This is a genomic window from Verrucomicrobiia bacterium, assembly GCA_019634625.1.
Classification (GTDB): domain Bacteria; phylum Verrucomicrobiota; class Verrucomicrobiia; order Limisphaerales; family CAIMTB01; genus CAIMTB01.
Map to the genome: position 1 here is coordinate 230,687 of JAHCBA010000001.1, position 82,600 is coordinate 313,286.

Here is an 82,600-nt window from a genome sequence, read left to right on the forward strand (position 1 = left end):
CTCGTCCCCTCAGCCGCCCTCGCCCTCGCCCTGGTCTGGGCCCTCCCCAAGTTCTCGACCCGCCCCGCACAACCCGCCCCTGTCGCGATGGCGGCCACCATGGTCGGCCATGAGATCGAGGCGCCCGCCGCCGAAGGCATCACCACCCTCACCTTCTACTCGGCCCAGGACTCCATGACCGTCGTCTGGCTCGGTCGTGTGGACATCCTCTGAGGCTGCACCACCACCCCCGATGAACACCCGCTCCTTCCTCCGCTTCGTTCTCTCCTCCTTCGCCCTCGCAACTGCCACCACCCCCCGCAGCGCCTTGGCCGCCGCCAGCGAGGAGGTCCGCCTCGTCGCCGAGCTGATTTGGGGCACCAACGGCCCCAAACCCGATGATGTCGAACTCCGACCCATCGCGCCCGAACTCGAAAAGCGCCTCCGCCGGATCTTCAAGTGGCGCAGCTACTACGAGATCGAACGTAAACCCGTCGTCACCCGCGCCCCGAAACCTACGCAGGTCCAGATGAGCAAGGAGTGCCGCCTGGAAATCCTCCACCTCGGTGGCCATGAATTCGAAATCCAGCTCTTTGGCAAAGGCGTCCTTGTCGTCAAAAAGCGCCAGCGCATCGTCCCCGGCGAAACCGTCGTCCTCGGCGGTGACGACAAGAACGACGATGCCTGGTTTGTCGTCCTGAGCCTCGCCCGCCCCGGAACCGATCGGCGCGGCTAACTCGGACTCGCCCGCAATCCCCAATCCCTCCCCCATGGCGGCGCAGGCGCCTCCCCTCACTGCCAGCCCCAGCCGGCGGTTCAGTCGCCTCCCGCCCCGCGACCGCCTCCAGGTCGCCATCCTCATCAACCAACTGGCCACCCCCGGACTGGGGTCCTGGCTGGCCGGATTCCGGGTGGCCGGTCTCGGGCAACTGATCCTGTCCATCTCAGGTTTCCTCCTCTTCCTCGTTTTTTTCGGCGCCTGGATGCTCGAACTCGGGCGGTTCTGGTACTACGCCCTGGACGAAGTCCACCTCCCGGACCCCTTCTGGTGGCAGTCGAGCCTCCTCCTCTTCGGTGCCGCCTGGCTCTGGGCCGCCATCACCAGTTGCCAGATGTTCGGTCAACTCCGGCGCCTTCCACGTCCGCCAACCACCCCACCCTCCCTCAACGCGCCTCCGCCCATCGCAACTGAACGGCGTTCGGACTGATCACCCCCCGCTCCGGCGGTCCCGCCTGCCCTTCGGTCCCAACCCGAACGGTGCCCACCGACCACGGATGACCCGAGGGAGTCCCCCACCGCCATCCCGGCACCGAAGGCCATCCCTCGTCACCCACCTGCCCCCATTCCACGGCCTGGACCAGGACGGTCCCGGGTTCACCCCCCGCCTCACCGTATCCAGCCTCCGAGTCGAAGGAAGGTGCGTCCCCAATCCACCGTTGGATCCGCGGCGGACCCGCCGCCGCACGCAGTGCAAGCACCCGCCGGGCTAATTCCTCCACGGGCTGGCCCTCCCGCCCACCCGCCCCCAACACCTCCGGTCGCGCCCCCAGGACCAGCCCTTCCACTCCGACCAACGCGTCCGGGATCGGCACTACACCTCCCTCCCACGCCGCGCCGCCAATTCCCTCCAACAACGCCCGCACTTCCCGCCCCACGTCGCCCACTATTCGCTCCCGCAAGAACCGGCCGACTGCCGGTTCCGCCAGGTGCCCCCAGCGTCGCGCCGCCCATGCGGTGTCAAATCCAGCCCCGTTCCGCGGTCGTTCCAGCCGCCATCCCTCCGTCCCATCACCAAGTTCCGTCACGCAGGCCGTCACTCCAATCGGTTCCAACGAATGCCACGGCTGCTGCTCCCGGTACCACGCCGCCCCACGGACCCGTGCCTGCATCCGCACCAACTCCCGCGCCACCCTTCCGCAGGCCACATTGTACACCTCCCCATCCCCGGCCAGGAACGCCAGGCGCGCCAGCGCAATCGCACCCGCCGCCTCATCCCCCACACCCGCCGTCCGCCATGCCCCAAGTCCCGCCCAACCGCCCCGCTCTCCCCTCAGCGCCAACGCCCGCCACTCCAGCCACCTCGCCCCCAGGACAGCCTCGTCCCCGGAAAACCGCGTGTACGCCCACAACGCCTGCCACAGTGCCGTTCGCACCGCAGTCCCCGCTTCCGCCAGGCCTTTCCCATCCCACCCAAACCCCTCCAGCCGGCGCTTGAGCTGGGCCGCCACCCACATTCGCGTCCCCTCGTCATAGTACGGCAATCCCCGCGCCACCCACTCCCAGGCCCGCAGTGCCTCCACCCCATCCCCGGTCGGGAACGCCCCGGAGGCCTCCCCGGCAACCCACCGGCGCGCCGCCTCCCGAACCCCCTCCAACGCCTCCCGAACCGCGTCCGTCGCCCCCGGGTCCAGCGCCCGCACTGCCTCCACCTCATCCACATACCGCAACACCTGAAACCGGATCTCGTATCCCTCCACCCCAGGCACCCCGAAGTACGGCCCGTACGGCGTCGCGATCTCGAAATCGAAGGGCGGCTTCGAGAACTCCACCGGAAAGGACTGCCCCTTGGTCAATACCAACCCCAGCGTCGGACTCACCGGTGCCACATGGAGCGGTCGGGTCCCCCATTCGTCCCCGATCTCCAACCACCGGTACGCCTGCCGCACCACCACCTCCCCCCGCCGCGCATCCACCCGCACCGTCTCCTCCACCCCAATCGGAAACCGCCGCGTCGCCCCCGCCCAGTATCGCAGCCGCGTCAGGGGATCCCGCGCCACCACGGTTCCCCATTCCCACGTCAATAAGCCCTTCTCCTTGAACCCCTGGTCCGTGAGGAATTCCCGCCCCTGCTGCGGTGGCTTGTAATACCCGTACAGCGGCATCGCCGTGAAATGCCCCGCCTCCCCCGCGAAACGCAAGGCCACCCCGTCCTCATCCAGGTCCACCCGCTCCGGTCGTCGCTCCAAGAACACCGCCCACGGACTGTCCCAATCCTCCCAGCCCTCCGCCCCGGGGAAACCCGTCAGCAACCAGTTCTCCCGCATCTCCCCCCCGGCAATCCCATGACCCGGGCGCAACACCGCGATCCCGGTCGGCGACGAGTAGGCCAGGAAGGTCGGCCCCCCCAGTCCCAATCGCCCCAGTTCGCCAAAGAGCCGCACCGTGTCCGCCCTCGTGCGCCACAAGGTTGCCGGCGACAACTCCGTCTGGATCACCGACAACCACGCATTCGTCGTCAGCCCGTCCGGCCCCCGCGGCCCCTGCCGTCCTTCGCGCCCCCGGTCTGCCGTCCCAACCTCCTCGATCCGCGTCCATCGACCCTGATCCCCGCCCGGACGTCCGTCGCCCCGCCACCCATCGCAGCCGGCCGCCAGCCAGCCGGTCAATAGGACCACGCTCCAGCCCGTCACGACCCGGCCCCGTCCCTCCTTCCACGCCCCGGCACCCTTCATGGCCGCAGGGGGATCCGGAAGGCCGCCGCCTCCCGGTCGTTGCGCACCAGCAACAGGTCGCCCGCCAGCGCCGGCGGGTTCCACGTCTTGCCCTCCAACGCCCGGAACCGCGCCACCTCCCGAAATGCCTCCGGCTTCGCCTCCACCAGCGCCACCTCGCCGCTCTCCGTCGTCACCAGAATCCACTCGTCCACCAGCAACACCTGTCCGTGCCCGTACCGTTCCCCATCCCAACGCCGCGTCCCGTCCGCCAGGTCCACGCAGACCAGCCGGCCATCGTCCAGCCCGTACACATACCCGCCCCGCAGCAGCACATTGGCGAACTTCGACCGCAACCGGATCGACCGCCACACCAACCGGTCCGCAGACCACGTCCCACCCTCGCCGCGTTCAATCTCCACCAGGTGGGAACCGGTCCCGTACCCGCTCGAAATCAGGACCCGCCGGTCGTCCACCGCCCGGGGATCCGCCACATGCGGATGTCCCCCGCGCCACGCGTACGCCCACAACAGCGCCCCGTCCCGCGGATCGTGCGCCGCCGCCGCCGCCGCCGTGAAGGTCAGGATCTGCGGCACCCCCAGCAAGGTCTCCACCCGTGGCGAACTGTAATGCGCCGAAGACTCCCCCCCTGACCACACCCACGCCCCAGTGTCCGCCCGCAGTGCCACCAGCGAAACCCCCGCCCTCCCGCGCGGCGCCACGATCACCCGATCCCCATGGACCAGCGGCGAACTGCTCACACCCCACTCCAGCTCATCCATCGGCACCGCCCCCACCACGTTCGTCCCCCACACCACCGCGCCGCTCGCCAGATCGAGACAACTCAAATGACCCGTCGCCCCGATCGCATACACCCGACCCCCATGCACCGTCGGCGTGGCCCTCGGCCCCACCCCGCCAATCGGATTGTCGTACCGGGCCTCCACCCGATGCTCCCAGCGCAGCCTCCCGGACATCCACTCCCGGGCCGTCACCACCTCAAACGCACCGTCCTGCTCCTGCGTCAACGCCAGCCCGTCCGCCACCGCAAAACCACCCCATCCCGACCCCACCGGCTGCCGCCAGACCAGCCCCGGAGCCCGCGCCGCCCAGTCCGGATCCAATCCCACCCCGCGCAATTCCCCGGTCCGCTCCGGCCCCAGGAATTGTGGAAACGATGCCGCGGAACCCGTCCCCGATCCCGCCACACCCCCCCCTCCACCCTCCCCCTCGTCCATCACCGCCGCCCGCGCCCGCGGCTTCCATCGCGGTTCCAGAATCGGCACCAGATCCCCCGTCACCCCCTCATACCGAAATGCCGCCACCCCCAATCCCACCGCCACCACCGCCCCCGCCAGCCCATACCATCGCCACCGACCCGGTGCCCTCGAAAAAAACATCCACCAGAGCATCAACAACCCCACCCCGCCGATCAACGCGCTCCCCACCTGCATCACCTGCTGCTGCCGAGGCGTGTCCTCGCCGCCCAGGACCCGTGCCACCCGCAGCACCACCAACGCCACAATCGCCACCGCCGGCCACCAGCGGATGCGGACCCTCCCGCCCGGCACCTTCTGATCGAGTTCGCTCATCCCCGGTCACGGTGGAACGAATCCAGCACCTCCCGCAAGTTCGCCATCTGCCCGGCGCTGTGCTCGCTCGAAATCGCAAACCGGAAGTACTCCGGCGCCGGCCCGTTCGGATAACGCATCCGCGGTGGCAGAATGCCCGCCGCCCGCAATCGCCGCCCCAACTCCGCCCCCCCGCCTCCCGTCGGTGCCAGACTGAACATCGGCCCCGGCCCGTCACCCGCCCCCGAAACCACCCCTCGCATCCGGTCCATGTTCGTCGCCAACCGCTCCCGCCGCACCCCCCCCTCCTCGGCCAGCACCCACAGACTCTCCAACGCCGCCGCCGCGCACACCGGCGGCATCGGCGTGTTGCCCGTGTAAAGCGCACTCCTCTCCAGCACCCGCCGCCGAAATCCTGCCCCCCCCGCCACCCAACCCCCGTAACACCCCAACGCCTTGCTCAACGTCCCCGTCAACACCACCCGCCCCGCCGGCACCCCTGTCCACTCGATCGTCCCCCGCCCGCGCCGCCCCAGCACCCCAACCCCGTGCGCGTCGTCCACCAGCAGCGTCGCCCCGCGCGGCAGCACCTCCAGATATGCCCCCAGCGGCGCCACTTCCCCGCTCTGCGAAAACAACCCGTCGGTCATCACCAGGACCCTCGCTCCCGCCCCCTCCGCCAGCGCCCCCCTCAACCCGTCCGCGTCCCGGTGCGGAAACCGCCCGATCGGCAACCCCGTCCATCGCGCCGCATCCACCAGGCACCCATGGGCCCTCGCATCCAGCAGCACCCGGTCATGGCTCCCCGCCAGGGCCTGCACCGCCACCCACGGAGCCACATACCCCGACGACGTCAGCACCACCCGCTCCCGAATCCCCAGAAACGCCCGCAACGCCTCCTCCAGCTCCTTGTACACCTCCAGGTTCCCGGTCGTCATCCGCGAAGCCCCCGCGCTCAACCCCATCGTCTCCACCGCCGCCGCCCCCGCCGCCCGAACCCGCGCATGCCAGGACATCTTCAAGTAGTCGCTCCCCCCGAAGTACGACAGGCGCCGCCCCCCTTCCTCCACCCATGTCGGGGCGACCAGCCGAAGCGCACGCGGTTCCTGCACCCCCCGATTCAGCCCGCTTCCAACCCGCCGCCAAAGCCGAATCTCCAGCCGAATCTCGAGCCGAATCGCCGCATTCCTCCCCCCTCCTACCCACCCCCCGCTCCACCGTCCCGCCAGGGCGCCGTGCCCGCCACGACCAGTCGCGACGTCACCAGGTCCCGTAGCGCCTCCCGCTCCTCCGGCCCCATCCGGCCCCGTCGAATCCGCCCGAAATGCCGCTCCGCCTCGCGCCGGTCCGCATCGGGCCACCGGGCACTCGACAACCCCGCCCGTTCCAACGCGGCCTTCAGGGCCCCGCTGTCGATCACCGCCTCGTCCCGTCGCGCGTGCGCCCGGTGGATCACATAGCAGAACACCCCCATCGCCCGGTCCATCAGGATCCACGGGAAATTGATCGCGCCGTACGGCCCCACCGCCAGCGCACTCCCCCCCAGCCGCACCCGCTGCCCCAACCCGGGCACCGTCACCTTCAACTCGGGCCGCCGCCACCCCAGCACCAGCGCCCCGGCCGCCCCGGCCAATCCCCCGATCGCCGCCCCCGCCAGCAGCGTGTGCCCGGCCAGCAGCACGTCCACCCCCACCCCCGTCGCCGCACCCCCCAGCGCCCCCGCCCCCACCAACTGCCGCGTCGTCAGCCCAAACGCCCGCCAGGTGTCCGCACTGAACAAATCGGCATCGTACACCGGTGCCTCCCCCGTCAACGCCCGCACCCGCCGGTGTCCAAACAACCGGATCATCGCCCGGTGCGCCTCCAGTTCACGCGCCCCAACGTTCCGCGTGAACCGGGCCTTCAACCCCTCCGCCACCCGGTCCCGCTCCATCCCGTTCGTCGGCGGCGCCCCGGCCACTTCCTGATGCGTCAGCGCGTCCACCAGCAACTCGACCACGATCTCCGCGCACTCCCGCAACCGGTCCTCCCACGCCTCCCGATACAACGCCACCGCCCGCCCCAGCTTCGGTTTCCACGTCTGCTCGATCCCCGCCAGGGTCTCCAGCAACTCCACCCGGTCCGCAAACCCCGCCCGATGCGCGTTGAACTCGCGCACCGCGTTGAAATGCAACCCCAGCCGCCGCTTCCACTCCGCCACATGATCGTCCCGTCCCGTCCGGTTGATCACCGCCAGTCGCGGCTGCCCGGTCAACCGCAGGATCTCCATCTCGGCCGCGTGCAGTTCCAGCACCGGCTCCGACCCGTCCACCACGTAAAGAATCCCCGCCCCTTCCTCGATCAGCGGACGAAACAGCGTGCACTCCGCCCGGTAATCCTCGTTGTCCCGGTGCCGCACCACAAACTCCCGGAACACCGACAGCGGCTCCCTGGCCCGGGCCGCCGCCGCCAGTTCCGGCAGGGCTTCCAGCGCGTTCTGAAATCCCGGGGTGTCGTAAAACACAAACAAATCCTGCACCGCAAACCGCTGGCACTCGACCGTCTCCCCCGCCATCGCGCTGATCCGGACCTGGTCGTCCTCCGCCAGCGTCGAAACCACCGACGACTTCCCGTGGTTCACCGCCCCCACCACCGCAAACGTCGGAATCGTGTCGCTCACGCCGCCCCTCCCCCCGACGTTCCGTTCCCACCCGCGTCCGTCACCCCACCCCCCGTCACCAGCCCCGGCCACGATTCCACCGTCCACCGCAGCCCGTTCGCCGCCTGAAACCGACGCCAGTGCCGCAACTCCTCCTCGGTCGCCCGGCCCCACCCCTCTTCCCCCGACCGCCCCGCCACCAGGAGCACCGACTCCCCTTGCCCCCCGGACGCCTCCCCGATCCGCCTCAGACACACCGCCATCGCCCGGATCGGCGAGCGACGCCCCGGCACCACCACCACAATCCCCGCCCTCTCCCCATCCCGGCTCCCCGCCGCCGCCATCACCTCCGGGTTCCCGCTCGGATGGTCGATCCGCACCGGCATCGTCTCATCCACCCGCCACCCCAACGCCCGACTCACCCCGCCTTCCAGCGCCGCCCGATCCATCCCCATCTCCGCCGCCACCAGGGCCAGGCACGGCGCCCCGCTCTCCTCGTGCGCCATCGCCGGTGCCGGCGGTTCCGGTTCCGGTACGGTCATCCCCGGCTCCTCCGTCCGCACCACCGGACCCGTCAGCCGACGGTACAACGCATTCCCCCGTTCGTGATTGAACGACACGGCCCGCAGCCCCGCCCGCAACCGGTACATCGCCCACGCCAGCAGCAACACCCGCGGCGCCAATCCATAAATCCCCACCGCGTACGCCAGGAACGGCCACCACGATGCCGTCGCCGCCGGATCCAACGCACCCACCCCGGCCGTGTACGTGAACCGGCTCCCCACGATCTCCTGCAAGCCAGGCTTCGCCTGCGGGGCCCACGCCGACCACGGCCACGCCATGGCCGTCACCAGCCGCTCCACCGCCTCGGGCCCCAGCGACAGCGTCGATTGCCACCCGAACGCCAGATCCGTCGCCGCCACGTGTGCCAGCAGCACCGCCAGCACCCCGCCACTGAACGCCACCGCAAACCCCTGGGTCACAATCCACACCGGCCACATCGCCAGAGATCCGTAGATCTCGCGCTTCCGCGACACCGTCGCCAGCGCCCCCCTCAACCCTTCCCGCTGCTCCCCGGGCAGCCGCCTCAACCCCGCGTGACCGAGCCATGCCAATCCCGTCAGAAGCGCCCGAACCGGCCTCACCTCGTCCCACCCTCCCGTCGCCCACCGCAACATCCCCAGCCCCATCGTCGCCACCAGAAACAGCAGCGGCACCCCCACCGTCACCCCAAGAAACAACGCCACATTCACCGGGTACGCCCCCCGGTAGTTCAACAATCCGCCCGTCACCGCCGCCCCCACCATCGCCCCCACCACCCATCCCATCACCCCCAGCAGACGCCACGCCGCGCTCACCGTCCGACCCGGCAGCCTTCCCTCCTCCCCCTCCCGCCGCGTCTCCAGCCAGGCCCGCAACACCGTCCGCCGCCGTTCCCGGGGCAAGGCCGGCATCCCCCCCCGCATCCGCCCCAATACCCTCTCCCGCACGCCAGCCTCATCCGCCCCGGATTCCCGCCCCAGCAGGTATTCCAGGTCGATCACGTCGGCAATGCTCCAGGAGCTCGGACGGCGCACCGCTCTTGCCTAGGTCCCGCAACCGCGATTGTCAGTCCCAAACCGGCCCAACCCTCCCCTCACCGTGCATCCCGGAGTTGCGGGTCGAGGCACGAAGTTCGCGAAGCGTTGCCTCGGAGGGCCGAGTTCCACGAGGCCGCAACGGTGTGAAGCGTTGGGTCGAGGACTCGCGGAGCTCGTCCCTCCGATTCGCTGCCTCCTCACCCACAACTCCGGCATGCACCGCTCCCCTCACCCCCCCGCCCAGGGACGGGATCGCTGCGGCAACGCGCCCCTCTTGGCGGAGACATTTTCCGATCCGGAATCCTTCGAAGGCACCCCCTGCATGGCCAGCCGCTGGGAGGCCCCCGGCCACAGCCGTCACCGCGCCGATTGTGGCCTTCGGGCACGTGTGCTACCGTCGAATCGCATCAGGAGAGCTCCGTGAAAGCAGAAATCCTCTTCGGGGAGCGCAGTTCCTGGGGACTGATGTCGGAGCCCCGGCGGGTGGAACAGGCATTGGGGGAGAGTGAGCTACGCTACGTACGGCTGCTTGCCGCCATCACGGACTACATTTACACGGTCACGGTGGAAGGGGGATGTGCTGTGGCCACGGCGCACGGGCCCGCGTGTGCGGCGGTGACCGGATACACCTCGGCGGAGTTCGCGTCGGACCCCTATCTCTGGTATCGGGTGATCCACGAGGAAGACCGGGAGGCGGTGGTCGCGCAGGCGGGACACATTCTCGCCGGGCAGGTTCCGCCGCCGCTCGATCATCGTCTCATCCACAAGCAGGGCGGGGTGCGTTGGGTTCGCAACACGACCATTCCGCATCACGATGCCTCCGGCCGCCTGGTGGCCTACGATGGGCTGATATCAGACATCACGAGCCGCAAGAGTGCGGAATTGCTGCTGGCCGTTGAGTACGCCGTGACGCGTGAACTGATTGAGGCGGACCGACTTGCGGAGGCCGTGCCTCGCGTGCTGGAACATCTCTGCCGCACGCTCCTGTGGAGTCATGCGGCGTACTGGGAACGCGGAAACCGGCAGTGGCGCGGGGGGATGACCTTCTGGCGGCCTCCGCTTCGGGCGGCCGATTATGAAATCACCGGCGGGTGTCGCCTCCTGGACGACGGGGCCGGTCTCCCGGGCTGGGTGTGCTCGAAGGGCGAGGCCGTCTGGGTGCCTGATATCAGGGTGGTGCCCGAGTTGACGTCGGCGGCGCCTCCCGAGGCGGCCGGATTTCGCGCTGGCTGCGCGTTTCCCGTGCACGTCAATCGCCACCTCGCGGGCGTGATCGAACTCTACAGCCGCGACGTGCGGGAACCGGATGAACGCATGCTGGAGGTGCTGACCACGATCGGGGTGCATCTCGGTCAGTTCCTCGAAAAGAAGCAGTCTGAGGAGCGAATGAAGGAGACCGACCGGAGACTGCGGCATTCCCAGGCGATTGCCCACGTGGGCAGTTGGGAACTGGACATCGCCTCCAGGGGGCTTGCGTGGTCGGATGAGGCGTACCGGATATTCGGCTTGGAACAGGGCGGGGCAGACTTGAGCTACGAGGACTTCCTGGCGTGCGTGCATCCCGACGACCGTGCGTGTGTGGACACGGCTTACTCGGAGTCCGTGCGCGACGGCCGGGATACCTTTGAGCTGGAGCATCGGATCGTGCGCCCGGGCAGCGGTGAGGAGCGGATCGTGCATGAGAAATGCGAACACGTGCGCGATGCGGGAGGGGAGATTGTCCGTTCCGTCGGGATGGTTCAGGACATCACCGATCGGAAGCTCGCGGCTTGTGAGTTGGAGACCGCCTTTGGGCGCATTGCCCGCCGGGACCTGATTCTCAAGAGCATGATCCGCCGACTCAAGGCCTCTCATCGGAATCTCAAGGAAACGCAGATGCAGCTCATCCAGGCGGCAAAGCTGGAATCCGTCGGCACGCTTGCCGCCGGTGTGGCCCATGAGGTGAAGAATCCGCTTCAAACCATCCTGCTGGGCCTGCACTTCCTGACGCGGAGGTTCGCGGACCAGCCGGAGGAGGTCATCCACACCCTGTCGGACATGCGCGAGAGCGTGCTGCGCGCCAATGCCATCATCCGCGAACTCCTTTCGCTTTCAGCCGGCACGGAATTCCATTCGCAGCCAGCCGACGTGACCGCGGTGTTGGAGCGTTCCCTCCGGCTGATGCGGAATGACTTGATGGCCGGCAAGATCGAACTGGTGTGTGAATTCGGCCCGGACCTGCCGCCGGTGCCGATGGATGCCGCCAAGATGGAACAGGTCTTCATCAACTTTGTCCTGAACGCCACGCAGGCGATGCCGCAGGGCGGTCGTCTGCGCGTCGTCACCCGCGAGTTGCGGCTCGAGGATGATCCGCCTGCGCGCCAGCCCCTGCTCCGCCGCTTCAAGACCGGACAACGGTTGGTGATGGTCGTCCTTGAGGACACGGGATCCGGGATTGCGGAGGCCGATCTGCCCCGGATCTTCGACCCGTTCTTTACAACCAAGCCGGTGGGCGTTGGCACGGGATTGGGGCTGACGGTGGCGCGGAAGATCGTGGATCTCCACGAAGGCGCTGTTGAGATTGGAAATGCTCCCACCGGCGGTGTCCGTGTTGCGGTGGTTCTGAAGGCGTAGCCGCGAACCGTTGGGAGACGCCTTGGAAGCGCGGGTCGCCGCCCCGGGGCAGGATCAACGCGGGATGGCTGCCCGGTGCCCTGCGCAAGGGCAGGGGGGCTCGAACCGCGGGAATGGAGTAGAGCTATGAAAACGGAGAGGAAGCGGATTCTGGTTGTGGACGATGAGGCAAGCATCACCCGGTTGCTGAAAATCAATCTGGAACAAACCGGGGACTTTGCTGTTCGGGTGGAGAACGACGCGAAGCACGCCATGAGTGCCGCGATCGAGTTCATGCCCGACCTGATCCTGCTGGACGTCCTGATGCCGGGCACGGATGGCGGCCAACTGGCCGCCCGGTTTCAGGGCAATCCCCGCTTCGCGAAGGTCCCCATCCTGTTCCTGACGGCGGCAGCCACGAAACCGGAGGTCAAGGAGCACCACGGGAAGATTGGGGGACTGCCATTCCTGGCCAAACCGGTGGACATTCCTGAAGTGATCTCCGCCATTCGGGAACACCTGCCGGCCGGAGTGCCTGACTGAGAACCGGGTTCCTTCGCATTCCCGGCCAGGCTTTGATCGGGCCCCCGGGAACGACCTTCCAGCACGAGGCGGGTGGACAACCTGCGGCTTCAGGGTCATGCGCCATGCGCGCGCGGGGCGGGCCTCCGCCGCCCCTTCATGGCGCCAGGTACCCCGGCGACTCGTACGCCGCCTCGCTGGTCGTCCGCTCCATCAACCACTCGAAATCCCCCGCCTCCCCCGCCGGAACCGTCAGTGGCAGCGACGCCGCATCCGGTCGCGCCGGCGGACGCGTCCGCCCATGCCGCCAACGCCGCACCGTCCCGTGCCCGTCCACATGCGACAATGTCGCTCCTCCCCCATGGTACGACCCGGGCAGGTCAATCCATTCCCGCCGCCCCAACCGGTTCAGGAAGTACCCGTCGTTGATGCTGTCCGGATGCTCGTCGATGAACGTGAAGATCCGTGCCGGCACCCTCACATCGGACACCCTCAGGAACTGCCGGTAGCGCGGATTGTTGGTGTTCGACTGGCCCTCCATGAACTCCCCCGCATTCCCAACCATCGCGTTCAGCGAAATGCTCCGCGCCCGCGCCCGCCATCCCGCCCTCCGTTGCAGCGCGCTCAACACCCGGTCCGAAGGACACCCCAGCACCGACACACCCCCCGCCAGATGCGGCCCCAACCCACCCGCACGCAGCCAGTGCAAATTCGTGTTCCCCGGGTCCAGTTCCCAGTTCAGCAGGCTCGTCGCCCAATTGTTGAATCTCCCCGATGCCACCGCCTCAAGCGTCCCCGCCGCCCCGAAGTTGTAAGGTAACCGGTCCTCCCCATCCCCGGCGTACAAATGCAGCGCCACCGAAAGCTGCCGATGATGCCCCAGGCACACCGCCGCCCTTCCCCGTTCCCGGACCGCCCCCATGGCAGGCAGCAGCAGCGCCACCAACACCGACACCATCGCCACCGTCACCAGCAGCTCGACCAGCGTGAACGCCCGCCGGCCTCCGCCACCCCACCTCCCTCCCGGGCTCCCGCGTGACCAACTCCCGCGCATCCCCCGACCCATGCCCCAACCCACCCCGCAAGGCCAGCGCGGAAACCACACCCTGTGGATGTTGCCATCCTTCCAGCCTTGGTCGTCCGCCGCTCTCCCGTTACCTTTCCCCGGCATGTCGTCCTCGGGGCTCACCATCGCCGGCCGCACCTTCCGCTCCCGCCTCATCGTCGGCACCGGCAAGTTCGCCTCGCCTGAAGCCATGCGCGACGCCCTGCTGGCCAGCGGTGCCGAAATGGTGACCGTCGCCCTTCGCCGCGCCGATCTCTCCGGGGAACGCGACCCCTTCGCGAACATCCTCGAATTCATCGATCCCGCCCGATTCCTTCTCCTCCCCAACACCAGCGGTGCCATGAACGCCGAGGAAGCCGTCCGCCTCGCCCGCCTCGCCTGCGCCGCCGGCCTCCCCAACTGGGTCAAACTCGAAATCCATCCCGATCCCCGCTACCTCCTCCCCGACCCCATCGAGACCCTCAAGGCCGCCGAACGCCTCGTGAAGGAGGGCTTCGTCGTCCTCCCCTACATCAACGCCGATCCCGTCCTCGCCAAACGCCTCCAGGAAGCCGGCACCGCCACCGTCATGCCCCTCGGCTCCCCGATCGGCTCCAATCGCGGCCTCCTCACCCGCGACCAGATCCGCATCATCATCGAACAGGCCACCGTCCCTGTCGTCGTCGATGCCGGCCTCGGCGCCCCCAGCCATGCCGCCGAGGCCATGGAACTCGGCGCCGACGCCGTCCTCGTCAATACCGCCATTGCCGTCGCCGCCGACCCCAACGCCATGGCCCGCGCCTTCGCGCTTGGCGTCGAGGCCGGTCGTCTCGCCTACCAGGCCGGCCTCGCCGATCCTCTCAACCATGCCGATCCCACCAGCCCCCTCACCGCCTTCCTCGGCTGAGAGCCTGTCTGATTCCCTACCGCAGGACTGCTCCCCAACCGGTGCACCTCGGAAAGGCACCCCACGGCCCTTGGGTCCTGACTCGTCCCTCGACATCCAACGCCGCCCCGGGCTTACATGGGGGCCCCGAATCGGGTCGGATGAATCCTGAATTGCTCGCCCAAGCCAAGTCGCTCGGTTTTTCGGACCGGCAGATCGCCCACCTGACAGGCACCTCCGAAACCGCCATACGCAACCAACGCCGCACCGCCGGTTTGATCCCCAGCTACCGGCTTGTGGACACCTGCGCCGCCGAGTTCGAAGCCTACACGCCCTACTACTACTCCACCTACGACCGCGGCGACGACGAAGTCCGCCCGGGCGACCGCCGCAAGGTGATGATCCTCGGGGGCGGCCCCAACCGGATCGGTCAGGGCATCGAGTTCGACTATTGCTGCGTCCATGCCGCCTTCGCCCTCAAGGCCGACGGATTCGAAACCCTGATGGTCAATTCCAACCCCGAGACCGTCTCGACCGACTACGACACCAGCGACAAGCTCTTCTTCGAACCGCTCACCCTCGAGGACGTCCTCCATATCTACGAGCGCGAACGCTGCTGGGGCGCCATCGCCCAGTTCGGCGGCCAGACTCCCCTCAACCTCGCCCTCGGCCTCCAGCGCAACGGCGTCAACATCATCGGCACCAGCCCCCAAAGCATCGAAATGGCCGAGGACCGCAAGATGTTCGCCGGCATGCTCGACAAACTGGGCATCCCGCAACCGCCCAACGGCCTCGCCACCGAAGAATCCGAGGCCCTCGCCGTTGCCCGGCGCCTTGGCTATCCCGTGCTCGTCCGCCCCAGCTTCGTCCTCGGCGGCCGCGCCATGCAGATCGTCTATTCCGATGCCGAACTGCAGCACTACATGCGCTTCGCCGTCGAGGCCTCCCCGGAACGTCCCGTCCTCGTGGACAAGTTCCTCGAGGACGCCACCGAGGTCGATGTCGATTGCCTCGCCGATGTCGGCAATTTCCCCGATCCCGCCCAAGGCACCGTCCTCATCGGCGGCATGCTCGAGCACATCGAGTTCGCGGGAGTCCACTCCGGCGACGCTGCCATGGTCCTCCCGCCACACACCCTGCCCGCAGCCGTCATCGAGACCATTCGCGACTACACCCACGCCATGGCCCGCGAACTCCGCGTCAGCGGTCTCATGAACGTCCAATACGCCGTCCAGAACGGGAAGGTGTACGTCCTCGAAGTGAACCCCCGTGCCTCCCGCACGGTCCCCTTCGTCAGCAAGGCCATCGGCGTCCCCCTCGCCAAGGTCGCCGCCCGCGTCATGGCCGGAAAATCCCTGCAGGAAGTCGGCTTCACCGAAGAAATCTGGCCCGCCTACTGGGCCGTCAAGGAATCCGTCTTCCCCTTCAACAAGTTCTTCGGCCAGGACATCGTCCTCTCCCCGGAAATGCGCTCCACCGGCGAGGTCATGGGGCTCGATCCCGATCTCGGCGTCGCCTATGCCAAAAGCCAGATGGCGGCCAATTCACCCCTCCCCCTCTCCGGCCGAGTCTTCCTCAGCGTCAGCGACGCCCACAAAACCCAGGTCGCCGAAGTCGCCCGACTCTTCTCCGATCTCGGCTTCGACCTCATCTCGACCGGCGGCACCGCCTCGGTCCTCGAAGCCGCCAACCTCAAGGTCCAGCGCATTCCCAAACTGAATGAGGGCCGACCCAACGCCGTGGACTACCTCAAAAACAAGGAGATCCACTTCGTCATCAACACCCCCAGCGGCGCCAATCCCCGCGCCGACGAAGTCCGCATCCGCTCCACCGCCGTCCTCACGGGCACCCCGATCATGACCACCCTCTCCGGCGCCCGCGCCGCCGCCCTCGGCATCGCCGCCCTCAAGAAACACGGATACCTGGTCCGCACTGTCCAGGAATACCACCCGTCCGCTTCCCCGACGGCTCCCTCCTCCCAGGGTCCGTAAGAGGCGCTCTTGGGAGGCGGTCTTGGAGCCTGTCTGAAAACTGGAAGGGGCCCTGCCAGGCGGGATCATGGCCTGGGGATCTTGGCCTGGAACAAGGAGGCGGGGCCGGCGCATCCCCGCAGCGGGCCGGACCCCGGGCGAACCGCCCAAACCCATTCCGCTACACCGCCATTCCGCTACACCGCCCGTTCCCCGTGCTCCTCGGTCCGGATCCGGATCGCGTCGTCCACACTCGATACGAAGATCTTTCCGTCCCCGATCTTTCCCGTCTTGGCAGCACTGACGATGGCCGTCACCGCGGTATCGACCGCGTCGTCCGCCACCACAATCTCCAGTTTGATCTTGGGAAGAAAATCCACCGTGTACTCGCTGCCCCGGTAAATCTCGGTGTGCCCCTTCTGCCGGCCAAACCCCTTCACCTCGCTCACCGTCATCCCCTGAATCCCCGCCCCCGCGAGGCTCTCCTTCACATCGTTCAACTTGAACGGCTTGATGATGGCTTCGATCTTTTTCATGCCGGAATGGATAAGGTGGAACCCCGGTCGGGCCCGGCACCCTAAAGCGTTCCCTCATCCCCGCGCAAGCTCCCCATCAAGCCCCCCCTCACCCCGCGGTGCATCCCCAAATTGTCGGTGAGGAGGCAGCCAATCGGAGGGACGAGCTCCGCGAGTCCTCATCCCAACGCACCAAATCGTTGCGGCCTCGTGGAACCCGGCCCTCCGAGGCGATGCTTCGCGAAGTTCCCGCCTCCACCCACAACTTCGGGATGCACGGCTCACCCCGCGATGGCCCGCTCCAGCGTCCACGGCTCCCGGTAGCCCAGGTCTTTCCAGGCATCGTCCCCGGTCCCCCCGACAAACCGCTCGGCCGACGGATCCCACTTCAACCTCAGCCCGGTCCAGTACGCCAGGTTGACCAGATGACACACACTGACCGTCCGGGCCCCGACCTCGACATCGCAGATCGGGCGCTTCCGCGTCCGCATGCAGGTCAGCCAGTCCCCGATGTGGTCGTTGCTCTCGTAAAGCTGAACCGCATGGCTCGTCAGCGGGATCTCCACCAGGGATTCCGGGTTCGATTGGAACTGCCCCCGGTTCACCCGGATCCGCCCCCCGCTCCCATGAAACGTCACCCCGTTCCCAGATACATGCCGGACCACCGTCCCGTTCGCGTACCGATAGCTCACCCCGCTCTGCGCATCGGGCCGGTCCGCCGGCAGCACCTCGACCGGACCGCTCTCGTCCATGCCCATCGCCCATTGCGCGATGTCGAAATGGTGCGCCCCCCAGTCGGTCACCATCCCGCCCCCGTACTCCCGGTAGTTCCGCCAGTTCGGGAAATGCCTATGCACCCCCCGCGGACTCAACTCCGAATGATACGGACGCCACCGGGCCGGCCCCAGCCAAAGATCCCAATTCAAACCCGGCTGGGCCGCCTCCTCCGGCAGATCGCACCACCGTCCCGGCCCGCCAACCCCCACCTCGATCTCCTCCACCTTCCCGATCGCCCCGTTGCGCACCAACTGGCACGCCCTCCGGAATTCCCGCGATGACCGCTGCATGCTCCCCACCTGCAGCACCCGCTCATGACGCCGGACCGCCCTCACCAGTTCCCGTGCCTCGCGGATCGACTGCGTCAGCGGCTTCTCGCAGTAGATGTCCTTCCCGGCCTTCGCCGCGGCGATTCCGATCCACGCGTGCCAGTGGTCCGGCGTCGCAATCACCACCCCGTCCAGCCCGGGTCGCGCCAGCAACTCCCGGAAATCCTCCGCCGCATGGCACCCCCCCCGCCCGCTTCCCCCAGCCTCCTTCGCGTAATGGTCATCCACCATGCGTCGCGCGTTCTCCCGGCGGTCGCCATCCACATCGCAGACCCCGACCACCCGCACGTTGCCCCGCCGCAGGCAATTCCCCAGCAGCCCGCGCCCCTGCGTCCCCATCCCGATGAATCCAAGCTCGATCCGGTCGTTGGGCGACACCTCGGCACCCCAGACCCCCGATCGCAACACCGCCGGAGCGGCCAGAATCATCGCGGAACAACGCAGAAAGGAACGACGGGCAAGGCGGTGTGACATGGCGTGGAACGGTTTCCGGCGAATCTCCCAAAACCCGTGCCGGCGGACAATCCCAACCTGCCGCACCGCCCGTCAGCCAGTGCATCCCGGAGTTGTCGGTAGAGGTGCAGACTTCGCGAAGCGTCGCTTCGGAGGGCCGAGTTCCACGAGGCCGCAACGGTGTGGAGCGTTGGGTTGAGGACTCCCAGAGCTCGTCCCTCCGATTCGCTGGCTCGGTACCGACAACTTGGGGATGCACCGCCCGTCAGCAGATTCCCGCTGCATCTCCGTCGCACCCCCTGCCGCGCAGCCAGGAACCCCACAGTCCCCTCCCTCGCCGGGCTTTACACCGTCGGCTCGCGCACCATGCTCACACGGTCTCCTCCATCCAAGCGCCGGTTCCCTCATGCCCACCCTCATCCAGCGCCTGCAAACCCTTCTCGCCCGGACCCGGGGCGGATTCAGGCCCGGGGGCGAAACCGACACGGTCAGGGGAGGCCAACCCCTGGACCACGCCCTCCGTGCCTTCATGGACCACTGCCCCGCCGCCGCCTTTATCAAGGATCGGGACGGACGCTACCTCTACGCCAATGCCGTTTGGTGCCGGCAGTTCGATCCACCAGCCCGGAACTGGCTCGACCGGACCGACCACGATTTCTGGCCCCCGGCCACCGCCGCCCTCTTCCGCGCCAGCGACCTCGATTGCCTCGACCGGAACGCCGTCCTCCAGCGCGAAGAAACCGGGCTCTCCCGCGACGGCACCCTCCGCGCCTGGCTGGTGCTGAAATACCCCGTCCCCACCTTCCGAGGGCCCGGTGTCGCCGGCATGGCCTGGGAAATCACCGACCGTCGCCGCGTCGAAGACGCCCTCCGCGAACATTCCGACCTCCTCCACAACGCCCAGCGCCTCGCCCGCATGGGAAGCTGGAATCGCGACCTCGCCTCCGGCCGCCTTTCCTGGTCCGACGCCACTTGCGAACTGTTCGGGATCCGCCCCGAATCCTTCCAGGAAACCCTCGATCACTTCCTCTCCTTCGTCCTCCCCGAAGACCTCGCCGGGCTGCTCGAAGTCCTCCGGCAGGCCCAAACCACCGGCACCATCGAAGCCGAGTTCCGCATCCGTCGCCCCGACGGACAGATCCGCTGGATGTACGAGCGCGGCAACGTCCAGACCGACGACTCCGGCCGGCCCGTCCGACACCTCGGGATGATCATGGACATCACCGAACGCCATCAGGCCGAGGCCGCGCTCCGCGCCAGCGAGGAGAACTTCCGTCACACCTTCGAAAACGCCGCCACCGGCATCGCCGTCATCACCCCCGAAGGCCGCTTCCTCGACGCCAACACCGCTTACTGCCGGATGCTGGGCTACGCCCTCGACGATCTCCGCCAGTGCGATTTCCCCGCCCTCACTCATCCCGACGACCGCCCCCGGGTCCTCGAACTCCTCCGTGAACTCCTCGCCGGACACCGCAGCAGCTTCGTGATCGAGATGCGCTGCCTCGGCCGCAACGGGAACACCATCTGGTGCCGTGTCAGCGTTTCCGCCCGGCCATCCCCCGACGGGCGCCCCCAACGCATCATCGGCGTCGCCGAGGACATCACCCGCCACAAACACCTCGAACACCAGTTCCTCCGCGCCCAGCGCATGGAAAGCATCGGCACCCTCGCCGGCGGCATCGCCCACGACCTCAACAACGTCCTGGCCCCCATCCTGATGTCCATCGAACTCCTCAGGCTCCGGGATACCCGGGGGGAAAATGCCGACATCCTCAACACCATCCACGCCAGCGCCAGGCGCGGCGCCAATATGGTGAGTCAGGTCCTCTCCTTCGCCCGCGGCAGCGTGGACGGCCAGCGCGTCGATGTCCGCCTTGGCGTGGTCGTGGACGATCTCGTCCGCATCCTCGGAGACACCCTCCCCAAGAACATCCGGGTCCTGCCCCGCATCGCCCCCGACCTTCACGTGATCCAGGCCGACCCCACCCAGCTCCACCAGATCCTCCTCAACCTCTGCGTCAATGCCCGCGATGCCATGCCCCGCGGTGGCGAAATACTCGTGGCCGCGGAAAACCAGGTCATCGATGCCCAATACGCCGCCTTGCATCTGGATGCCCGTCCCGGTTCCTACGTCCGCCTCGCCGTCGAGGACACCGGCAGCGGTATGCCGCCGGAAATCCTCGAGAAGATCTTCGACCCGTTCTTCACCACCAAGGAACTCGGCAAGGGCACCGGACTCGGGCTTCCCACCACCCTCGCTATCGTGAAAGGTCATGGCGGGTTCCTCCGCGTGTCCAGCGAGGTCGGCGTCGGCACCCAGTTCCACATCTTCCTGCCCGTCCACTCCCCGACCGAACCCGCCACCGGAGTCCCTGCCCCCGCCTCCGATCCCGATACCGCCCCCCGCGGTCAAGGGGAACTCGTCCTCGTCATGGACGACGACCCCGCCATCCGGCAGGTCACCCGGCAAACCCTCGAAGCCTTCGGCTACCGCACCCTCCTCGCCGCCGATGGCACAGAGGGCATCGCTCTCTACGCCCGACACGCCTCGGAGATCGATGCCGTCGTCACCGACATGATGATGCCGGTCCTCGACGGTCCCTCGGCGATTCAAGTCCTCCGGCAGATCAATCCCGACGTCCCCATCATCGGCGCCAGCGGCCTTCCCGATGCCCACCGGGCTGCCTACCTCGGCGAAACCGGCATTCGCCACTTCCTGCCCAAACCCTACACCGCCGCAACCCTCCTCAGCACCCTCGCAGCCGTCCTCCATCCTCCTCCCGGACCCGGACCCGGCCCAACCCCCATGCCGTGACCCGGCACCCTCGGGCAGCCCGCTGCAGGGATGCCCCGGCCTCGCCGTCCCGCAGCTGCGGGACCAAAACCCCTCGTCGCGGGGCCCCTTCCAGTCTTCAGACAGGCTCTCAGCCGTTTCGGCGCCGCTGCACCGCGTGGGTCGCATGGCCGAAGTACAATTCCGCCGCCTCCATCAGGGTCTCGGACAACGTCGGGTGCGGATGTACGCATTCCGCCAGGTCCGTCACCGTCGCCCCCATCTCCACCGCCACCACCCCTTCCCCGATCAATTCCCCCGCCCCGTGTCCCACCAGACCCACCCCCAGTATCCGCTCCGTCCCGATTTCGATGATCAGCTTGGTCAGACCCTCCGGCCGGTCAAAGGTCAGCGCCCGTCCGGAAGCACCCCATGGAAATTTCGCCACCTCGACCTCCACCCCTTTCTCCCGCGCCTCCGCCTCGGTCAATCCGCACCAGGCGAGTTCCGGTTCGGTGAACACCACCGCAGGCACCACGAATTCCCGGCTGGGCGCCGTCTCCCCCGCGATCGCATTCACCGCCAGCCGCGCCTCCTTGGCCGCCTTGTGCGCCAGCAACGCTCCCCCCACGATGTCCCCAATCGCGTAAATCGCCGGATCGTCCGTCTGCAGCGACTCGTTCACCTTGATGAACCCCTTGTCGTCCCGCTGCACCTTCGTGTTCTCCAATCCCAGATCCACCGCCGTCGGCCGGCGACCCACCGCCACCAGCACCCGGTCGTACACTTCCTCCGCCACCTTGCCCTCGTGCTCGATCGTCACCCGGATCTGTTTCCCGGACGTCGCCATCGACATCACCCGGGCCTTGAACCGCATGCTCTTGAATTTCCTCTCCGCCGCGCTCAGCACCGGCCGCGCCAGGTCCGGATCCGCCCCCGCCAGCAACGTGTCCAGCGCCTCCACCAAATGCACCTCGCTCCCCAGCAGCGCATACACCGTCCCCAGTTCCATCCCAATATACCCACCCCCAACCACCAGCAACCGCGCCGGAATGTCCGGGATCTCCAACGCCTCGGTCGACGTCATGATCCTCGGGTTCCCCAGATCGAACGCCCTCGGAAGCGCCGGCACCGACCCCACCGCCACAATCGCGTGCTCGAAACTCAAATAACGCTGCCCCTCCCCCGTCTCGACCCTCAACGTCCGGCTGTCGTCGAAATGCGCCTTCCCCATCACCACCTCCACCCCGCGCGACTTCGCCAGGTGCCCGATCCCTCCCGTCAGCTTGTCCAGGATCGACTCCTTCCAGCTCCGCATCTTCGCCAGATCAATGACCGGCTCCCCAAAACTCACCCCGCGATGCGCCGATTCCCGCGCCTCCGCAATCATCTTGGTGGCGTGCAATAGCGCCTTCGACGGGATGCACCCCCGGTTGAGACACACCCCCCCAAGGCGGTCCATCTCCACCAAAACGACCTTCTTGCCCAGGTCCGCGGCGTAAAACGCGGCGGCGTAGCCCCCGGGGCCGCCACCGATCACCACCAGTTCCGTCTTCTCAGGTTCCATCTTGCGAAATGGCCAAATCGATTCTCTACGCCTCCCACCGCCAACCCCCTACAGCCGGATGTCCTCCTCCGAAAACCCTTCCAGCGCCGCCACCAGATCCACCATGAACCGCGCCGCCAGGCCCCCGTCGATCAACCGGTGATCGTACGTCAACGCCAGCGGCATCATCGTCCGCACCGTCACCGACCCGTCCCGCACCACCGCCCGCGGCGCACTGCGTCCCAACCCCAGGATCGCCACCTCGGGCTTGTTCACGATCGGCGTGAAATGCGCCCCCCCTATGCCCCCCTGGTTCGAGATCGTGAAGGTCCCCCCCTGCATCTCCGCCAACCTCAGCTTCCGCTCCCGCGCCTTCCCCGCCAGTTCCTGAACCTCCTTCGACAACGCCACCAAATCCTTCCGGTCCGCATCCCGGATCACCGGCACCAGCAACCCCGCCTCGGTGTCCACCGCCAGCCCCAGGTGAATGTACCCCTTCAACACCACCTCGTTCGTCGCCTCGTCCAGACTCGCATTCAACAACGGATGCCGCCGCAAAACCCCCGTCACCGCCCGCAGCACAAACGTCGTCAGCGTCAACCGCGCCCCCCGCTCCTCGTACACGCCCGCATACCGCTTCCGCATGTCCATCAATGCCGTCACATCCGCGTCGTCGAACTGCGTCACCGTCGGCAGCGTGCTCGCACTCTCCACCATCCGCTCCGCAATCGTCTTCCGAAGCGCCGACATCGGCTTCCGCTCCACCGGACCCCATTGCTCGAAATCGATCGATACCACCGCCGGCGCCGGCCTCCCCGTCGCCGTCTTCCGCGGCCGGCCCGCCAGCGCCCGCAACCGCGCCACATACGCCTTCAAATCCCCCACACCCACCTGTCCGCTCCGACCCGTCCCCCGGATCGTCCGCAGATCAATCCCCAAATCTCGCGCCACCCGCCGCACATACGGCCCCGCCGCCGGGTTCTCGTTGACGATCGCCTCCTTCCATTCACCCCCGCCCTCGCCCTCCCCTCCGTCCGGCGCCTCCTCTTCCATCTCCGCCTCCGGACGCGGCCGCCGCCCCTTTCGCCCCCCGTCGGACTTCGATGCGCCCCCGCCGTCCGTCTTGACTTCCGCCTTGCCCGCCCCCTCCGCCTTCGGCGCCTCCGGCTCCTTCCGCCCCCCTTCCAATACCAGGATAAGCTGCCCCACCGAGATCTTGTCCCCCTCCTTCACCGCCACACGGCTCACCGTCCCGGCCGCCGGTGCCGGAATCGGCGCCACCGCCTTCCCCGTCTCCAGTTCGATGACGTTCTGACCCTTCTTGACCGTGGCCCCCGCCTTCACCAGAACACTGACCACGGTGCCGGAATCGGCGCCTTCTCCAAGATTGGGGAGTTTTACATCCATACCCGTCACAGACCGGACACGGTGCGCATCCGCCGCCTTCAAGCCGAGAAAATTCTGGCCGGGCGCCCGCCCGTCCGTGCATCCCGGTTTTCGGAACTCGCCCAAACCACCCCTCGTGGAGAATCGTACTCAGCCCGAAGGGCGGTACTGGGACTCGTCCTCGAACCCGCAGGCACACCGTTTCGAGCGTTGCCTTTGTGCCCGCCCAATGGGTTCGATCCTGCTCGGACCTCCCATTCCGCATGGGAACTGGGGAGGGTGAGTCCGATTAAGATTAAGATTAAGATTAGGAATAAGAATAAGACCATGATTACGAGTGCGAGGTCTGCTGCACGAAACTGAGATGCGCCCCCCACCCACCCAACGCCGGGCACCCTCCATCCCCATGAACGCCTTGGCCCGAGCCCGCCAGGTCCTCGCCCTCGAAATCGCCGGCCTCCAGGCCGTCTCCCGCCAGCTCGACCGCTCCTTCACTGACGCCGTCGCCCGCATCGCCGAGGCCCTCGCACACCGCGCCAAACTCGTCGTCGTCGGCATCGGCAAGTCCGGCAACATCGCCCAGAAGATCGCCGCCACCCTCACCAGCACCGGCTCCCCGGCCGTCGTCCTCAATGCCGTCGATGCCCTCCATGGCGACCTCGGGCTCGTCACGGACCACGATGTCGTCCTCGCCCTCAGCTACTCCGGCGAAACCGACGAACTCCTCCACCTCCTCCCAGCCCTCCGCCGCCTCTCCCGCTCCCTCATCGCCCTCACCGGCGCCCCCCGTTCCACCCTCGCCCGCCATAGCGACCTCGTCCTCAATGTCCGCATCCCCCGCGAAGCCTGCCCCTTCAACCTCGCCCCCACCACCAGTACCACCGCCATGCTCGCCCTCGGCGACGCCCTCGCCATCGCCGTCATGGAATCCCGCGGTTTCACCAAACCCCAGTACGCCCAGGTCCATCCCGCCGGCGCCATCGGCCGCGCCCTCCTCACCAAGGTCTCCGACATCATGCGCACCGGCGACCGCAATCCCCTCGTCCCTCTTCATGCCTCCGTCCGCGATGCCCTCCTCGTCATGACCCGCGCCAAAGCCGGCAGCGTCGCCGTCGTCCGCCCCTCCGGACGCCTCGCCGGCGTCTTCACCGATGGCGACCTCCGGCGCCACATGGCCTCCGATGCCGCCCTCCTCGAACGCCCCCTGCGCGATGTCATGACCCGCCAACCCGTCACCGTCCGAGCCGACGCCCTCGCCGCCGACGCCCTCCGCATCTTCAACGAACGCCAGATCGACGATCTCATCGCCGTGGACGCCAAAGGCCGGCCCGTCGGCATGGTCGATCTTCAGGACCTCCCCCGCCTCAAACTGCTCTAACCACCCACGCTTCCCACCCCGCAGCGATCTTGCTTTTGACGTCTGCTTCAGCGCTGCTTTCCCCAGTGACCATTCCGGCGGATCTCTACCGCCAGTGGCGAACCCAAGGAGGATCCGCCCTGGCCCTTGCCGAACGGCGCCCGTGCGGCGCCCCCCCAGAACGTTGGCTTCAGGAAGTCTGGGCCCATCAACGCATCCGGCGTGCCAGCCTCCAGACCACCGACGGCCAGCCCCTCGTCATCCTCCACCCCGGCTTCTGGAACCGCGAGGCCGGCCCCGACTTCCTCCGCGCCATCCTCCAACGGGGCACCCAGCCCCCGGTCTCCGGCGACATCGAAATCGATCTCGCCTCGTCCGGCTGGAAGTCCCATGGCCACGCCGGCAACGCCGCCTACCGGAACGTCATCCTCCATGTCGTCTGGGACCCCCCCGCCCATCCCGCCCCCCTCCCCACCCTCGTCCTCCGTGACCTCCTCGATGCCCCCCTCGACGAACTCGAATCCTGGGTCGGCGGCGCCAGCGACCCGTCGTCCGCCTGGCTCGCCGGTCACTGCTCCGCCCCGCTCGCTGAACTCCCCGCCCCGGCCCTCGCTGACCTCCTCCGCCAGGCCGGCCTCGTCCGGCTCCAGATCAAGGCCCTCCTCTTCCGCGCCCGCGCCCGCGCCGCCGGCTGGCAGCAGGCCCTCTGGGAAGGCCTCTTCCGCGCCCTCGGCTACAAGCACAACGCCTGGCCCATGCAGCGCCTCGCGGAAATCCTCCCCCTGACCCTCGATCACCCCGTCGATCCCAACCTCACCCGCGAAGCCTGGGAAGCCCGCCTCCTCGGCCTCAGCGGCCTCCTCCCCGCCGAACCCAAGGCCGGCACCTATTCCCGCCGCCTCTGGGACCTCTGGTGGCGCGATCGCGGCCCCTTCGATTCCGCCCTCCTCCCCGCCCGCCTCTGGCGCCTCAACGGCGTCCGCCCCGTCAATCATCCCCAGCGCCGCCTCGCCATCGCCGCCTCCTGGGTCGCCGATCCCTCCTGGATCGCCCGCCTCGAATCCTGGTTCCTCGCCCGTCCCCTCCATCCCCACGCCGAACGCTCCCTCGCCGAAGCCGTCCGACCCGATCCCCACCGCTTCTGGCGCCGCCATTGCACCCTCACCGCCCGCGAACTCCCTCAACCCCTCCCCCTCCTCGGTGCCGGCCGCCTCAACGACATCGCCGTCAACGCCATCCTTCCCTGGTTCTGGGCCCGCGCCGATGCCGGCGGCCGAACCGCCGACCTCGATTACCTCTCCGCCCTCTACCTCAATTGGTCCGCCGGCGAGGATAACGCCGTCCTCAAACTCGCCCGCTCCCGACTCCTCGCCGAAGCCCCCCCCTTCCGCACCTCCGCCGCCACCCAGCAAGGCCTCCTCCAGATCGTCAGCGACTTCTGCAGCCACTCCAACGCCCTCTGCGATCAGTGCCCCTTCCCCCGCTGGATCCGTTCCCTCGCCGATCCCGCCCCACCGGCCTGAAATTCCAATCCTGCGTTTGACACCCCCGCCCGCTCTGAGCATGAATAAGAGCAATCGGACGTTTTTAATCCGATTTCAATCATGCACATCTCGCGCGCAGGAGAATACGGAGTGCTCGGTCTGCTCCGACTGGCCCAGCAGCCGGTCGGCCAGCCGGTCATGATCGATGCCGTCAGCCGGGATGAGTCCATTCCCAAGAGCTTCCTCGCCAAGATCTTCCAGGACCTCGCCAAAGCCGGAATCCTGCGCTCCCAACGCGGTGCCGGCGGCGGCTTCGCCCTCGCCCGCCCCGCCGGGCAAATCACCGTCCTCGAAGTCATCGAGGCCATCGATGGCAAAATCGCCCTCCAGCGTTGCCTCGGTGAAGTCCCCGATTGTGAACGACGCGAAGGCTGCGTCCTCTGCGGCCTGTTCGAACAAGCCCAGGACCGCCTCAAGGAGGTGTTCGGCCAGACCACCCTCGCCGATCTCGCCCGCCGCTCCATTGCCGGTCACCCGCACGCCCTCGCCACCCCTGACCCCGTTTCCGTTCCCACTCCCCTCTAAACCTTGAATTCCGGAGATCCAGTCATGAGCGATACCTACACCCTGTACAACAAGACCGTGATGGAACACTTCCTCAACCCCCGCAACATGGGCGACCTGCCCGATGCCGATGGCGTGGGAGAGGTCGGCGCCGCCGCCTGCGGCGACATCATGAAAATGAGCCTCAAGGTCGAAAACGGCCGCATCCTCGATGCCCGTTTCAAAACCTTCGGCTGCGGGTCCGCCATCGCCAGTTCCAGCATGGCCACCGAACTCATCAAGGGCCGTACGGTCGAAGAGGCCCTCCAGTTCTCCAACCAGGAGGTCGTGGATGCCCTCGGCGGTCTTCCCCCGGTCAAAATCCACTGCTCGGTCCTTGCCGAGGAGGCCCTCAAGGCCGCCCTCGAAGACTACGTCAAGCGCCACCCGGAGGCCGCTTCCAAGGTGAGCCCAGCCGCCCTGGCGCCCTCGCCGGCCTGAGCCGGCCACCTGCCGCTCGACACCGCCCGGGCGCGTGGCCCATCCTCGCCCGCGCCCGGCTCCACGGAGTCACTCCGGCTTCCGCCGTCCTGTGCTCGTACCCCCGTACCCGCCGCTCCAGCCCGGACCCTTTATGCGCCAAGTCTATCTCGATCACCTTTCGTCCACGCCCCTCCTGCCCGAGGCCTTCGAGGCCATGAAGCCCTACTTCCTCGACGCCTACGGCAACCCGTCCTCACTCCACCAGCACGGGCTCCGCGTCCGCGATGCCCTCGCCCGGGCCCGCACCCAGATCGCCGCCCTCATCAACGCCGAGTCCGCCGACGACATCCTCCTCACCTCCTGCGGCACCGAGTCCGTCAACCTCGCGGTCAAGGGCGTCGCCTACGCCAATCGGCGCCGCGGCAATCACATCGTCTGGAGCGAGGTCGAGCACCCGGCGGTGATGAATTCGGTCGAGTTCCTCGAGAAGGAAGGCTACTCCCACACCAAGGTCCCCGTGGACCCCGAGGGCCGCGTCCTCGTCGATCGCCTGGTCGAGGCGATCACCGACAAAACCACCCTCATCTGCCTCCAGCTCGCCAATCACGACATCGGCACCCTCCAGCCCGTCGCCGAGGTCGGCCGCATCGCCGCCGAGAAAGGCATCGCCTTCTTCGTCGATGCCAATTCCGCCGCCGGCTGGACCCCCATCGACGTCCAGAAACTCGGCGCCAACCTGCTTTCCCTCTCCCCCCACCGCTTCTACGGACCCAAGGGAGTCGGGGTCCTTTACCGCAATCGCCGCGCCCGCCTCGTCAGCATCCTGCACGGAGGCGTCCAGGAGAACGGCCGCCGTGCCGGCACCGAAAACGTCCCCGCCATCGTCGGCGCCGGGGTCGCCGCCGAACTGGCCCTCCGCGACATGGCCGCCCGCATCGCCCATGTCGCCCCGCTCCAGGCCCGGCTCTGGAACGGTCTCAAACAGCGCATCCCCTACATCAAGCTCAACGGCCCGGAACCCGGTCCCGACCGCATCTGCAACAACCTCAACCTCTCCACCGAATTCATCGAGGGCGAGGGCCAGTTGCTCCTCCTCGACCTCAACGGCATCGCCGTGGCCAGCGGCTCAAGCTGCGTCAGCAAGTCCCTCAAAATCTCCCACGTCCTCGCCGCCATCGGCCTCGATCACGCCCTCGCCCAGGGCAACCTCATCCTTACCCTCGGCAGGGACAACTCGGCCGACGACATGGATTACGTGGTGGAGACCTTCGCCGGAATCGTGGACAAGCTCCGCCACATGTCCCCCATGTGGGAGGAGTTCCAGAGCGGTGTCATCGACTCCGTCATCCACCCCACCGGCCGCGGCAAGTCCTTCAGTGCCCATGCCGCCGATGTCTCCGGCAAACGCGCCCACTGACCGGCTCCCCTCTCCATGACCCCACCCGACCAGGTCCTCGGCGTCCTCAAAACCATCCGCTACCCCGGGTTCAGCCGGGACATCGTGTCCTTCGGGCTCGTCAAGGACACCGCCGTCGCCAACGGCGCCGTCACCGTCACCCTCCAACTCACCAGCGCCAACCCCGACGCCGCCCGCCAGATCAAGGCCGAGGCCGAGACCGCGCTGCGTGCCCTGCCCGGGGTCGAACGGGTCTTCGTGGACGTCCGGCAACCCGCCGCCTCCCCAGCCCAGGGCGCTCCTGCCCAGGCCGCCGCATCCGGCCCGCAGGGCGGCCCATGGTCCCAGCAGAACCGCGTGCCCGGTGTCCGACGGGTGGTGGCCGTCGCCAGCGGCAAGGGCGGCGTCGGCAAATCCACAGTCTCGGCCAATCTCGCCTGCGCCTTCCAGCGCCTCGGCCTGGCCACCGGACTCCTCGACTGCGACATCTACGGCCCCAGCATCCCCCTCATGATGGGCTGCCGCGAACGCCCCGAGGTCAGCGCCGACCAGAAGCTCATCCCCCCCGTCCACCACGATGTCCGCCTCATGAGCATCGGCTTCCTCATCGAGGACGACCAACCCGTCATCTGGCGCGGCCCCATGATCGTCAAGACGATCCAGCAGTTCCTCATGCAGACCGACTGGGGTGGCCTCGATGTCCTGCTGGTGGACCTCCCCCCGGGCACCGGCGACGCCCAGCTCACCCTCTGCCAGTCCGTTCCCCTCGACGGCGGCGTGGTGGTCACCACCCCCCAGGAGGCCTCCGTCGGCGTCGTCCGCAAAGGCATGGCCATGTTCAACAAGCTCCATGTCCCCATCCTCGGCATCGTCGAGAACATGAGCTACTTCACCGCCCCCGACGGATCCCGTATCGAGATCTTCGGCCACGGCGGCGGCGCCCGGGAAGCCGAACGCGCCCAGGTCCCCTTCCTCGGCGAAGTCCCCATCTTCACCGAGATCCGCGCCGGCGGCGATGCCGGTGTCCCCGTGGTCGTCGGCGCCCCCGACACCCCGCCCGCCCAGGCCTTCCTCCGCCTCGCCGAATCCCTCCGCGGCCGCCTCGCCTGATCGGTTCCTTCCCCGAACACGAACCCAGGCGCGACCCCAGGCGCGAAAGCCTTTGCCGTCCGGGTCCCCAACCGGCTAAGACCAGCGCCGCGGTATGCTGCAACTGCTTCGCGACGGCGATCCCTTCATCTGGCTGCTGGTCCTCACCTCCGTGGTCGCCCTCGCCATGATGATCGAACGCGGCCTGGCCCTTCGCTGGTCCCGCATGATCCCCCCTCCCCTCCTCGACGAACTCGAACGCTTCACCCACGGCGGCCGCGCCGATGCCCTCGAACGCCACGCCCTCCAGTTCGACTCGCCCCTCGGCCGCCTCATCCGCCTCGGCATCGCCAATACCACCCTCCCCCGCGACGAAAACCGCGACGCCGTCGAGACCCGCGCCCGCCGCGAAGTCTCCCGCATGGAACGTGGCATCGTCGTCCTCGAAATCATCGTCGGCATCGCCCCTCTCCTCGGCCTCGTCGGCACCATCCACGGCCTCATCATCCTCTTCGGCGACGTCAGCCAGATGGGTCTCGCCGACAGTTCCGTCTTCGCCCGGGGCATCGCCATCGCCCTCAACGCCACGCTCCTCGGCCTCCTCATCGCCATCCCCTCCCTCGTCGCCTGGAGCTACTTCAGCCGCAAGGTCGAGAGCATCGCCATCGAGATGGAATCCGCCTGCAGCGAACTCCTCGACCACCTCTACCCGAAGTCCGCCGAACCCGCCCGCCCTCCCGCCAACCTGCCCTGAACCCCCATGCGCTTCACCCAGGGCAGACGCCGCGCCGCCCCCTCGGTCATCATCGTCTCGCTGATCGATGTCCTCCTCGTCGTCCTGATCTTCCTCATGGTCACCACCACCTTCCGCCAGTCCCCCTCCGTCCCCATCGTCCTCCCCGAAGCCCGACAGGACGTCCGCCAGGGCGCCTCCACCGACCGCCGCATCGTCACCATCCAGCGCAACGCGCCCCACCTCTTCCTCGATACCCTCCCCATCGCCTTCGAGGACCTCGAACGCGAACTGGTCGCCAGCACCGCCCGCAACACCAACCTCACCCTCACCATCGCCACCGACGAAGGCGCCCCCTTCGGCGAATTCTGGCGCGTCTCCGAAGCCGCCCAACGCGCCCGGTTCCGCCACGTCGAAGTCGCCACCCGTTCCCCCGCCGCCCCCTGATCCGCGACCTTGGGTTGACACTTCACGGTCGGTCTGGCATCGCAAGACTGTCGCACGGATTGTCCGTCGGCGTTTCAGCCCACAGTCGTACTCGATGTTGGGGCCGTGATCGCCGGTCCGCCCGGGTCTGCACGTCCCCCACCAGGGCCGACGGACCCCCCGCCAATCCCGATGTATCCAATCGACTGACCTAATGACGAGCCACCCATCCCCCCAACGTCCCGGCCATCCCAGCCCCTTCGCCACCCGCACCTTCCTCGCCCTTGCCCTCGCCCTCGCCGGGTGCCTCGGCGCGCTTTCGGCCCGGGCCCAGGGACCCATCCAGAACGGGCAGCTTGTCTCCGCCTCCATCTCCCCCGCCGGTGACGTGGACAACTGGACCTTCGCCGTCCAGGCCGGCGACGCCATCGTCATCAGCATGGGTGGCCCCGCCTTCAGTCCCCGCCTCCGCCTCTACGACCCCGACAACATCGAAGTCGCGGACGCATTCCGGACCGCCTCCGCCAATCGCGATGTCCACCTCCAGCATCGCGCCACCAAGTCGGGCACCTACACCGTCCTCGCCAGCAGCTACACCGCCGCCGGCACCGGTGACTACATCCTTCAGCTCATCGTCGCCCCGGGCACCCCCTCGATCTCCCCGGGCGACGACGGCGGTCCGCTCGTCAACGGCGGCTTTCACACCGGAGTCATCGCCCTCGGCGATTCGGATCCCTGGACCTTCGAGGCCAACGCCGGCGACAAAGTGGTCCTCCGCATGGGCACTTCCACCTATGTGCCCCGCCTCCGCCTCTTCGACCCCAACGGCGCCATGGTCGCCGAAGCCTTCAACACCGCGTCCGCCAACCGGGACATCGAACTGACCGCCGTCGCCACCAATGCCGGGCCCTACACCGTCGTTGCCGCCCCCTATTACGACAACGGTGCCGGCGAATACTCGCTCTCCTTCGTCAAGGCCCCCGGCGCCATCACCATCACCGAAGGCGACCAGGGCGGTCCCCTCACCAACGGCGGTATCCACCCGGCCGAACTCACCGTCGGCGACCTCGATGCCTGGACCTTCTCCGCCGCCGCCGGCGACCGCGTGATCCTCCGCATGGGCGCCACCGGTTTCGTGCCCCGCCTCCGCCTCTATGACCCCAACGGTGCGCTGGTCTCCGACGATTTCAGCACCGCCTCTGCCAATCGCGACACCGAACTCAGCGCCGTCGCCACCAATGCCGGCCCCTACACCGTCGTCGCCTCCGCCTATTACCCCAACGGTGCCGGCCCCTACACCCTCTCCTACGCCAAGGCCCCCGGCGCCATCACGGTCTCCCCGGGGGACCACGGCGGACCCCTCACCAACGGCGGACGCCACCCCGGCAGCCTTTCGGTCGGCGACATCGATGCCTGGACGTTCGATGCGAACGCAGGCGACCGCCTGATCCTCCGCATGGGCACCACCGCCTTCGTCCCCCGCATCCGCCTGTTCGGCCCCGACGGCGCGCCCCTTGGCGACGTCTTCAGCACGGCAAGCGCCAGCCGGGACAACGAACTCGCCGCCATCGCCACCGCCTCCGGCCCCCACACCGTCGTGGTGGCCGCCTACTACGCCAATGGGGTCGGCGACTACCATCTCTCCCTCGCCCGTGCCCCCGGTGAATTCGTGGTCTTCGAAGGCGACCAGGGTGGTCCCCTCACCAACGGCGCCCGGCACCCCGCCAACCTCGCCGTCGGCGATCTCGACCTCTGGACCTTCAACGCCCAGGCCGGCGGCTCCGCCTCCGTCCGCGTCGGTTCCACCGGCTTCGTGCCCCACCTCCGGCTCTTCGACCCGAATGGCGCGCTGGTCGCCAATGAGTTCAGCACCGCCTCCGGCACCCGCGACATGGAACTCTTCGCGGTCACCACCAACGCCGGCCCCCATACCGTCGTCGTGTCCGCCTACTACGCAGGGGCCGGTGGCGATTACGACCTCACCTTCTTCCAGGCCCCCGGCGAAATCGTCACCTCCGAGGGCGACGAGGGCGGCCCCCTCACCAACGGCATGATCCATGCCGGCACCCTCCCCCTCGGAGATATCGACACCTGGACCTTCTTCGCCACGCCCGGCGACAGCAACAATGTCGCCGTCACCACCACCGGTTTCGGCCCCTGGCTCCGCCTCTTCGATGCCCAGGGCCGCATGGTCGCCCAGTCCTTCTCCACCGCCTCCGGCAACCGCACCGCCACCATCGCCTACAACGTCACCAATGGCGGACCCCACACCGTCACCCTCAGTGCCTACTACTCCGGCGGCACGGGCACCTACGAACTGCGTTACCTCCGCTTTCCCCCGGACCTCAACATGCCCGACGACCCGGAGATCCCGGAACTCGTCCCCTGGACGGCCTCCATCAACGCCCAGGACCCCCTCGAGCCCACCAAGCCGCTCACCTTCAACCTCCTCTCCGGGCCCCCCGGCCTCACCCTGACCCTCGACGGCGCCACCAACGCGGTTCTCAACTGGACTCCGACCGAGGAACAGGCCCCGGGCACCTACACCGTCGAGGCCACCGTCACCGACCTCGTCAACGGTCGTGCCTTCATTCGCACCAACTCCTTCACCATCGTCGCCCGGGAGGTCAACACGCCCCCAATCCTCACGGTCCCGGGACCCCAGTCCGTCGATGAACTCACGCCGTTCTCGGTCACAGTGTCCGCCACCGACTCCGACCTCCCCCCCAATCCCCTCACCTTCTCCCTCGCCTCCCCTCCCGAGGGCATGACCATCGACCCCGCGTCCGGTGTCATCCACTGGACCCCGTCCGAAGCCGACGGCCCCGGCACGTACGAGATCCGGGTCGTTGTCACCGACGAAAGCCCCGAGGCCGTCAACGCCACCAGCCTGAGCGTGACCAACGCCTTCACCCTCACGGTCAATGAGGTCAATTCCGCCCCGGTCCTCCCGCCGGTCGCCGATCGCACCGTCCCCGAAGGCACCCCCCTCGTGGTCGAAAACATCGCCACCGACGCCGACCTTCCGCCCAACCTTCTCACCTACTCCCTCGTCACCGCCCCTCCCGGCGCCGCCATCAGCCAGTCCGGCGTCATCACCTGGACCCCCACCGAGGCTCAAGGTCCTTCCGTCAACCTCTTCGTCACCGTCGTCACCGACAACGGCGTCCCCGCCCTGAGCGCGACCAACTCCTTCACCGTCACGGTCATCGAGGTCAATCATCCCCCGGTCCTTACCGTCCCCGCCGACCAGACCCTGCCCGAACTCTCCACCCTGAATGTCTCGGTCTCCGCCACGGATCCCGACCTCCCGGCCAATCCCCTGACCTTCAGCCTGGCCTCCGCTCCGTCCGGCATGACCCTCGACCCCGCCACCGGCGCCATCGCCTGGACCCCCACCGAGGCCCAGGGCCCCTCCACCAACCTCGTCGTCGTGGTGGTCACCGACTTCAATGACGCCGCCCTCACCGACCAGCGCCTCAGCGTCACCAACTCCTTCACCGTCGTCGTCACCGAGGTGAACGAGCCTCCGGTCCTCGGCGCCCTCACCGACCGCGTCGCCCAACCCGGCATCCCGCTCACCTTCACCGTCACGGCCACCGACCCGGATCTGCCGGCCAACACGCTGACCTTTGCCCTCGATGCCGCCCCCGACGGCATGACCCTCGACCCCGCCACCGGTGTCCTCACCTGGTCCGCCACCCCGGCCCAGATCGGCACCCACACCGTGACAGTCCGCGTCAGCGACGACGGTTCGCCCAGCCTCAGTGACACCGGAACCTTCGACGTGCTGGTCACCAGTGCCCGTTCCGAACTCACCCTCGAACGGATCGCCGGGGGCCTTATCCAGGTCAGTGCCACCGGTGACATCGGCGAAACCTACGAACTCCAGGCCACTTCCAACCTCACCGTCTGGGAGCGCCTCGCCCAGTTCGAACTCACCACCCCGCCCTACCGTTACATCGACCCGGCCTCGGCCACGGCGCCGCTCCGGTTCTACCGCCTCTACCTCGCCCCGCGACCCGCCTCCGAACCGTAAGGGCTCGCGTCGATGCCAGCGCCCAACCAGCCTGGCATCCACCCTCCCCTACCACGCGGCCGCATAGGCCGCGTCCGACCAGCGGTCGAGACCCAGATCCGACCCGGTGGCCCGTCCCAACTGGCCCCGGGTGACGCCCAGTTGATTCACCAGGCGAAACTCCCGCCACAACGCCTCCGGCTCCAGTTCGCCGCGCAGCAACCGCCGGTACCGGTCGATGTAGAGCCGCGTCTCCTCCGCCGTTTCGTCCAGGAACTCGATCCGGAAATGACGCGCCCCCGCCGCCACGAATCGCCGGGCGTGGTCGGCCCCGGTCTGCGCACGCGCGTTGAACACGGTGTTGCGGCACCCGGCGTCGGCCTTGACCGGATGCGCCGCCCCAACCCGGTCGCGAAGCTGAAGCGCATGGCGGTCGCAGGGTCGTCCGCAGTCGCGGTAGTCCTTCCCCTTCGACAGAAACGCACAGAAGACGCAGTGCTCCATGTGAAACATCGGCATGTGCTGGTGCAGCGTGATCTCCAACCGGCCCGCCGGCACCTGCCCGAGAAGACCCTCGAGCTGTTCCGCATTGAGATCGTAGCTCGCCGTGACCCGCTCCAACCCGTGCCGCTCCAGCCAGTATTCCGCACTCAGCCCGTTGGCCACGTTGAGACTGAAGTCGCCCACCCGCCGCCCGGACGGAAAGGCGGCCGGATGATCGTGGTTGCGAATCAGGAAGCCGTCGGGCTCCGCCGCGCGCACCTGCTTCAGGATCCAGTCCTCGCCAGGCTTGAAGACACGCGGCGGCGCCAGATACACCGCAGCCTGGCCCCGGCTCCGCACCCGGGCCACCACGTCGCCATACCGCTTCGGATCCTCGAACTCGCAGTATAAAGTCCCCACCCCCGCCTCCAGCGCCGCCTCGAGCTGGGGCAGGGTGCGGACCAGGACAATGGGATCGATCGGAGCCTTGCTGCCGTCGCCCCCGGCCGCACCCGCGGAAGTCGCGGAAGTCGCGGCGCGCGGCCCGGTCAACGCAGACGCGCCGCCTTCGATCAGGCGCCAGCGACGCGGCCGGACCCGGGCGGCAAGCAATTCCTCCACCGCCGCCCGCCGAAGCCGGTTGAGTTCGCTCAGTGGCAGAATGACCGGTCCCTCAAGCCGGTTGGTCAGTTCCCCAAGATGAAACGGCGTGCCGCCAAGCCGGCCGAATTGTTCCCGCAGACGGTCGGTGTCGAGGGGACGTGACCGGGCCACGTCGAGCGGTGGCTCCGACGCCACCCGAGCCACATGACCGTCCCCGTCACGGACCACCAGCGTCATCGGCATCCCGGCACCGCCGTGGACTTCCGCGGAAACCGGTCGCGTGTACCGCGGTTCGGTGCCGCCGAACGACTGGCGCAGCTCCCGGTCAAGCTCCGGATCGCTCGTCTTCCAAAGGCGCTGACCCGCCCGAACCCGACGCAGATCGACGGCGCCGGAAAGAAAGGAAAGCGCGACGTCGGAAGTGCCGGACCGTTGGGCGTGAACCTGGAACACCCGCCCCCCCTCCTCGGCAGCGTCGGGCGCGCCGGCATCGAACACCACCCCGTCGCCGGCCTTGAGCGGGGCGACGGGACGAAGCCAGACGCGATCGCCCTCGACGCGATCGACGGTTCCCAGGAAGACGCCCCGCTTCTTGCCGAACCGGGCATGCACCAGCCGCTGGTTGTCGATGCCATCGAGCCAGCCGGTGTGCAGCCCGCGGCTGAAGGCCATCTCCATTTCGTACCCGGCAGACCGACCCGAGGTCGCCCCGTCGTCACGGCCCCGGCTGGCCGTCGAGGGTCGTCCCGACGCCTCCACCGGAAAGTGCCGGTCAAGGGCCGCCCGGTACACCCGCACAATGCTGGCGACATACTCAGGCGACTTGAGGCGTCCTTCGATCTTCAGGCACGACACCCCGGCCCGCGCCAGGTCCGGAAGCCGTTCGAGGCCCGCCAGGTCCTGGGGACTCAACAGGTAACGACGGTCGCCAAGCTCCACGCTCTTCCCGTCCGACAGGAGCTCGTACGGCAGGCGGCAGGCCTGGGCGCATTCGCCACGGTTCGCCGAACGGCCCCCCAGCGCCTCGCTCGTCAGGCACTGCCCCGAATAGGCGACACAAAGCGCGCCATGGACAAACGCCTCCAGCGGCAGCCCTCCGTCCCCGGCCGCCAGACTGTCGCGAATGCGGGCGATCTCGGTGATCGAGTTCTCACGGGCCAGCACCACCCGCTGGCAGCCGAGTTCGCGCGCGCAGGACACCCCCGCCGCGCTGGTCACCGTCATCTGCGTCGAGGCATGGATCGGGAAATCCGGCGACAGTCTCCGCACCAGCCGGCACAGGCCGATGTCCTGCACGATCGCCGCATCGACGTCCGCCGCAATCAGGGTGCGCAGGTAGGCTTCCGCTTCAGCCAGCTCCCCGGGAAACACCAGCGTGTTGAAGGCGACATACCCGCGAACCCCCCGGCGGTGCAGCCAGGTCATCAACTCGGGCAGATCCGCCTCGGTGAAGTTCTGCGCCCGCAGCCGCGCATTGAACCGCGCCAGCCCGAAATATATGGCATCCGCGCCATTCTCGACGGCGGCGCGGGCACACTCCCAATCCCCGGCCGGCGCCAGGAGTTCGGGCGGACGGGAGGGTGGGGACGACAGGACTTCGGCCATACGAACGGCCGCAACGCTGCCACAGAGCCCACCCGTTCGGCGAGCCCGGCAACGCCCCTGCGATTTCACAGGGCGCATCTCTATGGTGTCGGCGATGCGCGAAACCTCGTTGCTCCTGTCGATACCGATTCCGATACCGACCCCGATTCTGTTGCACCTTCCGACAACTCGCAGATGCGCCCGAGCACAACGGTCCCGGCAGCTTCCCCTTCGATCCGGTCACGGAAACCCGCAGGGTTTCCAGAAAATAGCCGGGGGTCGAACCCGCGGAGCCGGGTCCGACCCCCGGGCAGAAGTCCCACCTCGCACACGACCCCGCCAGGGGTCGCAGCCCCCATCCGTCGGGTCCGAGCCGACTCGACGCTCCCGCTACCTCCTTCGCGTCTCCGCGTCTTCGCGTGATCACCAGGCGTCGCGTTGCACCCTTCGATCCAACCGCCCTGCCGGATTCTCACCCCGCGAATGCAAAGCGGCCCGATCCCCGAAGGATCAACACCGACGTTCAACCCGCTCTCGAAAGCCCGCGCATCTCGGGTTCTCGGAACGTATGATACTCCCCCCCAAACCACCCCTCGCACGACTCGTACTCAGCCCGAAGGGCGGTACTCGGACTCGTCATCAAACCCGCTACACACCTTCTTGGGCCTCGCCTTGTGGCGGGGTCCATGAGTTCGGTCTCGCTCGGCCCTCCGGTTCCGCGTGGCCGCTTGGAAGGGCGATCACGAGTACGAGTACGAGGGGAACCCGGCCCTCCGAGTTCGCCCCTCAGCGTCGCACGCGGAAATACTTCCCGGTGGCGCTGGCCGGCTCGGTGTAGCTGCCGGAACTGTTCCCCGTCGTCGTCCACGGCCCGTTGACCGCCGGCGCCGACTCCAGCGTGCCGCCGCCCGTCCAGGTGAGGGTCACGTTCCCGCCCGCCAGCACTGGACGGCCGAGAGAGGGCGGTTCCGAATCGGGCGGCAACTCGTAGATCTCGATGAAGGCGATCTTGTTGTTCGCGGCGCCCGGACCGTTGCCGATGCTCAGCCGCCCATCCGACACCGTCACCACCCCCTGCCCCTCAAAGAACCGCACGTCTGTCGTCGCCGCGCCCTGGACGATGGTCACCCCCTCGGCCTGGAGGTTGAACACGCTGTCGAAAAACCCGGGATCCCCGCCGACCATGAACACGTTGTACCGGCCGTTCTCGACCTCGATCTCCCACAAGGTTCCCGAGGGCTGCGCCCGCTGCAGGTGATTCAGCGTGTCGTACCGCGTGTCCGGCGCCAACGGGCTCATCCGGTATCGGGCGCCCCCGGTGTTGTCCACATCCCATCCGTACAGGAACCCGTTGCCCCGATCCCCAAATTCCTCCCCGAAATCGGCCAGGTACCCGGGGGGCGCATCCACCTCGTAGTTCTGGAAGTTGATGGCGATGGGCTCGCCCACCAGGAAGTTCACCCAGGCGGATTCCCCGGTGAACCCGCGATTGTCCGTGGCCCGCGCCATCACCCGGTAACGCCCGGGCAGCACCCCCGCCCAGTCGAACTGGTACGGCGCGGTCGTGTCCGTGCCCACCACCCTTCCGCTGCCGTCGAGGAAATCGACCCGGACCACTTCCCCACCCTGGGCGCTCGCCGTCGCCGCCAGGGCAACGGTCGCCGGCCCCACCGGAATCCGCGTCCCGTCCGTCGGCTGCGTCAGGGCAACCGTCACCGCTCCCACCGTGGACGACCCCACCGTGTAGGCCCACGCATTCTCCGCAGTGCCGCGAACCAGCCGGACCTGCACCGTCGAGGACGGCGGAAACGGTTGCGTCGGCGCGTAGCGCAACGTGGTGATCGTCCCGACGGTGGTCCGTTCCGCCGTCACCTGCGCACCGTTGACCCACAATTGCGGGGTCGTGGCACCCACGTTCTCCAGCTCCACCACGATCGCCTCGTCCGGCGGCACGTCGGACGCCCCCGCCGCAGGCCCATGCGACACCAGACGCGGCACCGGCGTCCCCGTGAACGTCCGGTACGCCCGGATCCCGTCGCCCCGTTCCCGATCGTTGATCAGCGTCTGCGACAGGGTCACCGGATGCTGCGACTTGAACTCGACGCTCGCGCCGCCCGTGCCCTCCCACCAGAGAAGCCGGAAGGGATAAATGCCGTCCTGCTCGACAATGAAATCGAAAAACGTGTTGGCCGCCCCCCGGCCGCCGCTGAACTCGCCCAGGGTCAGGTGGACCGCATCCCGCGGGTTGGGCGAGGTGGACACCTTGAACCCGTCGTCACTGTTCACCCCGAACCGGTACCGGCCCCTCCTCAAGTCCAGATAGGTCACCGCCTCCGCCACGATCCAGTTGTTCTCCGCCACGTCCCCGTCGAACAGCAGCCCGGGAATGATCGCGTCCTCGAATCCGTTTCCGGCGTTGAAGTCGCCTGCGTTGGCGTACTGCTGGTTCCAGTTGATGAGTTCGACATTGTGCGTGCCGTCGGCGTTGTCGCCCGGGGTCGAGTAGTTGTCATACGGCTCGCCCGTCCCCGGATCGAGGAATCGCCGGTGGATCTGGTGCTCCGCCGCCGCCGTGCTGTTGTTGTCGGCAAACCCCGTCCGCGCCACCGGCAGCCCGGTGAAGTTGTCCATCTGGTACATGTCCACAATGAACCCCGACGATGAGGTGTTCACCGATCCCGCCGGCACCGCGTAACTCGCCGGGATCACCGCGAACCCGGCGTGGTTCTCGACCCCGAACGACCACGCCACCGTCGCGCTCTGACCGCCGGAATCCACGTACGTCAGGGACACGTTCACCGTCGATCCCGAAGCCCACAGGGAGTCCGGCACATGCTCGACCAGCAGGTTCCCGCCCAACGTGCTGGTGGTCACCGTGGCCGGCGCCCCGTTCACCGTCATCTGCACGCCGCTCGCCGAGGGCGTGGTGCCCCGCGGCATCAGCACCGCCTGGATCCGCGCGTTGGCCGGCACGCCGCTGCTGTGCCCGAGCGGATACACGCTCGCCGAGGGCACCAAGGCCCCGGCCGGCCTTGGATACGACCGGATGCCCTGCGCGTGAGTCCGCGTGTTCACCGGAATGAACTCCGCCGTACCGTCCGGATCGGGCTGGTGCACCGAGAAGAACTCGAGATTCGCCCCGCCCCCGCCCTCATACCAGACCAGCCGCACCGGATAGATCCCGGCCACTTCCACCTTCACGTAAAACAAGGTGTCCGCCGATCCGCGCCCCCCCTCGAACACGCCCAGCACCACGTTGCCCGGATGCCGCGGATCCGAACCCGCCGTCACCCGGAAACCGTCGTCGCTGTTCACCCCCAGTCGATGCAGCCCGGCCGTCAGGTCCAGGTAGCCAATGATCTCCCCCGCGATGTTGTCCCGGTTCAGCCCGCTGTCCGGATCGGTGCCCGGAATCCCCGGGATCGGCTCGTCCGGAAACGATGGCGTCGAACCGCTCTGGAAATTCCCCACCTCGACCAGGTTCCCGCCGTCGTTCAACTCCTGGTTCCAGTTGATCCGCTCCGCCGCGTGCGTCCCGTTCGGATTCGAACCCGCCAGCGCGAAGTCCTCCAGATACCCGCCCGTCACCGGATCTCGCAGGATCCCTGCCAGTTGCAGCTCCGCCCGAACCGTGTTGTTCGGCAGATCCGCCCCCGGCCAGACCGCCGTGTCACGACCCTGCACCACCCGCGCCTCGAAGCCCGACGCCGCGGTCGCCACCGCAGCCGACGGCACCGCGTCCGCCGCCGTCAGCGTCGCGTAATACTCGACCGTGAATTCCAGCTCGGACACGACCTCCACCGGGGGAGTCGCATCGTCGGTGAACCGCAACACTGCCGTGTGCGCCGACATCGACGCGTACGGCTCGGTCAATCGGTACCGCACCCGCGTGGTCCCGCCCTGTGCGCTCACCTGCAACTGCCCTGTCACATCCGTCCCGTCGATGGACAACCGCACACTGTCCGCACGCAACCGCGTCGTCTCGCCGTCGCTGATCTCGAACACCGTCCCCAGCAGATCCCCCGCCGCCCGGCTCACGAACGGCCGCGACGGCACCGGCTTCACCACCAGGCCGTACATGTTCCGTCCCCCGTTCTCGGGTGTCCCCAGGGTCAACACGCCCGCCGGAACCCGCTTCCCATACACCGACGACCACTGGTTCAACCCCACCCCGGGCCCCACCCCGTCGCCGCCCTCGTCCACTCCCACCTCGTCCGGTTCGTCGGCGTTCGATCGCCGGTTCAAGCCATTGCGGACCGGTTCCCATCCGCCCTCGGTGACCCAGAACATCGTGTTCTCGATGTTCGGCGGCGTGCTGTTGACACCGTCGGGATGCCGGTTGTCGATCAAAAGGTACACATCCGCCGGCTGCGACAGCGTGATCTCGACCACGTAGGGGTCGTTGTCCCGGTCGTCGTTCGGAAACATCACATACTCCCCGCCCACCAGGTATCCCGGCAGCGGCAGCGACGTGCTGGCCCCGTTCCACTCATGGTTCCGGTCGTTGAAGCACGGCACGTCCTCCCCGAAAAACGGCACCGTGAATCCCGCACCCTCGTTCGGATGATCGAAGGTCTGACCCGTGAACTTCGGCGGCTGCTCCAACGGGTCCGCCCCCTCGACAATCTGCGCGTCCGTGATGATCGGCAGCGACCATCCCGCCGACATCCCCAACCCGAACGCCAACCCGAACGCCAACCCCGCCGCCAGCGTCCGCCAACCACGATTCAGGATTCGTTTCATAGGCACCTTCGCATCTGTGTCGTCCTCGCGCCCCCGGTACTCCCACCTACCGTGACACCAACTCCGCCGCCACGGTCCATCGCCAGCAGGACTTTCCGGGATCGCCGCAAGAAAATCAGCCATCCTCCCCGAAGCAAGCCAATTGAGACCTATGTAATGGGACCAGCTGTAATGAGACCGGCTCTTTATTGTTGCCAACCCAATCCAACATCATCCTCCGCAGGCGGATAGTATAGTGGGACTGACAATGTATTGTTGACACGGCGTCAGATCGTGGGACTGACGCATAATTATTGACGGCCCCCTACAGCATCATCCTCCACGGCAGGGCAGAATTTCTGGCGGGGACTGGGATCGGGCGGCATCCTGGCGTCAACAATCTTGCGCCTGCCTTGATATTTTGGAGAAGTCGGACTCGCGCACTCGCCCTTCATACCCCGTCGCGTTTACATCCCTCCATGCGACCCCTGGCCCTTCTTGCCCTCCTTGTTGCCATGCTCCACCCGGCCCCGGCGCAATCCCCCGGCAACCGCCTCGCCTACCTCGACGACCCCAACCCCTTCCACGTCGGACTCCACTTCCCAAAGCTCACTACGCCGCAATGGATCGGCGATCCCCGCGTCGAGGCAGTGGTCACCTTCGGCATCGATGACCTCCGTCAGTCCACCCCCTATGAGGCCTTTCTCCGGCCCATCCTCGATCGCCTCCAACGCATCGACGGCCGCGCCCCGGTCAGCATCTTCTGCAACGCCCTCGATCCCGACGATCCCCAGTTCCAAACCTGGCTCGCGGAAGGCGTCTCCCTCGAAGTCCACACCCTCGCTCATCCCTGCCCGATCCTCGCCAAAGGCGACTTCGCGGCGGCCGAAACCACCTTCCATGGAGGCGTCGATCTCGTCGCCCGCATCCCCGGCAACACCCCCGTCGCCTTCCGCACGCCCTGCTGCGACTCGATCAACAGCCCCAGCCCCCGCGTCTTTCACGAACTCTTCGCCCGTTCCAGCCCCGAAGGCCGCTTCCTTCGCATGGATTCCTCCGTGGTGGTCCTGCTCACCACCAACCACCCGGCCCTCCCCCGCGACCTCGTCCTCGATCCTGAAGGACGCCACCGCTTCACCCAGTACCTCCCCTTCCCCAATTTCGTCACCACCGTCGAAGACTACCCCTACCCTTGGATCGTCGCCGACGTCGGCTGGGAGTTCCCCTGCCTCGCCCCCAGCGACTGGCAGGGACAACGCCTCCGCGGCAATGCCCACCCCCAAACTCTCGCCGACTGGCAGGCCGCCCTCGCGGCCGTCGTCCAGCTCCAGGGCGTCTTCAACTTCGTCTTCCATCCCCACGGCTGGAGTTCACCCGCCCAGTTCGTCGAGTTCATCGACCATGCCCGCACCGTCCACGGCCCCCGCGTCCTTTTCCTCACCTATCCCGAAGCCCTCGACCGCCTTACCCGCCACCTCGGCGCCGGACAACCGCTTCGCGCCGACGATGGCGGCGACAACGGCATCCGCCTCCTCGACCTCAATCGCGACGGTTATCTCGATGTCCTCATCGGCAATCCCGACCTCCGCCTGACCCGCGTCTGGAACCCCGCCTCCCGTTCCTGGACCGACTCGCCCCTCCCTTTCACCCTCGTCGAAAACACGCCCTCCGGTGCCCGGCGTCCCGCCGGTGTCCGCTTCGGCGTCCTCCACCCCGACGGCCGCCCCTCCGCCCTCGTCCGCACCGAAAACCAAGCCGGCGTCTGGACCTTCGATGGCTCCCGCTGGATCGCCGAACCCGGGTTCCTCCACGGCCTCGATCTCGCCGGCCAACCCATCCTTACCCAACGCCATGAACGCGACCTCGGCGTCCGGCTCCGGGACGTGGACGGCGACGGCCGCTGCGAACTCGTCGTCGCCAACCCCGACCAGTCCGTCATTCTCCGCTGGAACCCCGCACGCAATGCCTGGGAACCCTCCGGTCTCGCCTTCCCCGAGGGCGTCCACTTCGTCAATTCCGACGGCCACGACGACGGCGTCCGCTTTGCCGACGTGAATGACGACGGGCATCCCGACCTCTTCCACTCGAATGAATCCCGCTACGGCCTCTGGCTCTACCAACCTGCAACGGACGCCGGCGGCAATCGCGGATGGAGTCGGCAAGTCATGGCCGGAACCCGCGCCATCCCCGTCGGCACGCGCAACCCGGCCCCGCCCACCCCCGCCGACGAAATCCCCGCCTTCGTGCGTGCCGGACCCCGGCGCAACAACGGCGCCTGGTTCCATTCCCGCCATCTTTGGATCCAAAATGAGGACACCGCCCACCTCCCCGATCTGGTGGACCGCCGGGCCTTCGAGGACCTGCTCCGCGGCATTTCCCAACCCGCCAACTGATCCAACGAAGCTCCCGTCGAGCTTCGCATCGCCCCATCCCGAAAACCATGCGGCGCGGCACCCTTCACGGATCGCCGCGCCGCCAGAAGCCGCCGAAGAACCGATCAGTTCGTCCCCGACAACTTCGCCATCAATCCCGCCGGGTTGTCCTTGAAGTCGTCGATGCAGCCCTTGCAGCAGAACTTGATCTGCTGTTGCCCGTACACCATCACGATCGGGTCGCCCATGCTCCCCAGCTTCTCGCCCGCCACAATGCAGGTATCGAGGGGATAGGCGCGGGCCGCCGCCAACTGCTCGGCCGTGGGGGACTCGATCAGGCCCGTCGCAGCGACAGCCGCCGCAGGTGCACCATAGGCGCCCGCACCGGCACCGGCACCCGACGACTCCTCGTCCGCACCGTCCCCGCCTCCACACCCGGACACCACCACCGCGGTGACCACCACGAGGCCAAGGGACAACCAGCTCAGCAAGGGAGACTTTTTCATAAGGTATAGGTTGGTTCGTTGATTTTCGTTCAGGCGCAAACCCCGGGGTGGCAACAGGCCAAAGCCTGCCCACGGACCAAGGTGGAGTGCCCAGCGCACCCGATCATGCACAGTGTCCCCCCCCCTGCAACCTCCCCGCCATCGCCGCCCCATCGTTCCGGAACTCCGGCCACCCGGCATCTGCCGTGCGACGCCCGGCCCGTCTTGCCCTTTGGCCCACAGGGATCGTACAAACCCGCGTGCCTGCGCCCACCCCACGCCCTGACGCCTCGGCCATCAGTCCCGGCCTGAAACGGTACCTCTACGGTACCGCCACCCTTACTGGGGCCATCGTCCTTGTGGTCGAGATTCTCGGCGCCAAGATGCTCACCCCCTGGTTCGGCTCGTCGCACTTCGTGTGGACCGCCCAGATCGCCATTACCCTTCTGGCCCTGGCGGTCGGATACTACATCGGAGGCCGGCTCGCCGATCGGTATCGCCGTCTCTCGCTCGTTTACCTCGGACTGGTCGGCGCCGCGGTGTACCTGGGTTTCACAGTGCTCGTTCGCGCCCAACTGGCCGCCGCCTGCCTCGCCCTCAGCCTGCCCATCGGCAGCGTGGTCGCCTCCCTCGCCCTGTTCTTCGTGCCGCTTACCCTCCTGGCCATGGTCGGACCCTACTTCATCCGCACGGTCACCCAGTCGGTCGAAGGGGTCGGTCGAACGGTCGGTCAACTCTCCGCCCTCGGCACCATCGGCAGCGTCCTGGGCGTGGTCGTGACCAGCTATCTCCTCGTCCCCTTCGTGCGCGATTCCCGCGCCATGCTCGGAACTGCCGGCGTCCTGGTGCTTCTCGCCGCCATCTATTTCGTCATCTGGGGCCGGCGCGATGGCGGCAACGGCGGCTGGATGGCCGGTGCCCTCCTGGTCCTCCTGGTCGGCTACGCCGGAATCCGCCGCGAGACGGGCACCACCTTCCGGCACCACGTGGAACTGGCCTATGCAAACTCCCACTTTGGCTCGATGCAGGTGATCGAATCCCGCGACGGCCGCCGCCGCTATTACCTCAATGACCTGCTGATCCAGAATACTTACGACCCCGTCGCGAAACGCAGCCTCTCGATGTTCACCTACGGCCTCTACCACCTCTCCTACGCCTACACCCCCGAACTCCGCACCGCCCTCTGCCTCGGCATGGGCATCGGCATCGTCCCCCGCCAACTGGCCGCCGACGGCGTGGAGGTCGATGTCGTCGAAATCAATCCCGCCGTGGTCCCCATCGCCCAACGCTGGTTCGATTTCGACCCCTCCGCCGTCCGCCTCATCTTTGATGACGCCCGCCACTACATCCGCGTCGCCACCCGCCGCTACGACACCGTCCAGCTCGACGCCTTCCTCGGCGATTCGTCTCCCTCCCACCTCATGACCCGCGAGGCCTTCACCGAGATCCGCCGCCTCCTCCAACCCAACGGCACCCTGGTGATCAACGCCTTTGGGAACTTCGAACCCGAACGGGATTTCTTCGCCACCTCGCTCCACCAAACCCTCCGCGCCGTGTTCGCCAGCGTCGTCGTGCATGCCTCCCCCGGCGGCAATACCCTCTACGTCGCCTCGGACCGCACCCCGCTCGAATTCACCCCTCCCGCATCCCTGGCCCATGTGGCGCCCCAGGCCCGCGCCGAACTCGAAAGCGCCCTCGCCGGCCCGTGGCCCGTGGATTCCAGCCGCGGCATCGTCCTCACCGACGACTACAACCCGGTCGAGTTCTACGACGCCCCCAACCGCGAACGCACCCGCCGACTCCTCGCCCGCTCGATGCAGAACTGGTAGGCTCAGCACCCCGTCCCGCAGCCCTCCCCCCCGGGCAGCCACGCTCCCGCCCGTTCATCGGCCGATGACTCTTCAGTCCGCCCCGCTGGCCAGGTCCCGGAACGCCCGCACCCGCGCCTCGCTGGAAACCTTGATCCCATATTCCGGCGGCCCCAGCGACGCCCCCATCGCCACCCGCCCGTTGCGGAACCGCATCCGGCTGTCCCGCATGGCGCTGGCCGATCCATGAATCTCCCGCGCCCCCGTGGTTCGCAGGATCTTCTCCAAATTGCGCTCGGTGACCCCGCCCCCCGGCATGATGCTCAACCGGTCCCCCGCCCGCCGCACCAGGTCCGCAATCAATTCCATCCCCTCCACCGCGGTCCGCTCCTGTCCCGATGTCAGCAACCGCGCCGCCCCCAACTCCAGCACCGCATCCAGCGCCGCATTCGGATCCGCCGCCATGTCGAACGCCCGATGGAAGGTCACCGGCAACCGGCCCGCCGCCTTCATCAGCCGGGCCGTCCGTTCCCGATCCACAGCCCCCTCCGGATCCAGCAACCCCAGCACGATCACATCCGCCCCCAACTCCTGCGCCACCGCAATGTCCCGCTCCATGACCTCGCACTCGTCATCGGTGTAGCAGAAGTCCCCTCCCCGCGGCCGGATCATCACCGCCACCTGGATGCTCAACCGCTCCCGCACCGTCCGGATCAGACCCGCGCTGGGCGTCAACCCGCCCTCGAACAGGGCCGAACACAACTCGACCCGGTCCGCCCCGCCCGCCTGCGCCGCCACGGCCGACTCGACCGAATCCACACAGATCTCCAACTGCACGCGCGCTGCCATGGACCAAGCCTACCGGGACCCGCCGGCCCGATCGAGCCGGTAAAGGTCCGTGGTCTGCAGCAGGCACCCGCCGCTGCGTCGGGCCATCTGGGCGGTCTCGTCCTGCCGCCCAACCTGCGCGGTGAGGAGTACCCGGGTGATGCCCCGGGTTGGAAAAACCTCCAGAGGCCCGTTCATCAGGGTCGGATTGATCGCCGCGGAATGGGCCAGGTATTCCCGCGCCACCGCCCGGTACTTCGTAAAACAACGGGATGCCCCGATGTCCTGGATCAACACCACCCCGGCGAGGACTCCGTTCACGAACACGACATGGGAGAGCGCCCGGTCGAATCGCTCGATCGCGTTCCCGCCGGCCGGTCGTCCGTCCGGTGCCGACGCGGCTTCGTCCTCGAACCCGATGCCGGCCTCCCCCGCCAGACCATGGTCCCGCAGCAACCGGGCCATGGCCTCGACGTGCTCGTTGGCGGGAATCCCGTGCCAGACGGTGCCAAGCCGTTCCAGGCGCCGGACCGAGGACGGCAGCACGGCCTTCACGCGGCGATGGAGGCCGGCAGTCGGCATCTCCCAGACCTGCTCGGTCCGGTGGAGGACGAATCCCGCCTGCTCCAGAAGCCTTCCGGGCAGTCGTTCCCGCCGGTCCTGGATCTCCAGGGGCAGATGGCCGTGGACTCGGGCCATCGTCGCCGCAGCGTCGATCAGCGAAGCGGCGGCCGGCGCCTCCAGAAAGCGGGGTCGGATCCGCAATTGAAGTCTGCCTGCCGCTCCGGTACCCGCCCCGGGTTCCAAGGCCGCCGCACCGACCAGTCGTTCTGGATCGGCCGCCACGAGCACCCGCAGATGGGGCGGCGTTCGGAAGCCCTCCGTGTCGAGAAGGTCCCCCAACCGGTCGAGCTCGTCCGGCCAGGGCGCTCGCACCTCGAAACCAGGCGGGACGACCCTCATGCGTCGCTTCCCCCGGCATCCGGGGATCCGGTCACCCGGTTGCGATGGAGTTCCGGCCGGACCGCGTCGCGCATGGCCGCAGGATGAGGCAGGCGTTCCGTCCCGAGAAAGGCGGACAGCCGGTCCACCCACGGTCCCGGATCCGCGACGAGTTCGGGATACTCGACGGTCAGGGTCTCAAACTGCGGGTGCCGCGCGACGTAGGCACGCAACCATGCCTGGTGTTCCCGCAACGATTCGATCATCCACGATGCCGGTGCCGCCGTTCCGCCCCGACGTTCCAGGAAGAGCCCCTGGGACCGGGCAATTTCCTCCGCCGGACGACCCATCACGATCACCTGGTACCGATGCTGAACCGGCAGGTGCGGCAGCAGCGGGGCCACCACCTTGACCGCCCGCCCTTCCGCGTCATCGAGCAGGTCGGGCCGCCAGGGCAGGTCCCTCACCGCCTCCCATTCCAGGTACCCTTCGGGATTGTCTTCATCCGCGGCCCGAACCCCGTCCGTCATCGGTTCCAACCCGCCGAGCCGGAGCATCTGCATCATCAGGGAGGTCCCGGAACGGGGAAGCCCCGTGACCACCACAATGGTGCGGCCGGACGACCCTGGCGCAGGCGGCATCGGCCACCGCTCCACGGGAACACGGGAGGCGCGCAGGGCGGCGCGCTGGCGCACGGCTTCGGCCAGACGTCGGGCTGCCGCCTCGCGCAGCGTCGCAACCGGAGTTTGGGCAACGCCCTGAGCAAGGCGCTGGCGTTCCCGTTCCTCGAGGACTTCCAACCGCTTCGTCAATCCGGGCAGGGAGTTGGGAAGACGTTCCAGCAGGTGTTGGATCGGCTGGAGAAGGGCGGGCTGGCGATCGAACGCCTCCATGCATGCGGCCAGGGCCTGCTCCCCAAGGCCAAGCGGTTCTGCCGCCTGGGCAACCGTGAGATGCGCCAGCGCTTCGTCGTCGTCGAGCGCCACCGCCTTCTCCGCCTGGGACAGCGCTTCCCCCCATCGACCCGCCCGGAGACTCGCGCGGGCCCGTCCCAGCCAGGCCCTCGGATCGTCGGACTGCTGCTCGAGAGCCCGGTCGAAGGCTTCCCCTGCACGGTCCCACCGTTCCAGATGCAGGCAGGCCAATCCCGTCTGCGTCGCCAGTTCCGGAAGATCCGGCGCCAACGCCCGCACGGCCTCGAAATGTTCCAGAGCCGCACCGTGATCTCCACGAGCCATCTCAAGTTGCCCGAGGATGAACCGGGCCCTCGGATTCCCGTCGCCGGCGTCCCGCATGACCTCCTCCGTGCGCCGGCTTTCGACGTCCAGCCCCAGGCGGATCTGGCACAGCGCCAGTTGAAACGCCATGTGACCCTGTTCCGGCCGGTGAAAGCAGGCCTTCTCGAGATGCGGCAACGCCTCCTCGTACAGTCCGGCATCCATCAGTCCCACCCCCGTGTTCCATGCCGTCTCCACCTCGGCAAACGCCACCGGATCCTCCCCGCGCGGCATCCGAAGGTACCCAAGGGCGGCAAACTGATCGAGCAGGGCCGCAGACCCCGGTTCGCTCTCCATCACCGAGGGCGGGGGGAACTGCAACCGGCCCTCCCGGCCCTCCCAGGTCGGAATCGTCCCCGGACCGGTCGGAACGTCCATCGCCTGCCACAAAGGTCGCCCGTCCATGTCTTCGGCAACCGGCAGTCCCAGCAGCGACAACACCGTCGGCGTCACGTCGAGGACGTTGGCCCGCCGCAACGTCACCCCCGCCCGAACCCCCGGCCCTCCCATCGCCAGCATTCCCATCGGATGATGCCAGGCGGCCGCGGCCGTCGCGAGCCGCGAGGTCCCCAGCGGACGGCGTTGGTCCGTGTGAAACCCATGATCGGACACCAGCACCAGCGTGGTGTCGGGACCCGCGGCGTTGAGAAGGTCCGTGAGCAGCAGATCCTGAAGGCGATAGGCGTTGTCCACGACATCCTGGAAGAACTCGAAGGCGCGCGGATCCACCCCCTCCCGAAACGGCGGACGGTACGCCATGAAGTCGTGCCCGATCCAGTCGAGGAAATGGTAGTGCACGGCCAGAAAGGACGCCGGTTCGTCCCGCACGAGGCTCACCGCCAGATGATGCACCGTGTAAAGCTCGGCCAGTCGGGTCAGCAGCGTCGGTATCGCCCCGCCAAGGGAGGTTCCCAGCTCACGCCAGCGCGGAACCAGCAGATCCAGTAGGGCGGGATCGAGTTCTTCGGGCCGGACCCGGCACTCGGCCATGCCGGCAAGTCGTTCCGCCGGGAAAACTGATCCCTCGGGGATGGGCCACGGCGCGTCGTGGGCCGTCGGCGGACGCACCAACGCCTCGGAAACGCTGACGCCGTGAAGGGGTTCTGCCGGATGCGACGCGAACCATCCGACCGCATGGCTGCCCAGGCCCGCCTCGGAAAGAATGTTCCAGACCGCCTTGCAGCGCCGCGACCGGCTCGAAACCGCCTGGATCTGGCGGGTGACAGGATGGACCTCCGCGAACCCCTGGATCCCGTGCCGATGCGGACGCTTGCCCGTGGCCATCGAGGTCCAGACGATCGGCGACAGATACGGAGGCAGACTGCGCAGCCGCGCCGTGACGCCTTCCCGGACCAGTCGCCCCAGTTGGGGAAGCTGCCCGGCACGAATCAGCGGCTCGGCAACCCGCCAGTCCGCGCCGTCCCAGCCGACCAGGATCACCCTGCGGACGGCCCTCACCATGACTCCGTTGCAAACCCCATGGGCAACCTGCCGAGTGAATCGATGCTCATGGCCGGAAGGGTCCCTTGAAACAAGCCGGACCGCCCGGCTTCAACGCCCGTGCATCCCGGAGTTGTCGGGAGAGGTGCAAGCCTTGCAAAGCGGCGCTTCGGAGGGCCGAGTTCCACGAGGCCGCAACGGTGTGGAGCGTTGGGTTGAGGACTCGCAGAAGTCGTCCCTCCGATTCGCTGCCTGCTCGCCCACACCTCCGGGATGCACCGCTTCAACGCGCCCGTTGCCGTCGCCGGTAAAGGGCCGCACTCCCGGCCAGTAAAGCCATGACGAGGGCGGATTCCTTCACCTCGGGAATGGCACCGGCCTGGATCGCCACCCCAGGCGTGGTCTCCACCGCGAATCCGTACAGCGTGAGTTGCATCCCCGCCGTGTACTCCACGTCCGCCCATCCGTACCGGGTCTCCGCCCCGTCGGTCAGCCGCAGTCCGATGTATCCACGCTGACCGGCCGGCCAGTTGGCGTTGTTGCCACCGTACGAATTGATGTAGTTGCCTGTACCCCAGTTTCCTGATCCATCGATCGCGGCGCCCGCCTCCACACGGGCGGCATAGGAACCCTGTGTTTGAAATGACCGGCCGGTCGGCTGCCCTAGAATGGCAGGCTTGTTCGAAATGCCAGAATCAAAGATCAACCTGAAATCGGCTCCAGTGAAGCTGCTGTTGGACCAGGCGCCCGGTCCCCCGGTCTCACCCAGGTCAAAGTAGAGAGAGCTGCCGCCCGATATGGTCCCGCCTGAGGTGACCTCGGTGAAGACGACCGTGCCTTGGGCGGATCCGGCCGCGGCAAGACCGACAAGGGTGCTGCCGACCAGCGGCAAGGCCCGGTTACCGGGCACCGCCGTGGAAGAGGTGGAGCTGGTAGAAGAAGTCATGGATGCGATCGTTGGTTCAGGTGTATCACGCGTTGGACTGGCACTGCGCCCTGGAACTTTTCCGAACCGACGGCCCTCCCGATCCCCTCTGGAGATTGGACGGCACCGAAGGGCGGCACGACTTCCTGCCCGGGCACGACGTCCACATCGTCCCAGCACCGCCAGACTATCGTCTATAAGTAAATCTGCTACGCCCAGGCGCGTGCCATCGGGAAATGTCGTGCCACCCGGGCGCATCTCAGATGCTCCGCTCCCGCCTCCGCCGGTCATGGTGGGTCCTTGAAAGCGCATGCTCGCAATGTGGAGTGCGGGGCTCCGCACCGCTTTGGATCCGGGCGCCGGAAGCCCGCCCAAACGCCGCCCGGGCCTCCATCGTCCCTTTCCCCGCCCAGCGGATTCGATCCGATCCGGGCTACCGACTCCACGGGGGGACTGGGAGGAACATCAACCAGGCTCGCTGCGATTCCTTGAGATGCGCCCGTGCCACTCCCGTGCATCCCGGAATTGTGAGGAGAGGTACGAGCCTCGCGAAGCGTGGCATCGGAGGGCCGAGTTCCACGAGGCCGCAACGGTGTGGAGCGTTGGGTTGAGGCCTCGCAGAACGCGTCCCTCCGATGCGCTGCATGCTCGCCCACAACTCCGGCATGCACCGCTTCAACGCGCCCGCTGCCGTCGCCGGTAAAGGGCCGCACTCCCGGCCAGTAAAGCCATGACGAGGGCGGATTCCTTCACCTCGGGAATGACCCCGGCCTGGATCGCCACCCCGGGCGTGGTCTCCACCGCGAATCCGTACAGCGTGAGTTGCATCCCCGCCGTGTATTCCACGTCTGCCCAACCGTACCGGGTCTCCGCCCCGTCGGTCAGCCGCAGGCCGATGTATCCACGCTGACCGGCCGGCCAGTTGGCGTTGTTGGAGCCCGAGTAATTGAGGTAGTTGAATGTACTCCAGCTTCCCGATTCACCGATCGCGGCGCCAGCCTCGACGCGGGCGGCGTAGCCGCTCTGTGTTTGAAACGAACGGCCGGACGTCGGCGCTAAGATGGTAGGCTTGCCCGAATTGCCGTAATCAAATAAAAATTGGAAATCGGCTCCAGCGAAGCTGCTGTTGGACCAGGCGCCCGGTCCCCCGGTCTCACCCAGGTCAAAGTAGAGAGAGCTGCCGCTCGAAATGGTCCCGCCTGAGGTGACCTCGGTGAAGACGACCGTGCCTTGGGCGGATCCGGCCGCGGCAAGACCGACAAGGGTGCTGCCAACCAGCGGCAAGCCCCGGATACCGGAAACAGCCGTGCAAGGGGAGGAGGAGGAGGAGGAAGTCATGGATGGGATCGTTGGTTCAGGGGTATCATGCGTTGGACTGGCACCGCGCCCTGGAACGTTTCCGCACCGACGGTCCTACCGATCCCCTCTCAAGGTCGGCCGGCAACGAAGGGCGGCACGACCTCCTTCCCGGGCACGAATTCCATATCGTCCCAGCCCCGCCGAACTATCGTCTATAAGTGAATGTGCTACGCCCAGGCGCGTGCCACCCGGGCGCATCTCAGATTCTCCGCTCCCGCCGCCGCCGGTCATGGTGCGTCCTCAAGAGCGCACGCTCGCAATGTGGAGTGCGGGGCTCCGCACCGCTTTGGATCCGGGCGCCGGAAGCCCGCCCAAACGCCGCCCGGGCCTCCATCGTCCCTTTCCCCGCCCGGCGGATTCGATCCGATCCGGGCCTCCAACTCCACGAGAGGGCTGGGAAGAACGTGATCCTGTGAATCCTGTCCAAACCACCTCGGGTCATCCTTGGGGACGATGGCAAGGCCCCTGGCCCAGCCCCGCAGGCTTGACCCGCGCTTTCTTTCCTCGTAGGCAGGCGTCCACTATTCGCGCATGCGCCCGTCCTGGCTCAAGGCATCTCTCGCCGCCCTGCTTGTCTTCCTTTCGGCCGATGTCCCGGTCCGTTCCGCCGAGGTGCCGCCGGCCTCTCATCCCGACGCCACGGAGCTGCGCCGTCAGGCCGAACGCTGCCGCAACCTCCTCAACCGCTCGGTCCTCAACTTCTACCTCCCCGGCAGCGTGGATGCCGTCCATGGCGGTTACCTCGAAGACTGGCGCGATGGCCGCTTCGTGCATCGAGGCGAGAGGTTCCTCACCCTCCAGGCCCGTCAGCTCTGGTTCTTCGCCACGCTCGCCGCCGGGAACCACGACCGCGCCCGCTGCCTCGAAGCGGCCTGGGCAGGGTACGTCTTCCTCGAACGTGCCTTCCGCGACGTCCGCCTGGGCGGCTACTTCTCGAAGACCGACGACCTCGGCGTCCCCACCGACACCCGGAAGCACGCCTACCATAACGCTTTCGCCCTGTACGCCCTCGTCGCCTATCACCGGGCCACCCGCGACCGCATTGTCCTCCGCCGCGCCCAGGATCTCTTTCGCACCCTCGATCAGCGCGCCCACGACCCCCGTCATGGAGGCTACATCGAGTTCTTCCATGCCGACTGGCGCCCGGTCACCAACCCGTCCGAATCCGCCTACATCGGCGCCATCGGCACCAAGACCTACAACACCCACCTTCACCTCCTCGAAGCCTTCGCCGCCCTCTACCGGGTCTGGCCCGACGCCCAACTCCGCGTCCGTCTCGAGGAACTCATCCGCATCAACACCCTCACCGTCCAGCACCCGGCATACCGCTTCAACCTCGACGGCTGGACCCCCGACTGGCGGCCGGTGGACAGCCCCGGCAATCACCGGGCCAGTTACGGCCACGACATCGAATGCCTGTGGCTGACCCTCGATGCCGTCCGCGCCCTGGGCCTCCCCGAGGTGCCGCTGCACGGCTGGGCCCGCGGACTCGCGGAGTACACGCTCCGGTACGGGTACGACACCGAACACGGCGGCCTCTTCTACGCCGGAGAAGCCGGCCAGCCCGCCGACGACACGCGGAAGGAATGGTGGGTCCAGGCCGAGGCCCTTGTCGGACTGCTCGAACTCTACCGGATCACCGGCCGGCCGGAACACTACCAGGCCTTCGCCCGCACCCTCGACTTCATCGAGCAGCACCAGATCGCCCCCGACGGCGGCTGGTGGGCCACCCTCAACGAAAACGGCTCCGCCCATCCCAACCCCTCCCGCAGTTCCATGTGGCAGGGCGCCTACCACAGCGGACGTGCCCTCCTCCTCAGCTCCCAGATTCTCCAGACCCTTCAACCCAAACCCAACTGACATGTCCCAACCCATCACCTCCCTTCGTGCCGGCATCATCGGCACCGGCTTCATCGGACCCGCCCACATCGAAGCCCTCCAGCGCCTCGGCATCCCCGTCCGCGCCATCGTGGACAACGACCGCGCCAAGGTCGTCGCCGACAAGTGGGGCATCCCCAACGCCATCACCGATCTCGATCACCGCAAGCTGGTCGCCCACCCCGAGGTGGATGTCGTCCACATCGCCTCCCCCAACAAACTTCACGCCCAGCACGCCAGCGACGCCCTCAAGGCCGGCAAACACGTCATCTGCGAGAAACCCCTCGCCATGACCTCCAAGGAAACCGCCCAGCTCCTCAAGCTCGCCGCCACCCGGCCCAGGCAGATCTTCGCGGTCAACTACAACCTCCGCTTCTACCCCGCCATCCTCCAGCTCCGCGCCGCCGTCCAGCGCGGCGATCTCGGCGACATCTTCCACGTTAACGGCTCCTACATGCAGGACTGGCTCCTCAAGGACACCGACTACAACTGGCGCCTGCTGCCGAACGAGGGGGGCGCCCTGCGCGCCGTCTCCGACATCGGCACCCACTGGATGGATGCCGCCTCCTTCGTGCTCGGCACCCGCATCGAGCAGGTCTATGCCCAGCTCGAAACCCTCCACAAGAAGCGCCGCCGCCCCATCGGCGAGGTCCAGACCTACTCCAAGGCCTCCGCCAACCAGAAGTACGAGACCTATCCCGTCCAGACCGAGGATTACGCCGCCGTCCTCCTTCGCTGGACCAACGGAGTCTTCGGCAGCCTCAACGTCTCCCAGGTCGCCGCCGGTCGAAAGAACTGCCTCCGCCTCGAAATCTACGGATCCAAGAAGTCCGCCTGGTGGAACTCCGAGGAACCCAACACCCTCCACTACGGTTCCCGCGACGGCGCCAACGAGACCTCCCTCCGCGGCTCCCCGGGCTTCCTCGAAGACATCGCCGGCTTCTCCGACTACCCCGGCGGCCACGCCGAGGGATTCCCGGACACCTTCAAGATGAACTGCCGCGCCATCTACTCAGCCATCGCCGCCGGCAACCGCAAGGGCGCCCTCTTTGCGACCGTGGAGGACGGCCACCACGAAGTGAAGGTCTGCGACGCCATCCTCAAGAGCGGCACCACCCGCCGCTGGGTCAAGGTCTGACCCGCCCCCGCCACCCAAACCAGGCCACACGCAGTTCTTCGCGGGCGCGTAAGCCCCGCCCACGCCCCGCCCCACCAACGTCGCGAACCCCGGAGAATTCCATCCGCGGTTCGCACCCCTTCCAGCCCCGGCAATTTCAAAGTGCACGAACCATCCGCCCTCGGCGGCGGCGGCGGTCAACAAACAAGAAACCAAAGCAATTGGTCAGGCATTGTATTGCTGACACCGCTTCCCCGCTTCTCCCAGCTTGGCCCCACCGGAAATCCCATCCACCTACTCCGCCACGAACTCCTCCTAATTATTGGTCAGGCATGTCATTGCTGACAGTGGGGGATCGGGTCGAAGACAATAGGTCAGGCGTTTCATTGCTGACACCCCCAGCCCAGCCCAGCCAGATGCCCCCCCCCGGCACCCCGGCAGTTCCGGTTGCCGAAAGAATCCTTATCGCTGGTCGTCAATATTGAGCTGCCGGTCTCTTTTTGGAGCTGCCGGTCTCTTTTGGCTCTTTTGTCTCTTGTCTTGGATTGGGGCCGCGGGCTTCGAGGTTTGGTGCGACAATCTGAAACTGAAAACACGCCCAAGCACCCAATGCCGCCCTTCGCCGCCCGCTTTCACTTGGTTTCCACCACCTCGGGCGATAGCCTTGGGCCTGTCACCTCGACGTATCCCATGACGGCCATGTGCACCGATTCGTCCTCCTCGCGTTCATCGCTCCCCATCACCCCTTCCAGGCGCGGCTTCCTCAAGGCGGGTGCCCTGGCCCTTGGGGCCGCCGCCCTTACCCGCTTCCCGGTGGTTGGAGCCGAACCCAAACCGTTCCGTGTCGGCCTCATCGGTTCGGGCTGGTACGGCAAGAGTGACGTGCTCCGCCTGATCCAGGTCGCTCCTGTCGAAGTCGTCTCCGTCTGCGACCCCGACCGCAACATGGTCACCGAGGCGGCAGATCTGATCTCCCAGCGCCAGAAGTCCCGCAAGAAACCCCGCACCTATGGCGATCACCGCAAGATGCTCGCCGAACGCGACCTCGATCTGGTGGTGATCGGTTCCCCCGATCATTGGCATGCCCTCCACGCCATCGATTCCATCGAGGCCGGCGCGGATGTGTACCTCCAGAAACCCATCGGCGTCGATGTCCTCGAAGGCGAAGCCATCCTCGCCTCCGCCCGAAAACACGGCCGCGTGGTCCAGGTCGGCACCCAGCGCAAGAGCACCCCGCACCTCGTCGAAGCCAGGAAGAACATCATCGACGCCGGGCGTCTCGGGACCATCGGGCACGTCGAGATCTGCTGCTACTACCACATGCGGGCCAACGGCAATCCGCCCGTCGAACCCGTCCCCGATTTCCTCGACTACGACATGTGGACCGGCCCCGCCCCATTGCGCCCCTACGACGGCATCCCCCACCTGCGATGGTGGCGGACCTTCATGGAATACAGCAACGGGATCATGGGCGATATGTGCATCCACATGCTCGATACCGTCCGCTGGATGCTCGGCCTGGGCTGGCCAACCCGCATCTCCTCAAGCGGCGGCATCTTCGTCCAGAAGGACGGCAAATCGAACATCGCGGACACCCAGACCGCCACCTTCGCGTATCCCGGTCTCAACGTCGTCTGGAACCACCGCACCTGGGGCGACCCGCCCGACCCCGACTACCCCTGGGCCCTCTTCCTCTACGGCGACAAGGGCACCCTCAAGGCCAGCGTTACCCGGTACGACTTCATCCCCCGCGGCGACGGCCAACCCATCCGCCGTGACTGCGTCTTCGAACGCGAACAGTTCCCTGAGGACGTCACAGAGAAAAACATCGAACTCCACGCGGCTCCCGCCACCCGGGCCCACATGAAGGATTTCCTCCAGGCCGTCGGGACGCGCGGCCGGCCGGTCGCCGACATCGAGGAGGGCCACATCTCCACCGCGAGCTGCGTGCTTGCCAATCTCGCCATGCAACTGGGCCGCCCTCTCGCCTACGACCCGCGACGCCGGATCGTCCCGAACGACGCCGAGGCCACCGCCCTGCTCCGGCGCCCGTACCGCGCACCCTGGAAGCATCCGGCCGACGCCCTGGCCTGAGACCCGGCTTCGCCCGGTCCCGGCGGGTTCGACCCCCGCCCATGTCGCCGCACCCCCATGCCGCTGGTACCCGACCCGCCGCACAGGCAGGCCGGTTCTACCCATCGTCACCCATCCATCTCGGCGAAATGGTGGAACGTTTCCTCGCGGAAGCCTCCCCCGGGGGCCTCCCCGCCCCCAAGGCGGTCATCGCACCCCACGCGGGTTATCGCTATTCCGGTCCGATCGCCGGGTCCGCCTTCGCCGCCTGGGCCTCGCAGCCGTCCTCCATCCAGCGCGTCGTGCTGTTGGGTCCATCCCACTTCGTGAACTTCCACGGGATCGCCCTCCCCGACGCCTCCGCCTTCGCCACCCCGCTGGGTACCGTCCCCCTCGACCCTGGTGCGGTCGAATCCCTCTTCGAACTCCCCGACATCCATACCCTCGACGTGGCCCATTGCCGGGAACACGCCATCGAAGTCGAACTGCCGTTCCTTCAGCGGTTGCTTCCCACCTTCACCATCGTCCCCCTGATCGTGGGTCGGGCCACCGACAACGCCGTCCGCACCGCCGTGGATCGCCTGTGGGGCGACGCCGAAACCCGCTTCGTTCTCAGCTCCGACCTCAGCCACTACCTCCCCTCCGAGGAGGCACGTCCGTTGGACCGATCCACCGCCGACGCCATCGAGGACCTCCAACCGCAGCCCCTGACGCCTTCCCGCGCCTGCGGGTACCGCATCATCCGCGGCTTCCTCGCGGCGGCTGCCCAACGGGGCCTGATCGCCAAAACCGTGGACCTCCGCAATTCCGGGGACACCGAAGGCCCCCGCGACAGCGTGGTCGGCTATGGAGCCTTCCACTTCGGCCCAGGATGAAAGGATGACGCTAGCCGGCGCTGAAAGACCGCCCTCCGCGTCCTGAGCCAGCCCAACTCCACCCACGCCCAATCCCCAAATCGCCCCCGCGTTCCTCGTCCCATGCCTCCGCAAGCCCCTCATACAACCGGGTGATCTCGTCCGCGCCGGATCGCATCTCTCCTTCCCGCTTCATCGCAAACCCCAGGCCATCAGGGGTTCCACCAGCGCCACAACGCCCGTGGAACCCCTGCATGGATTCGCTGCCGCGGATACGGGAAGCCCCCCGCCCCCGCCCCCGCTGTCTCGTCCCCGCCGCTACTCGCGCGGATTTCCGCCCTGCTGCCGGGCGCGCTCCTGCTCGATCAGCTTCTGTGCGTCCTCCGCCTTGATGACTTCGATCTTGGCCCCCCTCGCCAGTTCCTCAGCCGACGGGACCTTGATGATGTCGCTGGTGACCGGTTGGGCCGGCGCGGCGCGCTCCACATCGAGCAATTCCACATCGAAAATCAGCACCTGATTGGGCCCGATGCTGGCCGGACCGCGCTGGCCGTAAGCCAGTTCGGAGGGGATGTAGAACTGGAACTTCGACCCCGTGGACATCAGTTGGAGACCCTCGGTCCAACCCTTGATCACCCCGTTCAGCGGGAAGGTCGCCGGCTGGCCGCGGTCCACCGAACTGTCGAACTTCTTCCCATCGATCAGCGTGCCGGTGTAATGCACGGTCACCTTGTCCGTCGCCGCCGGCTTCACACCCTCGCCCATCTTCAGCACCTTGTACTGCAGCCCCGAGGCGGTGGTCACCACCCCCTCCTTCGTCTTGTTCTCCTCCAGGAACTTCTCCCCCGCCGCCTGGTTCTTGAGCCCTTCCTCCTGGTTCTTCACCTCGAACCGCGCCTGGACTTCCTTCTGAAACTCCATCATCGCCTCCCGGATCGCCGCGTCATCCAGCAGCAGATCCCCGTCCGCGTTCACATCCCGCACCGCCCGCATGTAGGCGTCCCAGTCCAACTCCGCCCCCCGGCTCTTCCACAGGTTCGCCGCCTGCACGCCCAGGCCGTAACTGGCCTTCTGCCGGGCGTCCTTCAAATCCGCCGCAGACCGGATCTCGGCGGCCGTGGCCCCCAGACAGGCCGCTGCAACCGCAACAGCCGAACAACGAGTCAAAACGTGGTGCATCGCAATCATGAGAAGCGGATTGTCCACACCCGCCCGCGAATTTCAACGACGGCCTCGCGGAACCCCGCCTGCCGCGTTCACCCCTTCCCTTCACTCCGGAGGGACGGGCTGCGCGATTCCCCACCCCATCCCGCCACTCCCCTGCCGACCTCACAACCTCATCCCCCACCCATCGCGTACCCGAAACGGTGTGCAGCGTTGGGTTGAGGACTCGCGGAACTCGTCCCTCCGATTCGCTGCCTCCCCTCCCACAACTCCGGGATGCACCGCCTTCAACGTCCGGGGTATCAACACTCTGGACCTTCCGCCGTCGCCTGGGGTATCCAGTGCCCGCCCTATGAATCGGTTGTCGAACCGCCGGCCGTCGAAGTCGGTGCCCTGCCGCCCCGGCGCCATGCCCCCCGGCGGTCCCCGGCACGACGGCGGCGTGACGGACTCCGCGACCGGCCGCTGACTCCCTTCCCGGCCGAGGTCATGGTCTTCACCACCCAGATATTCGTCTTCTACTTCCTGCCTGTCTTCCTGCTGGTCTATTACAATCTCCCGTTCCGGTGGCGCAATGCCTGGATCACGGTGGGCAGCTATGTCTTCTACGGCTGGTGGGAACCCTGGTTCGCCGGCCTGATGCTGTTCACGACCGTGATGGACTTCATCTGGGGCCGCGTCATCACCCGGCCCGGAGCGACACGATTGCAGCGGCGCGGCGCCGTCCTCGCCTGTGTGGTGGCGAATCTCGGCATCCTCGGGTTCTTCAAGTACTACATGTTCGCCGCCGAGACCCTCAACGCCATGCTCGCGTCCGTTGGCGCCCGGCAGTTCCAGGTCCTGCAGGTCGTCCTCCCCATCGGCATCTCGTTCTACACCTTCCACTCCCTGACCTACATCCTCGACCTCTACCGGGGACACGCCACGCCGGCAAAGTCGTTCTCCGTCTTCTCCGCCTTCGTGGCCCTGTTTCCCGTCCTCGTGGCGGGTCCGATCATTCGCTACAAGACACTCACCGCCCAATTGCACGAACGCGAACACACCGTCTCGCGGTTCGCCTCCGGCGTGGCCCTGTTCATCATCGGCTTCGCAAAGAAGATCCTCCTCGCCAATCCCTGCGGCCACGTGGCCGACACGGTCTTCGCAGCCGCCCAACCCCACGCGATCGACGCCTGGGTGGGTGTCGTGGCCTACGCCTTCCAGATCTACTTCGACTTCTGCGGCTACTCGGACATGGCCGTGGGCCTCGCCCGCATGCTGGGGTTCGAGTTCCTCAAGAACTTCGACGCCCCTTACCGGTCCGAGAGCATCACCGACCTCTGGCGGCGCTGGCACATCTCCCTCTCAAGCGTCCTTCGCGACTACCTCTACATCGCCCTCGGCGGCAACCGGAAGGGGGAGACCCGCACCTACTTCAACCTTGCCGTTGTCATGGTGCTCGGCGGCCTCTGGCACGGCGCAAAATGGAACTTCGTGCTCTGGGGTGCCTTCCACGGGCTCCTCCTTGCCTTCGAACGATGGCGCCATCGCCGGAGTGTCTACGCCGCCTGTCCCAGACCGTTCCGCATCGGCTTCACGTTCGTCCTGATGCTCCTCTCCTGGGTCCTCTTCCGGGCCGACACTCTCACCGACGCCCTCGAACTCTATCGCGCCATGTTCGGTCTCGGCTCCCCGCACGAGGTCGCCGCTCTCATGGCCGCCAGCATCTACACGCCCTATCGCCTCATCATCCTCGCCATCGGCACCATGCTCGTCTTTCAACCGCTCCAGGCTCATGACTGGGCCTCCGCACCGGTGACCTGGGGAAGGATTGCCCTCCTGCTGCCGCTCTTCGCCTTCTCGTTGATGGCCATGTTCTCACAGGACTTCAACCCGTTCCTCTATTTCCAGTTCTGACCGCCCGTGAACCGTCTGCGCGATCCCCGCTGGTCCCTCATCCTCGCCTTCCTCGCCGTCATCGGCGGCGTGCCGGCCGTCCAGCTGGCAATCGAGGCGGTCCGGGACGATCGGTTCCGGGTGTTCGACATCGTCAGCCAGGTCCCCTCGGCCCCCAACCTGCGCGCCTATGAGCACGGTCTCGAGGAGGCGAACTGGGCCGCCAGGGCCAGCCGGCCCTGGATGCAGTTCGCCCAGTTCGAGTGGCTCAGGGACGGCGGCAGCAAGGCGATCATCGGACAGGACGGCTGGTACTTCTACACGCCCGGCCTGAATTACCTCCTGACCCGGCCTTCCCCCACCCTTCGGAGCGGAACCACCAACGATCCCCTTCCCGCAATCCTCGACTTTCGGGATCAACTCGCGCAGCGGGGCATCCGATTGATCCTGATGCCCGCGCCCAACAAGGAAAGCGTCTATCCGGACCGTCTCACCCCGCGCTCCGCCTCCCTCCGCGCCGTCATGGCCCCCCGCACCCGCGAGGTGCTCGACCGTCTCCGAGCCGCCGGGGTCGAGGTCATCGACCTGTTCGAACTCTTCGCCCGCGCCCGAGCGGAGGACAATCCTGAAGCCGAAACACCCCTGTACCTGGCGCAGGATACCCACTGGTCCCCCGCCGGTGTGACCCTGGCCGCCCGGGAAGCCGCACGGCGCCTGCTCGAACTCGGTTGGGTCCGCCAGGGCCAGGTCCGCTACGACGAACGTCCGGCTCCCATTCAACGCCTGGGAGATGTCCTGCGCATGCTGCAGGTGCCGACAATCTCCCAGCACATCGCTCCCGAGGCCGTACCGACCCTCCAGATCATCCGCAGTGACTCCGGAGAACCCTACACCGATGCGGCGGAGGCGGAGATTCTCGTGCTGGGCGACAGCTTCATGCGGATCTACCAGCAGGACGAACCCGGATCCGCGGGCTTCGTCGCCCACCTCGCCCGGGAACTCCGGCAACCGCTGATGGCCCTGGTGAACGATGGCGGCGGTTCCACGCTCGTCCGCCGTGAACTTCGCGCCCGACCCGCCTTCCTCAGAAACAAGTCCGTGGTCCTCTGGGAATTCGTCGAACGGGACATCGGCCTCGGCGTCCAGGGCTGGAGCCTCGAACCGCTGCCCCCGGAACTGCCCGCCCCGGCACCGTAATCCACCGGTCACGGTTGCGCGGGCGTCTCTCCGGATTCCACCACATGCGCCCGCAGACTCGCCGGCAACGCCCGAACCACCAGCCCCGCAAACGCCTCCGCACCGGCCTCGGAGAAATGAAGATAATTGCCAGGCCACCAGATATACTCGCTCCCGCTTTCGCCCAGCCCGTTGACGAAGTCCGAACTCAGCTGGTTGAGATCTATGAAATGGACATCCAGTTCCGTCGCCACGTTCCGGATCACCGCAAAGCGATCCTGGTAGATCGGTATCAGCTTGCCTGTGGCATCAAAAAGCTTCCGCGCAGGCGGTGTCAGCAGGATGGGGACACCCCCGAACTCCCGAATATCCCGGACGATCATGCCAAGGTACTCGGCGAACTCCGGCAGGGTGGTCGTATGCGTCGGCAGCGAGCCAAACTCGTCGATCAGCCCGAATTGTATCAGCACGTATTCCGGACGCAGCGCCACCATCTGCGCATGCTCGGCCGAACTCATGAAGGACTTGCTGCTCTGACCCGGCATCGCGAGGTTCACGACCCGGGCGGTGGGCTTGAAATACCCGTACATCCCCTGTCCCCAGCCGTGAAAGTGACTGAGATTGCTCGTGAAGTCCGCCACCGTGGAGTCGCCGGTCAACACCACCGTGATCGGCCCGGCCGGCGGCGTCCACGGCGCCAGCCTGTAAAAACGCATCGGCCCGCCCGGCTCCTCAATCCGATGCGATGACTGGCTCCATACGGCGTCATCAAGGTCCTCCCACTGGAGCATGTCCCCGCTGCCCTGCAGCACATACCGCGTCTCCGGAGGTCCTTCGGCCCCGATGAGCAACGCGCCCTCACTGTCCACCCTGATGGACAGGGTCTGGCCCGGCGCGGAGGCGCAGGCGGACGCCACCACGGCGGCGGCAAACAGGCTCAGCCGAAGGGAAACGACACGGTTCTTCATGCGATGCGGGGTCAGTTTCAATAACCGAGACTCTTCGGCTGGCCTTCGAGGACCTCCGCCAGATTGTCCTGCGTGACAATCAGCGGCTCCCCGGTGCGCGCATCCACCACCACCGCCGCCAGAATCTTGCCACTCCGGAACGCCGCCGCGGCCCGCGCCGGCGACCCGAGCACACGCAGGTCAGGCAGCAGCAGACCGAATCCGCGCGGATCACCCTCCTCCCAGACCTTCAATCCCTCCACGCCAATCGGCAGGCCGATCAAACTCACAATCACCCGGCACTCCGGATGCTCCTCCGCCAGCCGGTCCACCGAGGCGGGCTCAACCAGGAAACTCAACGGCGTCCGTGAATCGGGCGGGATGATGACGGAGGCGGGATCCGTGTGGTATTCCGGTCGGATCTCCGGAAAGACCACCTTCAACTCCGACCGGGATCCAAGCCCCTCCCGCAGGCCCCGGGTTCCCGCCCGCTCGAACCGCCCCGTGTCATCGCGACGCCCCGAATCGCGGGCGAACGGATTGGACAGCACCAGCACGGGACTGCCCGGACGCATCCCGGCGAGGGTCTCTCCCAGCAACTTCATGGCCCGCTGCCGGGCATCGAGAGCCTCGCCCCGCGGACCCGAGGGCCGCAGCACCAGCACCAGGGCCACCGCCGCGACCGCCGCCAACCCTGCCCCCAGCAGAATCCTCCTTGGCGGGGTCACGGGAAATACCCGGGAATGGTGTCCTGCCCGAACAGCGCCGGAATTCGCAACGCCTCGAGCCGGGCCCGGTTCATCCCTTCCGCATGCCCGTCCAAGAACCACCCGTTCGCCGAACGGTTGTGGCGTGCATGCACCTCGTCCGTCGCGTTGGTCCGGAAGTTGTGAAACTGTACCGCCCCCATTCCCCGCCGTCCCCGGCTGGTCGTATCCGCCAGATGGACGTATTCCGTCGGATTGGGAACCGCCGTGACCACCACATTCTCGTTGAACTCGCCCGTCGTCACCTCCCGCGGCGGATCCGACCACACGCCGAAGGTCTGGAACCAGTTCGTGAAGTCACGCGGCCGGTAGGACGGGCAGAGGAAGATCGATCGCGATCCCGCCGCCTGGTTCGAGTACAGCAACCCCCCCCACGTAAACTGCACGTCCAGCGGCGCGGCAATCTGAATGCGACCCTCGTGCGAGTCGGCGTAGAGGAGCGCAAACAACCCGACCTGCTTGAGATTGTTCAAACAGTGGATCTGGCTGGCCTTGGCCTTGGACTGACTCAGCGCCGGCAACAACATCCCGGCCAGAATCGCAATGATGGCGATCACCACCAGCAACTCGATCAGCGTGAACCCTTTCCGCGTGAATCCTTGGGAATCTCCGGAAGACATCCCCCTGCCCTTCGTACCCTTCTTCATAATCTCACCTGCCCCACTCCCCGCCGCGATCCAGCATGCCCCTCCCCCTCGGGACCACCTACCCTGCGATCCCTCTCGGAAGGGCCTCGGTCCGGGTCGGGCTCCGGGTCTGGATCTGCGATCGGCCATGAAACGGCGTTCCTTGCCTTAGTTTCATCCAGTGTCTTCAGGCGCTCGCCGCACGTTCAAGTGAAATCCAGCCCTTCCTGAACGCCGCAGTGCATCCCGGAGTTGTCGGTAGAGGTGCGAACTCCGCCAAGCGGCGCTCCGGAGGGCCGAGTTCCACGAGGCCGCAACGGTGTGGAGCGTTGGGTTGAGGACTCGCGGAGCTCGTCCCTCCGGTTCGCTGGCTCGGTACCGACAACTTGGGGATGCACCGGGACGCGATCGGCCCCCACTTTTTTGCTCCATCCGGCCACCCGCCCTCTGCTATCTCCACTCCCCCGTGTCCAACACCACGCTCGCCGAGATTCGCCAGACCCGGCTCGACAAGGCCGCCACCTTGCGGGCGAAGGGCCTCAACCCCTACCCGTCCACATCCCGACGGTCCCACTACGCTCAAGCCGTCCTCGACAGCTTCGCCACCCTCGAAGGACAGGAGGTAACTGTCGCCGGACGCCTCATGTCCCTCCGCGACCAGGGCGCCCTCGCCTTCGCCCATCTCCAGGATCAGTCCGGCCGCCTCCAACTCTTCCTTCGCAAAAACCTCGTCGCCCCCACCGACGCCGCCACCGGCTGCCTCGGCTTCGCCGACCTCCACCTCGCCGATCTCGGCGACATCGTCGAGGCCACCGGCAAGGTGATGCGAACCCAGCGCGGCGAGATCAGCGTCCTGGTCGAAAGCCTTCGCCTCCTCACCAAGGCGATCCGCCCCCTCCCGGACCAGTGGTCCGGCCTGAAGGACCGCGAACAGGTCCTTCGCAAACGCTACCTCGACACCACCCTCGAACCCGCCAGCCGGGACCGCTTCGCCCTCGTGGCCCGCATGGTCGCCGCCATCCGCACCTTCCTCGCCGGACGCGGCTTCCTCGAATTCAACACCCCGGTCATCCAGCCCCAGTACGGCGGCGGCACCGCCAAGCCGTTCAAGACCCACGTCAATGCCCTCGGCGTGGACATGTACCTCGCCATCTCCCACGAGCTCTACCTCAAGCGCCTCATCGCCGCCGGATACGACAAGGTCTTCACCATCGGCCGTTACTTCCGCAACGAAGGCATCGACCGCTCCCATCATCCCGAGTTCTCCATGGTCGAAACCATGACCGCCTACGAGAACTACGAGTACAACATGCAGCTCGTCGAAGACCTCTTCCGTCACGTCGCCGTCGAGGTCTTCGGACGCACCACCTTCACGGTCAAGGGCCATACCGTCGATTTCGCCGCCCCCTGGCGCCGTCTCCGCATGGTCGAGGCCGTCAAGGAACGCTGCGGCATCGACTTCGCCGCGGCAGCTTCCACCGACGACGCCAACGCCCACCTCGCCACCCTCGGCATCGCCGAACCCCAACCCTCGCCGGGCCATGCCCTGGTCAAGGCCTTCGAGGTCCTCGTCGAACCCACCCTCGTCCAGCCCACCCTCATCTTGGGTCATCCCATCGAGATCTCCCCCCTCGCCAAACCCATGGCCGACGACCCGCGCTTCGTCGAGCGCTTCGAAATCTTCATCGGCGGCATGGAGTGCGGTGACAACTGGAGCGAACAGAACGATCCCGCCCAGCTCCTCGAAACCTGGCGCCATGCCTACCGCGAGGCGGAACGCGACGAGGGCAGGTTCCACACCCTCGACTTCGACTTCATCGAGTGCCTCGAGTACGGCCTCCCCCCCACCACCGGCATCGGCCCCGGCGTCGAACGCATGGCCATGATCTTCTGCGAACAGGAGAACATCGACGATGTCATCTTCTTCCCCCTCATGCGCCCGGTCGTCACCCCCATCAATGCCCAGCTCTATGGCATCGAAAAAGCCCCCGATCCCGCCCCGGTGGACTGGTCGGGGGCCGCGACAGTGACGCTCGACGAATGCAAGCGACTCTGCCGCGATGGCGCCCTCGCCCCGCGCGTCTCGAACCTCATCGTTCGTCCCCACGTCCGGATGTGGTCCGCCATCGCCCCCTCCGCGGTCATCCGGTTCACCGCCCACGCCGACATCGAGGGCTTCCTCCCGCACGGCACCCTGCGTGTCACCGGTCTCCACCTGCCCCACGACACCAACGAACCCCAAACCGCCGCCGCTGAACTCACCGAGTTCCTGAACACCCAATTCCCCGGGGCGAGCGTTACCGTCGAGCTGCCCGCCCAACCTCCCGCCCCGCCCACCGCCCCCCCCCAGATCGATCCGGTCAACCCCTGATCGATCCTCCTCCCGCCTTCAACACCTCCAGCAGCCGGCCCACCTCCTCCATCTGCTCCCGCGCCTGGTCCAGATACCGCCGCGCCTCCCCATCGTACCCGTCCACGGAAGCCGACCAGACCCGGTTCAGATACCGCTCCCCCGCCGCGAACCGGTTCATCACCTCGGCGTACGCCGGCAACCCGTACCGCCCGATCAGCGCCCGCCGCGCCTCCGCAAACCGGCTCAGATCGTCCCGCACCGTCCGGTCGATCCATTCGTGCAGCGTCTCCGGCCCGTCCCCCGACGCCACCCGCGCGTTGATCTCCCGGAGATGGCCGTTGATCCGCCCGATCGACTCCTCCAGCACCCGCGTGTCCCGTTCGCCCGCCGCAACGTCCCCCAGGACCTGGGACCGCGCCCGCCTCACCAGTCCCACGCCCGCCACGGCCAGTCCCAGCGCCGGAATGAACAGGCCCCACACCACCCGATCCTCCTCCGTCTGCACCGCCAGGAGTGCGGCCAACACCACCCCCGCCGTCAGCAATCCGTATCCCCATCGCTTCAACTTCATCCCGCACCTCCTCCCGCCCGCAGCACCGCCACAATGGCATGCCCCACCCCGACCAGCGCCTCCCCCACGATCAATCCCGCCGCCACCGGAATCCCTGTCTCCTCGCTGAACCGCGTTCCCTTCCACCGGTCGCACGCCAGTCGCGCCACCGTCCCCACCGTGTAGGTCAGAACCACATAGAACGGCAGATAGAAACCCAGCCCCACCAGGATCCCCAGACCCCCTATCCCGCTCGCGCTCAACACCGCGCCCAGTCCCGCCCCCGCGAGATACTTCTGAATCGGAATGTCCCCGCCCAGGATCCCCGTGATCACTCCTGCCAGCGCCTGACCCTGCGGCGCCGGATACTTGTCGCCCCCCAGCGGCGCATCCCGGTGCAAGAAGAACAGCAGCCACAACACCAGCGGCGGCCCCAGCCAGACCCCCAGGAACTGCGCCACCTGCTGCCGCCGCGGCGTCGCCCCCACGAGATACCCCGTCTTCAAGTCCAGCATCAGATCGGTCGCCTGCGCCATCGCCACACACGCCGCCGCCCCCACCAGGACCGCCGCCACCACCGCCATCCGGTCCCCAAGCCCCGCCCCGATCAACAGAAACAGCGTCACCGCAATCAACGTCATCCCCGACAACGGCGACCAGTTGGTCCGCCCGATGCACTCCGACAGAATCACCCCCGCCATCCAGATCCACAGCGTCCCCAGCACCGCCATCGTCACCCCGCGTCCCCACGTCATGTTCGGCACCGCGTTGGCCGCCAGCACCAACAGCAGCACAAACGCCCCCGCCACCGCCGCGTACAACAACCCGATCGGCATCTCATCCCGTGCCGCCACCGACCCCGACCTCGCCGCCGCCTGCATGCTCCGCACCGCGCTCACCATCATCGGCAACGCCAGCACCACCCCCATCAGCGCCCCGCCCACCAGCATCCCGATCCCAACCGGACGGAACAATTCGTTCTGCAAATAGCGCGTCACTCCCTGCCCCCGTTCCGCCAGCACGTCCGCCCCCGGCAGCAGTCCCTGAACATTCAGCACCGGCGCCAGCACCCAGTAACACAGGAACCCGCCGATCACGAAGAACACCCCGCCCCGACCCGACAGGAATCCCACCCCGACGGTCATCAACGAGACGTACCACGTCGCGTTCAGAAACGCCGGGAGCCCCAGCCACCGCCCGACCGGCGCGGTCCCGAAGTCCGCGGCCAGACTCGCCGCATGCACCAACCCGCTCACCGCCGCCCCGCCCAGCAGCAGCCACGCCTTCCGCACCCCCGCCCCCGGCGACTTCAGAATGGCCGCCACCGCCTGCCCCCCGGGAAACGCCAGCCGCTCGAAGTCGATCATCTGCTTCCGCAAGGGAATGATGAACGCGATCCCCAGGATCCCCCCGGTGATGCAACCCAGCACGGTCACCGGCACGTTGAAATCCGTGTACCCCAGGATGAACAACGCCGGCAGCGAAAACACCATCCCCGCCGACGCCGCATTCACCGCGCTGGCCAGACTCTGGTTGATGTTGTTCTCGACGATGCTCCGGCGCCGCAACAAACCCCGCAGAATCCCGAATCCCAGGATCGCCGCCAGTTCCGAACCCTCGATCGAAAACCCCAGCTTCAAACTCGCGTATCCCACGCTCAACGCGATGATCGCCCCCAGGAAATACCCCACCAGCACCGCCGTCCACGTCAGCTCCGGATACGGTCGGCTCGACTCGGTCGCAACAGCCTTCATCGCGGGCCCACAAACAACCATCCCCGCCCCCTCCCCGCCAAGCCTTTTGCCCCGGGGACTCGGCACCCCTGGCGCATCTCAGCGTCCCGCCGCCGGCCTTCCACCGTGATCGCACTCAACCCGAAGGGCGGTACCCGGGCTCGCCCCCGCAACGAGGCGCTGGCGCACCTTGGTCCGACTCTCGGATCCCCCACGCATCAAGTTCAAGTTAATAGGACTGACAATGTATTGTTGACCCAGACCAAGTGAGATAATGGGCCGGCCATTCTAATGTTGATGCTGATAAATAATGGGACTGACAGGCTACTGTTGACTCGGAGGGTCGCTGGAGATTCGGGTCGGGACCACAACACGGGATCCGCATTGCCCTGCCCATGCCTTTCCGTCATCCTTGCCGCGTCGTGAATTCCGCCGGGAACATTCTCCGTCGTCGCGGCGCCCCCAAGGGCGCCGCCCGGGCCGCTGCCTGGGTAGAGGCGGCCGGCGGTGGCTTTCCGGACGATTCGCGCTGAATCCAGCATCCCATCGTTCCTGAAAGCCCGCCGCTTGTGCCCGGCGGGTTTTGTGTTTCCCCCGGCAGGCAACGGTCCCAGGGAACCCCGTATCCCATGTCACCGCCCGATTCCCCCCCCGCCGCGTCACCCCGGCCGCCCCTCGTCTGGGGCGCGCTGTTTATCGTGTACGTCGTCTGGGGCTCCACCTACCTCGCGATCAAGGTGGCCATCGAAACCATGCCGCCCCTCCTCATGGCCGGCGCCCGATTCGCAATCGCCGGCGGACTGCTCTACGGACTCCTTCGCCTCCAGGGCCGGCGCCTGGGAGGCCTGGTGCCCTGGCGCAATGCCTTCCTCGTCGGCACCGCCCTCCTCGCCGGCGGCAATGGCGGCGTCTCCTGGGCCGAACAAACCGTTCCCTCCGGCATCGCCGCCCTCGTGATCGGAAGTGTCCCCCTCTGGTTCGCCCTCGTGGACTGGGTCCGCCCGGGAGGCACCGCCCCTTCACGCCGCACCTGGACCGGCATCGCCCTCGGTTTCGCCGGCCTCGGCATCCTCGGCGCCCCTGCCGTCGCCGGACAACCGGTCGATCCCGCCGGGTTCGCCGTGCTGCTCGTTGCCTGCGTCTTCTGGGCCAGCGGTTCGATCTATTCCCGCCACACCCCCAACCCTGGCTCCCCGTGGCTCACCGTCGGCGCCCAGATGCTCTGCGGGGGACTGGTCCTCCTCGTTGCCTCCGCCGTCTCCGGTGAAGCCGCGACGTTCGACTGGCGCGGCGTGTCGGCCCGTTCCTTCTGGGCACTCGTCTATCTGATCGTCGCCGGTTCGTGGATCGGCTTCAGCGCCTACATCTGGCTCCTCCGTGCCACCACCCCCGCCCGGGTGTCCTCGTACGCCTATGTCAATCCCGTCGTTGCCGTCCTCCTCGGCTGGGCCGTGCTCGGCGAACCCCTTACCCCCCGGATCGGCATCGCCGCCACGGTCATCCTCACCGGCGTCATCGCCCTTACCCTGCCCGCCCGCCGTCCGACCCGTCCGCCTTGCGAAGGGCCCGCTGGGGACCCGTGCTCATCGGAAACAATCCCGGACAGCACCCGAACCGCTCGTGAAACGCCTGGCTGAAATGGCTCAGGCTGGAGTACCCGACCTCCATCGCCGCCTCGGTCACGTTGAACCGGCCCGACCGGAGCAGCTCGGCCGCCCGTTCCAGACGCAGTTGCCGCAGGTACTGCGGCAGGGTCATCCCCATCTCCGACGAGAAGGTCCGGCTCAGGTAATACGGACTGCACCCCACCAATCGTCCCAGTTCCTCCAACCCGGGCGGCTCGGACAGCCGTTCCCTCAGGATGGCCACGACCTTCTCGACCCGCGCATGCGCCAGCCGCCGCGCCCGGGCACAAAACAGCTCGCGATCGTCCGAGGGTTGAAAGAGCAATTCGACCACCAGCTCGATTGCCTTGGCCTGATACCAGAGCACCTGCCCCTCCAGCAGCACCGGCGGCCGCCGCAATGTGCCCAGCAGCGCCTGCTGCCGTGCCGACAGCGGAAGTGACGCCCCCACCCCCGATCGCGCCCGGTCGCTCCCCACCAGCGCCTGCACCACCGGGTGCAACCACGCCCGGTACCCGTTCAGATGCCGCCGCAGGAACTCCGCCGACAGCTCGACGGTGATGAACCGATGCCGCTTGTGCGCCCGCCGCTGCGCCGAGATTGTCCCCACTCCACAGACATAGAATCCCGCCATTCGCGGCCGGAACTCCAGGACGTTTCCCGCCGCCGTCACCTGCCCTTCCCCCTCGAAGTTCAGGCAGATCTCCACGCTCCCCGCATGGAAACTCCGGCTCCAATCCACATCGCTCCCAGCCTCGAAATCGTGCCACTCGAAACTGAAACCATGCCGCCGGAAACTCCCCCCCAGATGCCGCCAGTCCGCCCCCACCGACGTCCATACGGCCCCCTCCCGTGTCGCCGGACCGGAAACCTTGTCTTCGTCATGGTTGCCTTCGGTGGACATCGCCTTTTCGGCCTGGTTTTCAACTCCGGCTGCCCCCCCGGAATGGTCCTTCCCTCCGCCCGGCGCCGTTCTCCAAGGCGAGCCCCCGTCAGTGGGCCGGCTGCCGGATGGTCACGTCACCCCCCAGCACCTTGACGCAGCAGGCCAGACGGAACTTCTCCGGATCCCGGTTCCACTGGTCCAGCACGTCCAGCTCCTCCGGAGTCGGCTCCTCCAGATGGGCCATGCCGCTCACCACCTCGACCACGCAGGTGCCGCACGAGCAATTGAAGCATCCCGCCTCCATCTCCACCCCCGCCTTCTCCCCCGCCTCCAGAAGCAACTCTCCAACCTCCACTTCGGCGGTCACATCGGCAGGCAGTACAGTCACTTTGGGCATGAGGCGTCGGGGGGTCCGTCCAGTCGAACCGGCCGGGAAACGTATGGCCCCGCTCCCCGCCCGGTCAAGAAGCGCGGCTTTCTGCTTGCACCCCGGGCGTGCGCCTCAATCGTTCACCCCGTGAGTCAACCGGATCCGTTGCGCAAGTCGGCCCGCATGCCGCGCGCCCCCAACGACCTCATCGTTCCCACACCCCGCACCTCCGCCCCCGCGGCCCTGCTCGCCGCCCTCACCGCCGCCCTCACCCTCGCCGCCACATCGCCCCTGCCCGGCCCCGCCGATCGTGCCCGGGAGGAGCAGCGCCTCCTCGATCGCCTCGCCTCCGAAGGCACCAATGCCCCGGCCCTCTTCGCCCTCGCCGACCTCTGCCACGACATCGGGGTCGATGGCGACAAAAAGGCCGTGCTCCGTGCCGAGTCCTACCTGCGCCAGCTCCTCAGCCTCGAACCCGACCATGCCCAGGCCCTCGCCCTCCTCGGCTCGGTGTACACCCTGAAGGGCCGCGACGCCTTCTGGCCCCCCACCCAGCTCCGCCTCGTCCGCGAAGGGAATGCCTTCATGGACCAGGCCGTCGAACTCGCCCCCGACGACATCGCCACCCGCAAGATCCGTGCCCTCAACAACGCCCACATGCCCGACTTCCTCGGCCGTGCCGAAATCGTCCGCGCCGACCTCGACTGGCTCTGGACCCGCATCGAGGCCGGCCCCGTCCCCCTCGGCGTCTCCGCCCGTCAGCAGGTCGGCCTCCACCTCGGACGCCGCCTGAAACGCGAGTCCCGCCCCGACGACGCCCGGCGCGTCTGGGAAACCGCCCGGGATTTCGCCCCGGACTCCCCCGATGCTTCCGAAATCAACGCGGAACTCGCCCGCCTCCGCTGATCCCATGCCCCGCTCCCGTCCCAGGTCCGGCCCAGGCCCCACCCCGGCCGCCCCCCCTCCCCCCGTCCCCTCCGCCTGGCGCTCCGACATCGCCCGGGTCCTCCTCACCGAAACCCAGATCGCCAACCGCGTCGCCGAACTCGCCGACGAGATCCAACGCGACTTCGCCTCCCGCGATACCGTCGTCGTCGCCATCCTCAATGGCACAGTCCTCTTCCTCGCCGACCTCCTCCGCCATCTCGATTTTCCCGTTCGACTCGACTTCGTCGGCACATCCAGCTACGGCACCTCCACCACCCCCGGCCATCTCTCCTTCACCCGCACCACGCGCCTCGACGTCCGCAATCGCGATGTCCTCGTCGTGGATGACATCCTCGACACCGGAAAGACCCTCGACCGCGTCGTCACCCACCTCCGCCCCTTCAAACCCCGCCGCCTCCGCACCTGTGTCCTCCTCGACAAGAAAGCCCGACGCCAGGTGAAGATTCGCGGCGATTACACCGGGTTCGCCATCCCCGACGAATTCGTGGTCGGCTACGGCCTCGATTTCGCCGAACGCTACCGCAACCTCCCCTTCATCGGCGTGCTCAAGCCCGAAATTCTCCATCCGGACAATCCCTCCGCCCACGCCCAACGACCGCCCCGCCCGGGCCCCCGCCGCCCCGCATGATCTCCGCATGATCTCCATCCGCATCCGCTACTGGTCCTGGTTCCGTGACCTGACCGGCACCGACTCCGAGGAGCTTCAGGTTCCCGAGGGACTCCAACTCGGCGAACTGCTCGACCGTGTCCGCACCCGCCACCCGCGCCTGGCCGAGGCCCGCAATTGCACCCTCGCCGCCGTCGGCGTCGACTACCAACCCGCCACCTTCCAACTCAGCCCCGGCGATGAAGTCTCCCTCTTCCCCCCGGTCCAGGGCGGTTGAAGATTCCCAACGCCCTCCCCCGCCGCGTGCCATTCCCGCCCATGCAGTCCGAACTCCTCATCGGCCCCGACCCCATCCCGCCACCCGACCCCGCCGCCGCCCACACCTGGCAATCCACGTGCGGTGCGGTGATCACCTTCCTCGGCGTCGTCCGGGACGACGAAGCCGGCCAGCCCATCGCGGCCCTCGATTACGAGGCCTTCGTCCCCATGGCCGAACACCAGTTCGCCAGGCTCTTCGCCGAACTCGAACGCCGCTGGCCAACCGTCCGCTCGCTCCGCCTCGTTCATCGCATCGGACGCGTCCCCGTGGGCGAACCCTCCCTCCGCATCGACCTCGCCGCCCCGCACCGCCCCGACGCCTTCGCCGCCTGCCAGTGGCTCATCGACGAAATGAAACGCGTCGTCCCCATCTGGAAACGCCCCGTTCCCCGCAACGCCACCTGACCCAATCGACGCAAAATTCGTGCATATGCACGAATGTTACGCTCATTTCCAGCCGTCCCCCGGCCCCCCACACAGCAACGGCCCCCGACTCCCGTCCCCCAACCCCCTCCCGGACCAGGCCCGAATGTGGTTGGCGGCAACCAAACCCTTGTGAAAGCCTCCCTACCATGAGCCCGTTGGTGAGGTTGGCGGTCACCGCAGCGGCCTGGGCATGGACCCGCTTCGCGATCGCTGCCAGCACATTTTCAGCGCCTGCGCCCGGGGCCACGACGGATTTCAACCGCGACATCCGGCCCCTCTTCACCCAGCACTGCACCGCCTGCCATGGCGGCGTCAAGGCGGCCGGCCGGATCTCCTTTGTGTACCGGGACAAGGCCATCGCCGTCGGCCGATCCCGTGAACCGGCCATCCTCCCAGGGGACCCGGACGGATCCGAGGTGATCCGCCGCATCACGTCCTCCGATCCCGGTGAACGCATGCCGCCACCGGACCACGGCCCGGCCTTGTCGGAGTCGGAAATCGCCACCCTGCGCCGCTGGATCCTGGACGGCGCACCCTGGAGCGAACACTGGTCCTTCGTCCCGCCTCAGGATCCCCCCGAACCGGAAGTGTCGGACCCTTCGTGGATCTCCGTGCCAGCCGATCGCTTCATCCTCGCCCGCCTGGACGCGGAACGCCTGCGACCCTCGCCCGAGGCCGGACCCGCCGAATGGCTGCGTCGCGTCACCCTGGATCTCACCGGACTGCCCCCCTCGCCATGGGAATTCCAGGAGTACGTCGAGGATCGACGCGAAAACCCCTCCCAGGCCCGCAAACGGGTGGTCGACCGCCTCCTGGCTTCACCGCGGTTCGGGGAACGCTGGGCCGCCATGTGGCTCGACTTGGCCCGGTACTCCGACACCTACGGTTACGAAAAGGATCCTCACCGGGACATCTGGCCCTGGCGCGACTGGGTGATCCGGGCGTTCAACGACGATCTGCCCTTCGACCAGTTCACCGTCCGTCAACTGGCAGGGGATCTCCTTCCGAACCCGACCGCCGACGACCTTCTGGCCACCGCCTTCCATCGCAACACCCAAAACAACACCGAGGGCGGTACCGACGACGAGGAGTTCCGCACCGTCGCCGTCCTCGACCGCGTCAACACCACCTGGACCGTCTGGCAGGCCAGCACCTTCGGATGCGCCCAATGTCACGACCATCCCTACGACCCCATTCCCCATCGGGACTACTACCGGTTTGCCGCCTTCTTCAACAACACCGAGGACTGCGACCAGAACGACGATTATCCCCGGATCCTCTTCCCACGCGATGACGAGCGGCGCGAGGAGGGGGTGGCCTGGCAGCGCCAGATCCGTTCCCTGCGCGAGTCGCTCAACGATGAGGCCCTCGCCGTGGTGCGGACCGTGACCGACTGGAAACCCGTGGTCCCGACATCCGCCGTCGCCAGTGGCGGCACGGTCACCGTCGGAGACGATGGCCGCCTCGAAGCCGAAGGCACCCTCCCGGTCAAGGTGACCTACACCCTCTCCGCCCCTGTCGTGCCGGGACTGACCGCCCTGCGCCTCAACATCGACCCCTTGAACGGTGACCCGAAGAGTGCCCCGGAACGCGGCCAGGCGTTCTCGAAGATCACCCTGGCCCTGGTGCTGCCCGGATCCACCAACCAGCCGGTCGCCCTGAAGGAGGTGGTCGTGGATTACTTCGCCGGACCGCTGAACCCGGACGGCATCCTCGCCGGGGGCGGTGGCTTCGGCAGTTACCCCGTCATGACCACCTCCCGACAGGGGGTGCTTCTCCTGGAAAAGCCCCTCGAGGCGCCCTCGGATGCCACCCTGGAAATCGTCCTGGATCATGGCATCGCCTCCAACAGCGGCGTTCAGGGTTGTCCGCTCAGGCGCTTCGCCCTCTCCGCCTCCACCGATCCCAAATTATCCGCCCTGGCCCGCGACGCCGAACGCCTCGATCGCTGGCAGGCTCTCGCCGACTTGCGGGACCGGGTGAAGGACATCCCGGGCACCCGCGTGCCCGTCATGGTCGAACGCGTCGAGGCAGCCCGTCGGGAAACCCGGGTGTTCGTCCGCGGCAACCGGACCACCCTCGACGAAAAGGTGGAACCCGGCGTCCCCAACATCCTCCGCCCCCCGGCCACCGAAGGTCCGATGAGCCGGCTCGACATGGCCCGCTGGCTGGTGGGGGACCAGAATCCGCTGACCGCCCGGGTGCTGGCCAACCGGCTCTGGGCGGAGCTGATGGGCCGGGGCATCGTGGAAACCCTCGAGGATTTCGGGGCCAGCGGCGCCCAGCCCACCCATCCTGAATTGCTCGACCACCTCGCCCTGCGACTCCGCGACGATTGGGGGTGGTCCTTCAAGCGGTTCCTGCGGGAAATCGCCCTCTCCTCGACCTACGCCCAGAGTGCCCGCGTCACTCCGCGGCTGGCGGAACGGGACCCCGGCAACCGGTTCTATGCTCGCGGGCCCCGGGTGCGGCTGACGGCCGAAATGGTGCGGGACCAGGCGCTCGCCCTGTCCGGCTCGCTCGCCTCCAAGGCGTTTGGCCCGCCAGTTTATCCTCCCCAGCCCGACGGCGTCTGGAGCACGGTGTACAGCGGGGATCAATGGAACACCTCGACCGGTGCCGACCGCTTCCGCCGCGCGGTGTACACCTACCAGAAACGCACCAGCGGTTACCCGGTGTTCCTCACCTTCGACGCCCCCACCCGGGATGCCTGCACGGCGCGGCGCCTGCCCAGCAACACCCCCCTCCAGGCCCTCGCCCTCCTGAACGACCCCGCCTTCATCGAAATGGCCCAGTCCCTCGCCAACCGCATGGAAGCAGCGGGCGACCATCCGGCGGAACAAATCCAATACGCCTGCCGGCAGCTCCTCCTCGAACCTCCGCCGAAGTCCATGGTCGACACCTTGCTCACCCTGTACCGCGGCGCCCTGGACGAGTTCCACGCCAACCCGCATACCTTCGAGAAACTCGGCCCCACCCCGGAGCGGGCCGCACTCGTCCTGGTGGCCAGCACCCTCTTCAATCTCGATCTCGCTCTCAACCGCTGACCGCCGACCGCACCGCCATGAATCCCGCCGATCCGCTGTTGACCCGTGAGCAGTTGCTCCATCACACCCGCCGGCATTTCCTGCGCGACTGCGCCAGCGGCCTCGGCGCCCTCTGGCTGGCCACCACCGCCGGCCGCGCCTGGGGCGCCTCCGGCGTCAGCCAACGCGACCCCGCCCGTCCGCTCCTGCCCGTGGACCCGCCCCTGCCGGCCCGGGCGAAGCGCGTCATCTACCTCCACATGGCCGGAGCGCCCAGCCAGCACGAACTGTTCGACTACAAGCCCGAACTCGCCAAGCTCGATGGCAGGGACTGTCCCCCTTCACTCCTCGCCGGCCAGCAGTTCGCCTTCATCCAGGGCGTCCCCAAGTTGCTCGGACCCCAGTTCCCCTTCCAACGGCATGGCCAGAGCGGACAGTGGGTCTCCGACCGGCTGCCCCACTTCGCCTCGGTGGTGGACGACGTCTGCTTCATCAAGTCGATGGTCACCGACCAGTTCAATCATGGCCCGGCCCAGTTGCTCATGCACACCGGCACCCAGAATCCCGGGGCGGCCAGTGCCGGAGCCTGGGCCACTTACGGACTGGGTTCCGAAAACCAAAACCTCCCGGGCTTCATCGTCCTGACCAGCGGCGGCAAAGACCCCGACGCCGGCAAATCGGTCTGGGGCTCCGGATTCCTCCCCTCCGTCTATCAGGGCGTTCAATGCCGTTCCCAGGGCGATCCCGTCCTCTTCCTCTCCAATCCCGCCGGCATCACCCGCAGTCAACGGCGTCGCACCCTCGACGCCCTGCAGGAAATCAATCAGCGGACGGCCCGCGAAGTGGGCGATCCCGAAACCCTCACCCGCATCGCCCAGTACGAACTCGCCTACCGCATGCAGGTGGATGCCAGCGACGCCTTTGATATCACCCGCGAACCGGCACCCATCCACGAACTCTACGGCACCCAGCCCGGCCGGGAGTCCTTCGCCAACAACTGCCTCCTGGCCCGGCGCCTGGCGGAACGAGGCGTCCGTTACATCCAGTTGTTCGACTGGGGCTGGGATTCCCATGGCGCCGGAGAGTCCGAGGCGCTTCATCACGGGTTCAAGGACAAGTGCCAGAGCATCGATCGCCCCCTCATGGCACTCCTCACCGACCTCAAACAACGCGGCCTCCTCCAGGATACCCTCGTCGTCTGGAGCGGTGAGTTCGGTCGCACCCCCATGCGCGAAAACCGGGGCGGGGTCGAAATGAAGCTCGTCGGCCGGGACCACAACCCCGCCGCTTTCACCTTGTGGATGGCCGGGGGCGGCGTCCGTGCCGGCCATTCCCACGGAGAAACCGACGACTTCGGCTACCGCTCCGTCATCGATCCAGTCTCGGTCCACGACTTCCACGCCACCCTCCTCGCCCTGCTCGGCTTCGATCATCTCCGACTGACCTATCCCGTCTCCGGCGTCAGCATGCGCCTCACCAACGTCACCAAGCCCGGCAGTCAGGTCGTGCAAGGGGTGATCGGTTGAGCGTTGCCTCCACCCCGGGATCAGGACGTGCATGACCCGATTCCGTCACCCGTTATCCCCAGCGCCCATGCCGAAACGCACCCGTAGCCGGACCTTCCCGGACCTGCATCCGCCCCGGCTTCATCCTCTCCCCGGCTGAACCACCTCTGCCAACCCACACCCCCATGCCCAAGATCCACATCGGTCTCAACGCCGAGTTCTCCCGCAGCTCCGACAAACCCTTCGAATGGGCCGTCCGCGCTGCCGCCGACATGGGCTATCGCTACTTCGAGCCCATGGTCCACTTCGGCCGGGAACTGATGAGCGAAGCCGGTTACTTCCACACCGTCTCCCTGTTCGATGACCCATGGCGCATCAAGGACGCCTGCGACCAGGCCGGCCTCACCCTCTCCGGACTCCAGGCCCACGGTCCCCTCGGACGTCCCGATGTCCATGGCGAATACCTCAAACTCGCCATCCGCGTCGCCGCCGAAATCGGCGCCCCCGTCGTCAACACCGACGAAGGCATCAAGGCAAAATGGACCTCCGAGGCCGAGGACTTCGTGCTCATCAAGTACACCCTCCAGGAAGCCGCCTTCATCGCGGAACGACGCCGCGTCCGGATCGGACTCGAACCCCACGCCCAATACTCCCGGCACCCGGACGGACTCGACCGCCTCTACCACCTGGTCCAGTCCCCCGCCATCGGGATCAACTTCGATACCGGCAACGCCTACCTTTGCGGCCACGACGTCTATACCTGGCTCGAACGCGTGGCCCCCCGGTTGGTGCACCTCCATGCCAAGGACATCTCCACCGCCCACTCCGAAGCCGAACGCGGCAAGGTCACCGGCACACCGGTCGGCTGCGCCTGCGGCGAAGGGGTGCTCGACTGGAAGCGCATCATCGCCGTCGTCCGGGAGAAGTGCCCCAGGGACATCGTGTTCTCCGTCGAATGCGGCACCCCCGACCAGGCGGCCCGAAGCCTGGAACACCTCTCCCCCTTGGCCGACTGAAGTCCGACCTGCCGTCTCCGAAGATCTCCCACCTACCCAAACATTGCTCCAGTCAATCAAAGCGAAGGCTTTTCTCGGTCAAAGTCTATAAGTCAGGTTATTTAATAACTACCAATTAATTATAAAGTCAGGCTTTTTAACTTGACGCAGCTCCGCCTGAGCGATCACGCTTATCCCCGTCAATTTATTTGTCTTCACTGGCATACAGCACACCACGCTCATGAGAATCCCCCGAATCAAGGCCGACCCCTCGCTCCCTGCAGTCTATCACTGCATGTCCCGAGTCGCCGGCCGCCTCCCTCTCCTCGACGACTCCGCCAAGCACAAACTCGTGCAGATCCTCCACCACCTCGCCCGGTTCTGCGACATCGACATCATCACCTTCTGCATGATGTCCAACCACTTCCAC

62 protein-coding genes (1 of these 62 only partly in view) are annotated in these 82,600 nt (G+C 67.3%); 36 read left to right on the forward strand and 26 right to left on the reverse strand.

Going from position 1 to position 82,600, the window contains the following annotated elements; translation table 11 throughout:
- The 3 genes in view from KF833_00875 to KF833_00885 are tightly spaced (at most 34 nt apart) and all read left to right on the forward strand, a layout consistent with a single transcriptional unit that may run on beyond the window.
- A protein-coding gene (locus tag KF833_00875; GenBank protein MBX3743836.1) for a hypothetical protein crosses the window boundary here: on the forward strand, window positions 1-213 show its end. The gene continues 291 nt to the left of window position 1, outside the view; only the last 213 of its 504 coding nucleotides appear in the window; its start codon lies beyond the left edge, outside the window; the stop codon is at window positions 211-213.
- A gap of 19 nt (window positions 214-232) precedes the next feature.
- Window positions 233-715 (forward strand): hypothetical protein, encoded by a 483-nt coding sequence (locus tag KF833_00880; protein ID MBX3743837.1) that lies wholly within the window; start codon window positions 233-235, stop codon window positions 713-715.
- Between the two features lie 34 nt (window positions 716-749).
- Window positions 750-1,187: a hypothetical protein gene (locus KF833_00885; GenBank protein MBX3743838.1), complete on the forward strand. Its 438-nt coding sequence runs from the start codon at window positions 750-752 to the stop codon at window positions 1,185-1,187.
- Here the strand turns inward: KF833_00885 and KF833_00890 are convergent.
- From KF833_00890 to KF833_00910, 5 genes are all read right to left on the reverse strand, one after another.
- Window positions 1,144-3,432, reverse strand: a complete 2,289-nt coding sequence (locus KF833_00890; GenBank protein ID MBX3743839.1) for a hypothetical protein — start codon at window positions 3,430-3,432, stop codon at window positions 1,144-1,146. The genes KF833_00885 and KF833_00890 overlap by 44 nt on opposite strands.
- Window positions 3,429-5,003 (reverse strand): PQQ-like beta-propeller repeat protein, encoded by a 1,575-nt coding sequence (locus KF833_00895; GenBank protein ID MBX3743840.1) that lies wholly within the window; start codon window positions 5,001-5,003, stop codon window positions 3,429-3,431. Before KF833_00895 ends, KF833_00890 begins: the two co-directional genes overlap by 4 nt.
- Window positions 5,000-6,094, reverse strand: a complete 1,095-nt coding sequence (locus KF833_00900) for an aminotransferase class I/II-fold pyridoxal phosphate-dependent enzyme (GenBank protein MBX3743841.1) — start codon at window positions 6,092-6,094, stop codon at window positions 5,000-5,002. The genes KF833_00895 and KF833_00900 overlap by 4 nt, the downstream gene beginning before the upstream one ends.
- Before the next feature lie 86 nt (window positions 6,095-6,180).
- The gene (locus tag KF833_00905; protein MBX3743842.1) at window positions 6,181-7,641 is read right to left on the reverse strand and encodes a DUF3482 domain-containing protein; all 1,461 of its coding nucleotides are present in this window, start codon (window positions 7,639-7,641) and stop codon (window positions 6,181-6,183) included.
- Window positions 7,638-9,197, reverse strand: a complete 1,560-nt coding sequence (locus KF833_00910) for a DUF2868 domain-containing protein (protein ID MBX3743843.1) — start codon at window positions 9,195-9,197, stop codon at window positions 7,638-7,640. The genes KF833_00905 and KF833_00910 overlap by 4 nt, the downstream gene beginning before the upstream one ends.
- Window positions 9,198-9,620: 423 nt before the next feature.
- Between KF833_00910 and KF833_00915 the strand changes: the two genes are divergently transcribed.
- Both KF833_00915 and KF833_00920 read left to right on the forward strand, forming a co-directional pair.
- Window positions 9,621-11,813 (forward strand): PAS domain-containing protein, encoded by a 2,193-nt coding sequence (locus KF833_00915; protein ID MBX3743844.1) that lies wholly within the window; start codon window positions 9,621-9,623, stop codon window positions 11,811-11,813.
- Window positions 11,814-11,939: 126 nt separating this feature from the next.
- Window positions 11,940-12,335, forward strand: coding sequence for a response regulator (locus tag KF833_00920; GenBank protein MBX3743845.1), 396 nt, complete (start codon window positions 11,940-11,942; stop codon window positions 12,333-12,335).
- A gap of 136 nt (window positions 12,336-12,471) precedes the next feature.
- Here KF833_00920 and KF833_00925 read toward each other — a convergent pair whose 3' ends face one another.
- Window positions 12,472-13,368: a type II secretion system protein gene (locus KF833_00925; GenBank protein MBX3743846.1), complete on the reverse strand. Its 897-nt coding sequence runs from the start codon at window positions 13,366-13,368 to the stop codon at window positions 12,472-12,474.
- A 115-nt stretch (window positions 13,369-13,483) separates the two neighbouring features.
- Here KF833_00925 and KF833_00930 point away from each other — a divergent pair, with 115 nt between their 5' ends.
- Together KF833_00930 and carB are read left to right on the forward strand one after the other, a co-directional pair.
- Window positions 13,484-14,266 (forward strand): thiazole synthase, encoded by a 783-nt coding sequence (locus tag KF833_00930; GenBank protein MBX3743847.1) that lies wholly within the window; start codon window positions 13,484-13,486, stop codon window positions 14,264-14,266.
- 140 nt (window positions 14,267-14,406) lie between these two features.
- Window positions 14,407-16,236, forward strand: a complete 1,830-nt coding sequence (carB, locus tag KF833_00935) for a carbamoyl-phosphate synthase large subunit (GenBank protein MBX3743848.1) — start codon at window positions 14,407-14,409, stop codon at window positions 16,234-16,236.
- Window positions 16,237-16,412: 176 nt separating this feature from the next.
- Here carB and KF833_00940 read toward each other — a convergent pair whose 3' ends face one another.
- Window positions 16,413-16,751 carry a P-II family nitrogen regulator gene (locus KF833_00940; protein MBX3743849.1) on the reverse strand — a complete coding sequence of 113 codons (339 nt, stop codon included), beginning with the start codon at window positions 16,749-16,751 and terminating at the stop codon, window positions 16,413-16,415.
- Window positions 16,752-17,011: 260 nt separating this feature from the next.
- A complete protein-coding gene (locus tag KF833_00945) occupies window positions 17,012-18,310 on the reverse strand; it encodes a Gfo/Idh/MocA family oxidoreductase (GenBank protein MBX3743850.1) in 1,299 nt (432 codons plus the stop codon).
- 385 nt (window positions 18,311-18,695) lie between these two features.
- Here KF833_00945 and KF833_00950 point away from each other — a divergent pair, with 385 nt between their 5' ends.
- A complete protein-coding gene (locus tag KF833_00950; GenBank protein MBX3743851.1) occupies window positions 18,696-21,104 on the forward strand; it encodes a PAS domain S-box protein in 2,409 nt (802 codons plus the stop codon).
- 109 nt (window positions 21,105-21,213) lie between these two features.
- Here KF833_00950 and lpdA read toward each other — a convergent pair whose 3' ends face one another.
- On the reverse strand, window positions 21,214-22,629 hold the full coding sequence (gene lpdA / locus KF833_00955) for a dihydrolipoyl dehydrogenase (protein ID MBX3743852.1): 1,416 nt from the start codon (window positions 22,627-22,629) through the stop codon (window positions 21,214-21,216).
- 48 nt (window positions 22,630-22,677) lie between these two features.
- The gene (locus tag KF833_00960; protein MBX3743853.1) at window positions 22,678-24,015 is read right to left on the reverse strand and encodes a 2-oxo acid dehydrogenase subunit E2; all 1,338 of its coding nucleotides are present in this window, start codon (window positions 24,013-24,015) and stop codon (window positions 22,678-22,680) included.
- Between the two features lie 385 nt (window positions 24,016-24,400).
- On the opposite strand from KF833_00960, the gene KF833_00965 reads away from it, so the two are divergent.
- The 9 genes from KF833_00965 to KF833_01005 all read left to right on the forward strand — a co-directional run bounded on the left by KF833_00965 (window position 24,401) and on the right by KF833_01005 (window position 35,544).
- Window positions 24,401-25,372 (forward strand): KpsF/GutQ family sugar-phosphate isomerase, encoded by a 972-nt coding sequence (locus KF833_00965; GenBank protein ID MBX3743854.1) that lies wholly within the window; start codon window positions 24,401-24,403, stop codon window positions 25,370-25,372.
- 65 nt (window positions 25,373-25,437) lie between these two features.
- Window positions 25,438-26,874 (forward strand): DUF2851 family protein, encoded by a 1,437-nt coding sequence (locus KF833_00970; protein ID MBX3743855.1) that lies wholly within the window; start codon window positions 25,438-25,440, stop codon window positions 26,872-26,874.
- A gap of 81 nt (window positions 26,875-26,955) precedes the next feature.
- Window positions 26,956-27,420, forward strand: a complete 465-nt coding sequence (locus tag KF833_00975; protein MBX3743856.1) for an Rrf2 family transcriptional regulator — start codon at window positions 26,956-26,958, stop codon at window positions 27,418-27,420.
- A 24-nt stretch (window positions 27,421-27,444) separates the two neighbouring features.
- Entirely contained in the window at window positions 27,445-27,879 is a 435-nt protein-coding gene (nifU, locus tag KF833_00980) for a Fe-S cluster assembly scaffold protein NifU (GenBank protein MBX3743857.1), read from the forward strand.
- A 133-nt stretch (window positions 27,880-28,012) separates the two neighbouring features.
- Window positions 28,013-29,278, forward strand: a complete 1,266-nt coding sequence (locus KF833_00985) for a cysteine desulfurase (protein ID MBX3743858.1) — start codon at window positions 28,013-28,015, stop codon at window positions 29,276-29,278.
- A 15-nt stretch (window positions 29,279-29,293) separates the two neighbouring features.
- On the forward strand, window positions 29,294-30,367 hold the full coding sequence (locus KF833_00990; GenBank protein ID MBX3743859.1) for an Mrp/NBP35 family ATP-binding protein: 1,074 nt from the start codon (window positions 29,294-29,296) through the stop codon (window positions 30,365-30,367).
- Between the two features lie 94 nt (window positions 30,368-30,461).
- Window positions 30,462-31,100: a MotA/TolQ/ExbB proton channel family protein gene (locus KF833_00995; protein MBX3743860.1), complete on the forward strand. Its 639-nt coding sequence runs from the start codon at window positions 30,462-30,464 to the stop codon at window positions 31,098-31,100.
- 6 nt (window positions 31,101-31,106) lie between these two features.
- Complete coding sequence (locus tag KF833_01000) at window positions 31,107-31,526, forward strand: biopolymer transporter ExbD (protein ID MBX3743861.1); 420 nt, start codon at window positions 31,107-31,109, stop codon at window positions 31,524-31,526.
- A 193-nt stretch (window positions 31,527-31,719) separates the two neighbouring features.
- Complete coding sequence (locus KF833_01005; protein ID MBX3743862.1) at window positions 31,720-35,544, forward strand: putative Ig domain-containing protein; 3,825 nt, start codon at window positions 31,720-31,722, stop codon at window positions 35,542-35,544.
- Between the two features lie 48 nt (window positions 35,545-35,592).
- Here KF833_01005 and KF833_01010 read toward each other — a convergent pair whose 3' ends face one another.
- Together KF833_01010 and KF833_01015 are read right to left on the reverse strand one after the other, a co-directional pair.
- On the reverse strand, window positions 35,593-38,214 hold the full coding sequence (locus KF833_01010; protein ID MBX3743863.1) for a U32 family peptidase: 2,622 nt from the start codon (window positions 38,212-38,214) through the stop codon (window positions 35,593-35,595).
- Between the two features lie 765 nt (window positions 38,215-38,979).
- Window positions 38,980-42,936 (reverse strand): hypothetical protein, encoded by a 3,957-nt coding sequence (locus tag KF833_01015; GenBank protein MBX3743864.1) that lies wholly within the window; start codon window positions 42,934-42,936, stop codon window positions 38,980-38,982.
- A 458-nt stretch (window positions 42,937-43,394) separates the two neighbouring features.
- Here KF833_01015 and KF833_01020 point away from each other — a divergent pair, with 458 nt between their 5' ends.
- On the forward strand, window positions 43,395-45,308 hold the full coding sequence (locus tag KF833_01020) for a VCBS repeat-containing protein (protein MBX3743865.1): 1,914 nt from the start codon (window positions 43,395-43,397) through the stop codon (window positions 45,306-45,308).
- Between the two features lie 104 nt (window positions 45,309-45,412).
- Here KF833_01020 and KF833_01025 read toward each other — a convergent pair whose 3' ends face one another.
- The gene (locus tag KF833_01025; GenBank protein MBX3743866.1) at window positions 45,413-45,793 is read right to left on the reverse strand and encodes a hypothetical protein; all 381 of its coding nucleotides are present in this window, start codon (window positions 45,791-45,793) and stop codon (window positions 45,413-45,415) included.
- Window positions 45,794-46,032: 239 nt separating this feature from the next.
- Here KF833_01025 and KF833_01030 point away from each other — a divergent pair, with 239 nt between their 5' ends.
- Window positions 46,033-47,601, forward strand: a complete 1,569-nt coding sequence (locus tag KF833_01030) for a fused MFS/spermidine synthase (GenBank protein ID MBX3743867.1) — start codon at window positions 46,033-46,035, stop codon at window positions 47,599-47,601.
- 72 nt (window positions 47,602-47,673) lie between these two features.
- Here KF833_01030 and KF833_01035 read toward each other — a convergent pair whose 3' ends face one another.
- The 4 genes from KF833_01035 to KF833_01050 form a co-directional block, all read right to left on the reverse strand.
- Window positions 47,674-48,429, reverse strand: coding sequence for a copper homeostasis protein CutC (locus tag KF833_01035; protein MBX3743868.1), 756 nt, complete (start codon window positions 48,427-48,429; stop codon window positions 47,674-47,676).
- Between the two features lie 9 nt (window positions 48,430-48,438).
- Window positions 48,439-49,344, reverse strand: a complete 906-nt coding sequence (locus KF833_01040) for a hypothetical protein (protein ID MBX3743869.1) — start codon at window positions 49,342-49,344, stop codon at window positions 48,439-48,441.
- Between the two features lie 23 nt (window positions 49,345-49,367).
- Entirely contained in the window at window positions 49,368-52,088 is a 2,721-nt protein-coding gene (locus KF833_01045; GenBank protein ID MBX3743870.1) for an alkaline phosphatase family protein, read from the reverse strand.
- 262 nt (window positions 52,089-52,350) lie between these two features.
- The gene (locus tag KF833_01050; protein MBX3743871.1) at window positions 52,351-53,013 is read right to left on the reverse strand and encodes a hypothetical protein; all 663 of its coding nucleotides are present in this window, start codon (window positions 53,011-53,013) and stop codon (window positions 52,351-52,353) included.
- A 2-nt stretch (window positions 53,014-53,015) separates the two neighbouring features.
- Between KF833_01050 and KF833_01055 the strand changes: the two genes are divergently transcribed.
- Window positions 53,016-53,192: a hypothetical protein gene (locus tag KF833_01055; protein ID MBX3743872.1), complete on the forward strand. Its 177-nt coding sequence runs from the start codon at window positions 53,016-53,018 to the stop codon at window positions 53,190-53,192.
- Window positions 53,193-53,667: 475 nt separating this feature from the next.
- On the opposite strand, the gene KF833_01060 is transcribed toward KF833_01055, so the two are convergent.
- Window positions 53,668-54,330: a hypothetical protein gene (locus KF833_01060; GenBank protein ID MBX3743873.1), complete on the reverse strand. Its 663-nt coding sequence runs from the start codon at window positions 54,328-54,330 to the stop codon at window positions 53,668-53,670.
- Window positions 54,331-54,882: 552 nt separating this feature from the next.
- Between KF833_01060 and KF833_01065 the strand changes: the two genes are divergently transcribed.
- From KF833_01065 to amrB, 4 genes are all read left to right on the forward strand, one after another.
- The gene (locus tag KF833_01065; protein ID MBX3743874.1) at window positions 54,883-56,211 is read left to right on the forward strand and encodes an AGE family epimerase/isomerase; all 1,329 of its coding nucleotides are present in this window, start codon (window positions 54,883-54,885) and stop codon (window positions 56,209-56,211) included.
- A gap of 1 nt (window position 56,212) precedes the next feature.
- Complete coding sequence (locus KF833_01070; protein MBX3743875.1) at window positions 56,213-57,367, forward strand: Gfo/Idh/MocA family oxidoreductase; 1,155 nt, start codon at window positions 56,213-56,215, stop codon at window positions 57,365-57,367.
- Between the two features lie 678 nt (window positions 57,368-58,045).
- Window positions 58,046-59,440, forward strand: a complete 1,395-nt coding sequence (locus KF833_01075) for a Gfo/Idh/MocA family oxidoreductase (GenBank protein MBX3743876.1) — start codon at window positions 58,046-58,048, stop codon at window positions 59,438-59,440.
- 41 nt (window positions 59,441-59,481) lie between these two features.
- Window positions 59,482-60,294 carry an AmmeMemoRadiSam system protein B gene (gene amrB / locus KF833_01080; protein MBX3743877.1) on the forward strand — a complete coding sequence of 271 codons (813 nt, stop codon included), beginning with the start codon at window positions 59,482-59,484 and terminating at the stop codon, window positions 60,292-60,294.
- A 297-nt stretch (window positions 60,295-60,591) separates the two neighbouring features.
- Here amrB and KF833_01085 read toward each other — a convergent pair whose 3' ends face one another.
- Window positions 60,592-61,452 carry an FKBP-type peptidyl-prolyl cis-trans isomerase gene (locus tag KF833_01085; GenBank protein ID MBX3743878.1) on the reverse strand — a complete coding sequence of 287 codons (861 nt, stop codon included), beginning with the start codon at window positions 61,450-61,452 and terminating at the stop codon, window positions 60,592-60,594.
- Window positions 61,453-61,713: 261 nt separating this feature from the next.
- Between KF833_01085 and KF833_01090 the strand changes: the two genes are divergently transcribed.
- The gene (locus tag KF833_01090) at window positions 61,714-63,333 is read left to right on the forward strand and encodes an MBOAT family protein (protein MBX3743879.1); all 1,620 of its coding nucleotides are present in this window, start codon (window positions 61,714-61,716) and stop codon (window positions 63,331-63,333) included.
- A 6-nt stretch (window positions 63,334-63,339) separates the two neighbouring features.
- Window positions 63,340-64,509, forward strand: a complete 1,170-nt coding sequence (locus KF833_01095; GenBank protein ID MBX3743880.1) for a hypothetical protein — start codon at window positions 63,340-63,342, stop codon at window positions 64,507-64,509.
- A gap of 8 nt (window positions 64,510-64,517) precedes the next feature.
- On the opposite strand, the gene KF833_01100 is transcribed toward KF833_01095, so the two are convergent.
- The 3 genes from KF833_01100 to KF833_01110 are packed head-to-tail and all read right to left on the reverse strand — an operon-like array spanning window position 64,518 to window position 66,822.
- Window positions 64,518-65,456: a hypothetical protein gene (locus KF833_01100; GenBank protein ID MBX3743881.1), complete on the reverse strand. Its 939-nt coding sequence runs from the start codon at window positions 65,454-65,456 to the stop codon at window positions 64,518-64,520.
- A gap of 17 nt (window positions 65,457-65,473) precedes the next feature.
- A complete protein-coding gene (locus tag KF833_01105; GenBank protein MBX3743882.1) occupies window positions 65,474-66,163 on the reverse strand; it encodes a hypothetical protein in 690 nt (229 codons plus the stop codon).
- The gene (locus KF833_01110; GenBank protein ID MBX3743883.1) at window positions 66,160-66,822 is read right to left on the reverse strand and encodes a prepilin-type N-terminal cleavage/methylation domain-containing protein; all 663 of its coding nucleotides are present in this window, start codon (window positions 66,820-66,822) and stop codon (window positions 66,160-66,162) included. The genes KF833_01105 and KF833_01110 overlap by 4 nt, the downstream gene beginning before the upstream one ends.
- A gap of 472 nt (window positions 66,823-67,294) precedes the next feature.
- Between KF833_01110 and lysS the strand changes: the two genes are divergently transcribed.
- A complete protein-coding gene (lysS, locus tag KF833_01115; GenBank protein ID MBX3743884.1) occupies window positions 67,295-69,199 on the forward strand; it encodes a lysine--tRNA ligase in 1,905 nt (634 codons plus the stop codon).
- Here the strand turns inward: lysS and KF833_01120 are convergent.
- Window positions 69,189-69,752: a hypothetical protein gene (locus tag KF833_01120; protein MBX3743885.1), complete on the reverse strand. Its 564-nt coding sequence runs from the start codon at window positions 69,750-69,752 to the stop codon at window positions 69,189-69,191. The two genes, lysS and KF833_01120, sit on opposite strands and share 11 nt — an antisense overlap.
- Window positions 69,749-71,506: an OPT/YSL family transporter gene (locus tag KF833_01125; GenBank protein MBX3743886.1), complete on the reverse strand. Its 1,758-nt coding sequence runs from the start codon at window positions 71,504-71,506 to the stop codon at window positions 69,749-69,751. The genes KF833_01120 and KF833_01125 overlap by 4 nt, the downstream gene beginning before the upstream one ends.
- Window positions 71,507-72,093: 587 nt before the next feature.
- On the opposite strand from KF833_01125, the gene KF833_01130 reads away from it, so the two are divergent.
- A complete protein-coding gene (locus KF833_01130) occupies window positions 72,094-73,101 on the forward strand; it encodes an EamA family transporter (protein MBX3743887.1) in 1,008 nt (335 codons plus the stop codon).
- Here the strand turns inward: KF833_01130 and KF833_01135 are convergent.
- Window positions 72,986-73,993: a helix-turn-helix transcriptional regulator gene (locus tag KF833_01135; protein MBX3743888.1), complete on the reverse strand. Its 1,008-nt coding sequence runs from the start codon at window positions 73,991-73,993 to the stop codon at window positions 72,986-72,988. The genes KF833_01130 and KF833_01135 overlap by 116 nt on opposite strands.
- Window positions 73,994-74,081: 88 nt before the next feature.
- On the reverse strand, window positions 74,082-74,372 hold the full coding sequence (locus tag KF833_01140) for a (2Fe-2S)-binding protein (GenBank protein ID MBX3743889.1): 291 nt from the start codon (window positions 74,370-74,372) through the stop codon (window positions 74,082-74,084).
- 120 nt (window positions 74,373-74,492) lie between these two features.
- Between KF833_01140 and KF833_01145 the strand changes: the two genes are divergently transcribed.
- The 8 genes from KF833_01145 to KF833_01180 all read left to right on the forward strand — a co-directional run.
- The gene (locus KF833_01145; GenBank protein ID MBX3743890.1) at window positions 74,493-75,251 is read left to right on the forward strand and encodes a hypothetical protein; all 759 of its coding nucleotides are present in this window, start codon (window positions 74,493-74,495) and stop codon (window positions 75,249-75,251) included.
- A 4-nt stretch (window positions 75,252-75,255) separates the two neighbouring features.
- The gene (gene hpt / locus KF833_01150) at window positions 75,256-75,921 is read left to right on the forward strand and encodes a hypoxanthine phosphoribosyltransferase (protein ID MBX3743891.1); all 666 of its coding nucleotides are present in this window, start codon (window positions 75,256-75,258) and stop codon (window positions 75,919-75,921) included.
- A 7-nt stretch (window positions 75,922-75,928) separates the two neighbouring features.
- Window positions 75,929-76,177, forward strand: coding sequence for a MoaD/ThiS family protein (locus tag KF833_01155; protein MBX3743892.1), 249 nt, complete (start codon window positions 75,929-75,931; stop codon window positions 76,175-76,177).
- Between the two features lie 41 nt (window positions 76,178-76,218).
- Window positions 76,219-76,623, forward strand: a complete 405-nt coding sequence (locus KF833_01160; GenBank protein ID MBX3743893.1) for a molybdenum cofactor biosynthesis protein MoaE — start codon at window positions 76,219-76,221, stop codon at window positions 76,621-76,623.
- 167 nt (window positions 76,624-76,790) lie between these two features.
- Window positions 76,791-79,691, forward strand: coding sequence for a PSD1 domain-containing protein (locus KF833_01165; GenBank protein ID MBX3743894.1), 2,901 nt, complete (start codon window positions 76,791-76,793; stop codon window positions 79,689-79,691).
- A 17-nt stretch (window positions 79,692-79,708) separates the two neighbouring features.
- The gene (locus KF833_01170) at window positions 79,709-81,196 is read left to right on the forward strand and encodes a DUF1501 domain-containing protein (protein ID MBX3743895.1); all 1,488 of its coding nucleotides are present in this window, start codon (window positions 79,709-79,711) and stop codon (window positions 81,194-81,196) included.
- A gap of 164 nt (window positions 81,197-81,360) precedes the next feature.
- A complete protein-coding gene (locus tag KF833_01175) occupies window positions 81,361-82,191 on the forward strand; it encodes a sugar phosphate isomerase/epimerase (protein ID MBX3743896.1) in 831 nt (276 codons plus the stop codon).
- Between the two features lie 220 nt (window positions 82,192-82,411).
- A partial coding sequence (locus KF833_01180) for a transposase (GenBank protein MBX3743897.1) occupies window positions 82,412-82,600 on the forward strand: 189 nt, incomplete at its 3' end.

Bases quoted from the DNA above. Each gene is read 5' to 3' on its own strand.
- KF833_01050 (MBX3743871.1), bottom strand. From the start codon at position 53,013: ATGACTTCTTCTACCAGCTCCACCTCTTCCACGGCGGTGCCCGGTAAC.
- KF833_00950 (MBX3743851.1), top strand. From the start codon at position 18,696: ATGCCCACCCTCATCCAGCGCCTGCAAACCCTTCTCGCCCGGACCCGG.
- KF833_01045 (MBX3743870.1), bottom strand. From the start codon at position 52,088: ATGGTGAGGGCCGTCCGCAGGGTGATCCTGGTCGGCTGGGACGGCGCG.
- KF833_00990 (MBX3743859.1), top strand. From the start codon at position 29,294: ATGACCCCACCCGACCAGGTCCTCGGCGTCCTCAAAACCATCCGCTAC.
- nifU (MBX3743857.1), top strand. From the start codon at position 27,445: ATGAGCGATACCTACACCCTGTACAACAAGACCGTGATGGAACACTTC.
- KF833_01000 (MBX3743861.1), top strand. From the start codon at position 31,107: ATGCGCTTCACCCAGGGCAGACGCCGCGCCGCCCCCTCGGTCATCATC.
- KF833_01125 (MBX3743886.1), bottom strand. From the start codon at position 71,506: ATGGTTGTTTGTGGGCCCGCGATGAAGGCTGTTGCGACCGAGTCGAGC.
- KF833_01100 (MBX3743881.1), bottom strand. From the start codon at position 65,456: ATGAAGAACCGTGTCGTTTCCCTTCGGCTGAGCCTGTTTGCCGCCGCC.
- KF833_01065 (MBX3743874.1), top strand. From the start codon at position 54,883: ATGCGCCCGTCCTGGCTCAAGGCATCTCTCGCCGCCCTGCTTGTCTTC.
- KF833_00995 (MBX3743860.1), top strand. From the start codon at position 30,462: ATGCTGCAACTGCTTCGCGACGGCGATCCCTTCATCTGGCTGCTGGTC.
- KF833_01110 (MBX3743883.1), bottom strand. From the start codon at position 66,822: ATGTCTTCCGGAGATTCCCAAGGATTCACGCGGAAAGGGTTCACGCTG.
- KF833_00925 (MBX3743846.1), bottom strand. From the start codon at position 13,368: ATGCGCGGGAGTTGGTCACGCGGGAGCCCGGGAGGGAGGTGGGGTGGC.
- KF833_01005 (MBX3743862.1), top strand. From the start codon at position 31,720: ATGACGAGCCACCCATCCCCCCAACGTCCCGGCCATCCCAGCCCCTTC.
- KF833_01165 (MBX3743894.1), top strand. From the start codon at position 76,791: ATGAGCCCGTTGGTGAGGTTGGCGGTCACCGCAGCGGCCTGGGCATGG.
- KF833_01070 (MBX3743875.1), top strand. From the start codon at position 56,213: ATGTCCCAACCCATCACCTCCCTTCGTGCCGGCATCATCGGCACCGGC.
- KF833_01075 (MBX3743876.1), top strand. From the start codon at position 58,046: ATGTGCACCGATTCGTCCTCCTCGCGTTCATCGCTCCCCATCACCCCT.
- KF833_01170 (MBX3743895.1), top strand. From the start codon at position 79,709: ATGAATCCCGCCGATCCGCTGTTGACCCGTGAGCAGTTGCTCCATCAC.
- KF833_00895 (MBX3743840.1), bottom strand. From the start codon at position 5,003: ATGAGCGAACTCGATCAGAAGGTGCCGGGCGGGAGGGTCCGCATCCGC.
- KF833_01020 (MBX3743865.1), top strand. From the start codon at position 43,395: ATGCGACCCCTGGCCCTTCTTGCCCTCCTTGTTGCCATGCTCCACCCG.
- lpdA (MBX3743852.1), bottom strand. From the start codon at position 22,629: ATGGAACCTGAGAAGACGGAACTGGTGGTGATCGGTGGCGGCCCCGGG.
- KF833_01060 (MBX3743873.1), bottom strand. From the start codon at position 54,330: ATGACTTCCTCCTCCTCCTCCTCCCCTTGCACGGCTGTTTCCGGTATC.
- KF833_01035 (MBX3743868.1), bottom strand. From the start codon at position 48,429: ATGGCAGCGCGCGTGCAGTTGGAGATCTGTGTGGATTCGGTCGAGTCG.
- KF833_00940 (MBX3743849.1), bottom strand. From the start codon at position 16,751: ATGAAAAAGATCGAAGCCATCATCAAGCCGTTCAAGTTGAACGATGTG.
- KF833_01175 (MBX3743896.1), top strand. From the start codon at position 81,361: ATGCCCAAGATCCACATCGGTCTCAACGCCGAGTTCTCCCGCAGCTCC.
- KF833_01055 (MBX3743872.1), top strand. From the start codon at position 53,016: ATGCGATCGTTGGTTCAGGTGTATCACGCGTTGGACTGGCACTGCGCC.
- KF833_01140 (MBX3743889.1), bottom strand. From the start codon at position 74,372: ATGCCCAAAGTGACTGTACTGCCTGCCGATGTGACCGCCGAAGTGGAG.
- KF833_00965 (MBX3743854.1), top strand. From the start codon at position 24,401: ATGAACGCCTTGGCCCGAGCCCGCCAGGTCCTCGCCCTCGAAATCGCC.
- KF833_01135 (MBX3743888.1), bottom strand. From the start codon at position 73,993: ATGTCCACCGAAGGCAACCATGACGAAGACAAGGTTTCCGGTCCGGCG.
- amrB (MBX3743877.1), top strand. From the start codon at position 59,482: ATGTCGCCGCACCCCCATGCCGCTGGTACCCGACCCGCCGCACAGGCA.
- KF833_01130 (MBX3743887.1), top strand. From the start codon at position 72,094: ATGTCACCGCCCGATTCCCCCCCCGCCGCGTCACCCCGGCCGCCCCTC.
- KF833_00880 (MBX3743837.1), top strand. From the start codon at position 233: ATGAACACCCGCTCCTTCCTCCGCTTCGTTCTCTCCTCCTTCGCCCTC.
- KF833_00960 (MBX3743853.1), bottom strand. From the start codon at position 24,015: ATGGATGTAAAACTCCCCAATCTTGGAGAAGGCGCCGATTCCGGCACC.
- KF833_00890 (MBX3743839.1), bottom strand. From the start codon at position 3,432: ATGAAGGGTGCCGGGGCGTGGAAGGAGGGACGGGGCCGGGTCGTGACG.
- KF833_01155 (MBX3743892.1), top strand. From the start codon at position 75,929: ATGATCTCCATCCGCATCCGCTACTGGTCCTGGTTCCGTGACCTGACC.
- KF833_00930 (MBX3743847.1), top strand. From the start codon at position 13,484: ATGTCGTCCTCGGGGCTCACCATCGCCGGCCGCACCTTCCGCTCCCGC.
- KF833_01090 (MBX3743879.1), top strand. From the start codon at position 61,714: ATGCACCGCCTTCAACGTCCGGGGTATCAACACTCTGGACCTTCCGCC.
- KF833_01085 (MBX3743878.1), bottom strand. From the start codon at position 61,452: ATGCACCACGTTTTGACTCGTTGTTCGGCTGTTGCGGTTGCAGCGGCC.
- KF833_01015 (MBX3743864.1), bottom strand. From the start codon at position 42,936: ATGAAACGAATCCTGAATCGTGGTTGGCGGACGCTGGCGGCGGGGTTG.
- KF833_01025 (MBX3743866.1), bottom strand. From the start codon at position 45,793: ATGAAAAAGTCTCCCTTGCTGAGCTGGTTGTCCCTTGGCCTCGTGGTG.
- KF833_00975 (MBX3743856.1), top strand. From the start codon at position 26,956: ATGCACATCTCGCGCGCAGGAGAATACGGAGTGCTCGGTCTGCTCCGA.
- KF833_01010 (MBX3743863.1), bottom strand. From the start codon at position 38,214: ATGGCCGAAGTCCTGTCGTCCCCACCCTCCCGTCCGCCCGAACTCCTG.
- KF833_00985 (MBX3743858.1), top strand. From the start codon at position 28,013: ATGCGCCAAGTCTATCTCGATCACCTTTCGTCCACGCCCCTCCTGCCC.
- KF833_00945 (MBX3743850.1), bottom strand. From the start codon at position 18,310: ATGTCACACCGCCTTGCCCGTCGTTCCTTTCTGCGTTGTTCCGCGATG.
- KF833_01120 (MBX3743885.1), bottom strand. From the start codon at position 69,752: ATGAAGTTGAAGCGATGGGGATACGGATTGCTGACGGCGGGGGTGGTG.
- hpt (MBX3743891.1), top strand. From the start codon at position 75,256: ATGCCCCGCTCCCGTCCCAGGTCCGGCCCAGGCCCCACCCCGGCCGCC.
- KF833_01160 (MBX3743893.1), top strand. From the start codon at position 76,219: ATGCAGTCCGAACTCCTCATCGGCCCCGACCCCATCCCGCCACCCGAC.
- KF833_00920 (MBX3743845.1), top strand. From the start codon at position 11,940: ATGAAAACGGAGAGGAAGCGGATTCTGGTTGTGGACGATGAGGCAAGC.
- KF833_00885 (MBX3743838.1), top strand. From the start codon at position 750: ATGGCGGCGCAGGCGCCTCCCCTCACTGCCAGCCCCAGCCGGCGGTTC.
- carB (MBX3743848.1), top strand. From the start codon at position 14,407: ATGAATCCTGAATTGCTCGCCCAAGCCAAGTCGCTCGGTTTTTCGGAC.